The sequence below is a fragment of the Pseudomonas sp. GW822-FHT05A08 genome (assembly GCF_058800485.1).
The window spans coordinates 5,164,996-5,279,345 of the sequence record NZ_CM179511.1 but is presented as its reverse complement, the minus strand read 5'-3'; the positions used below and the strand labels follow the sequence as shown (position 1 = coordinate 5,279,345).

Annotated in this window: 105 protein-coding genes and 1 pseudogene (1 of these 106 running past the window's edge); 57 read left to right on the top strand and 49 right to left on the bottom strand. The window is 60.5% G+C overall.

Going from position 1 to position 114,350, the window contains the following annotated elements; genetic code table 11:
* Positions 1-222 precede the first annotated feature (222 nt).
* From AC3RCP_RS23560 to AC3RCP_RS23545, 4 genes are all read left to right on the top strand, one after another.
* Entirely contained in the window at positions 223-678 is a 456-nt protein-coding gene (locus tag AC3RCP_RS23560; RefSeq protein WP_007927824.1) for a YkvA family protein, read from the top strand.
* Between the two features lie 107 nt (positions 679-785).
* Positions 786-1,127, top strand: a complete 342-nt coding sequence (locus tag AC3RCP_RS23555; RefSeq protein ID WP_081502448.1) for a helix-turn-helix domain-containing protein — start codon at positions 786-788, stop codon at positions 1,125-1,127.
* On the top strand, positions 1,124-1,495 hold the full coding sequence (locus tag AC3RCP_RS23550; RefSeq protein ID WP_007927825.1) for a hypothetical protein: 372 nt from the start codon (positions 1,124-1,126) through the stop codon (positions 1,493-1,495). The genes AC3RCP_RS23555 and AC3RCP_RS23550 overlap by 4 nt, the downstream gene beginning before the upstream one ends.
* On the top strand, positions 1,496-1,927 hold the full coding sequence (locus AC3RCP_RS23545; protein WP_007927830.1) for a hypothetical protein: 432 nt from the start codon (positions 1,496-1,498) through the stop codon (positions 1,925-1,927).
* On the opposite strand, the pseudogene AC3RCP_RS23540 reads toward AC3RCP_RS23545, so the two are convergent.
* Together AC3RCP_RS23540 and AC3RCP_RS23535 are read right to left on the bottom strand one after the other, a co-directional pair.
* A pseudogene (locus AC3RCP_RS23540) lies at positions 1,863-3,689 on the bottom strand (bifunctional diguanylate cyclase/phosphodiesterase). The gene AC3RCP_RS23545 and the pseudogene AC3RCP_RS23540 overlap by 65 nt on opposite strands.
* 132 nt (positions 3,690-3,821) lie before the next feature.
* Positions 3,822-5,906: a carboxy terminal-processing peptidase gene (locus tag AC3RCP_RS23535; protein ID WP_007927834.1), complete on the bottom strand. Its 2,085-nt coding sequence runs from the start codon at positions 5,904-5,906 to the stop codon at positions 3,822-3,824.
* Positions 5,907-6,044: 138 nt separating this feature from the next.
* On the opposite strand from AC3RCP_RS23535, the gene AC3RCP_RS23530 reads away from it, so the two are divergent.
* Positions 6,045-7,007 carry a zinc-binding dehydrogenase gene (locus tag AC3RCP_RS23530; RefSeq protein ID WP_492571842.1) on the top strand — a complete coding sequence of 321 codons (963 nt, stop codon included), beginning with the start codon at positions 6,045-6,047 and terminating at the stop codon, positions 7,005-7,007.
* Positions 7,008-7,120: 113 nt separating this feature from the next.
* Here AC3RCP_RS23530 and AC3RCP_RS23525 read toward each other — a convergent pair whose 3' ends face one another.
* From AC3RCP_RS23525 to AC3RCP_RS23500, 6 genes are all read right to left on the bottom strand, one after another.
* Positions 7,121-7,774 (bottom strand): HAD family hydrolase, encoded by a 654-nt coding sequence (locus tag AC3RCP_RS23525; RefSeq protein ID WP_009045076.1) that lies wholly within the window; start codon positions 7,772-7,774, stop codon positions 7,121-7,123.
* A 113-nt stretch (positions 7,775-7,887) separates the two neighbouring features.
* Complete coding sequence (locus AC3RCP_RS23520) at positions 7,888-8,877, bottom strand: ABC transporter ATP-binding protein (RefSeq protein WP_492571841.1); 990 nt, start codon at positions 8,875-8,877, stop codon at positions 7,888-7,890.
* Positions 8,874-9,674: an ABC transporter permease gene (locus tag AC3RCP_RS23515; RefSeq protein ID WP_007927838.1), complete on the bottom strand. Its 801-nt coding sequence runs from the start codon at positions 9,672-9,674 to the stop codon at positions 8,874-8,876. The genes AC3RCP_RS23520 and AC3RCP_RS23515 overlap by 4 nt, the downstream gene beginning before the upstream one ends.
* Entirely contained in the window at positions 9,661-10,524 is an 864-nt protein-coding gene (locus AC3RCP_RS23510; protein WP_492571840.1) for an ABC transporter permease, read from the bottom strand. Before AC3RCP_RS23510 ends, AC3RCP_RS23515 begins: the two co-directional genes overlap by 14 nt.
* Positions 10,503-11,309, bottom strand: a complete 807-nt coding sequence (locus AC3RCP_RS23505) for an alkaline phosphatase family protein (RefSeq protein WP_492571839.1) — start codon at positions 11,307-11,309, stop codon at positions 10,503-10,505. The genes AC3RCP_RS23510 and AC3RCP_RS23505 overlap by 22 nt, the downstream gene beginning before the upstream one ends.
* Before the next feature lie 126 nt (positions 11,310-11,435).
* On the bottom strand, positions 11,436-12,503 hold the full coding sequence (locus AC3RCP_RS23500) for an ABC transporter substrate-binding protein (RefSeq protein ID WP_009045072.1): 1,068 nt from the start codon (positions 12,501-12,503) through the stop codon (positions 11,436-11,438).
* A 352-nt stretch (positions 12,504-12,855) separates the two neighbouring features.
* On the opposite strand from AC3RCP_RS23500, the gene phnR reads away from it, so the two are divergent.
* Complete coding sequence (phnR, locus tag AC3RCP_RS23495) at positions 12,856-13,569, top strand: phosphonate utilization transcriptional regulator PhnR (protein WP_009050226.1); 714 nt, start codon at positions 12,856-12,858, stop codon at positions 13,567-13,569.
* Positions 13,570-13,623: 54 nt separating this feature from the next.
* On the opposite strand, the gene AC3RCP_RS23490 is transcribed toward phnR, so the two are convergent.
* From AC3RCP_RS23490 to minC, 9 genes are all read right to left on the bottom strand, one after another.
* On the bottom strand, positions 13,624-14,970 hold the full coding sequence (locus tag AC3RCP_RS23490; RefSeq protein ID WP_492571838.1) for an amidohydrolase: 1,347 nt from the start codon (positions 14,968-14,970) through the stop codon (positions 13,624-13,626).
* A 108-nt stretch (positions 14,971-15,078) separates the two neighbouring features.
* Positions 15,079-17,235 (bottom strand): mechanosensitive ion channel family protein, encoded by a 2,157-nt coding sequence (locus AC3RCP_RS23485; RefSeq protein WP_101338770.1) that lies wholly within the window; start codon positions 17,233-17,235, stop codon positions 15,079-15,081.
* A gap of 78 nt (positions 17,236-17,313) precedes the next feature.
* A complete protein-coding gene (locus tag AC3RCP_RS23480; RefSeq protein WP_007927853.1) occupies positions 17,314-17,490 on the bottom strand; it encodes a hypothetical protein in 177 nt (58 codons plus the stop codon).
* A 198-nt stretch (positions 17,491-17,688) separates the two neighbouring features.
* Positions 17,689-18,978, bottom strand: coding sequence for a M18 family aminopeptidase (locus AC3RCP_RS23475; protein ID WP_007928670.1), 1,290 nt, complete (start codon positions 18,976-18,978; stop codon positions 17,689-17,691).
* A 105-nt stretch (positions 18,979-19,083) separates the two neighbouring features.
* Positions 19,084-19,920 (bottom strand): hypothetical protein, encoded by an 837-nt coding sequence (locus tag AC3RCP_RS23470; RefSeq protein ID WP_101338769.1) that lies wholly within the window; start codon positions 19,918-19,920, stop codon positions 19,084-19,086.
* Positions 19,921-20,077: 157 nt separating this feature from the next.
* Positions 20,078-20,713, bottom strand: a complete 636-nt coding sequence (locus AC3RCP_RS23465) for an RluA family pseudouridine synthase (RefSeq protein WP_007928667.1) — start codon at positions 20,711-20,713, stop codon at positions 20,078-20,080.
* A 117-nt stretch (positions 20,714-20,830) separates the two neighbouring features.
* A complete protein-coding gene (gene minE / locus AC3RCP_RS23460) occupies positions 20,831-21,085 on the bottom strand; it encodes a cell division topological specificity factor MinE (protein ID WP_007928666.1) in 255 nt (84 codons plus the stop codon).
* Positions 21,085-21,897, bottom strand: a complete 813-nt coding sequence (minD, locus tag AC3RCP_RS23455; protein WP_007928664.1) for a septum site-determining protein MinD — start codon at positions 21,895-21,897, stop codon at positions 21,085-21,087. The genes minE and minD overlap by 1 nt, the downstream gene beginning before the upstream one ends.
* 166 nt (positions 21,898-22,063) lie before the next feature.
* Entirely contained in the window at positions 22,064-22,801 is a 738-nt protein-coding gene (gene minC, locus AC3RCP_RS23450; protein WP_009045065.1) for a septum site-determining protein MinC, read from the bottom strand.
* A 121-nt stretch (positions 22,802-22,922) separates the two neighbouring features.
* Here minC and AC3RCP_RS23445 point away from each other — a divergent pair, with 121 nt between their 5' ends.
* Together AC3RCP_RS23445 and AC3RCP_RS23440 are read left to right on the top strand one after the other, a co-directional pair.
* Entirely contained in the window at positions 22,923-23,855 is a 933-nt protein-coding gene (locus tag AC3RCP_RS23445; protein ID WP_038576968.1) for a lipid A biosynthesis lauroyl acyltransferase, read from the top strand.
* A gap of 223 nt (positions 23,856-24,078) precedes the next feature.
* Positions 24,079-25,251 (top strand): patatin-like phospholipase family protein, encoded by a 1,173-nt coding sequence (locus AC3RCP_RS23440; RefSeq protein ID WP_492571837.1) that lies wholly within the window; start codon positions 24,079-24,081, stop codon positions 25,249-25,251.
* A gap of 88 nt (positions 25,252-25,339) precedes the next feature.
* Here the strand turns inward: AC3RCP_RS23440 and AC3RCP_RS23435 are convergent, their stop codons facing one another.
* From AC3RCP_RS23435 to puuE, 9 genes are all read right to left on the bottom strand, one after another.
* Complete coding sequence (locus AC3RCP_RS23435; protein WP_492571836.1) at positions 25,340-26,194, bottom strand: pirin family protein; 855 nt, start codon at positions 26,192-26,194, stop codon at positions 25,340-25,342.
* 142 nt (positions 26,195-26,336) lie between these two features.
* Positions 26,337-27,122 carry an outer membrane protein OmpK gene (locus AC3RCP_RS23430; RefSeq protein ID WP_101338767.1) on the bottom strand — a complete coding sequence of 262 codons (786 nt, stop codon included), beginning with the start codon at positions 27,120-27,122 and terminating at the stop codon, positions 26,337-26,339.
* Positions 27,123-27,506: 384 nt separating this feature from the next.
* Positions 27,507-28,292, bottom strand: coding sequence for an outer membrane protein OmpK (locus AC3RCP_RS23425; RefSeq protein WP_150052544.1), 786 nt, complete (start codon positions 28,290-28,292; stop codon positions 27,507-27,509).
* A 145-nt stretch (positions 28,293-28,437) separates the two neighbouring features.
* Positions 28,438-29,796, bottom strand: coding sequence for a nucleobase:cation symporter-2 family protein (locus AC3RCP_RS23420; protein ID WP_101338765.1), 1,359 nt, complete (start codon positions 29,794-29,796; stop codon positions 28,438-28,440).
* Positions 29,797-29,974: 178 nt separating this feature from the next.
* Complete coding sequence (locus AC3RCP_RS23415; protein ID WP_492571835.1) at positions 29,975-31,294, bottom strand: urate hydroxylase PuuD; 1,320 nt, start codon at positions 31,292-31,294, stop codon at positions 29,975-29,977.
* A gap of 51 nt (positions 31,295-31,345) precedes the next feature.
* The gene (locus AC3RCP_RS23410; RefSeq protein WP_007921785.1) at positions 31,346-31,849 is read right to left on the bottom strand and encodes an ureidoglycolate lyase; all 504 of its coding nucleotides are present in this window, start codon (positions 31,847-31,849) and stop codon (positions 31,346-31,348) included.
* A gap of 150 nt (positions 31,850-31,999) precedes the next feature.
* Positions 32,000-32,995, bottom strand: coding sequence for an allantoicase (gene alc / locus AC3RCP_RS23405; protein ID WP_492571834.1), 996 nt, complete (start codon positions 32,993-32,995; stop codon positions 32,000-32,002).
* A 77-nt stretch (positions 32,996-33,072) separates the two neighbouring features.
* On the bottom strand, positions 33,073-33,588 hold the full coding sequence (gene uraD / locus AC3RCP_RS23400; RefSeq protein ID WP_007921783.1) for a 2-oxo-4-hydroxy-4-carboxy-5-ureidoimidazoline decarboxylase: 516 nt from the start codon (positions 33,586-33,588) through the stop codon (positions 33,073-33,075).
* Positions 33,585-34,511, bottom strand: coding sequence for an allantoinase PuuE (puuE, locus tag AC3RCP_RS23395; RefSeq protein ID WP_063432619.1), 927 nt, complete (start codon positions 34,509-34,511; stop codon positions 33,585-33,587). Before puuE ends, uraD begins: the two co-directional genes overlap by 4 nt.
* Positions 34,512-34,931: 420 nt before the next feature.
* On the opposite strand from puuE, the gene uraH reads away from it, so the two are divergent.
* The gene (uraH, locus tag AC3RCP_RS23390) at positions 34,932-35,285 is read left to right on the top strand and encodes a hydroxyisourate hydrolase (protein WP_023966464.1); all 354 of its coding nucleotides are present in this window, start codon (positions 34,932-34,934) and stop codon (positions 35,283-35,285) included.
* 161 nt (positions 35,286-35,446) lie between these two features.
* Here uraH and AC3RCP_RS23385 read toward each other — a convergent pair whose 3' ends face one another.
* The 3 genes from AC3RCP_RS23385 to AC3RCP_RS23375 all read right to left on the bottom strand — a co-directional run bounded on the left by AC3RCP_RS23385 (position 35,447) and on the right by AC3RCP_RS23375 (position 38,250).
* Complete coding sequence (locus tag AC3RCP_RS23385; RefSeq protein WP_007921780.1) at positions 35,447-36,073, bottom strand: LysE family translocator; 627 nt, start codon at positions 36,071-36,073, stop codon at positions 35,447-35,449.
* A gap of 63 nt (positions 36,074-36,136) precedes the next feature.
* Positions 36,137-37,486 carry an NCS2 family permease gene (locus AC3RCP_RS23380; RefSeq protein ID WP_492571833.1) on the bottom strand — a complete coding sequence of 450 codons (1,350 nt, stop codon included), beginning with the start codon at positions 37,484-37,486 and terminating at the stop codon, positions 36,137-36,139.
* A 329-nt stretch (positions 37,487-37,815) separates the two neighbouring features.
* Positions 37,816-38,250 carry a MarR family transcriptional regulator gene (locus tag AC3RCP_RS23375; RefSeq protein WP_009045052.1) on the bottom strand — a complete coding sequence of 145 codons (435 nt, stop codon included), beginning with the start codon at positions 38,248-38,250 and terminating at the stop codon, positions 37,816-37,818.
* 81 nt (positions 38,251-38,331) lie between these two features.
* Here AC3RCP_RS23375 and AC3RCP_RS23370 point away from each other — a divergent pair, with 81 nt between their 5' ends.
* Positions 38,332-39,498 carry an aminotransferase-like domain-containing protein gene (locus AC3RCP_RS23370; RefSeq protein WP_007932279.1) on the top strand — a complete coding sequence of 389 codons (1,167 nt, stop codon included), beginning with the start codon at positions 38,332-38,334 and terminating at the stop codon, positions 39,496-39,498.
* A gap of 12 nt (positions 39,499-39,510) precedes the next feature.
* On the top strand, positions 39,511-40,113 hold the full coding sequence (locus tag AC3RCP_RS23365; protein ID WP_007932276.1) for a glutathione S-transferase family protein: 603 nt from the start codon (positions 39,511-39,513) through the stop codon (positions 40,111-40,113).
* Positions 40,114-40,220: 107 nt separating this feature from the next.
* Here the strand turns inward: AC3RCP_RS23365 and AC3RCP_RS23360 are convergent, their stop codons facing one another.
* From AC3RCP_RS23360 to AC3RCP_RS23340, 5 genes are all read right to left on the bottom strand, one after another.
* Complete coding sequence (locus tag AC3RCP_RS23360) at positions 40,221-40,592, bottom strand: glutathione S-transferase N-terminal domain-containing protein (protein WP_492571832.1); 372 nt, start codon at positions 40,590-40,592, stop codon at positions 40,221-40,223.
* A gap of 100 nt (positions 40,593-40,692) precedes the next feature.
* A complete protein-coding gene (gene folE / locus AC3RCP_RS23355; protein ID WP_003204506.1) occupies positions 40,693-41,238 on the bottom strand; it encodes a GTP cyclohydrolase I FolE in 546 nt (181 codons plus the stop codon).
* A gap of 77 nt (positions 41,239-41,315) precedes the next feature.
* A complete protein-coding gene (locus tag AC3RCP_RS23350; RefSeq protein ID WP_007932272.1) occupies positions 41,316-41,873 on the bottom strand; it encodes a Smr/MutS family protein in 558 nt (185 codons plus the stop codon).
* Positions 41,874-41,948: 75 nt separating this feature from the next.
* Positions 41,949-42,269, bottom strand: a complete 321-nt coding sequence (locus AC3RCP_RS23345) for a hypothetical protein (protein ID WP_007932271.1) — start codon at positions 42,267-42,269, stop codon at positions 41,949-41,951.
* 141 nt (positions 42,270-42,410) lie between these two features.
* On the bottom strand, positions 42,411-43,001 hold the full coding sequence (locus AC3RCP_RS23340; protein ID WP_053262217.1) for a cysteine hydrolase family protein: 591 nt from the start codon (positions 42,999-43,001) through the stop codon (positions 42,411-42,413).
* 237 nt (positions 43,002-43,238) lie between these two features.
* Here AC3RCP_RS23340 and prmB point away from each other — a divergent pair, with 237 nt between their 5' ends.
* Positions 43,239-44,147, top strand: coding sequence for a 50S ribosomal protein L3 N(5)-glutamine methyltransferase (prmB, locus tag AC3RCP_RS23335; protein WP_492571831.1), 909 nt, complete (start codon positions 43,239-43,241; stop codon positions 44,145-44,147).
* A gap of 129 nt (positions 44,148-44,276) precedes the next feature.
* Here prmB and AC3RCP_RS23330 read toward each other — a convergent pair whose 3' ends face one another.
* Entirely contained in the window at positions 44,277-45,065 is a 789-nt protein-coding gene (locus AC3RCP_RS23330) for a hypothetical protein (protein WP_087092395.1), read from the bottom strand.
* Between the two features lie 98 nt (positions 45,066-45,163).
* Positions 45,164-46,117 carry an alpha/beta hydrolase gene (locus tag AC3RCP_RS23325; RefSeq protein WP_101338761.1) on the bottom strand — a complete coding sequence of 318 codons (954 nt, stop codon included), beginning with the start codon at positions 46,115-46,117 and terminating at the stop codon, positions 45,164-45,166.
* 141 nt (positions 46,118-46,258) lie between these two features.
* On the opposite strand from AC3RCP_RS23325, the gene aroC reads away from it, so the two are divergent.
* The 5 genes from aroC (at position 46,259) to mtnC (ending at position 50,483) form a co-directional block, all read left to right on the top strand.
* Positions 46,259-47,350: a chorismate synthase gene (aroC, locus tag AC3RCP_RS23320; protein ID WP_007932265.1), complete on the top strand. Its 1,092-nt coding sequence runs from the start codon at positions 46,259-46,261 to the stop codon at positions 47,348-47,350.
* A gap of 34 nt (positions 47,351-47,384) precedes the next feature.
* Positions 47,385-48,533 (top strand): MFS transporter, encoded by a 1,149-nt coding sequence (locus tag AC3RCP_RS23315; protein ID WP_053262212.1) that lies wholly within the window; start codon positions 47,385-47,387, stop codon positions 48,531-48,533.
* Positions 48,530-49,150, top strand: a complete 621-nt coding sequence (locus tag AC3RCP_RS23310) for a methylthioribulose 1-phosphate dehydratase (RefSeq protein WP_492571830.1) — start codon at positions 48,530-48,532, stop codon at positions 49,148-49,150. Before AC3RCP_RS23315 ends, AC3RCP_RS23310 begins: the two co-directional genes overlap by 4 nt.
* Before the next feature lie 99 nt (positions 49,151-49,249).
* Positions 49,250-49,795 (top strand): 1,2-dihydroxy-3-keto-5-methylthiopentene dioxygenase, encoded by a 546-nt coding sequence (locus AC3RCP_RS23305; protein WP_492571829.1) that lies wholly within the window; start codon positions 49,250-49,252, stop codon positions 49,793-49,795.
* Between the two features lie 4 nt (positions 49,796-49,799).
* Positions 49,800-50,483 (top strand): acireductone synthase, encoded by a 684-nt coding sequence (gene mtnC / locus AC3RCP_RS23300; protein WP_492571828.1) that lies wholly within the window; start codon positions 49,800-49,802, stop codon positions 50,481-50,483.
* A 99-nt stretch (positions 50,484-50,582) separates the two neighbouring features.
* Here mtnC and AC3RCP_RS23295 read toward each other — a convergent pair whose 3' ends face one another.
* Entirely contained in the window at positions 50,583-50,861 is a 279-nt protein-coding gene (locus AC3RCP_RS23295; RefSeq protein ID WP_009045039.1) for a DUF3509 domain-containing protein, read from the bottom strand.
* A gap of 660 nt (positions 50,862-51,521) precedes the next feature.
* On the opposite strand from AC3RCP_RS23295, the gene AC3RCP_RS23290 reads away from it, so the two are divergent.
* The 5 genes from AC3RCP_RS23290 to AC3RCP_RS23270 all read left to right on the top strand — a co-directional run bounded on the left by AC3RCP_RS23290 (position 51,522) and on the right by AC3RCP_RS23270 (position 57,320).
* Positions 51,522-53,354 carry a long-chain-acyl-CoA synthetase gene (locus AC3RCP_RS23290; RefSeq protein ID WP_492571827.1) on the top strand — a complete coding sequence of 611 codons (1,833 nt, stop codon included), beginning with the start codon at positions 51,522-51,524 and terminating at the stop codon, positions 53,352-53,354.
* A 97-nt stretch (positions 53,355-53,451) separates the two neighbouring features.
* Complete coding sequence (locus tag AC3RCP_RS23285; protein ID WP_009045037.1) at positions 53,452-53,970, top strand: ankyrin repeat domain-containing protein; 519 nt, start codon at positions 53,452-53,454, stop codon at positions 53,968-53,970.
* Between the two features lie 115 nt (positions 53,971-54,085).
* Complete coding sequence (locus tag AC3RCP_RS23280) at positions 54,086-54,616, top strand: hypothetical protein (RefSeq protein ID WP_492571826.1); 531 nt, start codon at positions 54,086-54,088, stop codon at positions 54,614-54,616.
* Positions 54,617-54,712: 96 nt separating this feature from the next.
* The gene (locus tag AC3RCP_RS23275; RefSeq protein ID WP_007932252.1) at positions 54,713-54,904 is read left to right on the top strand and encodes a PLDc N-terminal domain-containing protein; all 192 of its coding nucleotides are present in this window, start codon (positions 54,713-54,715) and stop codon (positions 54,902-54,904) included.
* A 322-nt stretch (positions 54,905-55,226) separates the two neighbouring features.
* The gene (locus tag AC3RCP_RS23270) at positions 55,227-57,320 is read left to right on the top strand and encodes an LTA synthase family protein (RefSeq protein ID WP_101338755.1); all 2,094 of its coding nucleotides are present in this window, start codon (positions 55,227-55,229) and stop codon (positions 57,318-57,320) included.
* A gap of 81 nt (positions 57,321-57,401) precedes the next feature.
* On the opposite strand, the gene AC3RCP_RS23265 is transcribed toward AC3RCP_RS23270, so the two are convergent.
* Entirely contained in the window at positions 57,402-57,554 is a 153-nt protein-coding gene (locus tag AC3RCP_RS23265) for a DUF3309 family protein (protein WP_003226960.1), read from the bottom strand.
* Between the two features lie 304 nt (positions 57,555-57,858).
* Here AC3RCP_RS23265 and AC3RCP_RS23260 point away from each other — a divergent pair, with 304 nt between their 5' ends.
* On the top strand, positions 57,859-58,674 hold the full coding sequence (locus AC3RCP_RS23260) for an SDR family oxidoreductase (protein WP_492571825.1): 816 nt from the start codon (positions 57,859-57,861) through the stop codon (positions 58,672-58,674).
* A 64-nt stretch (positions 58,675-58,738) separates the two neighbouring features.
* Positions 58,739-59,071 carry a YnfA family protein gene (locus AC3RCP_RS23255; protein ID WP_007932246.1) on the top strand — a complete coding sequence of 111 codons (333 nt, stop codon included), beginning with the start codon at positions 58,739-58,741 and terminating at the stop codon, positions 59,069-59,071.
* A gap of 50 nt (positions 59,072-59,121) precedes the next feature.
* On the opposite strand, the gene AC3RCP_RS23250 is transcribed toward AC3RCP_RS23255, so the two are convergent.
* From AC3RCP_RS23250 to mnmC, 5 genes are all read right to left on the bottom strand, one after another.
* Positions 59,122-59,349 carry a YheU family protein gene (locus AC3RCP_RS23250; RefSeq protein ID WP_007932245.1) on the bottom strand — a complete coding sequence of 76 codons (228 nt, stop codon included), beginning with the start codon at positions 59,347-59,349 and terminating at the stop codon, positions 59,122-59,124.
* 101 nt (positions 59,350-59,450) lie between these two features.
* Positions 59,451-60,635, bottom strand: coding sequence for an osmoprotectant NAGGN system M42 family peptidase (locus tag AC3RCP_RS23245; protein WP_007932243.1), 1,185 nt, complete (start codon positions 60,633-60,635; stop codon positions 59,451-59,453).
* A 99-nt stretch (positions 60,636-60,734) separates the two neighbouring features.
* Positions 60,735-62,480, bottom strand: coding sequence for an N-acetylglutaminylglutamine synthetase (gene ngg, locus AC3RCP_RS23240; protein ID WP_492571824.1), 1,746 nt, complete (start codon positions 62,478-62,480; stop codon positions 60,735-60,737).
* A 2-nt stretch (positions 62,481-62,482) separates the two neighbouring features.
* Entirely contained in the window at positions 62,483-64,255 is a 1,773-nt protein-coding gene (locus AC3RCP_RS23235; protein ID WP_492571823.1) for an N-acetylglutaminylglutamine amidotransferase, read from the bottom strand.
* Between the two features lie 250 nt (positions 64,256-64,505).
* Positions 64,506-66,488, bottom strand: a complete 1,983-nt coding sequence (mnmC, locus tag AC3RCP_RS23230; RefSeq protein ID WP_492571848.1) for a bifunctional tRNA (5-methylaminomethyl-2-thiouridine)(34)-methyltransferase MnmC2/FAD-dependent 5-carboxymethylaminomethyl-2-thiouridine(34) oxidoreductase MnmC1 — start codon at positions 66,486-66,488, stop codon at positions 64,506-64,508.
* 153 nt (positions 66,489-66,641) lie between these two features.
* Between mnmC and pap the strand changes: the two genes are divergently transcribed.
* From pap to AC3RCP_RS23215, 3 genes are all read left to right on the top strand, one after another.
* Complete coding sequence (gene pap, locus AC3RCP_RS23225) at positions 66,642-68,162, top strand: polyphosphate:AMP phosphotransferase (RefSeq protein WP_007932235.1); 1,521 nt, start codon at positions 66,642-66,644, stop codon at positions 68,160-68,162.
* 143 nt (positions 68,163-68,305) lie between these two features.
* Positions 68,306-69,490 (top strand): thiolase family protein, encoded by a 1,185-nt coding sequence (locus AC3RCP_RS23220; RefSeq protein WP_492571822.1) that lies wholly within the window; start codon positions 68,306-68,308, stop codon positions 69,488-69,490.
* A gap of 199 nt (positions 69,491-69,689) precedes the next feature.
* Positions 69,690-70,649 (top strand): DMT family transporter, encoded by a 960-nt coding sequence (locus AC3RCP_RS23215; protein WP_101338749.1) that lies wholly within the window; start codon positions 69,690-69,692, stop codon positions 70,647-70,649.
* A 79-nt stretch (positions 70,650-70,728) separates the two neighbouring features.
* Here AC3RCP_RS23215 and AC3RCP_RS23210 read toward each other — a convergent pair whose 3' ends face one another.
* Positions 70,729-72,123, bottom strand: coding sequence for a class II fumarate hydratase (locus AC3RCP_RS23210; protein WP_007932231.1), 1,395 nt, complete (start codon positions 72,121-72,123; stop codon positions 70,729-70,731).
* 192 nt (positions 72,124-72,315) lie between these two features.
* Between AC3RCP_RS23210 and AC3RCP_RS23205 the strand changes: the two genes are divergently transcribed.
* From AC3RCP_RS23205 to AC3RCP_RS23175, 7 genes are all read left to right on the top strand, one after another.
* Entirely contained in the window at positions 72,316-72,831 is a 516-nt protein-coding gene (locus tag AC3RCP_RS23205; RefSeq protein WP_007932229.1) for a DUF2059 domain-containing protein, read from the top strand.
* Positions 72,832-72,843: 12 nt separating this feature from the next.
* Positions 72,844-73,143 carry a BolA family protein gene (locus AC3RCP_RS23200; protein WP_007932228.1) on the top strand — a complete coding sequence of 100 codons (300 nt, stop codon included), beginning with the start codon at positions 72,844-72,846 and terminating at the stop codon, positions 73,141-73,143.
* 101 nt (positions 73,144-73,244) lie between these two features.
* The gene (gene trhO / locus AC3RCP_RS23195) at positions 73,245-74,186 is read left to right on the top strand and encodes an oxygen-dependent tRNA uridine(34) hydroxylase TrhO (protein ID WP_007932227.1); all 942 of its coding nucleotides are present in this window, start codon (positions 73,245-73,247) and stop codon (positions 74,184-74,186) included.
* A gap of 36 nt (positions 74,187-74,222) precedes the next feature.
* Positions 74,223-74,825, top strand: a complete 603-nt coding sequence (locus AC3RCP_RS23190; protein WP_172963034.1) for a DsbA family protein — start codon at positions 74,223-74,225, stop codon at positions 74,823-74,825.
* Entirely contained in the window at positions 74,818-76,632 is a 1,815-nt protein-coding gene (locus AC3RCP_RS23185; RefSeq protein ID WP_101338747.1) for an ABC transporter ATP-binding protein, read from the top strand. The genes AC3RCP_RS23190 and AC3RCP_RS23185 overlap by 8 nt, the downstream gene beginning before the upstream one ends.
* 204 nt (positions 76,633-76,836) lie before the next feature.
* Complete coding sequence (locus tag AC3RCP_RS23180) at positions 76,837-79,296, top strand: EAL domain-containing protein (RefSeq protein ID WP_007932218.1); 2,460 nt, start codon at positions 76,837-76,839, stop codon at positions 79,294-79,296.
* A 78-nt stretch (positions 79,297-79,374) separates the two neighbouring features.
* The gene (locus tag AC3RCP_RS23175) at positions 79,375-80,127 is read left to right on the top strand and encodes an iron-containing redox enzyme family protein (RefSeq protein WP_219734992.1); all 753 of its coding nucleotides are present in this window, start codon (positions 79,375-79,377) and stop codon (positions 80,125-80,127) included.
* A gap of 37 nt (positions 80,128-80,164) precedes the next feature.
* Here AC3RCP_RS23175 and AC3RCP_RS23170 read toward each other — a convergent pair whose 3' ends face one another.
* The 5 genes from AC3RCP_RS23170 to AC3RCP_RS23150 all read right to left on the bottom strand — a co-directional run bounded on the left by AC3RCP_RS23170 (position 80,165) and on the right by AC3RCP_RS23150 (position 85,006).
* Complete coding sequence (locus AC3RCP_RS23170; RefSeq protein ID WP_053262197.1) at positions 80,165-81,091, bottom strand: GGDEF domain-containing protein; 927 nt, start codon at positions 81,089-81,091, stop codon at positions 80,165-80,167.
* Between the two features lie 366 nt (positions 81,092-81,457).
* On the bottom strand, positions 81,458-82,198 hold the full coding sequence (locus AC3RCP_RS23165; RefSeq protein ID WP_101338746.1) for a YciK family oxidoreductase: 741 nt from the start codon (positions 82,196-82,198) through the stop codon (positions 81,458-81,460).
* Between the two features lie 38 nt (positions 82,199-82,236).
* Positions 82,237-82,908 (bottom strand): N-acetylmuramic acid 6-phosphate phosphatase MupP, encoded by a 672-nt coding sequence (mupP, locus tag AC3RCP_RS23160; RefSeq protein WP_101338745.1) that lies wholly within the window; start codon positions 82,906-82,908, stop codon positions 82,237-82,239.
* A gap of 4 nt (positions 82,909-82,912) precedes the next feature.
* The gene (ubiG, locus tag AC3RCP_RS23155; RefSeq protein ID WP_007932212.1) at positions 82,913-83,611 is read right to left on the bottom strand and encodes a bifunctional 2-polyprenyl-6-hydroxyphenol methylase/3-demethylubiquinol 3-O-methyltransferase UbiG; all 699 of its coding nucleotides are present in this window, start codon (positions 83,609-83,611) and stop codon (positions 82,913-82,915) included.
* A gap of 63 nt (positions 83,612-83,674) precedes the next feature.
* Positions 83,675-85,006, bottom strand: a complete 1,332-nt coding sequence (locus AC3RCP_RS23150; RefSeq protein WP_087092376.1) for a TRZ/ATZ family hydrolase — start codon at positions 85,004-85,006, stop codon at positions 83,675-83,677.
* A 108-nt stretch (positions 85,007-85,114) separates the two neighbouring features.
* Here AC3RCP_RS23150 and mtnA point away from each other — a divergent pair, with 108 nt between their 5' ends.
* From mtnA to AC3RCP_RS23035, 23 genes are all read left to right on the top strand, one after another.
* The gene (gene mtnA / locus AC3RCP_RS23145; protein ID WP_492571821.1) at positions 85,115-86,191 is read left to right on the top strand and encodes an S-methyl-5-thioribose-1-phosphate isomerase; all 1,077 of its coding nucleotides are present in this window, start codon (positions 85,115-85,117) and stop codon (positions 86,189-86,191) included.
* A 355-nt stretch (positions 86,192-86,546) separates the two neighbouring features.
* Positions 86,547-89,216: a DNA gyrase subunit A gene (gyrA, locus tag AC3RCP_RS23140; protein ID WP_007932208.1), complete on the top strand. Its 2,670-nt coding sequence runs from the start codon at positions 86,547-86,549 to the stop codon at positions 89,214-89,216.
* 64 nt (positions 89,217-89,280) lie between these two features.
* On the top strand, positions 89,281-90,366 hold the full coding sequence (serC, locus tag AC3RCP_RS23135) for a 3-phosphoserine/phosphohydroxythreonine transaminase (protein ID WP_025805551.1): 1,086 nt from the start codon (positions 89,281-89,283) through the stop codon (positions 90,364-90,366).
* Positions 90,366-91,460, top strand: coding sequence for a prephenate dehydratase (gene pheA / locus AC3RCP_RS23130; protein ID WP_009045010.1), 1,095 nt, complete (start codon positions 90,366-90,368; stop codon positions 91,458-91,460). The genes serC and pheA overlap by 1 nt, the downstream gene beginning before the upstream one ends.
* Positions 91,461-91,470: 10 nt before the next feature.
* Positions 91,471-92,583, top strand: a complete 1,113-nt coding sequence (hisC, locus tag AC3RCP_RS23125) for a histidinol-phosphate transaminase (RefSeq protein ID WP_492571820.1) — start codon at positions 91,471-91,473, stop codon at positions 92,581-92,583.
* Positions 92,584-92,611: 28 nt separating this feature from the next.
* Positions 92,612-94,819 carry a bifunctional prephenate dehydrogenase/3-phosphoshikimate 1-carboxyvinyltransferase gene (locus AC3RCP_RS23120; RefSeq protein WP_101338741.1) on the top strand — a complete coding sequence of 736 codons (2,208 nt, stop codon included), beginning with the start codon at positions 92,612-92,614 and terminating at the stop codon, positions 94,817-94,819.
* On the top strand, positions 94,816-95,505 hold the full coding sequence (gene cmk, locus AC3RCP_RS23115) for a (d)CMP kinase (RefSeq protein WP_101338740.1): 690 nt from the start codon (positions 94,816-94,818) through the stop codon (positions 95,503-95,505). The genes AC3RCP_RS23120 and cmk overlap by 4 nt, the downstream gene beginning before the upstream one ends.
* Before the next feature lie 121 nt (positions 95,506-95,626).
* Complete coding sequence (gene rpsA, locus AC3RCP_RS23110) at positions 95,627-97,321, top strand: 30S ribosomal protein S1 (RefSeq protein WP_007931318.1); 1,695 nt, start codon at positions 95,627-95,629, stop codon at positions 97,319-97,321.
* 202 nt (positions 97,322-97,523) lie between these two features.
* A complete protein-coding gene (locus AC3RCP_RS23105) occupies positions 97,524-97,805 on the top strand; it encodes a hypothetical protein (protein ID WP_101338739.1) in 282 nt (93 codons plus the stop codon).
* Positions 97,806-97,988: 183 nt separating this feature from the next.
* Positions 97,989-98,282: an integration host factor subunit beta gene (ihfB, locus tag AC3RCP_RS23100; RefSeq protein WP_008042113.1), complete on the top strand. Its 294-nt coding sequence runs from the start codon at positions 97,989-97,991 to the stop codon at positions 98,280-98,282.
* A gap of 22 nt (positions 98,283-98,304) precedes the next feature.
* A complete protein-coding gene (locus AC3RCP_RS23095; protein WP_150052521.1) occupies positions 98,305-98,526 on the top strand; it encodes a hypothetical protein in 222 nt (73 codons plus the stop codon).
* 124 nt (positions 98,527-98,650) lie between these two features.
* Positions 98,651-99,706: an LPS O-antigen chain length determinant protein WzzB gene (locus AC3RCP_RS23090; protein ID WP_492571819.1), complete on the top strand. Its 1,056-nt coding sequence runs from the start codon at positions 98,651-98,653 to the stop codon at positions 99,704-99,706.
* 649 nt (positions 99,707-100,355) lie between these two features.
* Positions 100,356-101,486: a non-hydrolyzing UDP-N-acetylglucosamine 2-epimerase gene (gene wecB, locus AC3RCP_RS23085; RefSeq protein ID WP_097137571.1), complete on the top strand. Its 1,131-nt coding sequence runs from the start codon at positions 100,356-100,358 to the stop codon at positions 101,484-101,486.
* Positions 101,487-101,495: 9 nt separating this feature from the next.
* On the top strand, positions 101,496-102,767 hold the full coding sequence (wecC, locus tag AC3RCP_RS23080; RefSeq protein ID WP_101338736.1) for a UDP-N-acetyl-D-mannosamine dehydrogenase: 1,272 nt from the start codon (positions 101,496-101,498) through the stop codon (positions 102,765-102,767).
* Complete coding sequence (locus AC3RCP_RS23075; protein ID WP_101338735.1) at positions 102,764-104,203, top strand: mannose-1-phosphate guanylyltransferase/mannose-6-phosphate isomerase; 1,440 nt, start codon at positions 102,764-102,766, stop codon at positions 104,201-104,203. Before wecC ends, AC3RCP_RS23075 begins: the two co-directional genes overlap by 4 nt.
* Before the next feature lie 22 nt (positions 104,204-104,225).
* Positions 104,226-105,263, top strand: a complete 1,038-nt coding sequence (gene gmd, locus AC3RCP_RS23070) for a GDP-mannose 4,6-dehydratase (protein WP_101338734.1) — start codon at positions 104,226-104,228, stop codon at positions 105,261-105,263.
* 13 nt (positions 105,264-105,276) lie between these two features.
* Entirely contained in the window at positions 105,277-106,167 is an 891-nt protein-coding gene (locus AC3RCP_RS23065) for a GDP-mannose 4,6-dehydratase (protein ID WP_256593416.1), read from the top strand.
* A 47-nt stretch (positions 106,168-106,214) separates the two neighbouring features.
* Positions 106,215-107,228 (top strand): glycosyltransferase family 4 protein, encoded by a 1,014-nt coding sequence (locus AC3RCP_RS23060; protein ID WP_492571818.1) that lies wholly within the window; start codon positions 106,215-106,217, stop codon positions 107,226-107,228.
* Between the two features lie 40 nt (positions 107,229-107,268).
* Positions 107,269-108,516 carry a lipopolysaccharide biosynthesis protein gene (locus AC3RCP_RS23055; RefSeq protein ID WP_101338732.1) on the top strand — a complete coding sequence of 416 codons (1,248 nt, stop codon included), beginning with the start codon at positions 107,269-107,271 and terminating at the stop codon, positions 108,514-108,516.
* Between the two features lie 20 nt (positions 108,517-108,536).
* On the top strand, positions 108,537-109,835 hold the full coding sequence (locus AC3RCP_RS23050; protein ID WP_492571817.1) for an oligosaccharide repeat unit polymerase: 1,299 nt from the start codon (positions 108,537-108,539) through the stop codon (positions 109,833-109,835).
* 8 nt (positions 109,836-109,843) lie between these two features.
* The gene (asnB, locus tag AC3RCP_RS23045) at positions 109,844-111,772 is read left to right on the top strand and encodes an asparagine synthase (glutamine-hydrolyzing) (protein ID WP_101338730.1); all 1,929 of its coding nucleotides are present in this window, start codon (positions 109,844-109,846) and stop codon (positions 111,770-111,772) included.
* Between the two features lie 146 nt (positions 111,773-111,918).
* Entirely contained in the window at positions 111,919-114,063 is a 2,145-nt protein-coding gene (locus AC3RCP_RS23040) for a bi-domain-containing oxidoreductase (protein ID WP_101338729.1), read from the top strand.
* Positions 114,060-114,350, top strand: partial view of a heparinase II/III family protein gene (locus AC3RCP_RS23035; protein WP_101338728.1) — the 5' portion only. Its footprint extends 1,539 nt past the window's final position; only the first 291 of its 1,830 coding nucleotides appear in the window; it begins with the start codon at positions 114,060-114,062; its stop codon lies off the right edge, out of view. The genes AC3RCP_RS23040 and AC3RCP_RS23035 overlap by 4 nt, the downstream gene beginning before the upstream one ends.

Here is a 114,350-nt window from a genome sequence, read left to right as displayed (position 1 = left end):
GAAAAAATGCGAACCCACGGCATAAGGCATAGTCTTAACAGCATGTGTTGCGGCTAGCCGCATGAGGCTGCCAAGTCAATGAAATTATGGGTTTTTTTATGTGAGTAAAAAACGCCCGATCTGAGCCGAGCCCTTGTAAAACGGGGCTTTCAGCTGTGAAAAGCGGCTCTGTTCACAAGGTTATCCACAATTTGTGTGGATAACATTTCAGTGGGAGTGACGATGAAAGCACCCTGGAATTTTGCCCGCTTCCTGCCCCTGGCCGGCCGCTTGCTCAGCCGTGGCCGACTGCCGACCCTGTTGTTCGCCGTGGCCAGCAAAGGCGCCTTGCAAGGCGGCCGTCTTGGCAAGCTCAAGGACGATCTGCGTCTGCTGCAGGCCCTGTGCCTGGCTTACTGGCGTGGCGAGTACCGCGCCATCAGCCCCAAGGCGCTGCTGTCGGTGGTCGCGGGCCTGATGTACTTCCTCAGCCCGCTGGATGCCATCCCGGACTTCCTGCCGATGTTCGGCATGCTCGACGATATCGCCGTTCTGGCCTGGATCATGAAAACCCTGGACGGCGAACTCAGCGCCTTTCGCGCCTGGCGCAATCGCCAGCAACCGGAGAAGCTGGCGGTAGTGGAACGTTTGCCCGACACCCCGGAACAACTGCAATTGGAAGGTCCGAAGAAAAACTGAGGTGAATTCGGATCCATACAACGATGCCCCCGCGACCTTAGTGACTGTTAGGATTACACTTCATAAGGAAAAGTCCGACTCGTTATGTGTCGTCCTACGGGGTAGTAATGGATATTCAGATAATTGCACGCGATGGCGAGCCCGAATATGCGGTTCTGCCATGGGCTCAGTATCAGGCTTTGCTAAAAGCCGCAGGTATCACCGAACAATCTCCGCGAGAAGCCAGGGGGGGTATCGCGACCACAGCCGACCAGCCGCTTCCAGGTCTGGATCAACTTCGCAGTTTGCGTGAAGCCAAGGGCATCGCCATTGAGGCGCTTGCCCGTACGGTAGGTATCAGTCCGTCATATCTGGCCATGATTGAAAGCGGTGAGCGTCAACCCGACGCCGCTATACGCCGTAGCCTGGCCTGGGAATTGACGGTTCCGGGTTGGAGGGATGAATCGTGAGCGTAAGGATCAGTCGTCAACATTGGGATGGCCTGTTGGGGGAACTCGACCAGGCCCGTCGGCAACGCCATCTTTTGACCTATCGCGCTCTGCTTGAGCGCTTGCAGCTACCCAGCCCCGCCATGCAGACCCTGACGGCGGCCCTTGAACATCTGGCCGCGCTGGATGCGCGTGCGGAGCAGCCGTTGCGCAGTTCGCTGGTGATCAGCCAGGGGGCGAGTCGATTGCCGCGCACCGGTTTTTTCGAGTGTGCGGAGCGCCTCGGGCGTTTTTCCGGGCCTTCCGATGGGGTCGCGGCCGCGTCGTGGCACGCCTCGGAAGTGGTTCGTGTGTTCGAGTACGAATACCCCGAGTCGGTGGAGGCCTGAGTGTTCTGGCGCCTCAAGGCGCGAGCCGGCTACTGGCTGGCTCGCCGGTTGTTTCATTGGCCCTGGTTTGTGCGTCAACCTCGGGGCTGGCACTGGTTGGAGGGGCAATTGGCGCGCATGGCGAACCTGGGGGACGTCGACGCACAGAGCTTTTATGGCCATATCCTGACCTTTCGTGGCCAGGGGCTGGGGGCTCGCGAAGAAGGCATACGCCTGTTACGTCTTGCCGGCTTGGCCGGGGACGCCAAGGCGGCCTATCAGATGGGCGTCATCAGCCTGGCCGGTTCGCCCAGCAAGGCCGCGGATGCGGCGCAAGCTGCCCGTTGGTGGGCCCTGGCGGCGAAAGCCGGGCATCCCCTGGCCGAGGTCAAGCTGGCGCAGCTGAATCAGTCGAGTACGCCAGACCCGCAAGCCGGTCCGCGTCAGCCGTAAAGCCATCTGCCATCTGGCGGCTGTCGATCACATGGATGCTGTAGCCCGGCACGTTCTTGGCGTGGTGCTTGGCTTGCGAGGCCAGCTCGGCCAACTGGCTGGCATCGAGTTGTCCACAGGCCTGTGGATACAGGTGCACCACGCCAATGGACAGTGACAGCAAGGCGAACTCCTGGCGAATGCCCTGGCGGTTGGGGGCGATGAAGCAGCCGGCTTCCAGGTGTTCGCTGCGATAAAAACGCCGGCACTGGCTATGGAAGTCGTCCAGCAGCTGGTTCAGGCGTTTTTGCCAGTCCTCGGGGCCCAATACCAGGAGAAAGTCGTCGCCGCCGATATGGCCGACGAAATCGCGGCTGGGGTCCACCCGGTCATTCAGGCACTGCGCCAGGCACAACAGCACTTCATCGCCACGGCCGTAGCCATAGATATCGTTGAAGGGTTTGAAGCTGTCGATGTCCACGTAACAGATCAGCGATTCCCGTCCTTGTTGCAGCAGGTGGGTCAGGCACTACTGGATCGGCACGTTACCAGGCAGCAGGGTCAATGGGTTGGCATAACGCGCCTGCTGGATCTTCAGCTCGGTAATCAGCTTGAGCACATCGATCACCCGCCCCAGGCCCAGGTAGCTACCGTTGAGGGTGATGATGAAATCCTCTTCGATCCGTTGCCGGGCACGACTGGTGATCAGGCGGCTGACTTGTTGCAGCGACTGGCTGATCTCTACCGCGAGGAAGTCATCGTTCATCAGGCGGCTGATGGGCTTGCGGGCAAACAGGTCGGTGGCGAAGGGCTTGAGCAGGGCATCGGACAATGAATGGCGGTGCACGATGCCGCAGGGCTGGCCCTGTTCGTCGAGCACCGCCAGCGAGTTGAGGTTGGCTTGGCGACGGAAGGCTTCCAGCACTGTGGCCGTCGGTATGTCGCGTGCTACCGCCGGTTGTTCGTTGAGCAGGGCACTGAGGTCGCTGCCTTCGTCGTTGAGCGTCGCGGGAGTGCTTTCGCGCTTGGGCAGCAGGTTGCGGCCATCGCGGGGCGGATGTTCCTGGGGGCGGCAGAGCAGGTAACCCTGTAGCAGGTCCACGCCCATTTCCGTGAGCACCTCCAGCTCTTCCGCCACTTCGATGCCCTCGGCGATCACCTGGGCCCGGGAGGCCTTGGCGATTTGCAGGATCGAACCGACGAACTCGCGCTTGAGGGCATCCTGATGAATGCCATCGATAAAGTGCCGGTCGATCTTCACGTAGTCCGGGCGCAGCTCGGACCACAGGCGCAGGCTCGAGTAACCGGCGCCGAGGTCGTCCAGGGCGATCGAGAAACCCATGTCCCGATAATGATGCAGCGCATTGTGCAGCAGCTGGAAGTCATCGATTGGCGTCTGCTCGGTGAGTTCGATCACCACCTGGCTCGGCGGAATACCGAAGTCTTGCAGCAATTGCAGGGTGCGCCCGGGCTGGTGGGCAGCCTCCAGCAGCGATTCCGGAGAGACGTTGAGGAACAGCTTGCCGGGCAACTGCTGCTCGCTGAACCCCTTGCAGGCGCTCTGGCGGCAAGCGATTTCCAGCTCGTTGAGGCGTCCGGCCTGGCGGGCCACGGCAAACAGGGCGACAGGGGAGTGCAGCGGGCTGTTGGACGGACCACGGGTCAAGGCTTCATAGCCGAGAATGCGTCGTTCGGAGAGGCAGATGATCGGCTGGAACAGACTGTGCAAACCGCTTTGAGCCAGGATTGAACTCAAGGCACTCAGCTGTTCGGTCGTGGTCATGGCGATCTCTGTCGATAAAAAAGGACCGGGCGCGCCCTTGATTCAAGAGCAGCGCCCGGTCCTTTATTTCACGACAGAATGATGACTGTTTGATGACGCTCCGAGGAGCGTCAGCATTAAATTGCCATCATCTCAGTGCTTGGCGACCGCGGTGTTGAGCTTCAGGTAATCGAGGAGGATTCGCCCGGTTTCGCTGAGGTAAGCGTCGTCTTCCGGCTTGGTCTTGTCCGGATCGGCGGCCGCAATGGCGTCCTCGTCTTCTTTCTTCAGCTCCTTGAGCGGCTCTTCACCCTTGGCCTTGCGGCGGATGTTTTCCAGCGCCAGCTGCTTGGCCTCGATGTCGGCGTGCTGCGCCCGACGTTCGGCTTCGTTGAGGCTGACGGTTTTTTCCGCCATCAGCTTCTTGGCCAGGGCCAGCTTGTCGCGGATGAAGACGAACTCGGCGTCCTTGGCCGAGCGCACGTCATGCTCGGATTTCAGCTGCGCGAGGAACGGCTTGAACGGATCCACCGCCGGCTTGATGGCCGGGCGAATGGTGTCCCATGGCATGGCTTCGGGCAGGGCGCTTTCGCCGATTTCCTTGGTGTCGATGATCGACGGGTAATCGATGTCCGGCAGCACGCCCTGATGCTGGGTGCTCTGCCCGGAAACCCGGTAGAACTTGGCCAGGGTCAGTTTCAGCTCGCCGTGGTTGAGCGGCTGGATGGTCTGCACGGTGCCTTTGCCGAAGGTCTGGCCACCGATGATCAGGGCACGGTGATAGTCCTGCATCGCACCGGCGAAAATCTCCGAGGCCGAGGCCGAGAGACGGTTGACCAGCAGCGCCATCGGCCCTTTGTAGAAGGCGCCAGGGTTTTCATCTTCGAGCACGTCGACCCGGCCGTCGGCGTTACGCACCAGCACGGTAGGGCCCTTGTCGATGAACAGGCTGGTCAGCTCGGTGGCTTCCTGCAGGGAACCGCCGCCGTTGTTGCGCAGGTCGATAACCACGCCGTCGACCTTGTCTTTCTGCAACTCGGTCAGCAGTTTCTTCACGTCACGGGTGGTGCTCTTGTAGTCTGGATCGCCGGCACGGAAGGCCTTGAAGTCCAGGTAGAAGGCCGGGATCTCGATCACCCCGAGCTTGTAGTCCTTGCCGTCCTGCTTGAGGTTGAGGATCGACTTCTTCGCCGCCTGCTCTTCCAGCTTCACCGCTTCGCGGGTGATGGAGACGATCTTGCTGGTCTGGTCGTTCGGCGCGTTGCTCGCCGGGATGATTTCCAGGCGCACCACCGAGCCTTTCGGACCACGGATCAGCTTGACCACTTCGTCCAGGCGCCAGCCGACCACGTCGACCATTTCCTTGTCGCCCTGGGCCACGCCGATGATCTTGTCCGCCGGGGCCACCTGCTTGGTCTTGTCGGCCGGGCCGGCCGGCACCAGGCGCACGACCTTGACCTGGTCGTTGTCGCTCTGCAACACGGCGCCGATGCCTTCCAGCGACAGGCTCATGTTGATGTCGAAGTTCTCCGCGTTATCCGGCGACAGATAGTTGGTGTGCGGGTCGTAGGACATGGCGAAGGTGTTGATGTACGCCTGGAAGATATCTTCGGCGCGGGTCTGGTCCAGGCGGGCGAGCTGATTCTTGTAGCGCTTGGTCAGCGTTTCCTGAATCTGCTTGGGTTCCTTGCCGGCGATCTTCATGCGCAGGACTTCGTCCTTGACGCGCTTGCGCCACAGGTCGTCGAGTTCCGCGGTGGTCTTGAGCCACGGCGCGTCCTTGCGATCGATCAGCAAGGACTCCTTGGTGGTGAAGTCGAATTTGTCGACGCCTTTGCCCAGCTCGGCCAGGGCAAAGTCCAGGCGCGCCTTGACGCGGTCCAGGTAGCGTTTGTAAATGATGAAGCCGGCGTTCAGGTCACCGCTTTTCAGGAAGTCGTCGAACTGGGTTTTCCACTTGTCGAATTCCGCGATGTCGCTGGCCATGAAGTAGCTGCGCGACGGGTCCAGCAGCTTCAGGTAGCTGTCATAGATGATCGCCGAGCGCGCGTCGTCCAGCGGTGGCTTGCTGTAGTGATGACGCTTGAGCAGCTCGACGACATTGAGGCTGGCAATTACCTCGTCGCGATCCGGCTGAAGTTTGTCCCAGCTATTGGCTGCGAACGTATTGGTCGACATCGGCAGCAGACCGAGACCAATGAAAAGAGCGAGGGCGGTGCTGGGGAACAAATGCTTCATGCTGATTCGACGCGGGGGCAATTGATAACGCATATTAGGCCGTCTTTGAAGTCGCCGGTTCCACAAGGACCGGTCGCATAATGCAAAAAGCCCGGTGCTACAGCTCCGGGCTCAGTCCAGACTCACTATGGAGGCACTGTGAAAGCATTGCAAGGCGTTGAAGGTCATGTGGAGTGGGTTGAAGAGCCCAGTCCGACGTGCGACGTAGGACAAGTGCGAATCCGTGTGGCGGCCGCGGGACTGAACCGGGCCGACCTGTTGCAACGGGCCGGGCTCTATCCGCCGCCACCGGGCGCCAGCAAGGTGCTGGGCCTTGAGTGCTCGGGGGTGATCAGCGAGGTCGGCCCGGGTTCTGCGTGGCAGGTCGGCGATCGGGTCTGCGCACTGCTGGCCGGGGGCGGCATGGCCGAGGAAGTGGTGGTCGATGCCCGTCATGTCCTGCCGGTGCCGGAAGGGCTGTCCCTGGCGCAAGCGGCGGCGCTGCCCGAGGTGTACAGCACTGCCTGGCTGAACCTGTTCCAGCTGGCGGCCCTCAAGCCGGGGGAAAAGGTCCTGCTGCACGCCGGCGCCAGTGGTGTCGGTTCGGCCGCGATCCAGTTGTGCAAGGCATTCGGCAACCCGTGCTGGGTCAGCGTCGGTTCCGCCGACCGCCTGGCCTACTGTGAAGCGCTGGGGGCCCAGGGCGGCGTGGTGCGCACCGACGGCCTGGAAGGCCTGCGGGATTTCGGGCCGTTCGATGTGATCCTGGATCCGGTCGGCGCCAACTATGCCGCGCATAACGTCAAGCTGCTGGCCCTGGACGGGCGCTGGGTGCTGATCGGCTTGATGGGCGGGCGCGAGGCCCAGTTGGACCTGGCACAGATCCTCGGCAAGCGCATCCAGTTGCTGGGTTCGACCTTGCGCAGCCGCGACGAGCAGTTCAAGGCCGATCTGTTCAGCGACCTCAGCCAGCATATCTGGCCACTGTTCGCCGAAGGGCGCCTGAGCCCGCAGCTGGCCATGACCTTCCCGATCAAGGACGCCGAAGCAGCCTTTGCCGAGCTGGCGACCAACCAGGTGTCGGGCAAGCTGGTGCTGCTGATCGACGAGACCTTGGCCTGATCCTGTAGCCGCTGCCGAAGGCTGCGATAAGCCCGAAGGGCTTTTTAGCGATCTTCAGATCTTGCGCCCACGTTGTGGGCGATCGCAGCCTGCGGCAGCGGCTACAGAGGCACCTACTTCCACTGATGAATCGGCCAGCCGGCCTTTTCCGCGTGTTCGCGCAGTACCGGGTCCGGGTTGACCACATGCGGGTAGTCGACCTTCAGCAGCAATGGCAGGTCGTTGCGCGAGTCGGAATAGAAGCTCGCGCCTTCGAGGTTTTCTTCTTCGGCATCCAGCCATTCCAGCAGGCGGGTGACCTTGCCTTCGCGGTAGGTCAGGGTGCCCAGGGTATTGCCGCTGTAGACCCCGTGCAGCACCTCCAGCTCGATCCCCAGGACTTCATCGATGCCCAGGCGTTCGGCGATGGGCTGGACCAGGTGAGTGCCCGAGGCCGAGATCACCAGGATCCGGTCGCCGGCCTTGCGGTGTGCGGCGATGGCCTTGCAGGCATCGCTGAAAATGATCGGTTCGATCACGTCCTCGACCCAGGGGCCGACCAGGTGCCCGACCTCTTCCGGGGTGCGTCCGGCCATCGGCTCCAGGCTGAAGGCCATGAACTCCTCCATGGCCAGCTTGCCGTGGCTGTAGGCGTCCATCAGCTCGTTGTTGCGGCGCATGAAAGACTCGCTGTCGACCCAGCCCAGGCGCCCCATCTGTTCGCTCCAGAGGGTGGCGCAGTCGCCGTGGATCAGGGTCTCGTCCAGATCAAAAATTGCCAGGGCCATTAGTGCAGTTCTCTCCGAGAACAGCTTCAAGCTATAAGCTTCAAGCTGCAAGAATTGGATTTAGGTGCTTAGCAGTCTATCTATAACTTGAAGCTTGCAGCTTGTCGCTGCCGTCACGCTACTTCACAGAGGGCCGTGGGATCGATGGAAAGTGCCAGGCGTTGGCCGTCGGGGTGCAGATCGTCCGGCGAGCGGTTCAACACATCCACCACCAGTTCCACGCCACGGGCTTCGACCCGGTAGCGGATCACGTTGCCCAGCAGGCTGTGGCTGCGGATCAGCGCGTCGGGTTCGCCATCCTTGCGCAGCTCGATGGCTTCGGGACGAATCGCGATACGCCTGTTGATCGGCCGCTGCAGCAGCCTGCTGGCACTCTCGGCATCCAGCAGGTTGTAGTTGCCGATGAAGCCGGCGGCGAACACATCCACAGGTGCGGTGTAGAGCGTCTCGGCGTCGCCGCTCTGGACGATCTTGCCCTGGTTCATCAGGAAAATGCGGTCGGACATGGTCAGGGCTTCTTCCTGATCGTGAGTCACGAAAATCGTGGTCAGTCCCAGTTCGCGCTGGATCTGCCGGATCTGTTCGCGCAGGTGCTTGCGGATCCGCGCGTCCAGCGCCGACAGCGGCTCGTCCAGCAGCAACAGGCGCGGACGGGTCACCAGCGAGCGGGCCAGGGCCACGCGCTGGCACTGGCCCCCGGACAGTTGATGGGGATAACGGCTGGCGAAGTCGTGCAGTTCCACCAGGCGCAGGACTTCGAGCACGCGCTTGTGGCTCTCGTCGGCGTTGACCTTCTGCATGCGCAGGCCGAACGCCACGTTCTGCTCCACGGTCATGTTGGGGAACAGCGCATAGCTCTGGAACACCATGCCGATCCCGCGTTTTTGCGGGCTCAGGGGCACGATGTCGTGGCCGTCGAGGAGGATCTTGCCGGCGTCCACCGGGGTCAGGCCGGCGATGCAGCGCAGCAGGGTGGACTTGCCGCAGCCGGACGGGCCGAGCAGGGTGACGAATTCGCCCTTGTGGATTTCGCAGTTGATGTCGCTGAACACCGGGGTGCCACTGTAATTTTTCTGCAGGTGTTGGACGCTGACGAAGCTCATTGGCTTTTGTCCTTGTTCAAGATGTTGGCGGCCCAGGTCAGAACCAGCACAAAGAAGAAGTAGGAAATCACCAGCGCGCTGGTGAAGTGGCCGCTGCTGTTGCGCATATTGTTCAGGTAGACCTGCAGGGTTTCGTAGCGGGTGCCCACCAGGATGTTGGCGAACACGAATTCGCCGAACAGGAACGAGAACGACAGCAGCAGGGCCACCATCAGGCCCTTGCGCAGGTTCGGCAGCACCACCAGGAAAGCCGCCTGCCAGGTACTGGCGCCCAGCAGCTGGGCGGCGTCCATCAGGTCGCGCAGGTTGATCGCCTGCAGGTTATTGGTGATCGCCCGGTACATGAACGGCAGGGCCACGGTGAAGTAGCAGCCGACGAGGATCCACGGTGTGCCGACCATGGCGAACGGTCCCGAACCGTAGAGTTGCAGCAGGCCCACCGAGGACACCACCGGCGGCACCGCGAACGGCAGCAGGATCAGGATGTTCATCAGCGCATCGAGCTTTGGGAAGTGGTAGTGCACCACGAACAGCAGGGGCAGGATCAGCACCACCGACAGGATCAGGGCGCCGACGCAGACCAGCAGCGACTGGCCGAAGGCGTGCAGGAAGCGCGGGTCGCTCCACAGCTGGATGTACCACTTGAAGGTAAAGCCGCTGGGCAGGATGGTCGCCGACCAGTTGCTGGCGATGGAGTAGATCAGGGTCCCGGCCAGCGGCAGCAGGAGGATGGCGAACAGCAGGTACACCACGACCCGGTGATAGAGGGCGGCGGAGCCGGGTTCAGCGCGAGACATGGTAGCTCCTCTTCAACAGCAGCTGATGGACGATGGTCACCAGGGTCATCAGCGCCACCAGGACCACGGCCAGGGCGCTGGCCATGTTCGGGTCGAGGGAGATGTCGCCGGAAACCATGGCGGCGATGCGGATCGGCAGCACGTTGAAGTTGCCGGTGGTCAGTGCATAGACCGTGGCATAGGCGCCCAGGGCGTTGGCCAGCAGGATGACGAAGGTCCCCAGCAGCGCCGGGGTCAGCACCGGCAGGCCGATGTGGCGCCAGAACTGCCAGCCACTGGCGCCAAGCAGTGCCGCGGACTCGCGCCAGTCTTCACGCAAGGCATCGAAGGCCGGGTAGAGCAGCAGCACGCCCAGGGGGATCTGGAAGTAGGTGTAGAGGATGATCAGGCCGGTCTTGGAGTACAGGTTGAAGTCCTGAATGATCCCCGCCTGCTTGAGCATGATGGTGATGCTGCCGTTGAAGCCCAGCAGGATGATGAAGGCGAACGCCAGGGGCACGCCGGCGAAGTTGCTGGTCATGTTGGCGAAGGCGTTGACGAAGTTGCGCAGCTTCGAGTCGACCCGGCGCAGCGAGTAGCTGCCGAGAATCGCGATGACGATGCCGAACACGCTCGACCAGAAGCTGATCTCCAGGCTGTACTGGATGGCTTGCAGGTAGAACCTGGAACTGAAGATCTTGTTGAAATTGGCCAGGCCCCAGCCGAACTCTTCCGATTGCAGGCTGTTGACCAGCACCCAGAGCAGCGGGGCGATCTGGAACACGATGAAGAACAGGGCAAAGGGCAGCAGGCACAGGATCGCCAGCCATTTGCCGCGGGTGAATGCATTCACTTCAGCAACTCCCGGCATACAGGTTTGTCGTGGGGCGCGCCGAGCAATTCGCAGATGGTGCCGCACAGCTCGGTCTGATCCGGCGTGGCGACGGGGCTGAAACTGAACGCATCGCCGAGGACGAACAGCGGCACTTCCCGCTCCTCGGGCAGCAGGCCGTTGTGGGAACGGTCGTTGTTCATGCCGTGGTCGGCCGTCACCAGCACCTGGTAGCCGGCGTCGAGCCAGCCTTGCAGGTAGTCGGCGAGGATGATGTCGGCCGCGCGTGCGCTGTTGCGGTACTGCGGGCTGTCGAGGCCGTGCTTGTGGCCGGCGTCGTCGATGTTCATCGGGTGCACCAGCAGAAAGTTCGGCGCATGGCGCAGCCGCAGGTGTTCGGCGTCGGCGAACAGGTGGGAATCGGGGTAGTGGTCGTTCCAGTAGAAGTGCCCGTGCTGGATCGGCAGCTTCTTGTTGTCGGTATGCCGGTCCCGGGCCGGGTTGAACGGCGAGCGGTTGTACAACTCACTGATCCAGTGATAGGCCGCGGCGGCGGTGCCGAGCCCGGCGGCGCTGGCATAGTGGAAAATGCTGCGCTGGTTGGACAGGCGCGAGACGTTGTTGTGCACGATGCCGCTGTCCAGCGGTGGCACCCCGGTCAGGATGCATTCGTAGAGCGGTCGGGACAGGGCCGGCAGTTCGCATTCCAGCTTGTACAGCGCCGCGCGCCCCGCGCCGACGTAGGCCTGAAGGTGTCCCATGGCATGGCGGGCGACCTCATGGTTGAGGCCGTCGAGCACGACAAGGATGACGTTGTGTGACATGGGGGAGGACTCCGCAAGACAGAACAGCCCTGTAGGAGCGGAGCTTGCCCGCGATGGCTTCACTGCGGTTTAAGACAGACCGCAGTGCCTGTATCGCGGGCAAGCCTCGCTCCTACGGATGCAGCATTACTGCATGTTGATGATCACTTCTTCCTGCCATTTCTGTGGCAGGCCCTTGGAGGTTTTCTCCCAGGCGTCGGCGTCCTTGATCGGCGTGACTTTCTTGTACTGCTCGTTGGGCAGCAGGTTGGCCTGGACTTCGGCGGGCAGGGTCAGGTGCTCGGCGCGGATCGGACGGGCATTGCCGCGCGCCAGGTTGATCTGGCCGGCATCGCTGAAGATGTATTCACGGGTCAGCTTGGCCGCGTTCGGGTGCTTGGCGTATTTGTTGATGATGGTGGTGTAGCCGGAGATCACCGAACCGTCCGACGGGATCAGCACGATGTAGTCGTCCTTGTTGACCATCTTGTTGCGGTAGCTCAGGCCGTTGAAGTCCCAGACCACGCCGACTTCCACTTCACCCTTTTCCATGGTGGCGATGGTTGGGTTGGCCAGGGACAGGCGCCCCTGCTTGGCGATCTCGGCGAACATCAGCAGCGCCGGCTGGATGTTCTTTTCATCGCCGCCCTTGGCGATGGCCGCGGCCAGCACGCCGTTGGCGGCCTGGGCGGCGGTGCTCACGTCGCCGATGGAGACCTTGTATTTGCCTTTCTCCAGGTCGGCCCAGCTTTTGGGGGCTTCGGAGCCGTGCAGCAGCTTCTTGTTGATGATGAAAGCAATGGTGCCGGTGTAGGCCAGCGCCCAGTTACCGTCCTTGTCCTTGGCCCAGTCCGGGACCTGGTCCCAGGTGCTTGGCTTGTAAGGCTGGACCACGCCCTGCTTGACCGCGATCGGGCCGAAGGCCGCGCCGACGTCGCCGATGTCGGCGCTGGCGTTGTCTTTCTCGGCGGCGAACTTGGCGATCTCCTGGGCCGAGCTCATGTCGGTGTCGATGTGCTTGAGGCCGTAGTGCTTGGCCAGGTCTTCCCAGGTCCCTTTCCAGTTGGCCCAGTCGTCGGGCATGCCGACGCTGTTGACGGCGCCTTCGGCTTTCGCCGCGGCTTCCAGGGTCTTCAAGTCGGTATCGGCGGCCATGGCGGCGGTGCACAGGGCGATGGTCGAGCCTAACAGTGATGCCAGGAAAAGCTGTTTCATCCGAAGCTCCTTTGGGCGTGTTCAACGCTGTGTTTGTCTAACGTTGTTGGTCTAGGTCAGCAATACCTGAGCCAATTTAAGCCGGCTGGATGACACTTTGATGTCGGCATCAGTCCTGCAAGGCGTTTGCGAGTGTCAGGCACGGGTCTGCGAGATAAGCGTAGCCCAGGGCTAAGCAGCTGATATGAAAGGACTTGGCCAGCCAATTGCAGGTGTCTGGCACAGCGATTTGGCGGCGTTGTCATCTGTCAGTCATATGCAGTGCCTAGGCTCTCGGTGAAGGCTGAGTGCCTTTTTTCCCGGCACGTTTTGCCCTGAAACAGTGCTGGTCTAGTCCAGATAGGTAACGTTGATGCGCGAAGAGGCAGTCAAGGCGGTGACAGCCATTGGGCAGGTCCTGCAGGAACAGATCGATCACGGGTTGTTGGCACCCGGTAGCAAGCTGCCGGCCGAGCGCAAGCTCAGCGAGTTGTTCGGCACTACGCGGATTACCGTGCGCGAAGCTTTGTTGCAGTTGGAGGCCCAGGGCCAGATCTACCGCGAGGAGCGGCGCGGCTGGTTCGTCTCGCCGCCACGGCTGGCCTACAACCTGATGCAGCGCAGCCATTTTCACGCGATGGTCAGCGCCCAGGGGCGCGTGCCGTCGACCGAGATGATTTCGGCGCGCCTGCAACCGGCTTCAGCGGCGGTCTGTGCCTGGCTGCAACTGCCGGCGCTGTCCAGCGTGATCCAGATCCGTCGAGTACGGCGCATCGACGAGCGTCTGGTGCTGTATGTCGAGCACTACCTCAATCCGCAGTACTTTCCGGGCATTCTCGAGTTCGACCTGAACCAGTCGATCACCGAGCTGTATGCCCGGCACTACGACCTGCATTACGGGCGGGTGCGCTTCGAGATCGTGCCGACCTCCTTGCCGGTGGAGGCGGCCGCGGCGTTGAAGGTTTCGGCCGGCAGCCCCGGGTTGCGGATTGCCCGGGTCAATTACGACCAGCACCAGCGCCTGATCGACTGCGACCTGGAGTTCTGGCGCCACGACGCGATCCATGTCGGCGTCGATGTGGTCTGAGCCCGCTCCCGGTGCGGGAGCGAGCTTGTTCGCGATGACGCCAGGGGCCAGTCCTTAAGGTTTGGCCCCGGCAAACAGATAATCCGTGGTCAATGACGCCAGGGTACGCACGCCCACCACCAGCGCCGATTCATCGACAAAGAACCCCGGGTTGTGGTTCGGCGCGGCCTTGGCCATGTCCTGGTCCCGCGGTGTCACGCCGAGAAACACGAACAGCCCCGGTACCTCCTTGGCATAGAAGGAAAAGTCTTCCGCGCCCCCCACCAGCGGGCCCTGCACCACATCGTCCTTGGCCGCCCAGCGCAGGCTCGGCAGCATCTTTTCGGTCAGGGCCGGGTCGTTGATGGTCGGGTCGTACTTCTCGATGATGGTCACCTCGGCCTTGGCGCCGCCGCTTTCGGCGATCTTTTCCACGGTCTGGCGCACATCGCTGTGCAGCTTCTGGCGAATGCCGTAGTCGTACGAGCGGATGGTGCCGCTCATGTCCAGCGACTCGGGAATGATGTTGTAGCGCGTGCCACCGTTGATGGTGCCGATGCTGACCACCGAGGGAAACGACGAGATGTCGGTGCGGCGGCTGACCACGGTCTGCAGCCCGACTATGGCCTGGGCACCGACCGTGATCGGATCGATGCCGTCCCAGGGGCGGCCGGCGTGGGTCTGCTTGCCGAGAATCCTGATGCGCAGGTCGTCGGAGCTGGCCAGGGTCGGGCCTGGGCGGTAGGCGATGCGTCCGGCCGGAATCCCGGCCCAGACATGTAGGCCGAACACTGCGTCCGGCTTGGGCGATTTCATCACGCCTTCCTGCACCATCATCTTCGCGCCCCAGGTGTTCTTGCCGTCGGGGATGAAATCGCTCGGGCCTTCTTCGGCGGGCTGGAAATAGAACACCACGGTGCCGGGCAGGCGCTCGCGCATGTCGCTGAGGATTTTCGCCGTGCTCAGCAGGATGGCGGTGTGGGCGTCGTGGCCGCAGGCGTGCATGACGTCCACTTCCTTGTCCAGGTAGCGCCCCTTGGCCTTGGAGGCGAATGGCAGGTCCGCGACTTCCTTGACCGGCAGTGCGTCCATATCGGCGCGCAAGGCCACGGTGGGGCCGGGCAGGGCACCCTTGAGCACCGCCACCACGCCGGTGCGGGCGACGCCGGTCTTGACCTCCAGGCCCAGGGCGCGCAATTGCGTGGTTACCAGTTGTGCGGTGCGCTGTTCGGTGTTGCCGAGTTCCGGGTGGGCGTGGATATCGCGACGGGTTTCCAGCAGCACTGGCTCCAGGGCCTTGGCCTGTTCGGCGATGTGCTGGCGGGCCTGTTCCATGGCGCTGTCGTCGACAGCGTTGGCGGCCTGGCCGGACAAGGCCAGGACGCCGATCAGGCAGGCTTGGGCGATAGCGGATAGCTGCATAGGGGACTCTCTCCATGATTAGTGTTGTGCTGCTCAGGTGCCAGAACCTGTGACCGCCCCAACCCTGGAGAGTGCGGCCGCGCCCTTGCCGAGACGCGGCCGGACGCCTTACTCCTCTTGCTGGGGCCCGCCGCCGGCGGTGATCACCTGCACGCTCATGCGTGGCGTGGCCAGGTCCATTCCGGCTTCGTCGAGGTGGCGCTTGAGGGACAGGTTGAAGGCCCGTGACACCTCCCATTGCTTGATCGGCGCGGTCTTGAAGCGGGCGCGCAGAATCGCGTTGCCGGACTCGAAGCTTTCCACCCCCTGGAACTCCAGCGGCGACCAGATGTTGCGCCGTTGCAGCGGGTCGGTGCGCATCTTCTGGCCGACATCGCGCATCAGTTTGATGGCTTCGTCTATGTCCATGTTGTACGGAATGGCCACCCGGAAGATCGCGTAGCCGAACTCCCGGGAGTAGTTCTTGATGCTCTTGATTTCGCTGAACGGGATGGTGTGCACGATGCCGTCGATGTCCCGCAGGCGCACGGTGCGGATGGTCAAGCCTTCGACGGTACCCAGATGGCCGCCGACATCCACGTAGTCGTCGATGGCCAGGGAGTCCTCGATGATGATGAACAGGCCGGTGATCAGGTCGGCCACCAGCGACTGGGCGCCAAAACCGATGGCCAGGCCGATCACACCGGCACCGGCCAGCAGCGGCGTGACGTTCATGCCCATGTTCGCCAGGGCGACGATCAGGGCAATGATGAAGATCGCCACGAACAGCACGTTGCGGATCAGCGGCATCATGGTCTGCGCCCGGGCATTGGCCAGGCCTTTGCGCGAGCGGGTCAGGGCGTGGTGCACCGCGGTGTCGCTGAGGATCCAGATCAGCCAGGCGAACAGCAGGGTGCCGCCGAGGCTGAACAGCTTGACGCTGATTTCGTGGCCGTCGCCTTCGGTGAAGCGGATCAGCGACATGCCCCAGACCCGCAGGCCGAGTTCGATGAACACCAGCCACACCAGCAGGTGGGCGAGGGTGTAGAAGAAGCCTTTGAGGCGCTCGGAATACAGGGCGTGGCGTTTGTGCCCGCGCTGGGGCTTGAGGGAATGGCGGCGCACCAGGCCGTTGATCACCATGCACAGCACCAGCAGCACGGTGCAGATCAGCGACTGGCGCAGGGCCGTGCTGGTATCGCCGGCGGAAATGAAGGTGGCGAACAGGGAAATGGCCACCAGCACCAGCGCTGGCAGGTACCAGAAGGTGCCGATGATCTCGATGGTGTCGCTCAGGGCGCGGCGGGTCAGGCGGCGGGACAGCGGCTGGTTGCGGATCAGGTGAGCGATCGGCCGGCGGAAACGCAGGATGAACACCCCGGTGGACAAGGCCGCCATCACATTGGCGAAGGTGGCCGCGGTGTGCGCCAGGTGGCTGCCCAGGCTGGCGATCAACCGTGGGTCGTTCAAGGCCTCGCCGAAGGCGGCGAAACTGCCGATCAGCCACAACGGCCGGAACGCCTGGCGACGCAGGATGTACAGCGCGCGGTGACGGTTCGGACCGTCCAGCACGGAAAAGGCGATCACGCAGATCGCCGAGAAGCAGGTGCCGACCACCAGCGCATAAGCCAGGACCATGGCCAGGTCCTTGCCCAGGGACGAGGGCAGTTTGTAGGTCATGTACACGGTCATGATCAACGCGATCAGCCAGGGCCCCAGTTTGCGCAGGGCGAAGCGCAGCAGGTCCCAGGTCTTGGGGTGTTGCGGTAGTTCTTCGGTGAGGCCGAAACGCTCGCGCAGGCGGTGGCTGAGCCAGATCAGCGCCGCGGCGAGAAGGCTCCAGACCATCAGGATCAGGGCGAAGGCGAAGATGATCGGCAGCCATTCGCTGGCCGGCAGCATCAGGGCCGCCAGTTCATCCTGGGCCTGATCGAATTCGTTCGACCAGCGAGTGATCGGGCTGTCGGCGCCGGAGAACTGTTTTTCGAAGCTGGACAGGGTGCCGCCGATAAGGCCGAGCACGCCTTCTTCGGCGGGCGTCTGGGCCTTCTTCGTGGCGTCGCGGAGTTTTTTCAGGTCGGTCAGCAACTGGGTGCGTTGCTGGTCGTTTTCCAGGGACTTGATCACTTCATCCAGCGACTGCCCCAGGGGCTGCTCGGCTTGTGGCTGGGTTTTGCCGCTGTTGAGCAGGCCCGGCAAGCCCACTGCCTGGGCCGATGACAGCGGCAACAGTGTCAGGAGACAGAGAAACAGGCAGTAGGGCAGAACGGAAAGACGAGCAAACACTGGGCGGTCAACCTCAGAAAAAGCGGATCGACCGAGTGTACGAGGCAGCCAATACCAATGCGAGCCTGGACGGCGGATTTATTCGGCGAGTTTGGCGAGGATCTTGTAGATCACGGTGCCGAGGATCAGCAGCATACCGGCCCACATACTGAAGATGCCGGCGTTCTTGTCGCGGAAGTTGTAGCCGATGGCCAACAGGATCATTCCCGAGAGAATGGGAATGAGCATGGCGTGGAACGAAGACATCGAGATCATGGCGACAGCCTTGTCGGAAGGGGATAGTCCTAAGTCTAGGTGGCTTTGGCTAGGTTCGGGTTGATGTGCATCAGAAATGCTGCGGCACCCTGTAGCCGCTGCCGCTGGCTGCGATCACCTGTAAAAACAGGCGCAGGATCTTGGGATCGCTGAAGCCCTTCGGGCTTGTCGCAGCCTGCGGCGGCGGCTACATGGGGCTTACGGCAGATCGCGGCTGGCGTAGAACGCGCTCAAGACCTTCACCAGGTGGGCCAGGTCGTGGCTGCCGCACAGTTCGCGGATCGAGTGCATGGCGAAAGTCGGCAGGCCGATATCCACGGTGCGCACGCCCAGGTGGCTGGCGGTGATCGGGCCGATGGTCGAGCCACAACCCATGTCGCTGCGCACCACGAAGCTTTGCACCGGCACTTCCTCGGCCATGCACAGGTGGCGGAAGAAACCGGCGGTTTCGCTGTTGGTGGCGTAGCGCTGGTTGCTGTTGACCTTGATCACCGGGCCGGCGTTGAGTTTCGGGCCGTGGTTGGCATCGTGCTTGTCGGCGTAGTTGGGGTGCACGCCGTGGGCGTTGTCGGCCGAGACCAGCAGCGACTTCTGGATGGTACGCACGAATTCGTCGCCTTCGGGCAGCAGGCGGCGCAGGGTCTGTTCGAGCATCGGGCCGTCGGCGCCGCAGGCCGAGCAGGAGCCGACTTCTTCGTGGTCGTTGCAGACCAGCACGCAGGTTTCCTCGGTGTCGGCGTTGAGCAAGGCTTGCAGGCCGGCGTAGCAGGACAGCAGGTTGTCCAGGCGCGCGCCGGCGATGAAGTCGCCGTGCAGGCCGATCACCGCCGCGCTTTGGGTGTCGTAGAAGCTCAGCTCGTAATCGAGCACCACATCGGCGTTGAGGCCGTGTTCGCGGGCCAGCTGGTCGGTCAGCACCGCGCGGAAGTCGACCCGCTCGTCGCCGGCGAATTGCGCGAGGATCGGCGGCAACTCGGTCTGGGCATTGATGGCCCAGCCCTGGTTGGCTTCGCGATTGAGGTGAATCGCCAGGTTGGGGATGATCGCGATGGGCGCCTTGAAGTCGATCAGCTGGCTTTCAACCTTGCCGTCGCGACGGAAGGTGACGCGGCCGGCCAACGACAGGTCGCGGTCGAACCAGGGCGCCAGCAGGGCGCCGCCATAGACTTCCACGCCCAGTTGCCAGAAGCCCTGGCGTTGCAGCTCAGGTTGCGGCTTGACCCGCAGGCACGGGCTGTCGGTGTGCGCGCCGACCATGCGGATCCCGCCTTGCAGAGGCGAATGCCGCCCCAGCTTGACGGCCACGATGGAGGAGTCATTGCGGGTGACGTAGTAGCGACCGTTGGCTTCGGTGGTCCACGGCTCGCGCTCGTCGAGACGCTGGTAGCCCGCGGCCTCCAGGCGTTGTACGAGGCTGGCGGTTGCATGGAAAGGGGTAGGGGAGGCCTTGAGGAAGTCGATCAGGCCCTGGTTCAACTCTTCGCGCATAAGTAACTCCAGACAGCAGTGGCGCGAGTTTACCGTATCGGCTCGCGGCATTGCAGGCGCAATGCCGTTGAGGGAGACAACATTCATCGCGGCAGGGAAAACGGCTCAACCAGTGATCAGGTTGCCTTTGAGGAACACTTCGCGGCGTTGCTTGCGACCCACATATTCATGCTTGCTGGCCTGGTAAACCTCATTGAATTTCTCTGCGCAAATGCCCGGCAGTTGATCGAGGTACTCCTCCACCAGCACGTCGTACTGCGCTTCGGTGATCAGTTTGTAGACTTCGCGGCGATAGAAGAAACCCAACTGAAAACCCAGGGTTTCGCTGGCATGGGGCGTGATGGTCGCGAAGCAGTTCTCGAAGTCGATGGCCTTGAGCGGAGCCTGGGGGCTGATCATGATGTTGCCGGCCCAGAAATCCATGTGGGTGATGTTCTTTTGCGCGAGGGAGTGCAGCAGGCCGAATGCATCGCGGATAAAAGGCTCGATCTTGTCCGGGTTGTTACGCAACCACTGTACGCCGTCGACGTAATCATCCAGCAGGCGGGTAATGATGAAGTACTCCTGTACCAGCCCCAGGCGATCCCGGGTATAGCCGAATCCTTCAAGGTCGGACATCTGTACGCCGCGTCGCTGGGCTTCGACGGTGTTGATCAGCTCTTCCAGCGGCCAGTCGAAGCGGCCGTTGCGCTGGGGCTTGCCCAGGGTGACGCGAACTTTCGCCTTGAGCGTATCCAGAGGCTGCACCTTGGCGAACAGCGGTGTCTCGCCGGTCGCCAAGGGGGTGCTGGCGCGGGTCTGTTTGTGGGCGTGACGTTGGCGGATGAGTTGTTCGAGGGCTGTGCAGGCGTCTGCCGAAGGTTTTTCGCGAAGGTGCAGGGTGGTATTCAGAAAGCAGAAGGTGAAAGGGTAATCGCGTTGAAATGGCTGACTGCTGAGCACGAGGGCTTCCTGCCTTAATGTCGAATAGCCACTATTTTAATATTATTTTCACAAATTCATAACAAATTGTTCAGATTAATCTTCATTTCTGATCAGATTTTTCCGTGTCCGTATGCCCCTCAATCGAGGGGCGTCCCGCTACGGTGGTCGCTCTCGATCAGAACGGTGCCGGGCACTCGAAGCGCAGGCGTTCGCCACTCTGCGGATGGGTGAAGCTGAGCATGCTGGCGTGCAGGCACAGGCGTGGCCAGGCGGCCAGCGCTTGCGGATGCGCGTACAGGCCGTCGCCCAGCAGCGGGTGGCCAATGGACAGCATATGCACCCGCAACTGGTGCGAGCGCCCGGTGATCGGGGTCAGCTCGACGCGGCACCAGTCACCGCAGCGTTCCAGCACTCGCCAGAAGGTCAGGGCGTTCTTGCCGAATTCGTGGTCCACCACGTGCCGCGGTTTGGTCGGCGGGTCGTAGCGCAGTGGCAGGTCGATGCTGCCGCTGTCCAGTTCCGGCTGGCCCCAGCACAGGGCGGTGTAGGCTTTTTCGGTCTCGCGGTCGTGAAATTGCCGGGACAGTTCGCGATGGGTATCGGGGTCGCGGGCCAGCAGGATGATGCCGGAGGTTTCCCAGTCCAGGCGATGGACGATGCGGGCTTCCGGGTAGCCGTTTTCCTGCAGGCGGGTGATCAGGCAATCCTTGTTGTCATCGGCCCGGCCGGGCACGGAGAGCAGCAGGGTGGGCTTGTCCACCACCAGGACGGCGGCGTCCTGGTGAATGATGCGGATATTCGACAGCGGCATTAAAACAGCCTCGTAACAAACGCCAACGGCGGCTCGATCGACCCGGCGTCTACAGGAGCACCTGTGCTCCTGTAGAAAAACCGAGGGACCGAGCCGCCGTGGCTCCAGCCGAATCGATCAGCGATCAGGCAGGGTGATATTGAGTTCCAGGATCGAGCAGCTGCCCTGGTTTTCCAGGGCGACATGCACGTCATCGGACCCGATATTGACGTACTTGCGGATGACTTCCACCAGTTCCTTCTGCAAGGCAGGCAAGTAATCAGGGGTAGTGCGCTGGCCGCGTTCATGCGCCACGATGATCTGTAGACGCTCTTTCGCTACCGACGCGGTGCTTACTTTTTTGCTGGCACGAAAGAAGTCAAAAAGATTCATTACCTACCTCCAAACAGGCGCTCGAAGAATCCCTTCTTCTCAACATCAAGGAACCGGTGTTCCACGGTTTTACCCAGCAGACGGTCGACAGCATCGCTGTACGCCTGGCCGGCGTCGCTCTGGTCATCGAGAATCACCGGAACGCCTTGGTTGGAAGCCTTGAGTACTGCCTGGGATTCTGGAATCACGCCCAGCAGCGTTACTGCGAGAATCTCTTTGACGTCTTCGACGCCAAGCATTTCGCCGTTGCTGACGCGCGAAGGGTTGTAGCGGGTCAGCAGCAGGTGTTCCTTGATCGGGTCTTCGCCGTTCTCCGCGCGCTTGGACTTGCTGGCCAGCAGGCCCAGCATGCGGTCGGAGTCACGTACCGAGGAAACTTCCGGGTTGGTCACGACAATCGCTTCGTCGGCGAAGTACATGGCCAGGTGAGCACCTTTCTCGATACCGGCCGGGGAGTCGCAGACCACGAATTCGAAGGTTTCCTTGAGCTCCATCAGCACTTTTTCCACGCCTTCCTGGGTCAGCGCGTCTTTGTCGCGGGTCTGACTGGCGGCCAGTACGTAGAGGTTTTCCAGGCGCTTGTCTTTGATCAGGGCTTGCTGCAGGTTGGCTTCGCCGTTGACCACGTTGACGAAGTCATACACCACGCGACGTTCGCAACCCATGATCAGGTCGAGGTTACGCAAGCCGACGTCGAAGTCGACGATGACAGTTTTGTGGCCGCGCAGAGCGAGGCCGGTACCGATAGCGGCGCTGGTGGTGGTCTTACCCACACCACCCTTGCCGGATGTAACCACGAGAATCTTGGCCAAGGTGTTTCACCCCTAAGGAAAAAGGACTTTTAGCCCCTGAAAAACATCTCTTGAAAACTACTGCAGTCGGACAGCCTTGGCTGGAGGTCGGTTAACACCTGCTCCTACTTCGTTTGAGCCGTATTCGCTACGTTTTAGAGATGCTTGGAAAATGCGGCAGTATCCGTTAAAGGCGTGTGATGTTCAACACGTCACCCGACAGGCTGACCTGGACCCCGGCACCCCACAACGGATCGCGCCGCAGGTCCTCGGAAACCTTGTACTGGCCGGCGATGGACACCAGTTCAGCGCTCAATTGCTGACAGAAAATCCGTGCCTTGGTATCTCCCTTGACCCCGGCCAGCGCTCGACCGCGCATCGGGCCGTATACATGGATGTTGCCATCGGCCAGAAGTTCCGCACCCGGGCTGACCGAGGAGGTCACGACCAGATCGCCACCCTGGGCATAGATCTGCTGCCCGCCGCGTACTGGCGAAGTGATGATTCGGGTGGGCTTGATGGTCGGCTCAGGCGGCTTTTCAGGCTTTTTCCGGGCTTCGTTTTCCTGCGGTTCCAGCGGTCGTTCCCGGGCGCCGGAAGGCGGCAGCACGGGCAGGTCGACGGCGATCGCCGCGGCGATGTCTTCGATGCGGCTGGCGCGGATCGCCAGGGTGCGCAGACCATGGTGACGGCAGACGCGCATCAGGCCGGGCAGATCGACCGCGCCTTCGCTGGCCGGCAGTTTGTCCAGCGCCAGCACCAGCGGGGCGTTGCTGAAGAAATTCGGGGCTTGCGCGACCTTCGCCGCCAGTTGGCGATCGAGGCCCTCGAGGTCGTTGCGGGCCAGTTCCAGCACGGTGATGGCCAGCATGCTGCCCTTCAACTGGAACACAGGATCCAGGTCTTGCGATTCGGTTTGGCTCATGGTCGGCATAAAGCGGCTTGTCACTAAAAGTGCCGAGACTTATAACGAGAACGCCCGCGGGCCGCAAGCCGGGTCGAACCGATGTAGAATGCGCGACCTTGTTGTCTGTCCGGAATCTGTAATGGATCGCCCGCGTTTTCGAGCTGCATTTCTTTATCCCCGTTTTTGGCCGCTGTGGCTGGGCCTGGGTCTGCTATGGCTGGTGGTTCAACTGCCTTATCCGTTGCTGCTGTGGATCGGTCGTGCCCTGGGCGCGCTGATGTACCGGGTGGCCGGTGAGCGTCGGCGGATCGCCAAGCGCAACCTGGAACTGTGTTTCCCCGAAAAGTCCGCCGCCGAGCGCAAGCGCCTGCTCAAGGAAAACTTCGCCTCCACCGGCATCGCCTTTTTCGAAATGGCCATGAGCTGGTGGTGGTCCAAGCCGCGCCTGGCGCGCCTCGCCCATGTCGAAGGCCTGGAGCATCTCAAGCAGGCGCAGCTGGAAGGCAAGGGCGTGATCCTCATGGCCCTGCACTTCACCACCCTGGAGATCGGCGCCGCCTTGCTGGGCCAGCAGCACACCATCGACGGCATGTACCGCGAGCACAAGAACCCGCTGTTCGATTTCATCCAGCGTCGTGGCCGCGAGCGGCACAATCTGGATTCCCTGGCGGTGGAGCGTGAAGACGTGCGCGGCATGCTCAAGCTGCTGCGCGCCGGGCGGGCCATCTGGTACGCACCGGACCAGGATTACGGCGCCAAGCAGAGCGTGTTCGTGCCGCTGTTCGGCATCCAGGCGGCGACGGTCACCGCCACCAGTAAGTTCGCCCGGCTGGGCAAGGCCCTGGTGGTGCCTTTCACTCAGCAGCGGCTGGCCGATGGCAGTGGTTATCGGCTGGTGATTCACCCGCCGTTGCAGGATTTCCCGGGTGAGACCGAAGAGGCCGATTGCCTGCGCATCAACCAGTGGATCGAAGGTGTGCTGCGCGAGTGTCCGGAGCAGTATCTGTGGGCTCATCGGCGCTTCAAGAGCCGTCCGCCAGGCGAGCCGAAGCTGTATAAGAAGCGCGGTTGAATTTATCGCGTTAGGCTCTAGGACGAAAAGTCGGCGAGCGAAGGTCAGGCAAGGCAAAAACAGGCGAGGAACGGCCGGGGTCGCGTTCGACTTTAGGGGCCTAAATGAGCATTCCGATCGGACTCGCGCACGAGCCTGTTTTTAACGCAGCATGGCCGAGTGTAGCCACTTTTCGTACAGAGCCTAGATTGAAAGCCCTTTATCAGCGCCATGGAGTGTAGCGATGAGCCCAGCGGAACCGGTCACAGGATTGATTCTTTCCGGCGGCGGGGCTCGTGCGGCATATCAGGTGGGGGTGCTGGCGGCGATTGCCGAATTGCTGCCGGCGGGGGCGAGCAATCCCTTCCCGGTGATAGTCGGGACCTCGGCCGGGGCGATCAATGCGGTCAGCCTGGCCAGCGGCGCGCTGGATTTCACCGCGGCCATCGAGCGTCTCACGGCGTTCTGGCAGGGCTTTCGCAGCCATCAGGTGATTCGCAGCGACTGGCCCGGGGTGATCCGCCAGGCCACCCGGTTCGTTGGCCACAGCCTGCTCGGCCTGGGCGCGCAAGTGCCGGTGGCGTTGCTCAACAGCTCGCCGCTGCGGCAGTTGTTGAACGATAAATTGCAGCTGTCCGGTATTCGCCAGGCCATTGCGCAAAAGCATCTGCAGGCGGTGGCGGTCACGGCCTTCGGTTATGAATCGGGCCAGGCGGTGACCTTCTACCAGGGCGGCGGCACCATCGATGCCTGGCTGCGCCATCGGCGTATCGGCCTGCCCACCGAGCTCACGGTCGAACACTTGCTGGCCAGCTCGGCGATTCCACTGCTGTTCGCGCCGGTGAAAATCGACCAGGAGTTTTTCGGCGACGGCGCGGTGCGGCAATCGGCGCCCATCAGTCCGGCCTTGCACCTGGGGGCCAGCCGGGTGCTGGTGGTCGGGGTCAGCGGCAACCCCCGTGGCATCGATCCGCAGGCGCCCCAGCAACGCAGCTACACCGGGCAGCAGCCGACGCTGGCGCAGATCGGTGGCCACATGCTCAACAGTACGTTCATTGATAGCCTGGAGAGCGACATCGAGCTCTTGCAGCGACTCAACCAGTTCAGTCATCTGCTGCCGTCGGGCACGCCCGTCCGTACCCTGGGCGTGGCGCCGGTGGAGGTGCTGGTGATCGCCCCCAGCCAGCCGATCGACGAGATCGCCGCGCGTCACCGGCATGAGCTGCCGGCGGCATTGCGCCTGTTCCTGCGCGGGCCGGGGGCGACCAAGACCAGCGGTGCCGGGGTCTTGAGTTACCTGCTGTTCGAGGCGGGGTATTGCAGCGAATTGATCGAGCTGGGGCGCAGCGATGCCTTGGCCAAGCGCGACGAGCTGCGGCGGTTTCTGGGGTTGGCGGCAGAGGTCGCGACGGCCTGAAAGAACATCGCGAGCAGGCTCGCCTACAGGGAATTCATTATCTCTGTAGGAGCGAGCTTGCTCGCGATAGCGTTTCTGAGGGCAATGCTCAGGCCGTCAGCTTGTCATCGCGAAAATCCCGCAATGCCTGCTCGATCTCTTCCCGGGTGTTCATCACGAATGGTCCGTACTGCACGATCGGCTCGCCCAGCGGCTTGCCAGCAATCAACAGCACACGGGCGCCGACGGCACTGCTCAACTGAATCTCGCCCTGGTCGGACAGGCGCACCAGCTTGCTGCTGGCGACCGGTTGCGGATGCCCGGGCAGGTCGATCTGACCTTCATAAACGTACAGCAGGGCCCGATGCCCTGCAGGCAGCCGCGGGCTGATACTGGCGCCCGCAGGCAGGCGCAGGTCGAAGTAGTGGGGCTCGGTGTCCGGCCGTTCGACGGCGCCGGTCTGCTGCGCCTGGCCGTCATCGAAGCGGCCGGCGATCACCACCACTTCCACGCCATTGGCGGTGGTCAGGCGGGGGATGTCCTGGGGTTGAATGTCCCGGTAGCCGGCCTTGTCCAGCTTGTGCTTGCCCGGCAGGTTCAGCCAGAGCTGGAAGCCGCGCATCACACCTTCTTCCTGTTCCGGCATCTCGCTGTGGATGATGCCCTTGGCGGCGGTCATCCATTGCACGCCACCGCCTTCCAGCAGGCCGACGTTGCCCAGGTGATCCTCGTGACGCATGCGGCCTTCGAGCATGTAGGTGACGGTTTCGAAGCCGCGATGGGGATGGGGCGGGAAACCTGCGATGTAGTCGTCGGGGTTTTCCGAGCCGAATTCATCGAGCATCAGGAACGGGTCGAAGCGCTCGACACCCTGGCCACCGAAGACCCGGGTCAGTCTGACGCCGGCGCCGTCCGAAGCGGGCTGGCCGGTATGGACGCTGAGTACTGTGCGAAATTGAGTCATCGATGCAACTCCTGATCAGGTTGGGATGAGCGACATGCTATGCCAGCTCAACTGATCGATGGTTGCGAATATCGGCGCGTTGCTATCGATTTATTCGATGTAGTCCGTTCCCGCGACCCGCACGGGAACGGCGCTCACTGCATCAGAAGTGGTACTTGAGCAGCAGGCTGGCGGTGTTCTGGTCGGTGTCGAAGTAGGGGGTGTCCTTGACCCCGTACTTGTTCTTCCAGTAGTCGTACTCGATACCCACATACAGCTGTTTGTCGCCCAGTTTCAGCGCCTTGCCCAGGTCGTACTTGATCTGCGGGTTGATGTGCAGGTTGGCGTGATACTCGCCTTTGGAGTTTTTGTCGTTGTCCACCACCCAGTCGATGAAACCGTCGATCAGGATGTCCGAACGGCCCACGGGAATGGTGTAGGACCAGACCGGGGTGATCTGCCAGACATTGTCACCGGCACGGCTGCCTTCGGTCTGGCGGTTGTAGAAGTTCAACTGGAAGTAATCGAACCCGGGGATTGCCAGGTCGAAGCCCGGACCGATCAGGTAGGACTCGTTATCGCCTTCGCCGAACTCGTAAGTCATGGCCAGCAATACATCCTTGATCGGGCCGAACTCCAACTTCCGGTCGAAGATCTTGCCGAACGAAAGACGCGGGCTGAACTCGCCGTAATAAGTGTTCGGGCCGACGTTGCCGTCCTTTTTACCGTTGTAGAAGATCTTGTCGATAAACAGGAAGTTGTCGCCGTACTTCCAGGCATCGGCATGTTCGAAAGTCACGGTTTGCTGGATCTGCGGGTTGATCGTGAAGTCTTTGCCGTAGAGGTAGGTCAGGCTGTTGTTCTGCCATTGCAGCAGGTCGCCGGCGGTGGCCTGGGCCCCTGCCAGCAAGGATCCGGCAAGCATCAGGCCTTTACAGATGCGGTTCATTCGGTTGCTCCCAAAAAGTAAGTGGTTCCACGTTTTTCTTTAAAAGCCGGTGCTCTGGTGTGGCACCTTTTAGTGGCTGAAAAATCATCCGATCGGTCAGCTTTGTTGCTGATAGCAAGAGCTGAGCCAAGGCGAAAAAAAAGCGCAAAAACTCCCGCGCGCCTGTACGAATACAGTCGATCGAGAGTGAATTCGGTTTTAACTCGGTACGCCTTGGTACTTTCCGGAGGCCGGGATAAGTTGGCTTTCCGGTCAGGTTTTAAATCCGGGCTTTTTTTTTCACCGGATTCAGGCGGCCGCGGAGAATACTGACTCCCACGGCCTTGCTCAAGTGCTCTGCAATAGCGCACTTGAAACAACTTTGGGGCACGTTTGCCGGTCATTCTAGAAATGCACCTTCACCAGCAGGCTGGCGGTGTTCTGATTGGTGTCCAGGTTGGCGCTGTTCTGAATGCCGTATTTGTCTTTCCAGTAGCTGTATTCGAGACCGACATACAGCTGCTTTTCGCCCAGGCGCAGGGCCTTGCCCAGGTCGTATTTGATCTGCGGATTGATGTGCAGGTTGGCGTGGTAGGTACCGCGGTCGTTCCGGTCGTTGTCCACCACCCAGTCCAGGTAGCCGTCGATCAACAGGTTCGAACGGCCCAGCGGGATGCTGTAGGACCAGGAAGGGGTGATCTGCCAGACACCGTCGCCGGGGCGCGGGCCTTCGGTCTGGCGGCGGTAGAAGTTCAGGGTGAAATAGTTGAAGCCCGCAACGGCCAGGTCGAAACCGGGGCCGATCAGATAGGCCTCGCTGTCGCCTTCGCCATATTCGTAGGTCATGGCCAGCAACACATCCTTGACCGGGCCGAAGGCGAATGAGCGGTCGAGGATCTTGCCGAACGACAGCCTGGGGCTGAACTCGCCGTAAAAGGCGTGGGGGCCTTTGTTACGGTCTTCCTCGCCGTTGTAGAAAATCTTGTCGACGAACAGGAAGGTGTCGCCGTACTTCCAACGATCGGCGTGTTCGAAGGTCACCGTCTGCTGGATCGACGGGTTGATCGCGAAGTTCTTGCCGTACAGGTACGTCAGGCTGTTGGTCTGCCACAGCAGCAGGTCGCCGGCCATGACCTGGGTCGTGGCCAGCAGTGCGCCGCCGAGCAGCAGGCGTGCGTGTGCAAGTCTCATCGTGTTGCTCCCTGTTTGTTTTTATTGTCAAGGCGCAGGCAGCCGCCGACTGCGACCGGGCGCGGTGCCGGGTCTGCCTGTCGTGCGTGTATTTCGGGTATCGACGGTCAAGCAGGGGCGGCTGTCGGGCCGCCCCGTCCAGGCTTCAATGCTGGTGGGCGTGTCGGGCGTTGCTGGCGGCCCGTTCGGTGCCGCCCAGGATGTTGAACAGCAGGTTCAGGGCCAGCGCACTGAGGGTGGCCATGGCGATTCCGCTGTGGGTGATCGGGCTCATCCACAGGGGCAGGTGGGCGAAGAATTCCGGACGGATCACCGGAATCAGGCCCATGCCGATGCTCACCGCCACCAGCAGTTGATTGCGCCGGTCGGCGATATCGGTTTCCTGGAGGATCTTGATCCCGGTCGCCGCCACCATGCCGAACATGGCGATAGCCGCGCCACCCAGTACCGCCGGGGGAATCGAGGCCACCAGGAAAGCCGCCTTGGGCAGCAGGCTCAGCACGATCAGCAGGCCGCCGGCGACTATGGTCACCGAGCGGCAACGCACGCCGGTCATCTGCACCAGGCCGATGTTCTGGGCGAACGAAGAGTGGGTGAAGGTGTTGAGGAAACCGGCGAAAAACGAGGCGCCGGCATCACACAGCAGGCCGCGGCGGAGCATGCGCGGGGTGACTTCCTGGCCGGTGATTTTCCCCAGGGCGAGGAACATCCCGGTGGACTCGACGAAGATGATCACCACCACCAGGCACATCGAAAGAATCGGCGCCAGATGGAACTGTGGCATGCCGAAATGCAGCGGAGTGACTACCTGCACCCAGGGTGCCTGGGCCATGCCGCTGAGGTCGACCATGCCGATCAGGCCGCAGAGCACGTAGCCCAGGCCCATGCCGATCAGTACGGAAATGTTCACCCAGAAACCGCGCATGAAACGGTGCACCAGCAGGATTGTGCCCAGCACCAGCGCGGCGATGGCCAGGTAGATGGGGGAGCCGAACTCGGCATTGTGGCTGCCGCCGCCCGCCCAGTTCACCGCGACCGGGAACAGCGACAGGCCGATGGAGGTGATGACGGTGCCGGTGACCAGGGGCGGAAAGAAGCGCACCACCTTGGACATGAAGGGCGCGATCAGCATGCCGAAGAAACCGGCGGCGATGGTTGCGCCAAAGATCCCCTGCAGGCCGATGCCCGGCATGCCGGCCATGGCCACCATGCTGCCCACCGCGGCGAAGCTGGCGCCCATCATCACCGGCATGCGGATGCCCATGGGGCCGATGCCGAGGGATTGCACGAGGGTGGCGATGCCGGCGACCAGCAGGTCGGCATTGATCAGGAAGGCGATTTCTTCACGACTCAGACCCGCGGCCTGTCCGATGATCAGCGGCACCGCGATGGCGCCTCCGTACATCAGCAGGACATGCTGCAACCCGACCAGGATCAGTTGCAAAAGGGGCAGTCGCGCAATGGCGGGTGCGTCGGGGATGCGCGGTTCGTTTAACGCGGACATGCAACACCTCGGATCTTCTTATTCTTGTGATTAGAAAGCTGTGTGGTTGCGAACAGCTTTTTTGCAGCAGGCCAACCGCGTGGCGGTCGATCGCGAGCAAGCTTCGCTCCTACAAAAGCAATACACATGCTGTAGGCGCGAGGCTTGCCCGCGATAGCGGTCGTCGGGCATCGCGGTACTAGTTGGTGCGTGCCCCCTGGTTGATCCAGGCACCGATCAGGTCACGTTCCTGCTGGGTCATCTGGGTGATATTGCCCAGCGGCATGATCTGGCTGGCGACTGCCTGGGCCTGGATGCGTGGGGCCTGGAGCTTGATCTGCTCGGGGGTGTCGAACATCACGCCGGCCGGCGCGGCACTGAACAGCGGGCTGGTGGGCTTGGCCGAGTGGCAGACGGTGCAACGTTCCTGGATCACGTTATGCACCTTGTCGAAGGTCGGGCCCTGGGCCGCCGTGGACGCTTGTGCCGGAGCCACTTCGGGAGTCGCCGAAGCTGCTGGAGTTGCTGCGGTTTCAGGCTTGGCGCCGCCGCCGATGGCGGTTTCCGGCAGTGGCTGGTACTCGATCTTCGCTGGAGCCTTGGCCACTTCCGGGCTGTTGGCCATTTGCGCGGGGCCGGTGACGTAGGCCAGGCAGATCATGCCCAGGGCGGCGACCGGCAGGGTCCAGGCGAACTTGTGGCTGTCGTGGCGGGTGTTGAAGTAGTGACGCACCAGCACCGCCAGCACTGCGATCCCGGCCAGGATCAACCAGTTGTACTGGCTGCCGTAGGTGCTCGGAAAGTGGTTGCTGATCATGATGAACAGCACGGGCAGGGTGAAGTAGTTGTTGTGGCGCGAACGCAGCAGGCCCTTGGCCGGCAGGGTCGGGTCCGGCGTGCGGTTTTCCGCGATGGCGGCCACCAGCGCGCGCTGGGCCGGCATGATGATGCGGAACACGTTGCCGACCATGATGGTGCCGATGATGGCGCCGACGTGCAGGTAGGCGCCGCGACCGCTGAACACCTTGCTGAAGCCATAGGCCGCGGCGATCAACAGTACGAACAGGATGAAGCCGAGCAGGGCAGGTTTCTTGCCCAGGGGCGAATCGCAGAGGAAGTCGTAGACAAACCAGCCGGCGATCAGCGAACCGATGCCGATGGCCACGCCTTCAGGGCCGGTCAGGCCGCTGCCGGGCGCTACCAGGTAGAGCATCGGGTTGTAGTAGAACACCAGGCACAGCAGGGCGATCCCCGACATCCAGGTGAAGTAGGCTTCCCACTTGAACCAGTGCAGGTTTTCCGGCATGGACGGTGGGGCCAGTTTGTATTTTTCCAGGTGATAGATGCCGCCACCGTGGATTGCCCAGAGGTCGCCCGACAGGCCGTCCTTGGGGTTGACGCGATTGAGGTTGTTTTCCAGCCAGACGAAGTAGAACGACGCGCCGATCCAGGCCACGCCAGTGATCATGTGAACCCAACGCACGCTCAGGTTGAGCCATTCCAACAGATGTGCTTCCACAGTCTTTACCTCTCGCCTGTCACCCTTGTTTTCGGGTGATCAGACCTTCTCTTATTGGTGGGGGGCGAGGATCAAACACTCATCCTCTTCAAAGAAATGCTCATCGCAGTTGTTGCCTGTGCCACTGCGATCAACCACCAGGAAGTCATCCCGCTTTTCGATCGTCAGCACCGGGTGGTGCCAGACGCCGCGATGGTAATTAATGCCCTGCCTGCCGTTGCTGACAAAGGCGCGGACCAAGCCCGATACAGGTGCATCGCCAAGTGGCGCGACCACGATCAGAAAGGGATTGCCGAGCAGCGGAATGAAAGCCTGGCTGCCCAGCGGATGGCGCTCCAGCATGCGGACGGTCAAGGGCATGTCCAGCGCGTCGGCGCGGAAGATGCTGATGATCGCCTTGTCGTCCGGCGTGGCGGTTTCCACGGTAGCCAGACGATGGAAGCGCATGGTCGAACCGTTGTTGATCATGAAGTGATCGCTGCCGTCGGTTTCGATCACGTCACCGAAGGGGGCGAAGGCTTCTTTGCTCAGCGGTTCGATCATCAATGTGCGCATGCTGTTCTTCTTAATCTGTGAGTTCGTTGTTGTCGTCTTGTGCTGTCCTGTAGGAGCGAGCTTGTTCGCGATGCGGTTGTCCGGTGTTCATCTATCGCCCGGTCTGACGCCATCGCGAGCAAGCTCGCTCCTACACCTACAGGTTCGGCATTACTTCGCGACCTTGCCGAGGATCCGCAAGCGGCTGACACCACCGTCCGGGAACACGTTCAGGCGGATATGGGTGATCGGGCCCAGGGCCTTGATCTGCTCGGCGAAGGTGTGTTCGGCGTGCATTTCCAGCTTCTGGCTCGGCAGCAGTTCACGCCAGAACAGCGACTGGGTTTCGATCTGGCTGTCGGTACCGCCCTTGACGAAGGCGCCCTGGATCGAGCAGCTGTCCGGGTAGTTGCCCTTGAAGTGCAGGGTGTCGACGATGATTTTCTCGATCTCGCCCGGATGGCCCAGGGCGACGATCACCCAGTCATTGCCTGGCGTGCGGCGGCGTGCGGTTTCCCAGCCATCGCCCATGTTGATGCCGCGGCCCGGGTTGAGGATGTTGCTCATGCGGCCGAAGTGTTCGTCGGAGCAGGCCAGGGCGCGGCCGCCGTTGAGGGCGGCTGCCAGGTCGATCTGCTCGTTGTCGCCGACCGCCGACCAGTCGCGGAACGGAATGCCATACACGCGCAGGCGGGCCACGCCGCCATCCGGGTAGATGTTGAAGCGCAGGTGGCTGAACGCCTGGTCGTTGCTGATCTCGTGGTAGTGGTGGCTGTTGCCTTGCAGCTCGACGGCCGACAGCACTTCCACCCACTGGGTGTTTTCATTCGGTTCGCCTTCGGCCAGGAAGCAGGCTTCCAGGGAGGCCGATGGCGGGAAGTTGCCGGTGAAGAATGAGGTGTCGATGTCCACGCCTTTGATCTGGCCAGGCACGCCCAGGCGGATCACCGCGCTGTCGTAGCCTTCGAAGCGCTTGCGGCGCGACTCCCAGCCGTCCATCCACTTGCCGTTGTCATCGAAAACGCCCTCCTTCCATACGGCCGGGGTCGGCTGGAACAGACGGTTGGCGTCAGCGAACCAGTCATCGGTCACCGAAATGATCTTGGTGCCCAGGCGGGCGTCGGCCAGGTTGACGAACTTCTCGAAAGGTACGGCGTAAGCTTTCATTCTTCTTGTCTGCCTTTATAGAGTGGCTTGGGATGCTTGCAGGGCCCTGGGTACGTTTCGTACTCGGGCCAGGCTTGCTAGAGAGTCAGTAATCGGAACAGGGCGATCTTGTTGATCTCCGCCAGCGCGCACCTGAATTCGGTGTCCACCGAGTTGTGGATGCGGGCTTCGAACGCCGCGAGGATCTGATGCCGGTTGCTGCCTTTTACCGCCATGATGAAGGGAAACTTGAACTTGGCCTTGTAGGCGTCGTTCAGCTCGGTGAAGCGCTGGAACTCTTCGGCCGTGCATTGGTGAATACCCGCGCCAGACTGTTCTTCAGTGCTGGCCGCGGTCAGTTGCCCCTGGACGGCGGCTTTGCCGGCCAGGTCCGGGTGAGCGTTGATCAGGGCCAACTGGCTCTGGTGGTCGGCGCTCAACAGGATGTCGCTCATGCGCTGGTGCAGGGTGTCGATCCGGTCGATCGAGGCATCCTGGCCCAGGTCGAAGGCCTTTTCGGCGACCCATGGCGAATGTTCATAGATATCGGCGAAGGCATTGACGAAGGCGTCGCGGCTCAGGGTCGAGGGTTTCAGGGTTTGGAAGGTGCTCATTTCGCCGCCCCCGGGAACGGATGGGTTTGCTGCCAGTGGCGGGCGATGTCCACTCGGCGGGTGAACCAGACCTGATCGTGACCTTTGACGTACTCGATAAAACGCTTCAGGGCGGCCAGGCGTGCCGGGCGGCCGATCAGGCGGCAGTGCAGGCCGATGGACAGCATCTTCGGTGCCTCGGCGCCTTCGGCGTACAGCACGTCGAAGGCATCCTTGAGGTACTGGTAGAAGTCGTCGCCCTTGTTGAAGCCCTGGACCTGGGTGAAGCGCATGTCGTTGGTGTCCAGGGTGTAGGGGATCACCAGGTGCGCCTTGCCGGTCGGGTTGTTGGTTTCCCAGTAGGGCAGGTCATCGTCGTAGGTGTCGCAGTCGTAGAGGAAACCGCCTTCCTCCATCACCAGGCGCCGGGTGTTCGGGCCGGTGCGGCCGGTATACCAGCCCAGCGGGCGCTCACCGGTGATTTCGGTGAGGATGCGGATCGCCTCGAGCATATGCTCGCGTTCCTGGGCTTCGTCCATGTACTGGTAGTCGATCCAGCGGTAGCCGTGGCTGCAGATCTCGTGGCCGGCCTCGACCATGGCGCGGATCACGTCCGGATGGCGCTGGGCGGCCATGGCGACGGCGAAGATGGTCAGCGGAATGTCGAATTCCTTGAACAGCTTGAGGATCCGCCAGACGCCGGCACGGCTGCCATACTCGTACAGCGATTCCATGCTCATGTTGCGTTCGCCCTGCAGGGGCTGGGCGGCGACCATTTCCGAAAGGAAGGCTTCCGACTCCTTGTCGCCGTGCAGGATATTGCGCTCGCCGCCTTCTTCGTAATTGAGCACGAACGACAGGGCGATGCGGGCATTGCCCGGCCAGTGAGGGTGAGGAGGGTTGGAGCCGTAACCGATCAGGTCGCGTGGGTAGTCAGCGCTCACTGCAGTCTTCCTTCTTATCGTGATAACGGTGGCGTGGCGGGGCCTGGGGAGAAGGACAGGCTGGCGTCACAGCGATGGACTGATTGTATACAACTTTTCATTCGGTTTGTAAGCCCGATTTTTTGCATTTTTCATCGATTGTGTTCGTGCCTGGGTATTGCAAGAAACCTGCCTGGTTGGTCAGCTAATGGATGAAAAGTCTTCTGTCCTCATGGTGTAGCCGCTGATCAAGGGAATACGGGGGCTTGTTCGAAGTACCCGGAAATGGGTGATTTTTATTGTGTACAATTTTTTTGAAAAGTGTCTTAATAAATTCCTCGCCGCATCCTTTCGTGCTCCGAAACGGTGCGGTCTCCTTATCAACTGACTTCAGGAGGCGCGAGGTCTGGACGTGTGAGCGCGCACAGACACGCAGAATCAATGGGACGTTTGACTACACACGTGTTGGATGCCGCGCATGGTTGCCCAGGCAGCGCCATCAAGGTCGAGTTGTACCGGGTCGAAGGTACGCAACTGGAACTGGTCGCCAGTGCCCTGACCAACAGCGACGGCCGTTGCGATGCGCCGCTGCTGCAAGGCGATGACTACCGCACCGGGGTTTACCAGCTGCAATTCCATGCCGGTGATTACTACCGTGCCCGCGGCGTACAACTGCCCGAACCTGCGTTTCTCGATGTGGTGGTGCTGCGCTTTGGCATCTCGGCCGAGCAGGAGCATTACCACGTACCGCTGCTGATCTCGCCTTACAGCTATTCGACCTACAGAGGAAGCTAGGACTTTCCCCCCACGAAGCCTGCGCAAATAGCTTCTTTGGTCTTTCGCCCGCTCACACTGCGGGCTTTTTTTCGCCCGTCGAAAATGGGGGCATCGCGAGCAAGCTCGCTCCTACAGGTTGCAGCAGCTCTCTGTAGGAGCGAGGCTTGCCCGCGATGCTTTCAGCGGCTCAACAGCGACGCGGCACCGGCGCCGCTGAACAGCCCGGCGCTGACCCGGTTGAACCAGCTCTGGCCCTTGCCGCTGCGCAGGTAGCGCGCCGCACCGTGGGCGCCCAGGCCGTAAGCCAGCTTGCACAGCAGGTCGAGCACGGTCCAGGTGGCGATCATGATCAGCAACTGGGGCAGGAAGGGTTGTTCGGCACTGAGGAACTGCGGCAGAAACGCGGCGAAGAACAGAATGTCTTTCGGGTTGCTGGCACCCAGCACAAAAGCGCGCCCGAACAGGGCGCGAAAGCGTGGTTTCGGTGCGGCCTCGGGCACTTCGGCGCCATGGGATGGCTGCCGCGATTGCTGCCAGCTTTGCCAGGCGAGATAGAACAGGTACAGCGCGCCGACGATTTTCAGGGCGCTGAACAGCTGTTCCGAGGCCAGCAGCAGGGCGCCCAGGCCCAGGGCCGAGGCGCTCAGCAGGCAGATCGAGGCAAACACACCGCCGAGAAACGCCGGGTAGGACCGGCGCAAACCGTAATTCAGACTGTTGCTGATCATCAGCAGGGACAGCGGGCCCGGAATCAGGATCACCACCAGTGCCGCGCCGCTGAACAGCAGCCAGGTTTCCACGCTCATTGCCTTTCTCCTTATGCGCAAAAGCCTCACCCGACGGGGTGAGGCCGTTTGAAACCGATGTACCTACAAGAAAATGAACTTGGCGATAAAGATCGCGCACAGCACCCACAGGCTGATGGAGATTTCCTTGTACTTGCCCGTCCCGGCCTTCAAGGCCACGTAGGTGATGAAGCCCAGGGCGATACCGTCGGCGACCGAGAAGGTCAGCGGCATCATGATCGCGGTCACGATCGCCGGGATGCTGTCGGTGGCCTCTTCCCAATCGATGTGGGCCATGCCGCCCATCATCAGCATCGCCACATAAATCAGCGCGCCGGCGGTGGCATAAGCGGGGATCATGCCAGCTAGCGGTGCGAAAAACATGGCTGCGATAAATAGCACACCTACGGTCACTGCGGTAAGACCAGTCCGACCACCTGCGGCGACGCCCGCGGCACTTTCCACGTAGCTGGTCACGGGCGGAACGCCGACCACCGCACCGAATACGCTGGAGGCGCTGTCCGCCTTCAGGGCACGGGAGAGGTTCTCGATCTTGCCGTCGGGGTTGACCAGGCCGGCGCGCTGGGCCACGCCCATCAGGGTGCCGGCGGTATCGAACATGTGCACGAAAAGGAACGCCAGCACCACGCTGATCATGCTGACGTTGAACACCCCGGCCACATCCATGGCCATCCAGGTCGGTGCCAGGCTCGGCGGGACCGACATGATGCCCTCGTAGTGCACCAGGCCCAGGCCCCAGCCAGCCAGGGTCACGGTGATGATGCTGATGAGGATCGCGCCGAATACCCGGTGATAACTGAGCACGGCAATCATCAGGAAGCAGATCGCCGCCAGCAGCGGGCCGGGTTCGCGCAGGGAGCCGAGCTTGATCAGGGTGGCCGGGCTATCGACCACGATGCCCGCGGTCTTCAAGCCGATCAGCCCCAGGAACAAACCCACGCCGGCGCCCATGGCGAAGCGCAGGCTGGCCGGAATGCTGTTGAGCAGCCACTCGCGGATCCGCGAGAAGGTCAGGAACATGAACAGCACGCCGGAGACGAACACCGCACCGAGGGCGGTTTCCCAGTTGTAACCCATGGTTCCGACCACGGTGTAGGTGAAAAAGGCGTTCAGCCCCATGCCGGGCGCCAGGCCTACCGGCCAGTTGGCGTACAGCCCCATCAACAGGCAACCCAGGGCCGCGGCGATGCAGGTGGCGACGAAGGCCGCGCCGTGGTCGATGCCGGCGTCGGCCATGATGTTGGGGTTGACGAAGATGATGTAGGCCATGGTGATGAAGGTCGTCAGACCGGCGATCAACTCGGTCTTCACCGTGGTGCCATGCAACCTGAGTTTGAAGATGCGCTCCAGCCAGCCACTGTTCAGCGGCGGCGAGAGTTCCAGCGTAGGGGCTTCGGATTTGCGGCTTTCCACAGCGAGTACTCCTCAAGAGTTTTATTATTTTTTCCAGAGCCGGGCACGTGAGGGTGGGCAGCGGCTCTTTGAGGTATGTAAGGCTTGCGGGCTTTTATTGACCTTTAGGTCAGGAACTCGCACGTGGCGAATTATGCTTTTGTATACAAAGAAAGCAAATAATGTTTTTTAGGTTGTGTGCGAAAAGTTCGCCAGAAAGGCTATATGCCCTGTAGCCGCTGGCGCAGCCTGCGATCGAGCGCGCAGCGGTCGTAATGGGGCTGACGCGGGTCTTGCAGAAGCATCGGATATGCAGGTTGACGACCGCTGTGCGCTCGCAGGCTGTGGTGTCAGCGGTTGTCGCCCAGAGCCTTGTTCACCGCCAGCCAGCCATCCACTGCCGCCTCGCCGGCCTCGGCGAATACCCGTTGCAGCAGCTTGACCTGCTCGCGCCGCAGCGATTGCTCAAAGCGCGCGCCGTCTTCCGTCAGCTCCAGCAGGCGTTTGCGCTTGTCACTCTGCGAGGCAACGCTGTTGACCAGGTGCATCTCCATCAATTGGCGCAGCGGGATATTCAGCGCCTGCTTGCTCACGCCCAGTGCCGTGAGCAGTTCTTTCACGCTCAGCCCTGGATAGCGGGCGATGAAAAACACGATGCGCTGATGCACGCGACTCAGGCCGCGACGCTCGAGCATTTCGTCGGCCTTGGCGGTGAACGCCTGGTAACCAAAGAAGAAGGCTTCCATGGCGGCTTGTTGGGTGGTCTGGTTTTTAAGGTCAAGCATATTGACGTATCTGCGAAAGTCGGCGTAATTTCGGTCAAGCAGTTTGACGTATTTTCCTCCGCCTTTGCTACCGGTGACCTCATGGCCTTCTCCGAACGTGTTTCGCGTCTTAAAAGCTCACTGATCCGTGAAATCCTTGCCGCCGCGCAGCGTCCGGAAGTGATGTCGTTCGCCGGAGGCCTGCCCGCCGAGGCGATGCTGCCGAAGGTCGATTGGCAGGCGATGCCGGTGTCCATGGGCCAATACGGCATGAGTGAAGGCGAGCCACAGCTGCGCGAGGCCCTGGCGGCGCAGGCCCGGGGGCTGGGCGTGCCGTGCGAGGCCAGCCAGGTACTGGTGGTCAGCGGCTCCCAGCAGACCCTCGATCTGGCGGCCAAGCTGTACATCGACAAGGGCACCGAGATCATGCTGGAAGCGCCGACTTATCTGGCGGCACTGCAGATCTTCCAGCTGTTCGGCGCCGATTGCCTGACCGTGCCGCTTCAGGCCGATGGGCCGGATCTGGCGCAATTGCGCGCCTGCCTGGAGCAGCATCGTCCCGCGTTCATCTACCTGATCCCGACCTTCCAGAATCCTTCGGCGGTGCGCTACAGCGAGGCCAAGCGCGATGCCGTGGCGGCGCTGCTCGACGAGTTCGGAGTGACCCTGATCGAAGACGAGCCTTACCGCGAACTGACGTTCGATGGCGGCAACGCCACGCCTATTGTCGGGCGCCTGCGCAAGGCCAGTTGGATCTACACCGGCACGGTGTCGAAGACCCTGCTGCCAGGGTTGCGGGTCGGTTACCTGATCGCCAGCCCGGACCTGTTTCCCCATCTGCTGCGGTTGAAGCAATCGGCAGACCTGCACACCAACCGCGTCGGCCAATGGCAGGCGCTGCAATGGATAGGTACCGAGCAGTACCAGCAGCACCTGGGCGAATTGCGCGATTTCTACCGGGTGCGCCGCGATGGTTTTCAGGCCGCCCTGCAACGTCATTTCGGCGATCTGGCCGATTGGCAGGTGCCCCAGGGCGGGCTGTTTTTCTGGTTGACCTTGAAACAGCCGCTGGACACCCGCACTTTGCTGAAAGCGGCGCTGGAGCAGGACGTGGCATTCATGCCGGGCGAACCCTTCTTCTCCGAGCCGGACCGCAATCCAGGTCACCTGCGGTTGAATTTCAGTCATATCGATCCGGCGCGTCTGGACGAAGGTCTCAAGCGGCTGGCCACCGTGGTACGTCAAGCACAGGCTGCACAGGCAGCCTAAGGGGAGAGGGCCATGTACAAGGTTTATGGGGATTACCGGTCCGGCAACTGCTACAAGGTCAAGCTGATGCTCAATCTGCTCGGTCAGCCTTACGAGTGGCACGCCGTGGACATCTTGAACGGGGATACGCAGACCGAGGCGTTTCTGGCGAAGAACCCCAACGGCAAGATCCCGGTGCTGGAGCTGGAAGACGGCACCTGCCTGTGGGAGTCGAACGCGATTCTCAACTTTCTCGCCGATGGCAGCGAGTTCCTGCCGAGCGAGCCGCGTTTACGCACGCAAGTGCTGCAATGGCAGTTTTTCGAGCAATACAGCCATGAGCCGTACATTGCCGTGGCACGTTTCATCCAGCTCTATCTGGGGTTGCCGCAAGAACGCCAGCACGAATACGAGAAGCTGCAAAAACGCGGTTACAAGGCCCTGGATGTGATGGAACACCAGTTGGCGCGCACGCCGTATCTGGTGGGCGAGCAGTACTCGATTGCCGATATCGCGCTCTATGCCTACACCCATGTCGCCCATGAAGGTGGCTTCGACCTGGCGCGCTACCCGGGCATCCAGGCGTGGATGCAGCGGGTGGAAAGCCACCCGCGGCATATCGGGATGCTCGACTGAGTCTCTGCGGGAAACAAAAAACCGACCCTTGGGTCGGTTTTTTTATGGTCTGGATCTTGTGGGGGCTGTTCTGGCGCGATGACGTCCTTCAGAACGCCACCAACCATTCAAGCTGTTGCAAAGCGCTTGTCCAGATAATCGATGATCACCTTGGACTCGTATATCCAGGTGGTCTGGCCGTTTTCTTCGATACGCAGGCACGGCACCTTGATCTTGCCGCCTTGCTCCAGCAGGGCGTGGCGATCCTGTTCGTTGTTTTTCGCGTCACGCAGGGCCACCGGAACGTTAAGGCGGTGCAGGGTGCGGCGGGTTTTCACGCAGAACGGGCAGGCGTGGAACTGGTACAGGGTCAGGCCCTTGGCGGCCTGTTCGACCTGGGCTTGAGCGGCGGCGGGGCGCTGCTGCTTGCGTGGGCGGGTGATGAAGTCGATGAAGATGATGAGCTGGCCCAGGCCGACTCGAAGCGCTTTGACGATCACGATATTGCCTCTTGCCCATGAAAGAAGGGGCGGCAGCTTACCTGATTTTTGCCAGGCGAAAAAAAACCGGCGATGAACGCCGGTTCTTTCGGGCAGCCGTTTACTTGATCAGGCTGAGAAACTCGCTGCGGGTTGCCGCGTTTTCGCGGAACTCGCCCAGCATCACCGAGGTGATCATCGACGAGTTCTGCTTCTCCACACCGCGCATCATCATGCACATGTGCTTGGCCTCGATCACCACCGCGACGCCCAGGGCGCCGGTCACTTGCTGGACCGCGTCGGCGATCTGGCGGCTGAGGTTTTCCTGGATCTGCAGGCGGCGCGCGTACATGTCGACGATGCGCGCGACTTTCGACAGGCCCAGCACCTTGCCACTCGGAATGTAGGCGACGTGAGCCTTGCCGATGAAAGGCAGCAGATGGTGCTCGCACAGCGAGTAGAGCTCGATGTCCTTGACCAGCACCATCTCGCTGTTATCGGAGCTGAACAAGGCACCGTTGGTGACTTCTTCCAGCGTTTGCTCATAACCGCGGCAGAGGTACTGCATGGCTTTGGCGGCACGTTTTGGCGTGTCGAGCAGGCCCTCGCGGGAGACGTCTTCGCCCAATTGGCCGAGGATCGCCGTGTAATTCTGTTCCAGGGACATGAAACTACCTGTGGGATTTTACGCAAAGGGCAAGGGTACGGTGGCGGACCGGGCGCTGCAAGCGCGACGAAGCGGCTTTACTCGTCGCGGCCTTCCATCATGGTGCGTTTGAGCATCACGTAGACCGCCCCGGCACCGCCATGTTTGGCCTGGCACGAGGTGAAGCCGAGCACCTGGGGATGCTGGCGCAGCCAGGTGTTGACGTGGCTCTTGATCATCGGCCGCTTGCCGTCCAGGCGCACGGCCTTGCCGTGGGTGACGCGCACGCAGCGGATTTCGAACTTGGTGGCTTCGGCGAGGAATGCCCAGAGGGTTTCCCGGGCCTTTTCCACGTTCATGCCGTGCAGGTCGAGGCTGCCCTCGAAAGGGATCTGGCCGACCTTGAGCTTGCGCATCTGGCTTTCCTGAACCCCGTCGCGGGCCCACATCAGCTCGTCTTCCGGGCCGACATCGATCACGAACTGATCGGACAGCCCGTCGACGGTCGTGGTTTCGGTGCGCACGCTGGCTGCCTGGCGCAGCTTGGCGATCTGCGCCCGGTCAGCCTTGGGTTTGCCGGTTTCGGCGCGATCGTGCTTGATCGGCTTGACGCCTTGGATCGCGCTTTTGAACAGGGAAAAATCGTCGTCTTGCATGTCAGCCTCCGCGAAGACCGAGCAGTTTACCCAACTCGACGGGAGAGGGGCGGGACAAAACGTGTTGCCGTCGATTCAGTCATGCTTCTTCATCAGGTGGGGAGCCATGTTCAGGGTCTGCGGCTGGCGCATGCGCCGCCGGCAGCGACGCCACAGCCAGACGCCGACATACAGCAGTAACAGACCGACCGCTAGAATCACCGCGGAACCCGCCGGACTTGCATTCAATTCGCCCAGCGCCGGAGGGCGCCCCAACAGGCTGGCGGCCCCGGCCATCGCCAGCAGCACACCGAAGGTCGCCAGCAACGCGGAGAATCCCGCGCCCAGGCGCAAACGCCAGTTCCGCGGGCCTTTGGGCCGCAGACGACGTGCGTCAAAACCATCGGATATCTTCATTCCGACCTTCCTCAATGGGTATCGGCCCTTCGACCGAAAGATGACCGGGTGGTTCCTGAGGCTAAGGCAATTACGGCAAATGAGAGGCTTTTACGGATGAGCGGCCTTGCCCCTGAAGGCGCGCCGCTCATTGCAGGTCGATCAGATCAGATCTTTGGTGGCGGCGAGGGTGGCGAAGTTGTCCGCCATGATGGCCATTTCGGTCTGCTGCACGTGCTCGGCGCTGAGGATGCCGCCCTTGTAGGGCAGGTCGCGGGTGGCGCAGGCGTCTTCCACCAGGGTGCAGCGAAAACCCAGGTTCTTCGCCGCGCGCACGGTGGTGCTGACACTGGAATGGCTCATGAAACCGCAGACGATCAGGTCCAGGGAGCCCAGGTCCTGCAGGCGCTTTTCCAGTTCGGTGCCATGGAAGGCGCTCGGCAGCAGCTTGCCGATGATGGTCTCGTCGCCCTGGGGTTCGAGGCCGGGGATGAATTCACCGCGTTCGCCCTGGGGGTCGAACAGGCCGCCGACGGTGCCGAGGTGGCGCACATGCACAACCGGGCGGCCGGCGGAGCGGGCGGCAGCGACCAGTTGCTTGATGTTGGCGACCGCAGCGTCCATGCCGGACAGGGCCAGGGGGCCGCTGAGGTACTCTTTCTGGGCGTCGATGATCACAAGGGTCGCGTGGCTCAAATTAGCCGCTGCATAACCACGACCGCTGAGTTGAAACATCGTCTTTGGAACGGACATTCTGGGGCTCCTGTGAGTGGGGCTTTTGCGACATTGTCCTCTGGCGGAGCGCTTCTGTGAATCGCTACTAACGTAAGGTGCGTGGTTGCTGGCCTACAGCCGTGTCAAGGGCTATGCAGAATCGGGCCGAATGTGGAGAAAACCGCCTGAACGCCCCGCAGACTCAGATTTTTCATGCGTCGTCCTCAGACGTTTTGGCTGTTAGAATCGCCAGTCGTTTTTTCAGGAGTCTGTCCCGTGATCACTTCCCGCCTGCGCACCCTGCGCGACCACATCCGTTGGGCTGTCAGCCGCTTTCATGGGGAGGATCTGTTTTTCGGCCATGGGACCGACAACGCCTGGGACGAAGCCCGCCAATTGGTACTGGGTGCCTTGCACCTGCCGTGGGAAATCGCTGACAGCTATCTGGACTGCGCCCTGGAAGACGACGAACTGGTCAACCTGCAGCGTCTGCTCAAGCGGCGCATCGAAGAGCGCGTACCGACCGCCTACCTGCTGGGCGAGGCCTGGTTCTGCGGCCTGTCGTTCATTGTCGACGAGCGGGTGCTGATCCCGCGTTCGCCGATCGGCGAGCTGATCGAAAAACGTTTCGAGCCCTGGTTGGGCGCCGAGCCTACGCGCATTCTCGATCTGTGCACCGGTTCCGGCTGCATCGGCATTGCCTGCGCCTACGAATTCCGTCATGCGGAAGTGGTGCTGGCCGACTTGTCGTTCGAAGCCCTCGAGGTGGCGAACCAGAACATCGAGCGCCATGGCGTCGATGAGCGGGTGTTCACGGTGCAGGGTGACGGCTTCGAGGGTTTGCCGGGCCAGCGTTTCGACCTGATCGTGTCGAACCCGCCGTATGTGGATGCCGAGGACTTCGCCGACATGCCCGAGGAATACCAGCATGAACCGGAGCTGGGCCTGGCCTGTGGCGACGATGGCTTGAACCTGGTGCGGCGCATGCTGGCCGAGGCGGCGGATCATCTGACCGAGAAGGGCCTGTTGATCGTCGAGGTCGGCAACAGCCAGGTTCATGTCGAAGCGCTGTACCCGGAAGTCGATTTCGCCTGGCTGGACTTCGCGCGCGGCGGTCATGGCGTGTTCATGCTCACCGCCGAGCAGTGCCGACAGCACCAGGCACTGTTCAACTCCCGGGTCTGATCGGCGTTTCTGTAGGAGCGAGCGGGCGGCGATCCGACTTGCCCGCGATCCAGGCACCGGGGTGTGCCTGGACGGACGCTATCGCGAGCAAGCTTCGCTCCTACAATAGTCCGTAGAGGCAGCCAGGGGTCAGCGGTGGGTCGCGATCCAGATCAGCAACCCGGCCTGGAACACCGCAAACGCTACCAGGCAGGTGATGGTAAAGCGCAGCCCGGTGTCTTCGCGCTTGTACTTGGCGACCTTTTCTTCGTGCTTGCGCAGCTTCACTTCCTGTTCTTCGAGGTTCTGCTCGGCCTGCTGCAGCATTTGCGCGGCTTCGAGGATCTCGACGAATTGCAGCTTTTCGGTGTTCCAGTTGGGCAGCAGTTCACCGACCTGCACGTGCTTGACGCTGCCCTTGAGATGCTGGGCATCGGCGTAAACCACATCGAAACCCTGGACCCGCAGGAAATGATCGCGCCGCAGGCGCGTGGCCTCGTTCAGCGCATCCTTGTTCGCCAGTTCGAAACCGTCCACGCGGTAGTGCGGCCATTTCTTCTGGGCCCAGCTTGCCCCCTGCGCCAGCAGAAAGCGGCCGATGCCGCGGTTCGCCGGCTCGATCTGCAGGTTTTCCGGCTCGAAGCGCACCCGACGAGTCGCGTGGTCGACCCAGACATCCAGGTGATTCTGTTCCTTGCGCACCCGTTGGCCCGGCAGTTGGAGGGTCATGCGCAACAGGCTGTGTTCTTTGTTGCTGCGCTCGGCATAACCGAACTCGATAAAGCGCAGGGGCCGTCCGCCCGTGGCGCGATCGGTTTGCAGGGGGGCCAGGCGAAGCATCCGGTGATGCTCGGCATGGACGTCCGCCCACGGCAACGCCACGGCTTCGGGAGCGGGGTTTTCAACCTCGGTTTCGGGAGGGTTCTGGGTATCGGTCATAACGGCGAGATCCTGTCCAAGCGCTACTTGCCGACGGCAAGTGAACGGCCGGCAAAGGCTTATCGGCCGTTTTTTTCAGGACTGGAGGGGAAAACGCGTCAACGGGCGTGAAGTCCGTCAATAAAGCTGATGATGCGGGTGCCGAGTTCCGAGGCCAGGGGCAGCTGCGGATCCTTGTAGGAGGCCAGTTGCCGCTTGACGTCGTTGGGCACGATACGCAGGACATGGTTCATGCCTTCGATCAGCGCCAGTTGGGCGTCCGGCTTGGCGGCCTTGAGCATCTGCGCATCGCCGACACCGACCTGGATGTCATTACTGCCCTGGACGATCAGCGCCGGCATCTTCAGGCGGGCGAACGCGGCGGCCGGGTCTTGCCTGAACAGGGTGATCAGGTACGGCTGCACGCTGGGGCGAAAGATCACTTCCAACTGCGGCGGCACGTCGGTGTCGACCCGGCCGGCCTTGAGGCTGTCGAGCAGTTCGTTGCTGCGCAGCATCAGCGGCGCCGGCAGGCGATAGCTCAGTTGCTGGCGCAGCACCTGGTCCACCGGGCGGGCGGTGCCGGAGATGGAGATCACCGCCGCCGCATCGACCTGGGGCGCCGCCAGGGTGGCGATCAGCGCGCCTTCGCTGTGGCCGAGCATGATCAACGGGCCCAGGCGCGGGTCGCTCTTGAGCTTCTTGCCCCAGGCCACGGCGTCGGCGACATAGGCGTCGAGGGTCAGGTTGCGCTCGTCCGGGGTGGCGGCGAGGCTGGCGGCCACCCCGCGCTTGTCGTAGCGCACGCTGGCGATGTTGTGCTTGGCCAGCACCCAGGCCAGGCGCTTGAGGCTGTCGTTGCGCCCACCGTCGGGATTGTTGCCGTTGCGGTCGGTGGGGCCGGAGCCGGAGACGACCAGGACCACCGGCACCGGGGCGTCGGACTTGGGCAGCAGCAGCGAGCCGTATAACTCGCCAGTGCCGGTGTCGAGGCTGATGGGACGTTGCAGTACGGCCGCCTGGACCAGGCCGGTGAACAGGGTAAGGCTCAAGAGAAGAACTCGCAGCATCATCACGCCATCATGGAGAAGGTGCCGGTTGGACTTCCGGACACGGATAAGGTTCGAGGATGAACTAGTTGGGGAGCCTGCGTATACTTCCCGGCTCAGTAATCCAGATTGAGTTATTTCGGCTGATTTCATGGAGCGTCCTGCATGTCCGGCAATACCTACGGCAAGCTGTTCACTGTCACCACCGCGGGCGAAAGCCATGGTCCGGCGTTGGTCGCCATTGTCGACGGCTGCCCACCGGGTCTTGAGCTGTCGCTGGACGATCTGCAGCGCGATCTGGACCGGCGCAAGCCCGGCACCAGCCGCCACACTACCCAGCGCCAGGAAGCCGATGAAGTCGAAATCCTCTCCGGCGTGTTCGAGGGCAAGACCACCGGCTGCTCCATCGGCCTGCTGATCCGCAACACCGACCAGAAGTCCAAGGACTACTCGGCGATCAAGGATCTGTTCCGCCCGGCCCACGCCGATTACACCTACCACCACAAATACGGCATCCGCGACTACCGCGGCGGCGGTCGCAGCTCGGCGCGGGAAACCGCCATGCGCGTGGCGGCCGGGGCGATCGCCAAGAAGTACCTGGCCAGCCAGGGCATCGTGGTGCGTGGCTACATGAGCCAGCTGGGCCCGATCGAAATCCCGTTCAAGACCTGGGACTCGGTGGAAGACAACGCCTTCTTCAGTCCCGACCCGGACAAGGTGCCGGAGCTGGAAGCCTACATGGACCAACTGCGTCGCGATCAGGACTCGGTGGGCGCCAAGATCACCGTGGTCGCCGAGGGCGTGATGCCGGGTCTGGGCGAGCCGATCTTCGACCGCCTGGACGCCGAGCTGGCCCATGCGCTGATGAGCATCAACGCGGTCAAGGGCGTGGAAATCGGCGCCGGTTTCGCCAGCGTCGCCCAGCGTGGCACCGAGCATCGCGACGAGCTGACCCCGCAAGGCTTCCTCAGCAACAACGCCGGCGGCATCCTGGGCGGGATTTCCTCCGGCCAGCCGATCGTCGCGCACCTGGCGCTCAAGCCGACCTCCAGCATCACCACCCCGGGCCGCTCGATCGACATCGATGGCAACCCGGTGGACGTCATCACCAAGGGCCGTCACGACCCGTGCGTGGGCATCCGCGCCACGCCGATCGCCGAAGCCATGATGGCCATCGTGCTGATGGATCACCTGCTGCGTCATCGTGGCCAGAATGCCGACGTGCGCGTCAGCACGCCGGTGCTGGGCCAGTTGTAATGGCGTCTCTGCCAGTCGCCACGGTCTGACGGCCGTGGCGGCGCTCCCGTACTGGCGGCTCTCCAGTTTCTACCTGTTCTATTTCGCCTTGCTGGGTTCGACCGCGCCGTTTCTGGCGCTGTATTTCGATCACCTGGGGTTTTCCAGCGCGCGTATTGGCGAGCTGGTGGCGATTCCCATGCTGATGCGCTGCGTGGCGCCGAACCTCTGGGGCTGGCTGGGCGACTACACCGGCCGGCGCCTGGCCATCGTGCGTTTTGGCGCGATCTGCACGCTGCTGAGTTTTTCGCTGATTTTCGTCAGCAAGAGCTACGCCTGGCTGGCGATGGTCATGGCCCTGCATGCGTTCTTCTGGCACGCGGTATTGCCGCAATTCGAAGCGATCACCCTGGCGCACCTGCAAGGCCAGACCGCTCGCTACAGCCAGATCCGCCTGTGGGGCTCGATCGGTTTCATCCTCACGGTGGTGGCGCTGGGGCGGCTGTTCGAGTGGTTGAGCCTGGACATCTACCCGGCGGCGCTGGTGCTGATCATGGCCGGCATCGTGCTCAGCAGCGCCTGGGTGCCCAACGCCCAGCCAGCGGCCCAGGGCAGCCGCTTGGCCGCCGGGGGCTTTCTTGGCCAGCTGCGCAGCCCCGGCGTCCTGGCCTTCTATGCCTGCGTGGCGCTGATGCAAATGAGCCACGGTCCTTACTACACCTTCCTGACCCTGCACCTGGAACACCTGGGCTATAGCCGCGGCTTGATCGGCCTGTTGTGGGCGCTGGGGGTGGTCGCCGAAGTCTTGATGTTCCTGGCGATGAGCTGGATTCTCTCGCGGTTTTCGGTACGCCGGGTGCTGCTGGCGAGTTTCCTGCTGGCGGCCCTGCGCTGGTTGCTGCTGGGCGCCTTTGCCGAGCATCTGTGGGTGCTGTTGTTTGCCCAGGTGCTGCATGCCGCGACCTTCGGCAGCTTTCATGCCGCGGCCATTCATTTCGTGCAACGCAGCTTCGGCGACCGCCAGCAAGGCCAGGGCCAGGCCCTGTACGCGGCCCTGGCCGGCACCGGCGGCGCATTGGGTGCGTTGTATTCCGGCTACAGCTGGAACGCCCTGGGCGCGACATTGACCTTTAGTATTGCAAGCCTCGCAGCGCTGGCGGCAGCCGTTATCATTGCCACACGTATGCAAGAGGAGAGGCCATGAGCCTTACCCGCGAACAGCTGGCACAGGACATCATCGAGGTCGGACGCTTTCTGTATGCCCGCGGCTGGTCCCCGGCCACCAGCAGCAACTATTCCACTCGCCTGTCGCCGAGCGCGCTATTGCTCACGGTTTCGGGCAAGCACAAAGGCCAGTTGGGCCTGGATGATGTGCTGGCCACCGACTTGTCGGGCAACAGCCTGGAGCCGGGCAAAAAGCCCTCGGCCGAAACCCTGTTGCACACCCAGCTGTACCGCTGGAACCCGCAGATCGGCGCCGTGTTGCATACCCACTCGGTGAATGCCACGGTGCTGTCACGCCTGACCGCCGAGGGCTTCATCGAGTTCGAGGGTTACGAGCTGCAAAAGGCTTTTACCGGCATTGCCAGCCACGAGTCGCGGGTGCGCGTGCCGATTTTCGACAACGACCAGAACATCGCCCGGCTGGCGACCAAGATCCAGCCCTGGCTCGACGCCCATGCCGATTGCGTCGGCTACCTGATTCGCGGTCATGGCCTCTACACCTGGGGCGCGCGCATGAGTGACGCGCAGCGCCAGATCGAGGCCTTCGAGTTTCTGTTCGAGTGCGAGTTGCAGACTCGCGCCCTGTTAAACCGTTAAGGCTTGCTTCGACTGAAGTAGCCAGCGCCTGATGATATGCACTGCCTGACCGGCCTGGAAAAAGCCGGAAGGCACTGCCGATAACGAGGAATTGCCAAGATGAGCAGCCTGTCCGTTTACCACGAATCCAGCCCGGACCTGCCGAACAAGGTGCTGACCCATTTCGACGATATCGCCGCGACCCTGGCCGAGCAGGGCGTGCGTTTCGATCGCTGGCAAGCCGCCACCAGGATCCAGCCGGGCGCCAGCCAGGAGGAAGTGATAGGCGCCTACCAGGAACAGATCGACCGCCTGATGACCGAGCGCGGCTACATCACCGTCGATGTGATCAGCCTCAATGGCGATCACCCGCAGAAGGCCGAGCTGCGCGCCAAGTTCCTCGACGAACACCGGCATGCCGAGGACGAGGTGCGCTTTTTCGTCGCCGGCCGCGGCCTGTTCAGCCTGCATATCGGCGACTACGTGTACGCCGTGCTCTGCGAGAAGAACGACCTGATTTCGGTGCCGGCCGGTACCGCGCACTGGTTCGACATGGGCGAGAACCCATACCTGGTGGCGATCCGCATGTTCAACAACCCGCAAGGCTGGGTCGCCAACTTCACCGGTTCCGATATCGCCAGCCAGTTCCCGCTTCTGGAGGATTGAGCGGATGCCGATCAAGGCCATTCTCACCGACATCGAAGGCACCACCAGCGCGGTGAGCTTTGTCTTCGAGGTGCTGTTCCCCTACGCGGTGCGGCACCTGCCGGACTTCGTGCGCAAGCACGCCTGCCAGGCCGACGTTGCCGAGCAGTTGCAGGCGGTGCGCGAGGCCAGCGGCGAGCCGGCGGCGGACGTCGAGCGGGTGATCGGGATTCTGCTGGGCTGGATCGCGGAAGATCGCAAGTCCACGCCACTCAAGGCGCTGCAAGGCATGGTCTGGGAGCAGGGGTACCGGGCCGGACAGCTCAAGGGCCATGTCTACCCGGATGCGGCGGCGGCGTTGCAGCGCTGGCACCAGGCCGGCTATCGGCTGTACGTCTATTCGTCGGGCTCGATCCAGGCGCAGAAGCTGATTTTCGGTTGCTCAGCTGCCGGGGACCTGTCGCCGCTGTTCAGCGGTTTCTTCGACACCACCTCGGGAGCGAAACGGGAAGTGCAGTCTTACCAGCGCATTACCCAGGCCATCGGCTGTGCACCCGGGCAGATTCTCTTTCTGTCCGATATCGTCCAGGAGCTGGATGCGGCCCGGTCCGCCGGCCTGGCCACCTGCGGCCTGGTGCGCGAAGGCGGGGTATTGGCGGGGCATGCGAATGTAGCGAGCTTCGCCGATATCGATCCGCAGGGTTTCTGAAAGCAATCAGGCCGTGTCAGCGCAAGGCTGGCACGGCCTGATTGGGGTTATCTGTTATCCAGTTGCCGGTGATCATCGCGAATCCGCAGCGGTGCGGATTTAAAGCGAGTGATACGACGGCAGGGCAAAACGGTTCTGGCTTTGCAGCAGGGAAATCTGTGGCAATTCGCTGGCCTGTTCGGCCAGGTCGCGACGCAACGCGCTGATCACCCACGACAACTGATCGCCCGCATGCAACTGCGCATAAGAGATCGAGCGCTTGAGCTGTTTACCTTCGCTGTTACGCAGCGTCAGCAGGATGCCGCCATCGGGCCGTGGCTGAGTGGTCACTTCGTAGTTGGAGAACAGGGAAGCGAATTTTTCTTGGATCAGGCTCATGTCTATCAGCTCCATTGGTTCTTGAATGGCAAACCTGGAGTGATAGGTGCAGCGATTGTGCCAGCCTCAATTTTTTATAAAAATCGTTATAAATCAGATTGTTATAAAAAATCGCCGTTTTCGGGCTCGTGCAATTTGCATGAATGGCCATCGTGCATCCTGCATTTTGCGAGATCGCGGGCCTGGGCAAGGGCAGGGGAGTAACGCTGTGACTGCCGGTTCACGCAAAAGATTCAGCCGGCAAGCCCGGCCCTCAAGCGCGAGGCACCTGGCGGCGCGGAGGAGATACAAAACTTTGCAAAAACTCCATGTACAGGCCAGGAAGCGCTGACGTATTTTTTTGCCAGCGACAAGCTTGGCGCAGACTCTTTGCACAAGCCCAAGCCCTGATGTTCCGGGCTGTACAGGTCAATCAGACGTTTCACCGACATGGACAGTCATGCGCCATGGTCCCCTTGGATCATGGGCGCCTGATAATAAGAAAATAGGACGTCATCCATGAACGCCATGCTCTGCGTTACTGCCAATAGCACGCCCCCTGTTTCTCCTGTTTGCCGTCGCGGCCCGCCCTCGGGCCCCAGCTGAATAGCCCCATCGACCCTTGTCCGCCTGCCCGGCCTGGCCCCGTGCAGGATCCTTTTGCGTCGAACAGGAGCCGTCATGAGCACTCATCAGCACGACATGATCACCTGGGGCATGATGCTACGGAAGTTGCCCTCCATCGCCCGGGCGTTGCCGCGGGTCATCAAGGGCATGCAGATAGCCAACGTCAAGCGCGCCGATCAGCCCTGCGGGCTGGGCTGGACCTTCGAGCAGGCCACCCAACGCAACCCCGACGGCCCGGCGCTGCTGTATGGCGACCGGGTGTTGAGTTATGCACAGGCCAACCAGTGGGCCAACCGGATCGCCCATTACCTGGCGAGCCAGGGCATCGGCAAGGGCGACGTGGTGGCGATCTTCGTCGAGAACCGTCCCGAGTTGCTGGTGAGCGTGCTGGCGGTGGCCAAGCTCGGCGGCATCTGCGCCATGCTCAATACCGCGCAGACCGGCAGTGTGCTGGTGCACAGCGTGAACCTGGTGAAGCCGGTGGCGATGATCGTCGGCGGCGAACTGCTGGATGCCTACTCGGCGATTCGCGATCAGGTCGCCATCGACGAGGCGCGCACCTGGTTCGTCGCCGATCCGGATGTGGCGCCCGGGCCAACGCCTGCCGGTTGCATCGACCTGATGACCGCCAGCGCCGCCAGCGAATCGTCCAACCCACCAAGTACCGCGCGGATCTACCTCGACGATCCGTGCTTCTATATCTACACCTCCGGCACCACCGGGCTGCCCAAGGCCGGTATTTTCAAGCACGGTCGCTGGATGCGCAGCTCGGCCAGCTTCGGCATGATCGCCCTCGACATGCAGCCGGCCGATATCCTGTACTGCACCTTGCCGCTGTATCACGCCACCGGGTTGTGCGTGTGCTGGGGCTCGGCCATCAGCGGCGCCTCGGGCTTCGCCATTCGCCGCAAGTTCAGCGCCAGCCGTTTCTGGGAAGACGTCCGCCGGTTCAAGGCCACCACCATTGGTTATGTGGGCGAGCTGTGCCGTTACCTGGTTGACCAGCCTGCCTGCGAGCACGACCGTGACAACAGCGTGGTGAAGATGGTCGGCAACGGCCTGCGCCCCGGCGTGTGGGGGCCGTTCAAGCAGCGTTTCGGCGTCGAGCATATCTGTGAGCTGTATGCCGCCAGCGACGGCAATATCGGCTTTACCAACGTGCTCAACTTCGACAATACCGTGGGTTTTTCCCTGGCGCCCTGGGCGCTGGTGGAGTATGCCCACGACACCTGTGCGCCGATCCGCAACGGTTCCGGCTTCATGCAGAAGGTCGCCAGGGGCGGGCAAGGCCTGCTGCTGGCGAAGATCGACGACAAGGCACCGCTGGACGGCTATACCGAGCCGGAAAAGAACCTGAAGGTGATCCTCACCGACGTGTTCGAGAAGGGCGACCGTTACTTCAATACCGGCGACCTGCTGCGCGATATCGGTTTTGGCCATGCGCAGTTCATCGATCGCCTGGGCGATACCTATCGCTGGAAGGGCGAAAACGTCTCCACCACCGAGGTGGAGAACATCCTCCTGCAACATCCGCAGGTCGCCGAGGCGGTGGCCTATGGCGTGGAGGTGCACAACACCAACGGCCGTGCCGGGATGGCGGCGATCACCCCGGCCGAATCCCTGGCGACCCTGGATTTCACCGAGCTGTTGCAGTTCGCCCGCGAGCATCTGCCGGGCTACGCGGTGCCGCTGTTCCTGCGGGTCAAGGTGAAGATGGAGACCACCGGCACCTTCAAGTACCAGAAGACCCGGCTCAAGGAAGAAGCCTTCGACCCGTCGAAAACCGGCGGCGATCCGGTGTACGCCTGGTTGCCGGGTTCGGCGACCTATGTCCGGGTAACGGAGGCGGTCCTGGCGGATATTTGTGCCGGTCGACACCGTTATTGATTCTGGCTATGGCCGCTCTTGAGAAAAAAGGGATGACAGGGCGGGAGCCGCTTGGGGACACTAGCGGCTTTCCGATTGGCCGAAAGTGGAGTTCCCGATGTCAGACAAAAGCCGCCAGATGACCGCAGAAGAAGCCGCCGAGTTCACCGAGCAGGTCTTCAACGTCGCACGTCAAGGCGACGCCCAGATGCTCGACAAGCTGGCGAGCAGCGGTCTGCCGGTCAACCTGCGCAATCACAAGGGCGACACCCTGCTGATGCTGGCCAGCTACTACGGGCATGTGGACGCGGTACAGGTGCTGCTCAAGCACAAGGCCGACCCCGAGATCCGTAACGACAACGGCCAGAGCCCGATCGCCGGCGCAGCCTTCAAGGGCGACCTGGCGGTGGTCAAGGCGCTGGTGGAAGGCGGTGCCGAGGTGGAAGGCTCGTCCTTCGACGGGCGTACCGCGCTGATGATGGCGGCGATGTTCAACCGCACGGAAATCGTCGACTACCTCATCGGCAAGGGCGCCAACCCGCGGGCCACCGACGCCAACGGCGTGAGCGCACTGGACGCGGCGAAGACCATGGGCGCCGTCGACACCACCGCGCAATTGCAGAAGTTGCTGGGCTGAGCTGAACGGCGCATACCGTCGGGCCAAGGCCATGCCTGGGTTGCGGCGGTAGGTTCGCGGGCCGGGTTTAGGCTATCCTGCGCGCCCGCCATTGACCCGTAACAGGATTCGCCCCATGAAAACCGTCCTCGCCGAACTCATCACTAAAATCAGCTCCGGCTGCATGGGCGAAGAAGAAATCCTGCGGATCGCCGACGAGGCCGCCCAGGCCTACGCCGATCCCCAGGCCTTCCTGGCCGCCAATCCGGACATCAACTACGACGACAGCTTCCCGATCCCGCTGGGCGAATGGGTGGTGGTCGGCAGCCTGCCGGACACCGTGCTGTTCCAGGCCGACACCTACATGGACCTGTTCGCGCAGATCGTCGCGTCTTTCGGCCCGGGCGTGGCGTTCAATATCAAGCCCAAGCAACTGGCCAAGACCGAGGCCCTGACCGCGCTCAACCGCATCCAGATCCAGATGGGCAGCATGAACCCTGAAAACGGCGGTTACGTGCTGATGAACTTCAGCCAGTTGCTGGACGACGAGCTGCAAGTGGTGCTGGTCTACGGCAATGACGTGCCGCGGGTGCTGCAGCTGTGCGCCGAAGCCGGCATTGCCGCCGCGTCGTCCCTGGAAGCGCTCAAGGTCGCGGTTCACATCTGAGCTGCGGGCCACAGGCCGACCGCGCAGGCAATAAAAAGGAACCCCGCTGCCGGCCGACTATCCTAAGTGGGCAAGCCCTCATTTAGGAGCGACACCATGGGTTCCACTTTCAATACGCTGGTTGGACTGATCATCCTCGCGCTGGACATCTGGGCGATCATCAATGTGCTTAAAAGCAGTGCCGAAACCGGGATGAAAATCCTCTGGGTGTTGCTGATCATCCTGTTGCCGGTGCTGGGCCTGATCATCTGGGCGATTGCCGGGCCGCGCGGCAACGTACGGCTCTGAAGGCTGGCGTGGGGTTCAAAAGGGGCCGCCAGGCCCTTTTTTATGTGACCAAATATGCGCTGCACGAAATTTTCACAAAGTCTCCATGACAATTCGCCAGCACTGTTTTTCCGCTGCTCCCGTGCGATCTCCGATTGCGATCCCTGGCTCTGGGCCATTGCCGGCCAGGGGAGGGCGCCTGCCAGTAATCAATGGCAATGCCGCTGCTGATCGTGCAACATTTGCGCACCGCGCCATCCCCCCAGCCCTGAATGGCTACAAGAGGGCAAAGCGCAGCTGCATTCTTTTCGCAACTTCAACTTCCATTGGGTCCTAAAACGATATGGCAAACCCGGACGTCCTGAGTCAGCAGCGAGCCTCGAGTCGCCTGCTGCAACCGACCGTCAAATCGCATCTGGCTTATACGCTGCTCTGCGCGCTGGCCATGATGGTCATGCTGTCTTTGCTGCGCGTGGCGCTGCTGGTCTACAACCGCGAGATGATCCTCGACACACCGGCCTCGACCTTCCTTGAAGCCTTCGCCAACGGCCTGCGCTTCGATGTGCGCCTGGTGGTCTACCTCAGCATCCCGCTGCTGCTGGCGCTGTTCAGTGCCCGGGCCATGGCGGCTCGCGGTTTCTTCCGCTTCTGGCTGACCATCGTTTCGAGCATCGCGCTGTTCCTCGGCCTGATGGAGATGGACTTCTACCGCGAGTTCCACCAGCGTCTCAACGGCCTGGTCTTCCAGTATGTGAAGGAAGACCCGAAAACCGTGATGAGCATGCTCTGGTACGGCTTCCCGGTGGTGCGCTACCTGCTGGCCTGGGCGGTCGGCACCTGGCTGCTGAGCCTGGCGTTCAAGGGCGCCGACCGCGCGACCCGGCCGCGCGGCCCGTTCAGCGGCGGCAGCATCGGCACCCGGCAGGTCGCCCCGTGGTACGCCCGTATCGGCGTATTCGTGGTCTGCCTGCTGGTCTGCGTGGTCGCCGCCCGCGGCACCCTGCGCCAGGGCCCGCCACTGCGCTGGGGTGACGTCTACACCACCGAATCGAACTTCGCCAACCAGCTGGGCCTCAACGGCACGCTGTCTCTGGTCGAGGCGGCCAAGAGCCGGATGGGCGAGGACCGCAGCAATATCTGGAAAGCCACCCTGCCGCAGCCCGAGGCGCAGCAAGTGGTGCGCGACCTGCTGGTGATGCCGGACGACAAGCTGGTGGACGCCGATATCGCCGCCGTGCGCCGCGACTACACGCCACCGGCCGCCAAGACCCTGCCGATCAAGAACGTGGTCGTGATCCTGATGGAAAGCATGGCCGGTCACTCGGTGGGTGCCCTGGGCGCTCCAGGCAATATCACCCCGTACCTGGACCAACTGTCCAAGGAAGGCCTGCTGTTCGACCGCTTCTTCTCCAACGGCACCCATACCCACCAGGGCATGTTCGCCACCATGGCCTGCTTCCCCAACCTGCCGGGTTTCGAATACCTGATGCAGACCCCGGAAGGCAGCCACAAGCTGTCCGGCCTGCCGCAGGTGTTGAGCGCCCGCAAGTATGACGACGTGTATGTCTACAACGGCGATTTCGCCTGGGACAACCAGTCGGGCTTCTTCAGCAACCAGGGCATGACCAACTTCGTCGGTCGCAACGACTTCGTCGATCCGGTGTTCTCCGATCCGACCTGGGGCGTGTCCGACCAGGACATGTTCAACCGTGGCCTGGAAGAATTGAAGGCGCGGGAAAACGGCAAGCCGTTCTATGCCCTGCTGCAGACCCTGTCCAACCACACCCCGTACGCCTTGCCGACGCCATTGCCGGTGGCGAAGGTGACCGACCGTGGCAGCCTGAACGAACACCTGACCGCCATGCGCTATTCCGACTGGGCCCTGGGCCAGTTCTTCGAGAAGGCGCGCAAGGAGCCGTACTTCAAGGAGACGCTGTTCGTGATCGTGGGTGACCATGGTTTCGGTAACGAGCGCCAGATCACCGAAATGGACCTGGGCCGCTTCAACGTGCCGATGCTGATGATCGCTCCGGGCATCCAGGAAAAATTCGGCCAGCGCAACCACACCGTGGGCACCCAGGTCGATATCGTGCCGACCATCATGGGCCGCCTCGGTGGCGAAGTGCGTCACCAGTGCTGGGGCCGCGACCTGCTCAACCTGCCGGAAGGCGACACCGGCTTTGGCGTGATCAAGCCGTCGGGCAGCGAGCAGACCACGGCTATCGTCACCGCCGACCAGATCCTGGTACTGCCGCGCGAGAAGGAAATGGCGCCGAAGATCTACCAGTACGAACTGGGCGCCAATCCGCATGCCGAAGTGGTGCCGGACGCACCGCGTACCGCCGAGTTGAAGCACAAGCTGGAAGCTTTCCTGCAAACCGCTACCAAGAGCCTGTTGGATAACACCGCAGGCGTGGTGCACGGCACGCCGGACTGATTCATTGCGCTAATGAAAAAGAGGCCCTCGGGCCTCTTTTTTTTGACGGTTATTCAAGTGCCGGACATGAACTGGCGAAAGCTATATCCGGCCCAGTAACAGGAGAACCAGCAACACCACCAGCACCACACCGATGATGCCGGACGGGCCATAACCCCAGCTTCTGGAGTGCGGGAACACTGGAAGACCACCGATCAGCAGAAGAATCAGAATAATGATCAGGATTGTGCCCATGTCGTTTTCCTTATTGGAGGATCGAAGGCGCGGCTGGACTCGAAGGCAATTAATCCGTACCGCTTAATCATTCGGACTCTGTGCCTTGAAGGATGATTCCAAGTTTTTTTAATGCTTTTTGCACGCAGGCCTATTTCTTTTCGTACCTGCTGCCGGTGGCCATCGAGTTGAACGTGCAACACCGCGGGAAGTCGCACCGAGGCCCCGGTTTGCCTGGGGCATTCAGCAATCTGATGGTGCGTGGGCGGCACAAAATCCTTCGCTACACTCGCCTCATCTTCCCCGGAACAACAAGGCAACTCCTATGCAAAATCGCATGATGATCACTGGCGCCGGATCCGGCCTGGGTCGCGAAATCGCTCTGCGCTGGGCGCGCGAAGGCTGGCAGTTGGCGTTGTCGGATGTCAGCGAACCCGGCCTGCAGGAAACCCTCAGGCTGGTACGCCAAGCCGGCGGCGATGGCTTCGTGCAACGTTGCGACGTGCGTGACTACAGCCAGTTGACCGCCTTCGCCCAGGCCTGTGAAGTCAAGCTCGGCGGCATCGATGTGATCGTCAATAACGCCGGCGTGGCCTCCGGCGGCTTCTTCAGCGAATTGTCCCTGGAGGACTGGGACTGGCAGATCGCGATCAACCTGATGGGCGTGGTCAAGGGCTGCAAGGCGTTCCTGCCGCTGCTGGAAAAGAGCAAGGGCCGGATCATCAACATCGCCTCGATGGCGGCCTTGATGCAGGGCCCGGCGATGAGCAACTACAACGTGGCCAAGGCCGGCGTGGTGGCCCTGTCCGAAAGCCTGCTGATCGAGCTGGCCCAGCAGGAAATCGGCGTGCACGTGGTATGCCCGTCGTTCTTCCAGACCAACCTGCTGGATTCGTTCCGTGGCCCGACCCCGGCGATGAAGGCCCAGGTCGGCAAGCTGCTGGAAAGCTCGCCGATCAGCGCGGCGGACATCGCCGACTACATCTACACCCGGGTCGCCGCCGGCGAATTCATGATCCTGCCCCACGAACAGGGGCGCATGGCCTGGGCCCTGAAACAGAAGAACCCGCAGCTGCTGTACGACGAAATGACCCTCATGGCCGACAAGATGCGCGCCAAGACCAAGCAAAACGCCAGCTGAGCTTGCTCCTGCCCCGGCGCGTCGTTAGGGTTGCCAGCATCTGGCATCCCTGACGAGACCTTGCATGCTCAATTACCTGTGGTTCTTCCTCGCCGCGCTGTTCGAGATCGCCGGCTGCTACGCCTTCTGGATGTGGCTGCGCCAGGGCAAAAGCGCCTGGTGGATGGTCCCGGCGCTGGCGAGCCTGATGCTCTTCGCCCTGTTGCTGACCAAGATCGAAGCGAGCTACGCCGGCCGCGCCTATGCGGCGTACGGCGGGATCTACATCATCGCCTCGATCGGCTGGCTGGGTATGGTGGAGCGGGTGCGGCCGCTGAGTTCGGACTGGCTGGGGGTGGCGCTGTGCGTGATCGGCGCGAGCATCATTCTGTTCGGGCCGCGCTTTACCAACGGTTAGGAACTGGCCGGGTTGCGGGCGCCGCGATGGCGCCCGGTCCCGGCCGGGAATCAGTCGAACAATTCCTTGGGCACGTCGTGCTTGAGCATCAACTGGCACTGCTCGCTGTCCGGGTCGAAGACGATCACCGCCTGGCCCTTGGTCAGCGCCTGGCGCACGCGCAGGACGCGGGTTTCCAGCGGGGTGTCGTCGCCATTGTCGGTGCCGTCGCGGGTGACGAAGTCTTCGATCAGGCGGGTCAGGGTGTCGACTTCTAGTTGGTCATGGGGAATCAGCATACGGGCCTCCGGCAAACAATCCCGGATCCTACTGCGCCGGGCCCCGCGCGGCTAGGCAAACCTCGCGCGGGGCCGGGCTTTTCCCTTCAGGGCTTTTCACCTCAGGACTTTTGCCCCACCAGGCTGTCCACCGACGGCACCCGGGTGTCGCTTTCCATCTGTGTGTCGTGTTCCAGCTGATGGCTGAAACGGTCCAGGGAGCCCTGGGCCGGCTGTGCGTCGCTGGCGAACACCGGCGGGCTGAGGATGTAGGCGCCCAGCAGGCGGCTGAGGGCCGCCAAGCTGTCGATATGGGTGCGTTCGTAGCCGTGGGTGGCGTCGCAACCGAAGGCCAGCAGGGCGGTACGGATATCGTGGCCGGCGGTGACCGCCGAATGGGCATCGCTGAAGTAGTAGCGGAACAGGTCGCGGCGCACCGGCAGTTCGTGTTCCGTGGCCAGGCGCAGCAGGTGGCGCGACAGGTGATAGTCGTAAGGCCCGCCGGAGTCCTGCATGGCCACGCTCACCGCGTGCTCGCTGGAGTGCTGGCCGGGGGCGACCGGGGCGATGTCGATGCCGACGAATTCGCTGACGTCCCAGGGCAGGGCCGCCGCCGCGCCGCTGCCGGTTTCTTCGGTGATGGTGAACAGCGGATGGCAGTCGATCATCAGTGGCTCGCCGCTGTCGACGATGGCCTTGAGCGCGGCCAGCAGCGCCGCGACCCCAGCCTTGTCGTCGAGGTGGCGGGCGCTGATATGGCCGCTTTCGGTGAACTCCGGCAAGGGATCGAACGCGACGAAATCGCCGACGCCGATGCCCAGCGACTCGCAGTCGGCGCGGGTGGTGCAGTAGGCGTCCAGGCGCAATTCGATGTGGTCCCAACTGATGGGCATTTCGTCCACCGCGGTGTTAAAGGCGTGCCCGGAGGCCATCAGCGGCAACACGCTGCCACGCACTACGCCGTTGTCGGTGAACAGGCTGACCCGGCTGCCCTCGGCGAAACGGCTGGACCAGCAACCGACCGGGGCCAGGGTCAGGCGGCCGTTGTCTTTCACCGCGCGCACGCTGGCGCCGATGGTGTCCAGATGCGCCGAGACCGCACGGTCCGGGCTGTTCTTCTGGCCCTTGAGGGTGGCGCGAATGGTCCCGCGGCGGGTCAGCTCGAAGGGGATGCCCAGTTCTTCCAGGCGCTCGGCCACGTAACGCACGATGGTGTCGGTGAAGCCGGTGGGGCTGGGAATGGCGAGCATTTCCAGGAGGACTTTCTGCAGGTAGTTGAGGTCCGGTTCGGGAATCGATCGGGTCATGGAAACTCCTGATGATGAAAAGGTATCGCGAGCAAGGCGGCGATCCCTGTAGGAGCGAGGCTTGCCCGCGATGAGGCCGCGACGGTCAGCACAAGGCTTTCAAACCGCCGGCTGGCTGTGGGGAAACAACAGGTCGACAAAGCGCTCGGCCGTCGGCTGCGGTTCATGGTTGGCCAGGCCGGCGCGCTCGTTGGCCTCGATGAACACGTACTGCGGCTGGTCCGCCGCCGACACCATCAGGTCGAGGCCGACCATCGGGATATCCAGCGCCCGCGCCGCGCGGATCGCTGCGTCTACCAGTTCCGGATGCAGAATCGCGGTGACATCCTCCAGGGTGCCGCCGGTATGCAGGTTGGCGGTGCGCCGCACGAACAGCCGTTCGCCGGCCGCCAGGATGCTGTCGTAGCCGTGCCCGGCGGCGTGCAGGGTGCGCTGGGTTTCGTGGTCCAGGGGGATCTTGCTTTCGCCGCCGGTGGCGGCCTGGCGGCGTCGGCTTTGCGCTTCGATCAGTTGCCTGATGGAGTGCTGGCCGTCGCCGATCACCTCGGCCGGCCGGCGAATGGCGGCGGCGACCACCTCGAAGCCGATCACCAGGACGCGCAGGTCCAGGCCCTCGTGGAAGCTCTCGAGCAACACCCGGCTGTCGAACCGCCGGGCGTTGTCGATCGCCTGTTGCACTTCTTCGATGGTGCGCAGATCCACGGCCACACCTTGGCCTTGTTCCCCGTCGAGTGGCTTGACCACCACCCGTTCATGCTCGTCGAGAAACGCCAGGTTGTCGTCGGCGTTGCCCGCGAGTTGTTGCGCCGGCAGGTTCAGCCCGGCCTGTTTCAGTACCTTGTGAGTCAGGCTCTTGTCCTGGCACAGGCTCATGCTGATGGCGCTGGTCAGGTCGCTGAGGGATTCGCGGCAACGCACCCGGCGACCGCCATGGCAGAGGGTGAACATCCCGGCTTCGGCGTCGTCGACCTGCACGTCGATGCCGCGGCGATGGGCTTCCTCGACGATGATCCGCGCGTAAGGGTTGAACTGCGCCTCGGGCCCGGGGCCGAGGAACAGCGGCTGGTTGATGCCGTTCTTGCGCTTGATGGCGAAGGTCGACAGCGTGCGGAAACCCAGCTTGGCGTACAGGCACTTGGCCTGGCGATTGTCGTGCAGCACCGACAGGTCGAGGTAGCTCAGGCCACGGCTCATGAAGTGTTCGATCAGGTGCCGGACCAGCACTTCGCCGACCCCCGGACGGGTGCAATGCGGGTCCACCGCCAGGCACCACAGGCTGCTGCCGTGCTCCGGATCGTGGAAGGCCTTCTGGTGGTCCAGGCCCATGACGCTGCCGATCACCGCGCCGCTGTCTTCGTCTTCGGCCAGCCAGTACACCGGCCCGCCGGCATGGCGCGGGGTCAGCAGGCTCGGGTCGACCGGCAGCATGTTGCGGGCCAGGTACAGCTGGTTGATGGCCTGCCAGTCCGCCGCGCTCTGCGCCCGGCGGATGCGGAAGCCGCGAAACACCCGGGTGGCCTGGCGGTAGTCGCTGAACCACAGGCGCAGGGTGTCCGACGGGTCGAGGAACAACTGGGTCGGTTCCAGGCCGAGGATCTGCTGGGGTGCGGCGACATACAGGGCGATGTCGCGTTCGCCGGGGTGTTCGTTGAGCAGCTCCTCGGCCAGGCTCGTCGGGTCGGGAAAGGTATGGCCGATCAGCAGCCGGCCCCAGCCGCAATGCACGGCAATCGGGTCGGTGCCGAGGGCGCTGCGGTCTTCGGCGAAACGCGCCTGCAGACGCTCGTAGGAGGGCGCCTGACCGCGCAGCAAGCGTTGGCTGTAAGCCGTGGCATGGGGTTTCATGGTCAGATTCCTTGTTCGCTGAGCCACAGGTTCAGCGCCGCCAGTTGCCACAGCTTGGAGCCGCGCAACGGTGTCAGCTGGCCTTGTGGATCGGTCAGCAGGCGGTCGAGCATCGCCGGGTTGAACAGGCCGCGGTCCTGGCTCGGGTCGAGCAGCAGTTCACGTACCCAGTCCAGGGTGGCGCCCTGCAGGTGCTTGAGGCCGGGCACCGGGAAATAGCCTTTCTTGCGGTCGATCACCGCGCTGGGGATCACCAGTCGCGCGGCCTCCTTGAGTACCTGCTTGCCGCCATCGGGCAGTTTGAATTTGCCCGGTACTCGTGCCGACAGCTCCACCAGCCGGTAGTCGAGGAACGGCGTGCGCGCCTCCAGGCCCCAGGCCATGGTCATGTTATCCACACGCTTGACCGGGTCGTCGACCAGCATCACCGTGCTGTCCAGGCGCAGGGCTTTATCCACAGGTTCGGTGGCGCCGGGCTGGGCGAAATGCTCGCGCACGAAATCGCCGGCGGCGTCGTTGGCGGTCAGCCACTGCGGTTGCACGGTGGCCGCATAGTCGTCGTAGCTGCGGTCGAAGAACGCCTCGCGGTAGGCCGCGTAGGGATCGCTGGCGCCGTCCACCTGCGGGTACCAGTGGTAACCGGCGAACAGTTCGTCGGCGCCCTGGCCGCTCTGCACCACCTTGCAGTGCCTGGCGACTTCCCGCGACAGCAGGTAGAAGGCGATGCAGTCGTGGCTGACCATGGGTTCGCTCATGGCGCGGAAGGCCGCCGGCAGCTGTTCGATGATCTCGCGCTCGTCGATGCGCAACTGATGGTGATCGGTGCCGTAGTGTTGGGCGATCAGGTCCGAATACTGGAACTCGTCGCCGCGTTCGCCGCCGGCATCCTGGAAGCCGATGGAGAAGGTCGACAGGTTATCCACCCCGACTTCCCGCAGCAGGCCGACCAGCAGGCTCGAATCGACGCCGCCGGACAGCAGCACGCCGACATCCACTGCCGCCCGTTGGCGGATCGCCACGGCTTCGCGGGTGCTGTCGAGTACCCGGTCGCGCCAGTCCTCCAGGGTCAGCCCGGTTTCATCGGCGCGCGGGCCGTAGGGCAGGGTCCACCAGGTTCGCTGCTCGGTGCGGCCGTCGGCTTCGATGCGCATCCAGGTGGCCGGCGGCAGTTTCTCGATGCCCGCCAGCAGGGTGCGCGGCGCCGGCACCACGGCATGGAAGTTCAGGTAATGATTGAGCGCCACCGGGTCGAGCAGCGGGTTGATGTCGCCGCCCTTGAGCAGCGCCGGCAAGGCCGAGGCGAAACGCAGGCGCTGGCCGGTGCGCGACAGGTACAGCGGCTTGACGCCTAGGCGGTCGCGGGCGATGAACAGGCGCTTGGCGTCCCGCTCCCAGATGGCGAAGGCGAACATGCCGTTGAGCCGCGGCAGCAGCTCGGCGCCCCAGGCGTGATAGCCCTTGAGCAGCACTTCGGTGTCGCCGCCGGAATAAAAGGCGTAGCCCAGGCTCTCCAGTTCGGCGCGCAGTTCGGGGAAGTTGTAGATCGCGCCGTTGAAGGCCAGGGACAGGCCCAGTTGGTTGTCGATCATCGGCTGGGCCGAGCCGTCCGACAGGTCCATGATTTTCAGGCGTCGATGGCCCAGGGCTATCGGGCCCTGGCTATGGAAACCCCAGGCGTCGGGGCCGCGAGGGGCGAGGTGGTGGGTAATTCGTTCAACCGCTGCCAGGTCGGCGGGTTGATGATCAAAACGTAGTTCTCCAGCTAATCCGCACATAAGTCCTTACCGGTTTTTCCGTTGGGGAGGGGTGAATCGCGACCGGCCAGAAATGGCAGGTACCCGGAAACTGACCCAGGTGATCCCCTGGAGTTTTAGACCGATGGGTTATAAGCGGCGGGGCGCAAGTGCGTTGCGGGCTGGGGCAAAGGCCTTGATCTGCCTGGAGTTTTGCCGTGCGGGCAGGGCCCGTGGGCGTTTGCGGAAGATGGCCAAGCGATGCCAGGGCGGCTGGCATCGCTGCTTTATTTCATGGCTTGCCGCGAATCAACCGACGCAAGGCAAAGCGATTGGGGTGACAGGCTTCGGCCACGCTGCGCGGCAGGGGCAGCGGTTCGTTGTCCAGCCAGGCGGCCAGCAACTCGCCCGACAGCGGCGCGGTGATCAAGCCGCGCGAGCCGTGGCCGCTGTTGATATACAGGCCGTCCAGCCAGGGGCAGGGCAGGTCCGGAACCTGGCGCGCGTCCTTGCCCAGCACCGCGTAGACCTCGGCGAATGCCGCCTGGTCCGCCAGGGGACCGACGATCGGCAGATAGTCCGGGCTGGTGCAACGGAAGGCGGCCCGTCCTTCGAGGGTTTGCGCTTGCAGCCGGTCGGCTTCCAGGCGTTCCACCAGGTCCTGGGAGATCTCTTCGAGCATCAGCAGGTTGCCCGCATGCTCGGCGGCGGTGGGTGTCAGGTCTTGGCTCTTGAAATCGAAACTGGCACCCAGGGTGTGTTCGCCCAGTCGCGCGGGGGCGACATAACCCTCGGCGCACACCACGGTGGCCAGGCTCTGGCTGCGCGCGGTCTGCAGCAGGCGGGTGATCTGCCCGCGGATGCGTTTGAGCGGCAGCTCGGCGCTGGCGGGAAAGCGCTTGATCTCGGCGGCGCCGGCGAGGATCACCACCTCGGCACTGGCCAGCAGCCGCTCGCCGTCCCAGGCCTGCCACTGGCCATCGCCCCGGCGCAGTTCCACTACATCGTGGTGGGGCAGCAGGCGAATCCGCGGGTGCGCGGCTTGCCACTGGCACAGGGCCGGCGGATGCACCCAGCCACCTTCTGGGTAGAACAGCCCACCGTGGGCCAGGCCGACGCCGGCCAGGGCCTGGGCCTGGGGTTGGTCCAACTGATGCAGCAGGTCCGCCGGGAAGGCCGCCGCCAACTGCGCCTGGCGCTCGGCTTCCTTGGCGTTGAAGGCCAGTTGCAGCACGCCGCAGCTGTCCCAGTCGACGCCCCGTTGCAGCTGTTCGAGCAGGCGCCGGGTGTAGCCGAAACCGCTGAGGATCATCTGCGACAGGGCGGTGCCGTGGGCCGAGAGTTTCAGGTACAGCACGCCCTGGGGATTGCCCGAGGCCTCCTGGGCCAGTTGCCCGTGGCGCTCCAGCAGGCTGACCCGCCAGCCCCGCGCGGCGAGGCTGGCGGCGCTGGCGCAACCGGCCAGGCCGGCGCCGATCACCAGGGCGTGTTTGTCCTGGATTTGTTGCGTGGGGCGAGCGAACCAGGGCTTGCTGGCGGCAGGCAGCGGCGTGTCTTCGGGCCAGCCGAGAAACTCGCCGCGCAGCACTTCCCACTTGTGGCCGATGCCCGGGGTGCGCTTCATCTTGAAGCCCGCGGCATTCAGCAGGCGGCGCACCCAGCCGGTGCTGGTGAAGGTGCTGATGCTCGAACCCGGCGCGGCCAGGCGCGCCAGTTCGGCGAACAGCTCGGCGGTCCACATCTCGGGGTTTTTCGCCGGGGCGAAGCCGTCGAGGAACCAGGCGTCGACCTGCCCGTCGAGTTGCGGCAATTGCTCCAGGGCATCGCCGACCAGCAGGGTCAGGGTGACCCGGCCCTCGTCCAGCACCAGGCGCTGAAAGCCCTGGTGCACCGCGACATAGGCGCGCAACAGGCGCTCGGCCAGCGGCCCCAGTTCCGGCCACAGGGCCAGGGCGCGCTGCAGGTCGGCTGGCGTCAGCGGGTACTTTTCCACGCTGACGAAATGCAGGCGTGCGCTGGGGTCAGCCTGTTGTTCGAACAACTGCCAGGCGCAGAGAAAGTTCAGGCCGGTGCCGAAGCCGGTTTCGCCGATGACGAAGCAGCCACTGGGCGGCAACGCGGCAAAACGCTCGCGCAGGCGGTTCTGTTCGAGAAACACATGGCGGGTTTCGTCCAGGCCCGACTCGGTGGAGAAATACACATCGTCGAAGACCCGCGAACGCGGGCGACCCTGGTCGTCCCAGTCGAGCTGGGCGTGGGGCTGGGGAGGGGGCAATTCGGCGCTCATGTTCGGCTCGGTAGCGGCAAGGCGGCCATTCTAGCCGATCGACACACCGGGTAATGATCCACGGCAATAAGCGGTATGTTCGGGGCCGACAAAACCTAGGTCGATCCGCTAGTCTTGCTCCATCTTGCCAGGGAGTCGCTCATGTTCGAATCTGCCGAAATCGGTCACGCCATTGACAAAAAAACTTTTGACGCCGAAGTCCCGGCCCTGCGCGAAGCCCTGCTGGAGGCCCAGTTCGAGCTGAAGCAGAAAGCCCGTTTTCCGGTGATCGTGCTGATCAACGGCATCGAAGGCGCCGGCAAGGGCGAGACGGTGAAACTGCTCAACGAGTGGATGGACCCACGCCTGATCGAGGTCCGTACCTTCGACCAGCAGACCGACGAAGAACTGGCGAGGCCACCGGCCTGGCGCTACTGGCGGATGCTCCCGGCCAAGGGCCGCATGGGGGTGTTTTTCGGCAACTGGTACAGCCAGATGCTCCAGGGGCGGGTGCACGAACTGTTCAAGGACGGCCGTTTCGACCAGGCCATCGCCGGCGCCGAGCGCCTGGAAAAGATGCTCTGCGACGAAGGCGCGCTGATCTTCAAGTTCTGGTTCCACCTGTCCAAGAAACAGATGAAGGCCCGCCTCAAGTCCTTGCAGGACGACCCGCTGCACAGCTGGCGCATCAGCCCGCTGGACTGGCAGCAGTCGGAGACCTACGACAAGTTCGTCAAATACGGCGAGCGGGTGTTACGCCGCACCAGCCGCGACTACGCGCCCTGGCATGTGATCGAAGGCGTGGATCCGCATTACCGCAGCCTGGCGGTGGGCAAGATTCTCCTCGAGGGCCTGCAGAGCGCGCTCAACCGGCCGACGCTCGAAGTCGAGTCCCATGTGGCGCCGCTGGGCGAGGCCGTCGACAAGTTGACCCTGCTCGACAGCCTGGACATGAGCCAGCAACTGGACAAGGACGACTACGAGGAGCAACTGATTACCGAGCAGGCGCGCCTGGCCGGCCTGCTGCGCGACAAGCGCATGCGCAAGCACGCGTTGGTGGCGGTTTTCGAGGGCAATGACGCGGCCGGCAAGGGCGGGGCGATTCGCCGGGTAGCGGCGGCGCTGGACCCGCGCCAGTACAGCATCGTGCCGATTGCCGCGCCGACCGAGGACGAGCGGGCCCAGCCGTATCTGTGGCGCTTCTGGCGGCATATTCCGGCGCGGGGCAAGTTCACCGTGTTCGACCGTTCCTGGTACGGCCGGGTGCTGGTGGAACGGGTCGAGGGCTTTTGCAGCCCGGCGGACTGGTTGCGCGCCTATGGCGAGATCAACGACTTCGAGGAGCAGCTCGAGGACGCCGGGGTGATCGTGGTCAAGTTCTGGCTGGCGATCGACAAGCAGACCCAGCTGGAGCGTTTCCAGGCCCGTGAAGAGATTCCGTTCAAGCGTTTCAAGATCACCGAGGACGACTGGCGCAACCGCGACAAATGGGATGCCTACCGCGCCGCCGTCGGCGACATGGTCGACCGCACCAGCACCGAGGTCGCGGCCTGGACCCTGGTGGAGGCCAACGACAAGCGCTGGGCCCGGGTCAAGGTATTGCGCACCCTCAACCGCGCACTGGAAGAGGCATTCGACAAGTCCGAGAAAAAGGACAGGAAAGGCAAGAAGGACAAGAAATAACCGCCGCGGGTTGTGAGCGGGTCACTGGATAAACCCAGCACCGCGATGGTTTTGCATACGCCGGATGAATGATCGTCGCGGCCGGGCAAGGGCTGGATCTATGCTCGAGCCACTCACAACCGACAACAACAATGAGGTATGCCATGCGTGAAGTGGTGATCGTCGATAGCGTGCGGACCGGCCTGGCCAAGTCCTTTCGCGGCAAGTTCAACCAGACCCGTCCGGACGACATGGCCGCCCATTGCGTCAATGCGCTGCTGAGCCGCAACGGTATCGACCCGGCCAGCGTCGAGGACTGCATCGTCGGCGCCGGTTCCAACGAAGGCGCCCAGGGCTACAACATCGGGCGCAACGTCGCGGTGCTGTCGCACCTGGGCACCGGTACCGCGGGCATGACCCTCAACCGTTTCTGTTCGTCCGGCCTGCAGGCGATCGCCATCGCGGCCAACCAGATCGCGTCCGGTTGCAGTGACATCATTGTCGCCGGCGGGGTCGAGTCAATCAGCCTGACGATGAAAAGCGTCAACACCGACAACCTGATCAACCCGCTGCTCAAGGAGCAGGTGCCGGGCATCTATTTCCCCATGGGCCAGACCGCCGAGGTGGTCGCCCGGCGTTATAACGTGAGCCGCGAGGAGCAGGACCTGTATGCCCTGCAAAGCCAGCAGCGCACCGCGGCGGCCCAGGCGGCCGGGCTGTTCGACGACGAGATCGTGGCGATGGCGGTGAAGTACAAGGTCGAGGACAAGAACAGCGGCCAGGTGCAGATTCTCGATGGCGTGGTCGATCGCGACGACTGCAACCGCCCGGACACTACCCTGGAAAGCCTGGCCGGTTTGAAACCGGTGTTCGCCGAAGACGGTTCGGTGACCGCCGGCAACTCCTCGCAATTGTCCGATGGCGCGTCCATGACCCTGGTCATGAGCCTGGAGCGGGCCCAGGCGCTGGGGCTCAAGCCCAAGGCGTTCTTCCGCGGCTTCACCGTGGCCGGTTGCGAGCCGGACGAAATGGGCATCGGCCCGGTGTTCTCGGTGCCCAAGCTGCTCAAGGCCAAGGGCCTGCAAGTTGACGACATCGACCTCTGGGAGTTGAACGAGGCCTTCGCCTCGCAATGCCTGTACAGCCGCAACCGGCTGCAGATCGACAACGCCAGGTACAACGTCAACGGCGGCTCGATCTCCATCGGCCACCCGTTCGGCATGACCGGTTCGCGCCAGGTCGGGCACCTGGTGCGGGAACTGCAACGGCGCAACCTGCGCTACGGTATCGTCACCATGTGCGTCGGCGGCGGCATGGGCGCGACCGGGTTGTTCGAAGCGGTGCGCTAAGCCGTCAGACGGGGTGGAACCTATCGCGGGCAAGCCTCGCTCCTACAGAACGGTGGTGCTTCTGTAGGAGCGAGGCTTGCCCGCGATGCTTTTTGCGACCTGCACCATCCTGTTTACGTTCCCCCTCCAACTGTCTCTGTGTAAGTCACGGTCCCGAGCCTAGAATGCGGGCTCTCTCCATCAGGCTTTTGGGGGTCGCATGCATATCTCGTCCGGTCGCTGGGTCTACGGCTTGTTCCTCGCACTGCTGACGGCGCTGCTGTGGGGCATCCTGCCGATCAAGCTCAAGCAAGTGTTGCTGGTGATGGACCCGGTGACCGTGACCTGGTTTCGCCTGTTGGTGTCCGGTGGTTTCCTGCTGATCTACCTGGCGGCGGTCAAGCGTTTGCCGAGCTGGCGCGTGCTCGGGCCGCGCGGCGGCTGGCTGGTACTGATGGCGGTTTGCGGGCTGGTGGGCAACTACGTGCTGTACCTGATGGGGCTGAACCTGCTGAGCCCCGGCACCGCGCAACTGGTGGTGCAGATGGGGCCGATCCTGCTGCTGATCGCCAGCCTGTTTGTGTTCAAGGAGCGTTTCAGCCTGGGGCAGGGGATTGGCCTGGCGGTGCTGCTGATCGGTTTCGGGCTGTTTTTCAATCAGCGCCTGACCGAGCTGCTGACGTCCTTGAGCACCTACACCGCCGGTGTGCTGACGGTGCTCGCCGCCTCGGCGGTCTGGACCTTCTACGCCCTGGGCCAGAAGCAGTTGCTGACGGTGTGGAATTCCTTGCAGGTGATGATGGTGATCTACCTGTTCTGCGCGCTGTTGCTCACCCCGTGGGCCCATCCTCTCGAAGCGCTTGAATTGAGCCCGCTGCAAGGCTGGCTGTTGCTGGCCTGCTGCCTGAATACCCTGATCGCCTACGGTGCGTTTGCCGAAGCGCTGGCCCATTGGGAAGCGTCGCGGGTCAGCGCCACGCTGGCGATCACGCCCTTGGTGACCTTCGCCGCAGTGGCGGTGGCGGCCTGGTTGTGGCCCGAATATGTGCATGCCGAACAGATCAACGGCCTGGGCTATGGCGGGGCGGTGCTGGTGGTGCTGGGGTCGGCCTTGACGGCCCTGGGGCCTTCGCTGATGGCCGGGCTCAAGGCGCGGCGGGTGCGCATGGAAATGCCGTAGAGTTAGGGCGCGTTATCGTCGATCGCGGGCAAGCCTCGCTCCTACGGAAGCAGGAGCGAGGCTGATTTGCAGTTGGCGATCAGCCCTGCTTGCCAGCCTCCAACATGTTTTCCGGACGCACCCAGGCATCGAACTCTTCGTCCGTCAGGTAACCCAGTTCCAGGGCCGCTTCACGCAAGGTGCGGTTCTCGGCATAGGCCTTCTTGGCGATCTCGGCGGACTTGTCGTAGCCGATATGGGTGTTGAGCGCGGTGACCAGCATCAGCCCGCGTTCCAGGTGGTCGGCCATCTGCACCGGGTCGGGCTCCAGGCCGGCGATGCAGTGCTGCTGGAAGTTGCTGCAGCCGTCGGCGAGCAGGCGCACCGATTGCAGCAGGTTGTGGATGATCACCGGCTTGAACACGTTCAGTTGCAGGTGGCCCTGGCTGGCGGCGAAGCCGATGGCCACGTCGTTGCCCATCACCTGGCACGCCAGCATCGACAGGGCTTCGCACTGGGTCGGGTTGACCTTGCCCGGCATGATCGAGCTGCCCGGTTCGTTGGCCGGCAGCCTGACCTCGGCCAGCCCGGCCCGTGGTCCGGAGCCCAGCAGGCGCAGGTCGTTGGCGATTTTCATCAGGCATACCGCCAGGGTCTTCAGGGCGCCGGAGAGGGTGGTCAGGGGTTCGTGGCCGGCGAGGGCGGCGAACTTGTTCGGCGCGGTGACAAACGGCAGGCCGGACAAGGCCGCCAGCTCGGCGGCGATCGCCTCGCCGAAACCATGGGGCGAGTTCAGCCCGGTGCCGACGGCGGTACCGCCCTGGGCCAGCTCGCAGACCGCTGGCAGGGCCGCGCGAATGGCGCGCTCGGCGTAGTCCAGTTGCGCGATGAAGGCCGACAGCTCCTGGCCGAAAGTGATTGGGGTGGCATCCATCATGTGGGTGCGCCCGGTTTTCACCAGCTTCATGTGCCGTGCCGCGAGTTCGGCCAGGCCGCCGGACAGTTCGGCGATCGAGGGCAACAGATGCTGCTGCACCGCCTGGGCCGCGGCAATGTGCATTGCCGTGGGGAAGCAGTCGTTGGAGCTTTGCGAGCGATTCACATGGTCGTTGGGGTGCACCGGGGTCTTGCCGCCGCGCGGGTTGCCGGCCAGTTCGTTGGCGCGACCGGCGATCACCTCGTTGACGTTCATGTTGCTCTGGGTGCCGCTGCCGGTCTGCCAGACCACCAGTGGGAACTGGTCGTCATGCTGGCCGTCCAGCACCTCGTCGGCGGCTTGTTCGATCAGGCGGGCAATGTCGGCCGGCAGATCGCCGTTGCGGTCGTTGACCCGGGCCGCGGCCTTCTTGATCAACGCCAGGGCATGCAGGACCGACAGCGGCATACGCTCGTTGCCGATGGCGAAGTTGATCAGCGAGCGCTGGGTCTGGGCGCCCCAATAGGCGTCGTCCGGGACTTCAACCTGGCCAAGGCTGTCGGTTTCGATTCGACTCATCGTGCTCACTCCTGTAGGTCTGATTGCGCAGTTTAGGCCGTGATCCACAGCCTGGGTTCCATAAAGCGCCTTTTGTGTCATTTGGTCGAGCAAATGCAGGCACCACAAGGCTTGGGGTTGAGCGACAGAGTTTTTTAGGCGCAGAATGGTCGCCCTTGGGGTTATACCTCGCCTGCTAGAAAAGGAAACTCGATGACTCGTCTTCGTGCCATCTGTACCGCGGTTGTTCTGGTTTGTGCCAGCGGCCAGGTGCTTGCCGATACCGCCAGCCACAACGCCAGTGCCGAAGCTTTCCTGACCCTGGCGCACGCTGACAAGCTGGGCACTCCGGTGTACATGCAAGTGCAGCAAATGTTCGCCCAGCGTTTTGAACAGACCAAAGCCCCAGAGTCGAAAAAAGCCGTGCTGGAAACCTACCAGGCCAAGGCCAACGCCGCCCTGGACCAGGCCATCGGCTGGAACAAGCTGAAGCCGGACATGGTCAAGCTCTACACCAGCAACTTCAGCGAATCCGAGCTCAAGGACCTGGTGGCGTTCTACCAGTCACCGCTGGGCAAGAAAGTCCTGGAAAAAATGCCGCAGCTGACCCAGCAATCGGCCCAGATGACCCAGGCCAAGCTGGAAAGCGCGGTACCGGTAGTCAACAAGCTGCTGGCCGACATGACCGCCGAACTCGAGCCTAAGGCCGCACCGGCGAAGAAGAAGTAAGCGGAGCCAGGAATGACCATGCAACAACGTATCGAATCGGCACTGGGCGCATTGCAGCCAGAGCATTTGCAGGTGCTGGATGAAAGCCACATGCACAGCCGCGGCCTGGAGACCCATTTCAAGGCCGTGCTGGTCAGCGAGCAGTTTGCCGGGCTCAACAGCGTCAAGCGTCACCAGAAGGTCTACGCGACCCTGGGCGAGCTGATGGGCCAGTTTCATGCGTTGGCGCTGCATACCTACACGCCAGAGGAATGGGCGAAGATCGGCGTGGCCCCGGCCTCGCCGACCTGCGCTGGCGGCAGCAAGCATTAACCACAGGTTTTTTGCTAGAATCCGCAACGCGCCGCTCAGTCGGCGCGTTTTTTTTGCATCCGGTTCACCCTTTGCGAGGGTAGCCACCTGGAGAATTACCCATGACACAACAGATTGTCGTGGCGGCACTGTATAAGTTCGTCACCCTCGAAGATTACGTTGCCCTGCGCGAACCGCTGCTCAAGGCGATGCTCGACAACGGCATCAAGGGCACCCTGCTGATCGCCGAAGAAGGCATCAACGGCACCGTTTCCGGTAGCCGCGAAGGCATCGACGGGCTGCTGGCCTGGCTCAAGAACGACCCGCGCATGGTCGACATCGATCACAAGGAATCGTACTGCGACGAGCAGCCGTTCTACCGCACCAAGGTCAAGCTCAAGAAAGAGATCGTGACCCTGGGCGTACCCGGCGTCGACCCGAACAAGAAGGTCGGCACCTATGTCGAACCGCAGGACTGGAACGCGCTGATCAGCGACCCGCAAGTGCTGCTGATCGACACCCGCAACGACTATGAAGTCTCGATCGGCACCTTCGAAGGCGCCATCGACCCGAAGACCACCAGTTTTCGCGAATTCCCCGACTACATCAAAGCCAACTTCGACCCGAGCAAGCACAAGAAAGTCGCGATGTTCTGCACCGGCGGCATTCGTTGCGAGAAAGCTTCGAGCTACATGCTCAGCGAAGGCTTCGGCGAGGTCTTCCACCTCAAGGGCGGTATCCTCAAGTACCTCGAAGAGGTGCCGCAGCAAGAGAGTAAATGGCAGGGCGACTGTTTCGTCTTCGATAATCGGGTGACCGTGCGTCACGACCTCAGCGAAGGCGACTACGATCAATGTCATGCCTGCCGCACGCCGGTAAGCGTCGAGGATCGCGCCAGCGAGCACTATGTGCCGGGTATCAGTTGCCCGCACTGCTGGGACACGCTGAGCGAGAAAACCCGCCGCAGCGCCATCGACCGGCAGAAGCAGATTGAACTGGCCAAGGCTCGCAACATGCCGCACCCGATCGGTTACAACTACAAGCAATCTTCTTCCGAGGCCTGAGCCATGTCTGCCCGCCTGCTCTATGTGATGGACCCGATGTGTTCGTGGTGCTGGGGCTTCGCTCCAGTGGCCGAGGCCCTGGTCGAGCAGGCGCGGGCCGCGGGCGTCGAGTTGCATCTGGTGGTGGGCGGCCTGCGGACCGGCAGTGGCTCGGCCCTGGAGCCGACCACCCGCCGCTATATCCTCGAACACTGGCAGGCGGTCACCGAGGCCACCGGCCAGCCGTTCAAGTTCGAGGGCGCCTTGCCCGACGGTTTTGTCTATGACACCGAGCCTGCGTGCCGCGCCATCGTCACGGCGCGCAGCCTGGCGCCGGATTGCGCCTGGAAACTCTTGCGCCTGATCCAGCGGGCTTTTTACGTCGAAGGCCGGGATGTCACTCGCGCCAGCGTTCTGGTGGAACTGGCCGAGGAAGCGGGCGTGCCGCGCATCGAGTTCGCCGAGGCGTTCGATCGCGCCGAGCAGCATGCCGCGACCGCCGCCGATTTCACCTGGGTCCAGGACCTGGGGATTGCCGGCTTCCCGACGATGCTGGCCGAGCGCAATGGCCAGCTGGCCTTGTTGACCAATGGCTACCAGCCCCTGAGTGAGCTGTCTCCACTGCTCGGCCGCTGGCTGGAGCGTGCCGCCTGTGCGTGATCCACAAGCGCCGGAACCCGTCGATCGCCTGAGCTGGGCGCAAGTCCGCCGGCTGGCACTGCAGCATAAAAAAGCCCTGTGGATCGCCAATGGCGTGGCCGTCCTGGCGACGCTGTGCAGCGTGCCTATCCCGTTGCTGCTGCCGCTGTTGGTGGACGAAGTACTGCTGGGGCATGGCGATGCTGCGCTGAAGGTGATGAACCACGCCTTGCCCGCGGGCTGGCAGAGCGCCGCCGGCTACATCGGCCTGATGTTGTTGATCACCCTGATGCTGCGTTGCTCGGCGCTGCTGTTCAACGTGCTGCAGGCGCGGTTGTTTGCCGGGTTGGCCAAGGACATTGTCTATCGCATCCGCCTGCGGTTGATCGAGCGCCTCAAGCGCATTTCCCTGGGCGAGTATGAAAGCCTGGGCAGCGGTACGGTGACGACTCACCTGGTCACCGACCTCGACACCCTCGACAAGTTTGTCGGCGAAACCCTCAGCCGTTTTCTGGTGGCCATGCTCACGCTGGTGGGCACCGCGGGCATCCTGATGTGGATGCATTGGCAGCTGGCGCTGCTGATCCTGTTGTTCAATCCCTTGGTGATCTACGCCACGGTGCAGTTGGGCAAGCGGGTCAAACACCTGAAAAAGCTCGAGAACGACAGCACCTCGCGTTTCACCCAGGCCCTGACCGAAACCCTGGATGCGATCCAGGAAGTCCGCGCCGGCAATCGCCAGGGCTTTTTCCTCGGCCGTCTCGGCCGGCGTGCCCAGGATGTGCGGGACTACGCGGTGGCCTCGCAATGGAAGAGCGACGCCTCCAATCGTGCCAGTGGGCTGCTGTTCCAGTTCGGTATCGATATCTTTCGTGCGGCAGCCATGCTCACCGTGCTGTTTTCCGATCTGTCCATCGGCCAGATGCTGGCCGTATTCAGCTACCTGTGGTTCATGATCGGCCCGGTGGAACAACTGCTGAACCTGCAGTACGCCTACTATGCCGCCGGTGGCGCGTTGTCGCGCATCAATGAGCTGCTGTCGCGGGCCGACGAGCCGCAGTATGCCGGTGGTGTCGACCCGTTCCAGGGGCGCGAGACCGTGGGTATCGAAGTCAGCGGCCTGAGTTTCGGCTACGGCGACGAGCTGGTGCTGGACCAAATGAACCTGTCGATCGAGCCGGGGGAGAAGGTGGCGATCGTCGGCGCTAGCGGCGGCGGCAAAAGTACCCTGGTGCAGCTGTTGCTGGGGCTCTACACACCGCAGGCGGGCATCATTCGTTTTGGCGGCAAGACCCAGCAGGAAATCGGCCTGGAAACCCTGCGGGAAAACGTGGCGGTGGTGTTGCAGCATCCGGCGCTGTTCAACGACAGCATCCGCGCCAACCTGACCATGGGCCGCGAGCGCAGTGACGAAGCCTGTTGGCGGGCATTGGAAATTGCCCAGTTGGACTCGACGGTCCGCGCCCTGGCCAACGGCCTGGACAGTGTGGTCGGCCGTTCCGGCGTGCGTCTGTCTGGCGGCCAGCGCCAGCGCCTGGCCATCGCGCGGATGGTCCTGGCCGAACCCAAGGTGGTGATCCTCGACGAAGCCACCTCCGCGCTGGACGCCGCCACCGAGTACAACCTGCACCAGGCGCTGACGCGTTTCCTCCACGGCCGGACCACGCTGATCATTGCCCACCGCCTGTCCGCGGTAAAACAGGCGGATCGGGTTCTGGTGTTCGATGGCGGACAGATTGCCGAAGATGGCGACCATCAGCAGCTAATTGCCGATGGCGGCCTTTACGCCAAGCTTTACGGGCATTTGCAGCAAGTCCAGCGACCTTGAGTTTTATCCGGTTTTCTGTGCTTAGTGCTTGAATTCTCTGGTGGAAATGACCCTCCTGGGGCGCGGCCCTGTCGTGTCTCGACTGGCAGCGTGCTCGAACGTCACGGCCTGTGCGCTCGAAGCGGCGGAAATTAGCCTAGTCTGTGCTGTCAGGAGCGGTATTTCCTCGGGTGTTCATCTGGCAGTGCTTATGCAAGGGACCTCATGAAGCAAAAGCGGACTCTCGGAACGCCACGGTTATTGGGCATCGTCTGGCCATTTATTGCGGTGGTGTTGTTTCAAGCGCTGTTGGGTGGCCTCAGCTTATATGTCCTTTCGGCGGTACGTGGTTACGTTGCCGGGGAGAGCCTTTGGTCCAAGGGCCAGAAGGACGCCATCTACTACCTCAATCTCTACGCCGACAGCCGCGACGAATCGATCTTTCTGAAGTACCAGAATGCTATTGCCGTGCCTCAGGGCGGGCATGAGCTGCGGGTCGCGCTGGATCAGCAACCGCCCGACCTGAATGCCGCGCGGGCGGGGATTCTCAAGGGTGGCAACCACCCTGACGACAGCGACAGCGTGATCTGGCTGTACCTGAACTTCCGCCATTTCAGCTACCTGGAAAAAGCCATCGACCTGTGGACCGTGGGCGACAGTTATCTGGTGCAGCTCGACAGCGTGGCCCATGAAATGCACCGCAGCATTACCAGCAACCAGGCCTCCGAAGCCGATATCCAGCGCTGGAAGAACCAGATTTTCGCCATCAACGATGGCGTGACGCCCGCTGCCAAGGCCTTTAGCGATGCTTTAGGCGAGGGCTCGCGGGTCATCCTGCGGCTGTTGCTGATCACCAACCTGGCCACCGCGCTGGGGCTGATTGTCCTGGCCTTGCTGCGCACCCATAAGCTGCTGGCCCAGCGTCATGAATTTGCCAGCGCCCTGCAGTTGGAAAAGGAACGGGCGCAGATCACCCTGCAATCCATTGGCGACGGCGTCATCACCACCGACGTGGACGGCGCCATCGCCTACATGAACCCGGCCGCCGAGGAAATGACCCACTGGAAGGCCGAGCAGGCCATGGGGCTGCCGCTGGCGGCCTTGTTCAATCTGCTCGATGAAAATGCCCAGACCGATGGCTTCACCCTGATCGAACACATCCTCAGCGGCCAGCTCAGTGGCGGCAGTGAGCACTCGAAGCTGATCCAGCGCCTGGATGGCAGCACGGTGTCGGTGACCCTGGTCGGCGCGCCTATCCAGAACGCCGGCAAGGTCAGCGGTACGGTGCTGGTGCTGCACGACATGACCCAGGAGCGCCAGTACATCGCCAATCTGTCCTGGCAGGCGACCCACGACGCCTTGACTGGCCTGGCGAACCGTCGCGAGTTCGAATACCGCCTGGAGCAGGCATTGCACAGCTTGAGCCGGCAACCGGGGCGGCACGCCCTGATGTTCCTCGACCTGGACCAGTTCAAGCTGGTCAACGATACCTGCGGCCATGCGGCAGGGGACGAGTTGCTCCGGCATATCTGCGCCTTGCTCCAGTCGGGCCTGCGCGAGGGCGATACCCTGGCGCGCCTGGGGGGCGATGAGTTCGGCATCCTGCTGGAGAACTGCTCGCCGGAAGCGGCGGAAAAGATCGCCGAAGGCCTGCGCCAGACGGTGCAGAACCTGCATTTTGTCTGGAAGGGCCGGCCCTTCGTCACCACGGTCAGCATTGGCCTGGTGCATGTGGCGCAAACCCCGACCACCCTCGAAGCATCACTGCGGGCAGCGGACATGGCGTGCTACATGGCCAAGGAGAAAGGGCGCAACCGGGTCCAGGTCTATCACGCGGACGACTCGGAGCTGTCCCTGCGGTTCGGTGAAATGGCCTGGGTACAGCGTCTGCATATGGCCCTGGAGGAAAACCGCTTCTGTCTTTATGCCCAGGAAATAGCCGCTCTGGGTCATGTGGACCGGCTCGGCGGGCATATCGAGATTCTGCTGCGCCTGCACGACGAGGCCGGGCGGATGATCCTGCCCGACAGCTTCATTCCGGCCGCCGAGCGTTACGGCCTGATGACCTCCCTTGACCGTTGGGTGGTGGAGAATGTGTTCAAGATCATCGCCGAATGCATCCGCGAGGAGCGCGAAGGGCCCTTGGCGATGTGTGCGATCAATCTGTCGGGCGCGACCATCGGTGACGAGGCTTTCCTGGACTTCCTGCGCGAGCAGTTCATCGTCCACGGTGTGCCACCGGACCTGATTTGTTTTGAAATCACCGAGACCAGCGCTATCTCCAATCTCGGCAGTGCGATTCGATTTATCAACGAGCTCAAGGGCTTGGGCTGTCACTTTTCGTTGGATGACTTTTGTGCGGGAATGTCGTCATTCGCTTATCTCAAACATTTGCCTGTAGACTTCCTCAAGATCGATGGAAGTTTCGTAAAAGATATGCTGGACGACCCGATCAATCGCGCGATGGTCGAGGTGATCAACCATATCGGTCATGTGATGGGCAAACGCACGATTGCCGAGTTTGTCGAAACACCGCAGATTGAGCAGGCATTGTTGGAGATTGGCGTGGATTACGCTCAGGGCTACCTGATCGAGCGCCCGCAACTCTTCACCTGCGACAGTCTGCAGTGCCGGCCTTCGCGACCACAGCCTCTGTTGTTCAAGGCTCCTGGCACGTTCCGTTGAATCTCTCGCTGATCCGTACCATCACCATCAAAAGGAGCCCCGACAGTGATCGACGCATTCAACAGAACCGGTCCGCTCATGGACGCTGCAAGCTATCCGGCCTGGGCCCAGCAGCTGATCCAGGATTGCAGCGAGAGCAAGCGCCGCGTGGTCGACCACGAACTGTACCAGCGCATGCGCGACAACAAGCTCAGCAACAAGACCATGCGCCAGTACCTGATCGGCGGCTGGCCGGTTGTCGAGCAGTTCGCCCTGTACATGGCGCAGAACCTGACCAAGACCCGCTTCGCCCGTCACCCCGGTGAGGACATGGCGCGGCGCTGGCTGATGCGCAATATCCGGGTCGAGCTCAATCATGCCGATTACTGGGTGAACTGGAGCCGCGCCCATGGCGTGAGCCTGGAAGATCTGCAGGCGCAACAGGTTCCACCGGAGCTGCACGCTTTGAGTCATTGGTGCTGGCATACCAGCTCCGCCGACTCATTGATCGTGGCGATCGCTGCGACCAACTACGCAATCGAGGGCGCCACGGGTGAGTGGTCGGCGCTGGTCTGCTCCTCCGGCGTGTATGCGGCGGCCTTTCCCGAAGAAGAGCGCAAGCGGGCGATGAAGTGGCTGAAAATGCATGCCCAGTACGACGATGCGCATCCTTGGGAGGCGCTGGAAATCATCTGTACCCTGGCCGGCATGAAGCCGAGCAAAGCCTTGCAGGGCGAGCTGCGCCAGGCGATCTGCAAGAGTTATGACTACATGTACCTGTTCCTGGAGCGTTGTATGCAACAGGAAAAGACCCCGGCGGCCCGTGAGCGGATGGCGCTGGTCGAAGGTTGAATGGCGGCCTCCGATGGAGGCGGCCCCAGCCATTCTCTCAGCCGGCCATCGCCAGGCGGTTGCGGCCTTCGCGCTTGGCCACATACAGCGCGCTGTCCGCACGGCGCAGCAGGCTCTCGGCTGATTCCCCTGGCAGCAGGGTCGAGCAACCCAGGCTGACCGTCAGCTCGATCAACTTGCCATCCGCCCAGTAATCCTTGGCCTGGGCCGCCTGGCGCAGCCGTTCTCCCACCATGGCGGCGGCATCGCGTCCGGTATTGGACAGCAGGATCAGGAACTCCTCGCCACCAAAACGAAACACCATGTCGACGTTGCGCAACTGCGCCTTGATGGCCGCGGCAACAGCCTTGAGCACTTCATCGCCGGCGCTGTGGCCGTGGCTGTCGTTGATTCTCTTGAAGTGATCGATATCCAGCATCAGCAGCGACAGTGGGTGCAGGTGGCGGCGGGCCATTTCGATTTCCCGTTGCAGCGTCTGGTCCATGGCGATCCGGTTGCCGGTATCGGTCAAGGGGTCGCGCAGGGCGCTACGGGTCGCGGCCCGATAGAGCAGAGCGTTGCGCATCGGATAAAGCAGGGTGGACAGCAGGGATTCCAGATGGCCCTGTTCCTGGTCGCTGAAACGCTGATTGCGCCGAAATACCAGCTCGCCCATGGTCTCGCCTTCATGGCTCAGGCTGTAGCTGATGGAGTGGTGGCCGCGCTGGCCGAACTCCAGGCGCAGGTCGCTGGGTTTGTGCTGGTAAACCAGGGCATCCAGGGGCACAAGGCGTTGGGTTTCGCGGAAGAACAGGCCGAGAATGCGTTGCGGCTCCAGGCTGGTCTGTAATTGCAGGCTCAGCTGCTGGCGCAACTGGGCAAGGCTGACCGGGCGTTGCAGGAGTGGTGACTGCTGGCCAAAGCCCAGGCGTTGCAATTTGGCGCTATCGAAGTCAATTGCGTTGGTCTGGGTCGGTATTTTCATATGGCGTGAGCCCCTGGGCACGTAATGCAGTCTTACTGGCTGGGTGAGAGCGGCTCATGGCTGCACGTCATACTGTTCCATCAGTCCCGTAGGACAAGCGATCACAGTCTAATCCGCTTTACGGGCCGTTATAAGCCCCGACTCGATCGTCGCTGAGTTTCGCCAATACACTGCCTATTTGAGGGAGATGAGAGCGAAAGTCATGCCATTCGCTTCATCCGAGTAAAATGCTTTTGAATTCAGCGGGTTGGCTGACCGTGCCGAGGCTTGGCGTGGCCCGGGGTGGCATTTGTCTGGCGATGACGGGGTGGAAGGCTGCCAGGAAAGGAGTGCCGCGACGATATTCCGCCGCGGCCAAAGAACGGATTACTGGGCGTCGAATGCCTGGCCGTTGATCCCGGTACTGTCCGGACCCATGAGGTACAGGTAGACCGGCATGATCTCCTCGGGGGCCGGGTTGTTGCTCGGGTTTTCCCCTGGATAGGCCTGGGCGCGCATGCTGGTGCGGGTAGCGCCCGGATTGACACTGTTGGCGCGCACCGGTGCGACACCGTCGACTTCGTCGGCCAGGGTTTGCATCAGGCCTTCGGTGGCGAACTTCGAAACGCCATAGGCGCCCCAGTAGGCACGGCCCTTGCGGCCAACGCTGCTGGAGGTGAACACCACCGAGGCGTCCTGGGACAGCTTGAGCAGCGGCAGCAGGGTACTGGTCAGCATGAACATGGCATTGACGTTGACTTGCATCACCCGCATGAAGTTCTCGCCCGACAGCTGTTCCAACGGCGTGCGCGGACCAATGATCGAGGCATTGTGCAGCAGGCCATCGAGGTGACCGAACTCGGCTTCGACCATGGCGGCCAGCTCGTCGTACTGGTGCGGCAGGGCGGTTTCCAGGTTGAACGGAATCACCACCGGCTGAGGGTGGCCGGCGGCTTCGATCTCGTCATAAATCTGGATCAGGTTGGCTTCGGTCTTGCCCAGCAGCAATACGGTAGCGCCGTGGGCGGCGAAGGTCTTGGCGGCAGCGGCGCCGATGCCGCGACCGGCACCGGTGACCAGGATGACCCGATCCTTGAGCAGTTCGGGGCGGGCGGAGTAATCAAACATAAAAACCTCGGGAAATCAGAAGCGAAAGCCTGGGCCGATCAGCAGCTGCACAGCGCCTGGTCCAGGACCTGGCGCAGTTCCAGCGGATGGTCGACCACCACGTCGGCGCCCCAATGCTTGGGATTGTCGTCCGGATGGATGTAACCGTAGGTCACGGCGGCGGTCCTGGTGCCTGCGTCGCGGCCCGATTCGATGTCACGCAGGTCGTCGCCGACGAACAGTACGCTGGCCGGGTCGAGGTCGAGCATCTTGCACGCCAGGATCAACGGCTCCGGATCGGGCTTGCTGTTCTTTACGTGATCCGGGCAGATCAGCAGGGCGGAACGTTCCGCCAGGCCCAGCTGCTGCATGATCGGCTCGGCAAAGCGCACCGGCTTGTTGGTGACCACGCCCCAGAGCAGATTGGCTTTCTCGATATCGGCCAGCAGCTCGGCCATGCCGTCGAACAGTTTGCTGTGCACCGCGCAATGCTTGAGGTAACGCTCCAGAAACTCCAGGCGCAGCTCCTCGAAACCCGGGGATTCCGGGTCCGTCGAGAAGGTCACGGCGACCATCGCCCGGGCGCCACCGGAGATTTCGTCACGGATATGTTTGTCCGCGATCGGCGCCAGGCCGCGGTCGGCGCGCATGGCCTGGCAGATGGCGATGAAGTCCGGCGCGGTGTCGAGCAGGGTGCCGTCCATGTCGAAAAGAACTGCTCTGATACGCATGGGCTTATTCCTCCCGCAGGGTCTGGATCATGTAGTTGACGTCGACGTCGGCGGCCAGCTTGTAGTGCTTGGTCAGCGGGTTGTAGGTCAGGCCGATGATGTCCTTGACGGTCAGGCCGGCGTCACGGCTCCAGGCGCCCAGCTCGGAAGGCCGGATGAATTTCTTGAAGTCATGGGTGCCGCGCGGCAGCAGCTTCATGATGTATTCGGCGCCGATGATGGCGAACAGGTAGGCCTTTGGATTGCGGTTGATGGTGGAGAAGAACACCTGGCCGCCGGGCTTGACCATGCGAAAGCACGCGCGGATCACCGAGGAGGGGTCCGGTACGTGCTCGAGCATCTCCAGGCAGGTGACGACGTCGAACTGTTCGGGCATTTCCTCGGCCAGGGCTTCGGCGGTGATCTGCCGATACTCGACGTTCACCCCGGACTCCAGTTGATGCAGTTGTGCCACCGCCAGCGGGGCCTCGCCCATGTCGATGCCGGTTACCGTGGCGCCGCGCTGGGCCATGGCTTCGCTGAGGATACCGCCGCCGCAACCGACGTCGAGGACTTTCTTGCCGGCCAGGTTGACGCGCTCGTCAATCCAGTTGACCCGCAGCGGGTTGATATCGTGCAGCGGTTTGAATTCGCTCTCGCGGTCCCACCAGCGATGGGCGAGGGCTTCGAATTTGGCGATTTCGGCGTGGTCGACGTTACTCATGGGTAATCCTCTGAATCTGGAAAATTCTGGCTGTCGGTCTCGAGCCGGGCTCGAGGGTTCCTGCTATTCGGTATGGCCGCTGATACGCCGGCCCCAGGCTGTCGCCGTGGCGTGCAGCTGTTGTTCGTCCAGGCGCGTCAGGCGCCGGTCGTCGAGCAATTGCTTGCCGGCGACCCAAAGGTGTTTCACGCAATCGCGGCCGGTGGCATATATAAGCTGCGAAACCGGGTCATAGATCGGTTGCTGTGCCAGGCCGGACAGGTCGAATGCCACCAGGTCCGCGGCCTTGCCGAGTTCCAGCGAGCCGATCTCGCTCTCCAGGCCCAGGGCCCGCGCGCCGTTGAGGGTGGCCATGCGCAGCGCCTGGTGGGCATTCAGGGCGGTGGCCGAGCCTGCCACGGCCTTGGCCAGCAGTGCGGCGGTGCGGATTTCGCCGAGCAGGTCCAGGTCGTTGTTGCTGGCGGCCCCGTCGGTGCCTACTGCAACATTGACGCCAGCCTGCCACAGCCGTTCCACCGGGCAGAAGCCGCTGGCCAGTTTCAGGTTCGACTCCGGGCAATGAATGACATTGCTATTGGTTTCTACCAGCAAAGCCAGGTCGTCATCGCTGATTTGGGTCATGTGTACGGCCTGGAAGCGCGGCCCGAGCAGTCCCAGTCGCGCCAGGCGGGCCAGGGGCCGCTCGCCGTGCCGGGCGACGGCCTGTTCCACCTCGAAGGCGGTTTCATGGACGTGCATATGAATGGAGGCATCGAGCTCTTCGGCAATGATCCGGATCTTCTCCAGGTTTTCGTCGCCGACCGTGTAGGGCGCGTGGGGACCGAAGGTGATCTTGATGCGCGGATGATGCTTGAGGTCGCTGAATAGCTCGACGCCCTGGCGGATGGCCTCGTCGGCGCTGTGGGCGCCCGGAATCGGAAAGTCGAGGACTGGAATGGCAATCTGCGCCCGAATGCCGCTGTTGTGCACGCGCTCGCTGGCAACCTTCGGAAAGAAGTACATGTCGGAAAAGCAGCTGATGCCGCCTTTGAGCTGTTCGGCGATGGCCAGGTCGGTACCGTCGCGGACGAAGGCTTCATCGACCCATTTGGCTTCGGCGGGCCAGATGTGGTTCTCCAGCCAGGTCATCAATGGCAGATCGTCGGCCAGGCCGCGGAACAGGGTCATCGCCGCATGGCCGTGGGCGTTGATCAGACCAGGGCTGAGCAGCATGCCCGGCAACTCGCGGACCTCGGCAGCCTGCAGCTTCAAGGCCGCGGCGCGCGGGCCGATGAACACGATGCGGCCGTCGCGGATACCCAGGCCGTGCTCCTTGAGCACCACGCCGGCCGGTTCAACAGGCACCAGCCAGGTCGGCAACAGGAGTAGGTCGAGCGCAACGACAGGGTTCGGCATCGAAGATCGGTTCCAGGGCGTTTGTGGAGGATGGCGAAGTATACCCGAGCGTCTTCGCCGGGGGATCGCTATAATCGGCGGCTTTTGTTCATGAGTGCGGGGTGAGGGATGCGCGATCGACTGTTGGCAGCGGAGAAGGTGAAGGCCATCGATTGGCGGGATGACGCCCTGTATCTGCTCGATCAGCGTATTTTGCCCTTCGAGGAAAGCTGGATTGCCTACACCAGCGCGGCTGCCGTCGCGCAGGCCATTCGCGAAATGGTGGTGCGTGGCGCGCCGGCGATCGGTATCAGCGCAGCCTATGGCGTGGTCCTGGCGGCGCGCGCGCGTTTTGCCGTCGGTGGTGACTGGCAGGCGGCGATGGAAGAAGACTTCGCACTGCTCGCCGACTCGCGTCCGACCGCGGTCAACCTGTTCTGGGCGCTGAACCGCATGCGTGAACGCCTGGAGCGCCTCAAGGGCCACGCCGACCCGCTGGCGGTGCTGGAGGCGGAAGCCCTGGCCATTCATGAAAGCGACCGCGAAGCCAACCTGACCATGGCCCAGTTGGGTGTCGACCTGATTCGCCGGCATCAGGGCAATGCCCAGGCCATCCTGACCCACTGCAACACCGGCGCCCTGGCGACCGGCGGCTTCGGAACGGCCCTGGGGGTGATTCGCGGGGCCTTTATCGAAGGTATGGTCGAGCGGGTGTATGCCAATGAAACCCGTCCTTGGCTGCAAGGCTCGCGGCTGACTGCCTGGGAGCTGGCCAACGAGGGCATCCCGGTGACCTTGAATGCCGACTCCGCTGCCGCGCACATCATGAAAACCAAGGGCGTGACCTGGGTGATCGTTGGCGCCGACCGCATTACCGCCAATGGCGATGTGGCGAACAAGATCGGCACCTATCAGCTGGCGGTCAATGCAATGCACCACGGCGTGCGTTTCATGGTGGTCGCGCCGAGTTCGACCATCGACATGGCCCTGGCCAGTGGCGAAGACATTCCGATCGAGGAGCGTGATGGCAAGGAGTTGCTCGAGGTCGGCGGCAAGCGGGTAGGGGCGGATGTGGAGGCCTATAACCCGGTATTCGACGTCACCCCGGCGGACCTGATCGACGCCATCGTCACCGAGAAAGGCATAGTCGAGCGTCCCGATACCGCGAAAATGGCCCAATTGATGTGCCGCAAGCGCTTGCACTGAGATCGTTTTGCAAAAGGTTTCGCTGACGGCTGCCGTGGGGTGGTCGTCAGTCCGGGAAAAAAACCGCATTTACGCGCGAAATCAGCCTCTGAGCTTCTCTCGTCTCTTATCAGCCTGTCACCGGTCAACTAACTATGCTCCATGCGCATCAGGGGGATAGGTGCGTGGCGGCGATTGTGATAACATCCGGCGGTTTCCAAGGTGGTCCGAAGTGACCGCCTTCACTGCGCAAATCCATGGCATAACTTGTTGATTTGTCGTAAGTCGGTGCATGGCACTAGGCCTGCAGCGGCGAGCTTCGTTCGTCCCATATGGATGTGACGAAGTTTCACCAGAAAAAGGAATCAGGCTTCTCATGGGCGAACTGGCCAAAGAAATCCTCCCGGTCAATATCGAAGACGAGCTGAAACAGTCCTATCTCGACTACGCGATGAGCGTAATCGTCGGGCGGGCACTGCCTGATGCGCGCGATGGCTTGAAGCCCGTGCACCGGCGTGTGCTGTACGCGATGAGCGAGCTCGGTAACGACTGGAACAAGCCGTACAAGAAATCTGCCCGTGTTGTCGGTGACGTGATCGGTAAGTATCACCCGCACGGTGATACCGCGGTGTACGACACCATCGTTCGTATGGCCCAGCCATTCTCCCTGCGCTACCTGCTGGTAGACGGCCAGGGTAACTTCGGTTCGGTCGACGGCGACAACGCGGCGGCCATGCGATACACCGAAGTGCGCATGACCAAGCTGGCGCACGAGCTGCTGGCCGACCTGCACAAGGAAACCGTGGACTGGGTGCCGAACTACGACGGCACCGAGCTGATCCCCGCGGTCATGCCGACCAAGATCCCCAACCTGCTGGTCAACGGTTCCAGCGGTATTGCCGTGGGCATGGCGACCAACATTCCGCCGCACAACCTCGGCGAAGTCATCGACGGTTGCCTGGCCCTGATCGACAACCCGGAGCTGACCGTCGATGAGCTGATGCAGCACATCCCGGGCCCGGACTTCCCGACGGCGGCGATCATCAATGGTCGCGAAGGCATCATCGAAGCCTACCGTACCGGTCGCGGGCGTATTTACATGCGTGCCCGCTCGATCATCGAGGACATCGACAAGGTCGGTGGCCGCCAGCAGATCGTCATCACCGAGCTGCCTTACCAACTGAACAAGGCGCGTCTGATCGAGAAGATCGCCGAGCTGGTCAAGGAGAAGAAGCTCGAAGGCATCACCGAGCTGCGCGACGAGTCCGACAAGGACGGTATGCGCGTAGTGATCGAGCTGCGTCGTGGCGAAGTGCCGGAGGTGATCCTCAACAATCTCTACGCCCAGACCCAGCTGCAGAGCGTGTTCGGTATCAACATCGTTGCGCTGATCGACGGTCGTCCGCGGATCCTCAATCTGAAGGACCTGCTGGAAGCCTTCGTGCGTCACCGTCGTGAAGTGGTGACCCGCCGCACCGTGTTCGAACTGCGCAAGGCTCGTGAGCGTGGTCACATTCTCGAAGGCCAGGCCGTTGCCCTGTCGAACATCGACCCGGTCATCGCCCTGATCAAGGCCTCGCCGACCCCGTCGGAAGCCAAGGAAGCGCTGATCAGCACGCCTTGGGAATCCAGCGCGGTGATGACCATGGTCGAGCGTGCCGGCGCGGATTCCTGCCGTCCGGAGAACCTCGATCCGCAATACGGTCTGCGCGACGGCAAGTACTTCCTGTCGCCAGAGCAGGCGCAAGCCATTCTGGAATTGCGTCTGCACCGCCTGACCGGCCTCGAGCATGAAAAACTGCTGGCCGAGTACCAGGAGATCCTCAACCAGATCGGCGAGCTGATCCGCATCCTCAACAGCGCCACGCGCCTGATGGAAGTGATCCGCGAAGAGCTGGAAGTGATTCGCGCCGAATACGGCGATGTGCGTCGCACCGAGATCCTCGATGCCCGTCTCGACCTGACCCTGGGCGACATGATCCCGGAAGAAGAGCGCGTCGTGACCATTTCCCACGGCGGCTATGCCAAGACCCAGCCGCTGGCCGCGTACCAGGCCCAGCGTCGTGGCGGCAAAGGCAAGTCGGCAACCGGCGTCAAGGATGAGGACTACATCGCTCACCTGCTGGTGGCCAACAGTCACACCACGCTGTTGCTGTTCTCCAGCAAGGGCAAGGTCTACTGGCTGAAAACCTACGAAATCCCCGAGGCTTCCCGTGCCGCCCGTGGTCGTCCGCTGGTTAACCTGCTGCCGCTGGATGACGGTGAATACATCACCACCATGCTGCCGGTCGAGGAATACACCGAGGGTCACTACATCTTCATGGCGACCGCCAACGGCACCGTGAAGAAGACCCCGCTGGAATCCTTCAGCCGTCAGCGCAGCGTTGGTCTGATCGCGCTGGAACTGGACGAGGGCGATGTGCTGATTTCCGCCGCGATCACCGATGGCGAGCGCGAAGTCATGTTGTTCTCCGATGGTGGCAAGGTGACTCGCTTCAAGGAGTCCGACGTTCGTGCCATGGGCCGTACCGCCCGTGGTGTGCGTGGCATGCGTCTGCCGGAAGGGCAGAAGCTGATCTCCATGCTGATTCCGGAAGAAGGCAGCCAGATCCTCACCGCTTCGGCGCGTGGTTATGGCAAGCGCACGGCGATCACCGAGTTCCCTGAGTACAAGCGTGGCGGTCAAGGCGTTATTGCCATGGTCAGCAACGAACGTAACGGCCGCCTGGTCGGAGCGGTCCAGGTGCTCGACGGCGAGGAAATCATGCTGATTTCCGACCAGGGCACCCTGGTGCGCACCCGGGTCGATGAAGTGTCCAGCCTGGGCCGTAACACCCAGGGTGTGACCTTGATCAAGCTGGCCAGCGACGAAACGCTGGTAGGCCTGGAGCGGGTTCAGGAGCCGTCGGAAGTCGAAGGCGACGAATTGGAAGACGAGGATGGCGAGGTGCTCGAGGGCGCCGTGCTGGATGCGGCGACCGACGCGGATGATGCCGTCGAAGGCCAGCAGGCTGACGCCGCGGGCGAAGAAGAGTCGCAAGACTAAATAAATCGTAGCAGGGCAGAGTGTTTGCTCTGTCCGCTACCGTGAATGCATAGCGAGAGTGGATGTGAGCAAACGAGCCTATAACTTCTGCGCAGGTCCCGCTGCGCTACCTGAAGCTGTCCTGTTGCGTGCCCAGGCCGAATTGCTGGATTGGCATGGCAAGGGCCTGTCGGTCATGGAGATGAGCCATCGCAGCGATGAGTTCGTCTCCATCGCCACCAAGGCCGAGCAGGATCTGCGTGATCTGCTGAATATCCCCTCGAACTATAAAGTGCTGTTTCTGCAAGGCGGCGCCAGCCAGCAATTTGCTCAGATCCCTCTGAACCTGTTGCCGGAAAATGGCACGGCCGACTATATCGACACCGGTATCTGGTCGCAGAAAGCCATTGAAGAAGCCTCGCGCTACGGCCATGTCAATGTGGCTGCCACCGCCAAGCCTTACGATTACTTCGCCATCCCTGGCCAGAACGAATGGCAGCTGTCGAAAGACGCGGCCTACGTGCACTACGCGCCGAACGAAACCATCGGCGGCCTGGAATTCCAGTGGATCCCGGAAACCGGCGACGTTCCGCTGGTGGCCGACATGTCTTCCGACATCCTCTCGCGCCCTGTGGATATCTCCCGTTTCGGCATGATCTATGCCGGCGCGCAGAAAAACATCGGCCCGAGCGGCATCCTGGTCAATATCGTTCGCGAGGACCTGCTGGGTCGCGCGCGCGCGCTGTGCCCGACCATGCTCGACTACAAGGTCGCGGCGGACAACGGCTCGATGTACAACACTCCGCCGACTCTGGCCTGGTACCTGTCCGGTCTGGTGTTCGAGTGGCTCAAGGAGCAGGGTGGGGTGGAAGCCATCGCCAAGCTCAATGACGTCAAACAGCGCACCCTGTACGACTTCATCGACGCCAGCGGCCTGTACAGCAACCCGATCAACAAGTCGGACCGCTCGTGGATGAACGTGCCGTTCCGCCTGGCCGATGACCGTCTGGACAAGCCGTTCCTGGCCGGCGCCGACGCGCGCGGCCTGCTGAACCTCAAGGGGCACCGTTCGGTAGGCGGCATGCGCGCCTCCATTTACAACGCTGTCGACATCAATGCGGTCAACGCGCTGGTGGCCTACATGGCAGAGTTCGAGAAGGAACACGGCTAATGTCTGAGCAAGAACTCAAGGCACTTCGCCTGCGCATCGACGCTCTGGACGAGAAAGTCCTGGAGCTGATCAGTGAGCGCGCGCGCTGCGCCCAGGAAGTCGCGCGAGTAAAGATGGCCTCGCTGGCCGAAGGCGAAGTGCCGGTGTTCTATCGTCCTGAGCGTGAAGCTCAGGTGCTCAAGCGGGTGATGGAGCGCAACCAGGGGCCGTTGGGCAACGAAGAGATGGCGCGGCTGTTCCGTGAAATCATGTCGTCCTGCCTGGCGCTCGAGCAGCCGCTGAAAGTGGCTTACCTCGGTCCGGAAGGTACCTTCACCCAGGCCGCGGCCATGAAGCACTTCGGTCACGCGGTGATCAGCAAGCCAATGGCGGCGATCGACGAAGTGTTCCGTGAGGTGGCGGCGGGAGCGGTGAACTTTGGCGTGGTGCCTGTGGAAAACTCCACCGAGGGTGCGGTCAACCACACCCTCGACAGTTTCCTGGAGCACGACATGGTGATCTGCGGCGAGGTCGAGCTGCGTATCCACCATCATCTGCTGGTTGGTGAAAACACCAAGACCGACAGCATCAGCCGCATCTACTCCCATGCCCAGTCCCTGGCGCAGTGCCGCAAGTGGCTGGATGCCCATTATCCGAATGTCGAGCGGGTGGCGGTTTCCAGCAACGCCGAGGCGGCCAAGCGGGTCAAGGGTGAGTGGAACTCGGCGGCCATCGCCGGCGATATGGCGGCGAGCCTGTATGGCTTGACCCGTCTAGCCGAGAAAATCGAGGATCGCCCGGACAACTCCACGCGCTTCCTGATGATCGGCAACCAGGAAGTGCCGCCGACCGGCGACGACAAGACCTCGATCATCGTTTCCATGAGCAACAAGCCCGGCGCTCTGCATGAGCTGCTGGTGCCTTTCCATGACAACGGTATCGATCTGACGCGTATCGAAACCCGGCCTTCGCGCAGCGGCAAGTGGACCTATGTGTTCTTCATCGACTTCGTCGGCCACCACCGCGATCCATTGATCAAGGGTGTGCTGGAAAAGATCAGTCAGGAAGCAGTGGCACTCAAGGTGCTGGGTTCCTACCCGAAAGCGGTTCTCTGAGGCTTTAACAATGAGTGGCGACTTCCTCGCTCTGGCACAGCCGGGCGTGCAACAACTTTCGCCTTACGTTCCGGGCAAGCCCGTGGACGAACTGGCACGCGAGCTGGATATCGATCCGGCGAAAATCGTCAAGCTGGCGAGCAATGAAAACCCGCTGGGCGCCAGCCCCAAGGCGCTGGCGGCGATACGCGAAGAGCTGGCCGAGCTGACCCGTTACCCGGATGGCAATGGCTTTGCGCTCAAGACCCTGCTGGCCGAGCGCTGTGGCGTCGAGCTGGCGCAGGTCACCCTGGGCAATGGTTCCAACGACATCCTGGAGCTGGTCGCCCGCGCTTATCTGGCGCCTGGCCTGAATGCGGTGTTCAGCGAACACGCCTTTGCGGTCTATCCGATCGTTACCCAGGCCGTGGGGGCCGAAGCCCGTGTGGTTCCGGCTAAAGACTGGGGACATGACCTGCCGGCCATGCTGCAGGCCGTCGATGCCGATACCCGGGTGGTCTTTATCGCCAACCCGAACAATCCGACCGGCACCTGGTTCAGCGCCGAGGCGCTGGACGATTTCCTCCAGGACGTACCGGCTCATGTACTGGTGGTGCTGGACGAGGCTTACATCGAATACGCCGAAGGCAGCGACCTGCCGGATGGCCTGGATTTTCTGGCGGCCTATCCGAACCTGCTGGTTTCGCGAACCTTCTCCAAGGCCTACGGCCTGGCTGCGTTGCGCGTGGGTTATGGCTTGTCGGCTCCGACCGTTGCCGATGTGCTCAATCGCGTCCGCCAGCCCTTCAACGTCAACAGCCTGGCCCTGGCGGCGGCGTGTGCGGCGCTGGAGGATACCGATTACCTGGCCGAGAGCCGTCGCTTGAACGAGGCGGGCATGCAGCAGCTGGAATCCGGCTTCCGGGAACTGGGCCTGAGCTGGATCGCTTCCAGGGGCAACTTCATTGCGGTGGATGTCGGGCGGATTGCCGCACCGGTGTTCCAGGGCTTGTTGCGTGAAGGGGTGATCGTGCGTCCGGTGGCCAACTACGGCATGCCGAATCACCTGCGCGTGACCATTGGCCTGCCGGCTGAAAACACCCGTTTCCTCGAGGCTTTGGCCAAGGTTCTGGCTCGTGGTTGATGTCATTCCAGTGCAACCTGCGGTGCCTATGATCGGTCGCCTGGTGGTGGTCGGTCTGGGACTGATCGGCGGTTCCTTTGCCAAGGGCCTGCGTGAAAGTGGCGTATGTCGTGAAGTGGTCGGTGTCGATCTCGATCCGCAATCGCGCAAGCTGGCCGTTGAGTTGGGTGTGGTGGATCGCTGTGAAGAAGACCTGGCGCTGGCGTGCCGGGGCGCTGATGTGATCCAGCTGGCGGTGCCGATTCTGGCCATGGAAAAGTTGCTGGCGATTCTGGCAGGCATGGATCTGGGGCAGGCGATCCTGACCGATGTCGGCAGCGCCAAGGGCAATGTGGTGCGAGCAGCGACCGAGGCTTTTGGCGGCATGCCGCCGCGCTTCGTCCCGGGGCATCCGATCGCCGGTTCCGAACAGAGTGGGGTGGAAGCCGCCAATGGCCAGTTGTTCCGTCGCCACAAAGTGATCCTGACGCCGCTGGAGCAGACCGATCCGGCAGCGCTGGCGGTGGTCGACAAACTCTGGCGGGAGCTGGGGGCGGATGTCGAGCATATGCAGGTCGAGCGCCACGATGAAGTGCTGGCGGCGACCAGTCATCTGCCGCACTTGCTGGCGTTCGGTCTGGTCGATTCGTTGGCCAAGCGCAGTGAAAATCTGGACATCTTCCGCTACGCTGCGGGCGGTTTCCGTGATTTCACGAGAATCGCCGGTAGTGACCCGGTCATGTGGCACGACATCTTCCTCGCCAATCGCGAAGCTGTCCTGCGCACACTCGATACATTTCGCAACGACCTCGACGCCTTGCGCGACGCGGTCGATGCAGGGGATGGGCACCAGTTGTTGGGCGTATTCACTCGCGCCCGGGTTGCTCGCGAGCATTTCAGTAAAATCCTGGCCCGTCGGGCCTATGTGGACGCTATGAACTCCAATAACCTGATTTTCCTGGCAAATCCTGGTGGCCGCCTGACTGGGCGGATTCGTGTACCAGGCGACAAGTCGATTTCTCACCGTTCGATCATGCTCGGCTCCCTGGCTGACGGTACTACTGAAGTCGAAGGCTTCCTCGAGGGCGAAGACGCCCTGGCGACGCTGCAGGCTTTCCGTGACATGGGAGTGGTGATCGAAGGTCCGCACCATGGTCGCGTGACCATTCATGGCGTCGGCCTGCATGGCTTGAAGCCGGCTCCGGGGCCGATCTACCTGGGCAACTCCGGCACCTCGATGCGCCTGCTGTCCGGCCTGCTGGCCGCGCAGAGTTTCGATAGCGTGCTGACGGGCGATGCATCGCTGTCCAAGCGTCCGATGAATCGCGTAGCCAATCCGCTGCGCGAGATGGGGGCAGTCATTGAAACCGCAGCGGAAGGGCGTCCGCCGATGACCATCCGTGGTGGTCACAAACTCAAGGGCCTGACTTACACCATGCCAATGGCCAGTGCCCAGGTTAAGTCATGCCTGCTGTTGGCTGGCCTGTACGCCGAAGGCAAGACCACTGTGACCGAGCCTGCGCCAACCCGCGATCATACCGAGCGCATGCTGCGCGGCTTCGGTTACCCGGTAGCGGTCGACGGCGCCACGGCTTCGGTCGAGTCCGGCGGCAAGCTGCAGGCGACCCATATCGAAGTGCCTGCGGATATCTCCTCGGCGGCCTTCTTCCTGGTGGCTGCGTCCATCGCCGAAGGTTCCGAACTGGTGCTCGAGCATGTTGGCATCAACCCGACTCGTACCGGGGTAATCGATATCCTGCGCCTGATGGGGGCTGATATCAGCCTGGAAAACCAGCGTGAGGTCGGCGGCGAGCCTGTGGCGGACCTGCGGGTTCGTGCGGCGAAGCTCAAGGGGATCGAGATTCCGGAAGAGCTGGTCCCGCTGGCGATCGACGAATTCCCGGTGCTGTTCGTTGCCGCAGCCTGCGCCGAAGGGCGTACCGTGCTGCGTGGCGCCGAAGAGTTGCGGGTCAAGGAGTCCGACCGCATCCAGGTGATGGCCGATGGTTTGCTGGCCCTGGGTGTCAAGTGCGAGCCGACGCCGGACGGTATCATCATCGATGGCAGCCAGATTGGCGGCGGCGAAGTGCACGGGCATGGTGATCACCGTATCGCCATGGCTTTCAGCGTGGCTTCATTGCGTGCCAATGCGCCAATCCGCATCCATGACTGCGCCAACGTTGCCACGTCCTTCCCGAACTTCCTTGCGTTGTGCGCTCAGGTCGGCATTCGTGTTGCGCAAGAGGCCCAGTCGTGAACATCAAGGCGCCAGTCATCACCATCGATGGGCCAAGCGGCTCGGGCAAGGGCACCGTTGCCGGGATTCTGGCGAAGCGCCTAGGCTGGTGCCTGCTGGATTCCGGTGCCTTGTACCGGTTGCTGGCTTTTGCCGCGCGCAATCATGGTGTCGACCTGACCAATGAGGAGTCGCTGAAACTGCTGGCGGCTCATCTGGATGTGCAATTCGTCGGAGCGACCGAAGGTCATCCGCAACGCATCATTCTGGAAGGTGATGACGTCACCGACGACTTGCGCAACGAGCAGGTCGGCGCCTGGGCCTCCCAGGTTGCGGCGCTGCCGGCCGTGCGCGACGCGCTGTTGCAGCGTCAGCGAGCTTTTCAGGAACCGCCGGGGCTGGTGGCCGATGGGCGCGACATGGGGACAGTGGTATTTCCCGATGCGCCCCTGAAGATATTCCTCACCGCAAGTGCCGAGGAGCGCGCGCGCCGTCGCTACTTGCAGTTGAAGGGAAAAGTCGATGGTGTTAGTCTGTCGAGTCTGCTAGATGAGATTCGTGCGCGCGATGAGCGCGACACCCAGCGAGCAGTCGCCCCGCTCAAACCGGCGGTTGACGCTATACAGCTGGACTCCACGGAGTTGTCCATCGAGCAGGTGCTGGAACGCATCTTGAGCGAAATCGCCATTCGCGATATCGCCGGGTGACCAAGGAGGAGCGCAGGGGACCAGTCATAGTCCTGCGGTCCTTCTTTTATATGAACGTAACCCACATTGTCTGGGATGTGGCAGATGGGCGTATTCTTCGCCCTTATCAACAGGAATTAAAATGAGCGAAAGCTTTGCGGAACTCTTTGAAGAAAGCCTAAAAACCCTGAACCTTCAGGCAGGCTCCATCATCACCGGTGTTATCGTCGACATCGACTACCAAGCGCGTTGGGTAACCGTTCACGCTGGTCTGAAGTCTGAAGCGCTGATCCCGCTTGAGCAGTTCTACAACGATGCTGGCGAACTGTCCATCAATGTTGGTGATGAAGTTCACGTTGCTCTGGATTCGGTTGAAGACGGCTTTGGTGAAACCAAGCTGTCCCGTGAAAAAGCCAAGCGCGCTGAATGCTGGATCGTTCTGGAAGCAGCCTTCGCAGCCGAAGAAGTGGTCAAGGGCGTTATCAACGGTAAGGTTAAAGGCGGCTTCACTGTCGACGTTAACGGCATCCGTGCGTTCCTGCCAGGTTCTCTGGTTGACGTCCGTCCAGTGCGCGACACTACGCACCTGGAAGGCAAAGAGCTCGAGTTTAAAGTCATCAAACTCGACCAGAAGCGCAACAACGTTGTCGTTTCCCGCCGTAGCGTCCTCGAAGCCGAGAACTCCGCTGAGCGTGAAGCTCTGCTGGAATCCCTGCAGGAAGGTCAGCAAGTCAAAGGTATCGTCAAAAACCTCACCGATTACGGCGCATTCGTCGATCTGGGTGGCGTCGATGGCCTGCTGCACATTACCGACATGGCTTGGAAGCGCATCAAGCATCCTTCCGAAATCGTCAACGTTGGCGACGAGATCGATGTCAAGGTTCTGAAATACGATCGCGAGCGCAATCGTGTTTCCCTGGGCCTGAAGCAGCTGGGCGAAGATCCATGGGTTGCTATCAAAGCCCGTTACCCAGAAAGCACTCGCGTTACCGCTCGTGTAACCAACCTGACCGACTACGGCTGCTTCGCCGAGCTGGAAGAAGGTGTTGAAGGTCTGGTGCACGTTTCGGAAATGGACTGGACCAACAAGAACATCCATCCTTCGAAAGTCGTACAAGTCGGCGACGAAGTGGAAGTTATGGTTCTGGACATCGACGAAGAGCGTCGTCGTATCTCTCTGGGCATCAAGCAGTGCAAATCTAACCCATGGGAAGATTTCTCTGGCCAGTTCAACAAGGGCGACAAAATCTCCGGCACCATCAAGTCGATCACCGATTTTGGTATCTTCATTGGTCTGGACGGTGGCATCGACGGTCTGGTTCACCTGTCCGACATCTCTTGGAACGAAGTGGGCGAAGAAGCCGTACGCCGCTTCAAGAAGGGCGACGAGCTGGACACCGTTATCCTGTCGGTTGACCCAGAGCGTGAGCGCATCTCCCTGGGTATCAAGCAGCTGGAAAGCGATCCGTTCTCCGAGTACGTTCAAGAGAACGACAAGGGTGCAATCGTTAAGGGTGTTGTAAAAGAAGTTGACGCCAAAGGCGCCATCATTACCCTGGCCAACGATATCGAAGCGACTCTGAAAGCCTCCGAAATCAGCCGTGATCGCATCGAAGATGCTCGTAACGTCCTGAAAGAAGGCGAAGAAGTTGAAGCCAAGATCATCAGCGTTGACCGTAAGAGCCGTGTAATCCAGCTCTCGATCAAGTCGAAAGACGTTGAAGACGAGAAAGAAGCTATCCAGAGCCTGCGCGACAAGCCAGCTGCTTCGGATATCGCTGCTGGTCCTACCACTCTGGGCGACCTGCTGCGTGCACAGATGGAAAAGCAGAACTAAGTTCTGTCAGACCATAGAAAAAGGGCGACTTCGGTCGCCCTTTTTTGTGTCTGCGATTTGGGTTCTGGCTTGCGTCTGTCGAGGGGGGAAACCAATAGAGTCATTTGGGTGTCTATTTTCTTAAGAGGATCAATAACCTATTCAGGGCTATGCGTGTTTGAGCTGAATGATGGTGGGGCGATTGCCTGGTATAAGGAAGTAGATGAAAAATCTCATCGTGATTTTCGCGGTTCTAGTCTTGGTGGGCTGTACGACCAATGCCAAGGTCCATGCGGTCCGTGGTGTCAGTGGTATCGAGATCGATTGCTCCGGTCTTGGGGCTGGCTGGGGCAAGTGCTACAAACGCGCTGAGCGTGAATGCAAGGGGGATGGCTATAAGGTCATTACCAGGTCTAGTGATGCCAAGGACGAGGAGGGTGACTATCCCTTTGGCTGGAATCCTGCGGGTTACCTCACTCGGACCATGCTTGTCATATGCCGCTAGTAGGATGGCGTGGTGGGAGGTCAAATTGCTGCGGAGTTTTCATTTTAGGCGCTGTTGAATGCCCTCGTTTGTGGTGTTTTCGCAAGGTGGGAGATAAGTCAATGCTTGGGCTGTTCAAAATCTCCCGGTCGTGCTAAAACCTTTGAAGCGCTTATCTAGCTGCTTGAAAAAGAAGGGAAAAATATGACGAAGTCGGAGTTGATCGAACGAATTGTCACCCATCAAGGGCTACTCTCATCCAAGGATGTGGAGTTGGCCATCAAGACCATGCTTGAGCAAATGTCCCAATGCCTCGCAACCGGAGATCGCATCGAGATTCGGGGCTTTGGTAGCTTCTCCCTGCACTATCGTGCACCGCGCGTAGGTCGCAATCCGAAGACAGGTCAGTCTGTCAGTTTGGATGGCAAGTTCGTTCCACATTTCAAGCCGGGCAAAGAGCTTCGGGATCGTGTGAATGAGGAAGAGGAGGAGGTGTGATGTTTTTTGCGGGAGGGATTATATGCGTACTTTGAGGCGTGTGCTGCTCGCGATTGTTTTTTTTGCTTTTGCCTTGTCGATTCTCATTTTTGTGTTGGAGAACCGGGAGGCTGTTGTATTGAGCTTTCTGGGTCGCTCTATTTCTGCATTTCCTGTTTCTATCTACATTATATTTTCATTGTTGATTGGTATGATTTTTGGTCCATTGTTAAGGGCTGTGCTCAAGGGTGGGCAAAAAAAATAGTGGTTGCCTGTAGTGTGGCTATGGTGTCAAAGACTGGCTAGCATGAGGAGATTTTCTTGGATGTCTGGTATGGGGTTGTTGGCGCATTTTTGAGTCAGGGTGTTTAATTAAAAGGTTGATTTGCATGCAGGGCGACTTGATGGTGAGCAAGAAAGATGAAGAGGTGGATCTGCAGGAGCTTGTTCGGGTTCTTTGGGATAAAAAGGCTTGGATACTGATTTTTACGTTACTGTCGGTGCTATTTGCCGCCGTCTTTGCCTTTTTGAGTAAACCTGAGTATGAAGCCAAAGGATATGTGGTGCCTCCAACTCAGAAAGATATAGAAAACTTTAACTATGGTCGAACTAAGGATTCTCAGTTAACCCCTTATACTATTAAAGATGTATATGGTGTATTTATTTCCTATTTTCAGGCTGAGTCGCTCCGGCAAGATTTTTTTAACAACGTCTATCTGCCTTCTTTGAGTGAGGAGGAGCGCCAAGGGGCGCAAGATGGATTGTACTCAGGCTTTTCCAAAAGGTTGAGCATCACTCTGCCAGGCAAGGATTTTGCTGATCGTTATTCCATTACTGCGCGCAGTGACAGTCCTGCTCAATCTGTAGAGTGGGTTCACCAATATGTAGCTCGTGCCAGTGATCTGGCAAAGCAGGAGCTATTGGCCAACGTAAGGCGTGAGGCTGAGGTGGGGGCGCGAAACGTCGAGCAGCAGATTGCAGCATTGCGTGATGTTAGCCAGAAAGAGCGGGAGGACTCTATTGTTAGGCTTCAGGAGGCATTACAAGTTGCGGAAGCATTGGGGCTTGAAAAGCCGTTGATCATAACAGGAAACTCGGCCATCGAGGTTGCTGGCAATATAGCGGGCCAACCTGCTTATATGCGCGGGGCCAAGGCTTTGAAGGCTGAGATTGAAAATATGGAGTTGCGCAAATCCGATGACCCCTTTATTGGTCGTTTGCGTGAGTTGCAAGGTAAGTATGACTTTTATAAAGGGATTGAGGTCAAAGTTGGTGATGTGTCTGTCTATCGAATGGATGGCGGTATTGCTCGATATGACACGCCGGTAAAGCCGGTGAAATCCATGATTCTTGCATTGGGGTTGCTGATCGGCTTGGTCGGGAGTAGCGGGCTGGTGCTTATTGTTTATTTGATAGCTAGAGGTCGGTCTGCTGTGTCCTCCTGAGAAAGATTGTTTCAGCTTTGGCGTGTGTGGGCACTGAGTTGGCTATGTTTTCAGGTTGGACTGTGACGCTCGCGTTCAGAAGCTACTGAGGTTGCCTCAGGTTTTTTTGCTTGACGGGCTTGACATTTCTTTGGCGTGAGCTCAGCTCATGCATCGATGCTGCCTTGCGGAAAGGCTTCCAGTGGCTATCGGCTCAGGTGTTTTTCTTCTTTTACGGGCAGGTCAGTAGTGATTTTCCCGGTTCGAGGCCTCACTTTGGCGCTTCTAGCACCATAAAAAACTTGGCTTGGCGCCCAGAATTGCTCAGTCAGTTCAGGCATAATGGTCATTATGATGCTGGAGGATGGCGTGGCTGAAGGTTACTCGCTTCAAATTCCGTGTTGAATGCATTTGTGGCTCTATTAGGCAATCGGTAGTGGCTAAATAGTGGCTGCTGGGCGCTTTCTGTTGGTATCTGCGAAAAGCTCTGCTTGTGAGGCATCGTTCACTGGGCGTATCCGAATAATGTATTATGCCCAGTGATATGTCTGCGATTGGTGCGGAATCGTCCGATCTTATGTGGTTCGATAGGTCAGGCAATGGTGTGGCGGTAATAAAGCTTCAGGCTGAACTGCTGAATAAATAATGATATGGAATCATTGGTAATCTAATGACTTTAAAGATCTTGAGTGTTTTCGGGACGCGGCCGGAAGCCATAAAAATGGCACCACTGGCTTTGGCATTGCGTGCGGATGAGCGTTTTGACGCAAAAATCTGTGTCACGGGTCAGCATCGCGAAATGCTCGATCAAGTGCTGGAGTTATTCGAGCTTGAGCCGGACTTCGATCTAAATATCATGAAGCCAGGCCAAGACCTTACCGATGTAACCACATGTATTCTACAGGGAATGAAGGGTGTATTTGCCACTTATAAGCCGGATATCATTCTGGTGCATGGTGATACAGCAACTACTTTCGCAACAACCCTCGCAGCTTATTATCATCAGATCCCTGTAGCGCATATCGAGGCAGGGCTGCGTACAGGCAATCTTTATTCGCCGTGGCCGGAAGAGGCTAATCGGAAGTTGACAGGGGCTTTGGCGCGCCTTCACTTCGCGCCTACCCAAAAATCCGAACAGAATCTGTTGCAGGAAGGGGTGCCTCCGGAGTCGGTTTATGTAACTGGCAATACTGTTATTGATGCCTTGCTCAATGTTGTTGAAAAGCTCGGATCTAACACTAGGCTGAATCAGCAGTTTTCGGAGCAGTTCAAGTTTCTTTCAACAGAACGCCGCTTGATTCTTGTGACGGGACATCGCCGCGAAAGCTTTGGTGATGGATTTGAAAGAATCTGTATGTCACTGGCTTCTATTGCTCGTGAATTTGATGATGTTGAAATTGTTTATCCTGTGCACTTGAACCCTAATGTGCGCGAACCTGTTAATCGTTTGCTGTCTGGTATCGATAATATTCATCTCATCGAACCATTGGATTATCTTCCTTTCGTCTATTTGATGAACCGTTCCTACTTGATTCTGACGGACTCCGGCGGTGTGCAGGAGGAAGCTCCGTCCCTGGGTAAGCCAGTGCTAGTTATGCGTGATACTACTGAGCGCCCGGAGGCCATCGAAGCCGGTACCGTCAGGTTGGTCGGAACTGAGAAGGAAAAGATTACCAGCAATCTGCGCGAGCTTTTGCTTGATAGCGATGCTTATCAGGAAATGAGCTTTGCTCATAATCCTTATGGTGATGGTAATGCCTGTGCCCGGATTATTAATACTCTTGCCACTTTTAAAAAGTAAGGTTTCGTTATGAGCTTTTCCACTATTTCCGTGATTGGCCTAGGGTATATCGGCTTACCCACTGCTGCAGTGTTTGCTTCGCGAAAGATAAAAGTTGTTGGTGTTGATGTTAACCAGAAAGCCGTAGATACCATCAACTGTGGGCAGATCCATATCGTAGAGCCTGATCTTGATATCGTAGTTCATGCTGCCGTAACCGAAGGGTATTTGCGTGCCAGCACTCGTGCAGAACCTGCAGATGCTTTTTTGATTGCGGTACCTACTCCCTTCAAGGGTGATCATGCTCCAGATCTTTCTTATATCGAGTCTGCAAGCAAGTCGATTGCGCCTGTTCTGAAAAAGGGTGACCTGGTTATTCTCGAATCCACTTCGCCTGTAGGGGCAACCGAGCAGATGGCGCAGTGGCTGGCCGAGGTGCGTCCGGACCTGACCTTCCCTCAGACTCATGGCGAGGCATCGGATATTCGAGTTGCTCATTGCCCGGAACGCGTATTGCCTGGCCATGTGCTGCGTGAGTTGGTGCAAAATGACCGGGTTATTGGTGGCATGACACCTAAGTGTTCTGAGGCCGCTACCCGTCTTTACAAGCTGTTTGTAGAAGGTGAGTGCATTCTTACCAACGCGCGCACAGCGGAAATGTGCAAGTTGACCGAGAATAGCTTTCGTGATGTCAATATCGCGTTTGCCAATGAGCTTTCTATGATCTGCGATAAGTTCGGTGTAGATGTGTGGGAACTCATCAAGCTGGCTAACCGACATCCTCGAGTCAATATCCTGCAGCCTGGTCCCGGTGTGGGGGGGCATTGTATTGCCGTCGACCCCTGGTTCATCGTCAGTCAGGCCGAAGGGCAGGCGAAACTGATCAAAACTGCTCGTGAGGTCAATGATTCCAAACCATCTTGGGTTGTTGAAAAAGTTGATGCCGCGGTGGCTGAGCATCTTTCGCACAATCCTGAAAAGTCCGAGAAAGATGTTGTTATTGCCTGTTTTGGTCTGGCATTCAAGCCTGATATCGATGACTTGCGAGAGAGTCCATCGTTGGAAATTACCAAGCACATTGCGGGCTCTCACTCTGGCAAAGTCCTGGCAGTCGAACCCAATATCGAGTCTTTGCCGGCAGCCCTGGTATTGCCTGGTGTGGAACTGTGTGCGATAGAAGAGGCCTTCAGTCGGGCGGATGTTCTTTTGCTTCTGGTGGATCACAAGCAGTTCAAGGCTGTCCCGTCGTCGGCTTTAGAGGGGCGTCAGGTAGTTGATACTCGCGGGATCTGGTTTGTATGAAGATTCTTCCGGTAATCATGTCCGGAGGCGCCGGGACGCGCCTGTGGCCCCTTAGCAGAACGCTCTACCCTAAGCAGTTTCTAGCTATATCAGGTCGTGAAACCTTGTTTCAGCAAGCCATCGGTAGGTTGATAGGGATAGCTGCGCCAGGCTCGGATTTGCTGCCACCTTGTATCGTCGCCAATGATGAGCACCGTTTCCTGTGTCTGGACCAGATTCGGGAGATGAAACTGAGCAAGAGCTCCATCATTCTCGAGCCTATAGGGCGTAATACGGCGCCCGCACTCACACTGGCTGCTCTCTATGCGCGGGATGAGCTGTCACAGGTCGATCCAATTCTGGTTGTGGCGCCTGCTGATCAAATGATTCTCGATGTGCAGATGTTCACCCAGTCAATCAGCAAGGCTGTTGAAGTTGCAGCGGACGGCGATATTGTCATATTGGGTATAAAGCCTGATCGCCCTGAAACAGGCTATGGCTATATTCATTCAACAGATGCCGCTGAAGTTAAGCGAGTCGACGCCTTTGTTGAAAAACCCGGACTGCAAACTGCACAGAAGTATCTGGATGAAGGTAGTTATTTCTGGAACAGTGGTATTTTCGTTCTGCGAGCATCCGTATGGTTGAAGGCGCTAAAAATTTTCAGGGAAGATATTTACCTGGCCACTGAGAAAGCCTGGGCCGAGAGAGCTCAGGATAGTGGATTTATTCGGCCTCAGGCCGATGCCTTCTCTCTTATCCCGTCGGAATCAATAGACTACGCGGTGATTGAGCATTGCGCGAAGCATCCTGAGTTGCAACTCAAGATGCTGGCGATGGATGCAGGCTGGTCTGATCTTGGGGCATGGGATGCCGTTTGGCGCTCAAGCGAGAAGGATGACAGCCACAATGCAACTCATGGTGACGTGATTGTCGAATCCAGCGCCAATACGCTGGTTTATGCTTCTCACCGTCTGGTGACCGCTGTTGGGCTCGACAATATCGTGATCGTCGAGACGCCTGATGCTGTTTTGGTTGCCAACAAGGAGCGCAGTCAGGGCGTGAAGGCGATTGTCGAAGCATTGAATGTCTGCTCGCGGAGTGAGACCAAACTGCATCGTCGCGTTCACCGGCCTTGGGGTTGGTACGACAGCATTGATTCCGGCTCACGTTTTCAAGTGAAGCGGATATTGGTCAAGCCAAAGGCAACGCTGAGCTTGCAGAAACATTATCATCGTGCAGAGCACTGGATTGTGGTTTCTGGTACAGCAGAAGTTACCTGTGAGGATCGGGTTTTTCAGCTGAACGAAAACCAGAGTACTTATATTCCTGTTGGACATGTTCATCGTCTTTCCAATCCGGGCACGATACCTCTTGAAATCATCGAGGTTCAGTCCGGAAGTTACTTGGGTGAGGATGATATTGTTCGATTTGATGATACTTACGGTCGTGTATAAGATTTAAATAGGGGCTGTACAAATGCGGAAGAATGCGCTGGTCACCGGGGTTACTGGTCAGGATGGGGCTTACCTTGTTGAGTTGTTATTGTCAAAAGGTTATGAGGTATACGGAGCATATCGGCGTACAAGTTCTGTAAACTTCTGGCGGATGGAAGAGTTAGGTGTCCTGAATCATGATCGGCTGCATCTTGTCGAGTTTGACTTGACCGATCTGGCTGGGACTATTCGCTTGATTGAAAACTGCAAGCCAGATGAGGTGTATAACCTCGCAGCCCAAAGTTTTGTTGGTGTTTCTTTTGATCAGCCTATCACTACGGCTCAGATTACGGGTGTTGGTGCGCTTAATCTGCTTGAAGCAATTCGGATCGTGAACCCCAAGATACGTTATTATCAGGCATCGACTTCTGAGATGTTTGGATTGGTTCAAGCTGTTCCCCAATCCGAAAGTACCCCGTTTTATCCTCGGAGCCCTTATGGGGTGGCGAAGTTGTTCGCTCATTGGACCACGATAAACTATCGTGAGTCTTATGGTATCTTCGCTACCAGCGGTATTTTGTTTAATCATGAATCCCCGCTGAGAGGTAAAGAGTTCGTTACTCGAAAAATTACCGACGCGGTAGCTAATATTGAAATAGGTACTCAGCAAGTTCTGGAACTCGGCAATATGGATGCCAAGCGTGATTGGGGTTTTGCCAAAGAGTACGTAGATGGCATGCACCGCATGTTGCAGATCGATACTCCGGAAACTTTTGTACTGGCTACAAATCGCACTGAAACCGTTCGTGACTTTGTCTCCATGAGTTTCAAGGCTGTCGGTGTTGATATCGACTGGCGTGAAAGTGGGGAGAACGAGTTTGGTGTCGACCGTAGGACAGGTGTGACTCGAGTCAAAGTTAACCCGCGTTTCTACCGACCTGCAGAAGTGGAATTGTTGATCGGTGATCCCTCCTTCGCCAAGGAGCGCCTGGGCTGGAAGCCTGAAACGACGCTGGAGCAACTTTGCCAATTGATGGTAGAGGCGGACTTGAGAAGGGCTCGTAATGGCGTCTCACACTAATGACCGCAGGGTCTTGATCACGGGCCTCTCCGGTTTTACCGGGAGGCACCTGGCCGAGACTTTGACCCAGGCTGGCTGGCAGGTTGCCGGCCTGGGAGGGCAGCGACTACCTTGTGAGTTTGATCACTTGGAAGCTGACCTTAATGAGACTGATCGGTTGTGCGATTGGATCAAGCAGGTTCAACCGACTCATGTCATCCACTTGGCTGCCTTGGCACATGTGACGGGCAGTGATGCGCTGTCCTACTACCGAGTCAATGTACTGGGTACGGAAAGTCTGCTTACCGCTATCATCGAGTCGAAAATAGACATCGAAAAGGTGGTAATTGCCAGTAGCGCCAATATTTACGGCAACGCGCTTTCGTCACCTATCGTGGAGTCTGCCCAGCCACAGCCGATGAACCATTATGCTCTGAGCAAGTTCGCCATGGAGGCGTTGCTCCGTAAGTGGTTTGTTCGCTTGCCTATATTGGTGACGCGGCCTTTTAACTACACGGGGCCAGGCCAATCGGAGTCCTTTGTGTTTTCCAAGATCGTCGGTGCTTTTGCCAGAGGTGAAAAGGAAATCAGGTTGGGGAATCTGGACGTTTCTCGCGATCTTTCCGATGTGAGATACGTGGTTGAGGCCTATGCGCGCCTTTTGACATGCGAAAAGCATAGTGAGTTTGTCAATATCTGTTCGGGGCGGAGTATTTCCTTGCTCAGCGTGATTGACGAAATGGTACAGATTGCTGGGTATCGGCCTAATATAGTAGTGGACCCGGCTTTCGTCCGGAGCGATGAAGTAAAAGAACTTTATGGAAGTTCAGCCAAACTTTTCGATACTGTGGGAGTGTTAGAGGTGCCTGGTTTGCATGAGACACTTCTCTCCATGTATCAGCAAAAGATAAGCGTCCAAGGTTAATGGCTATAGCGGGTTGGTGAACTGTGCGTATATGTTTTTTTGCGAATATGTCAGCTCACGCCAATTGGCGTGAGTTGTTTGATAAAGTTGAGTTTTATAGGGTCGATATTCGGATTCTTAAAGAGCTCGGGCATGAGGTTGTGCTATCCGGGACGCCAGGGACTCTGGATTGGAAGGCTGATCTTTATTTTTGCTGGTGGTGGGGGCACTCACCTTTTCCTTTGCTCGCGGGAAAACTTCGCCGCCGACCGGTTGTGGTAACTGGAGCTTTTGACTACTCCACCTGCCGAAAAGAAATTCCAGGTCTCTGTTATCTGGATCGGCCATGGTGGCAGAAGCTTGTGCTACGTAGCTCTTTGTTATTGGCCGATAGAAACCTGTTTATCTCGAAGTCCGAGTGTGAAGAGGTTACTTCCAACCTTTCAGTAAAAAATCCTGTCTATGCCACATTGGCAATTGATACAGAGTTCTATTCACCGGGCGAATCTCCGTCTGCTGAGTCAGATTACTTTTTTACCGTTACTTGGACAAGCCGGACTAATGCTATTCGTAAAGGTCTCATTCCGACTATTGAGGCATTTGCAGAAGTTGCGAAAAAAGCGAGCAAGCTTCGGTTGGTAGTAGCTGGTAAGCATGGTGACTATCTGGATGAGCTGAAAAGCCTTGCGCATAGATTGGGTGTTGCAGACAAGGTCGAGTTTGTTGGGATGATTTCCGACGAAGAGAAGCTTGAACATTACCGTAAATGTCTTGCTTATGTTCAGCCTACCCTTTACGAGGGGTTTGGCCATGCAATAGGCGAGGCTTTGGCCTGTGGGGCGCGAGTAATCACCTCGCCAAGAGGTGCGGTACCTGAGGTCGCTGGGGAGTTTGCTTACTGGGTCCAGCCGGACAGCCAGAAAGAGATTACCGCAGCCATGGAAATGGTAGTGGCTACACCTATTGCGGAGGGAGAAGCGCAGGCTAGGCATCAATGGATTTCCTCTAACTATTCGATCGCATCTCGCCGGGCTGCATTGAAAAGTGTTCTGGATTCACTATCGCCAGAAAAGAAAGGGTAACTTCATTGATAATAATTAATAATACTAATGGTGGTACTGCGTGCTAGCCCGTCTGATCAGTATTTTCGAGAGTTCGAGGCTATTACAGCTATTTGTTATCACCGCTTGTATTCAAGGTGGCGTTATCATCAGCCAGTTTTTGATTACGCCTTGGGTCGACCCTTCAGTTGTAGGGGTTGTCCGTTCTCTGGAGACAGTCATAGCGCTCGTTGTATTGGCTGGTAGTTTGGGGATGCAAAGTATCGCTATCCGCGATACAGCGGCCTATAGCGATGCATCCTGTCAAAGCGCGGTGCTTCGGCAGGTTTTTTTACTTGTCTCGTTAGCGTCTGGCGTCGTTATTTTTGGCATATATATCGTTCATGAATTTGTGCTGACTTCTGCAATAAGCTCCTATGTCTTTACAACTTGTGGTTTAGTCGTGTTGACTAATTTTCTTCGTGTCAGTACAGGTTTTGCCCAGGGCGCGAAGGCGATAAGGGAGATTTATCTTGTACTAATGCTAGTCACCGCCGCGGGCGTTGTGCTGCACGTCATACTCACCAAACTTTACGGGGTGCGGGGATGGATGGCGGCTCGTTATCTGGGGGAGCTTTTCTGTCTGATAGCTGTGTGGTGGAGGCTCAGAGCTTATATTCTACCGGCCCTGAATTTTGCCGCAGTAGATAAGAAGCAATTGATGATTACTGCCAAGTCCGGTGTAACTATTAATGCCAGTTTGTTTGTTCGTCTATTGGTTGATAGCTTGCCGGTTCTGATGCTGACTGCCCTTCATGTCAGAACCGAAGAGATTGGTTTTTTTGGAATCGCGATACTAAGCTTAGTTCTCGGATTGTTACCTTTGGCTATCATTGCCCAGCGAGCGTTACCCGATCTGGTCGAGGCGCTCGGCCATCCTGATGAGCTCCGCAAAAAGTACTCTTCTGCTTTGAAAAGCATGTTGAAAGTATCTTCTGCTGTGGCGTTGCTGCTGATTCTCATATCATCAGCCTGGTGGCTTTTTATCGGTGGAGCCTATAAAACCACTGCTCTCTATGTGATGGTCTTGGCGTTAACGTTGCCGTTGAAAGCAATTGCTCTCGCGTGCGGCACAATGTTGGTGGCGCTTCGTGTATTTGGATTGAGCCTCAAGGTCAATATCTTGGAAGGTTTACTTGTACTGATTCTTCTCTATGTGGGAATTCCGATTCTGGAAGGATGGGCTGGGGTTATGGCTTATTCGGCTGGCGCAGTGCTATCAGCAGTGCTCCTACTCTCTGCGGTAAAAATCCGCTTAGCTGTTTTATAATTATCAGAGAGAGGCTGGTCATGTCGAGGAAAAGCTGGTTTATGCCTTCAGCAAGAAAGGAAAGTTTTGATTGTTTTAGCGTGGGTTTTTTCTTTTTTGTGATTTGGTTTGCAGGGGTTATCGTTCCGCTGTATCCGTTTATTATGAGTTTTGACGGTTTCAGTCAGATTTGGAATTTTAACTTTTCTAATAAAAGTTTAGCTATCCGGAGCGCTCTGATTTTATATACAGCGGCGCTCTTTTTTGTGCTTCTCGGCTGTTATTTGGGGCGTAGGCTTCAGCTGAATATGCCTGCGGCGGTTCGTTGTATTGTGAGTACGAAAATATTCTTTTTTCGGTCTTTTGTATTTACGGCAGTTGCTCTGTTGGCGCTTGTCATAATTCTGATTGCGCTAGGTGGGCTGTCAGGGCTGATTCAAGGTGCTAGTGATCGAATCAGGGCGTTTGCTGGTTTGAATGGTTTCTTTCTTTTGCAGAACTTGCTTCTTTCTGTTTCGTTGGCGTGGTTTATTCGCTTAACACGCGGGGAAAAGAAGGGGCTCTCCGAACGGGTTCTCTTTTGGTTGTATTTTTTGGTTGGGATTTTTGTTTGCGGGTTGCAGGGGCAGAAATCGACTATTTTTATTATCGTGCTTTCATTGATTATCGTCAGGCATTACCGGGTTCAGCGCGTTAGTCTGATAAAAGGGGCTGTGCTTGGTTTTGTGATGTTTGTTTCCTTGATGGCTTACCACCTATTCAAACAAGAGTTTTTGGTGTCGGGGAAGTTTTCGTTTATCAATGATGAGCAAGGTGTATTTTTATCCTTTGTTAACTTCTTGGCCATACAGTTTACAGGGAATCTCATGCAGTTGCAGACCATGAGTGTACTGGTTGATGCCATGCCGCGGCTTCTTGACTGGCAAAACGGTACGACACTGTTAATGATCGTTTTGATTTTAATTCCATCCGGAATCTTTCCTAACAAGCCTATGACTGCTGCTGGAGTGTTTACAGGCGCTTTCTGGCCGAACATGTGGTTGAGGGAAGGTACGACATTGCCACCTGGAATATTTGGTGAGCTTTACATGAACTTTGGAACTCTTGGTGTTCTACTAGGAGGCTTGCTGCTTGGGGTCCTATGGGGATGGCTCTACGGTGCTACCATCAACAACCCTAAAAGCGACCGGGCATTGGGTGTATATGCGCTGACCGTTGCTTCCATGCTTCATTTGTTCAGAGGGGAATTGGCTTCGGTGGCTCTTCTCGTTGCCTCTATTCTGATCCCCTTTTTATTATTAAGCTCAAAGCGCCAAGAACCTGTTAATAATTCGATCTAGAGACTCTTATGTGCGGAATTCTGGGCTACATACATAACGGGACGCGAGAGTCCATTGATTTCTCTTCGGCACTTTCTTTCATTCGACGTCGTGGTCCGGATGACAAGGGGATCTGGGCTGACACTGATGTGGGCGTATGGTTGGGACAGGTCCGCCTGTCTATCCTCGATACCACGTCTGCCGGACACCAACCCATGGTTTCGGCAGACGGCCGTGTGGTCATGGTCTTCAACGGTGAAATCTATAACTTCCGCGAGCTGAGAGCCCATCTGGAGGCGGCGGGAGATGTTTTCTCCAGCCAGTCCGACTCCGAGGTGTTGCTTGCATTGTTTTGTCGTTATGGCATTGAGTGCTTGAATCGGCTGAACGGTATTTTTGCCGTTGTGTTCTGGGAACGGGACACGAATACGCTCTGGGTGGCGCGCGATCAACTTGGTGTAAAACCTCTTTATATCCATTCCGGTGATGGCTGCTTTGCTTTTTCTAGTGAAATGAAAGGGCTCATTCGCAGTGGTTTTGGTACCACCGAAATCGATCCGCGGGCTGTGCTGGCTCATCTCGGCTTCTTATGGTCGCCGGGAGAGAAAACAATCGTCCGGGATATCAAGAAGGTTCTTCCAGGGCAGGCACTGTGCGTTCGTAATGGACGTATTGAAAAGAGCTGGTTTTACTACGAGTTGCCTATTGCGGAAAAGAAACTGGCGAAGAAAGTCGATGATGTTGCTATCGAGGTGGCTGACGCGGTTAGAACCGCAGTCAAGCGACAGCTGGTTTCGGACGTCCCGCTGGGTTCTTTTCTGTCCGGAGGGTTGGACTCCAGTGCGATAGTCGCCTTTGCTGCACAGGAGATGCAGAACAAGGGACGACTGCAGTGTTTCAGTATCCGTATCGATAATGGCGCCACGTCAAATGAAGGGTTTGCTGACGATCTTCCTTATGCGCAGAAAGTTGCCAAGCACCTGGATGTGGATCTGCATGTGGTCGGCGTTGGCGATGAAATGATGGACCGACTGCCTGAGATGGTTTATCTGCTGGATGAACCAACTCCGGACCCGGCTGCCCTGAATGCCTTGTTTATCTCTGAATTGGCGAGCCAGAACGGTATCAAGGTGCTGCTGTCCGGTGCGGGCGGAGACGATATCTTCACCGGTTATCGTCGGCATTTCGCCTTGGCCCAGGAGCGGTGGTGGGGCGGCTTGCCTAAACCGCTTCGGTCGGTGCTTGCCAATGCCTCCAATTTGCTCCCTGCGTCGTCGCCACTGTCCCGGCGTCTCGGGAAGGCTTTTCGTTATGCGGATCTTCCAACCGACGATCGCCTGATCAGTTATTTCCTTTGGTTGGAGCCCGAGCAGGCTTACGGCCTGTTGGCACCGGATCTGCGTCGCCAGTTGGCGGCGGACGATCTGTTTGCGCCGATGCGTGAGACACTTTCGCGTTTGCCTTCCGACGTGACTCCGCTGGACAAGATGCTCACCCTGGAATGCAAGCACTTCCTCACGGATCACAACCTCAATTACACCGACAAGATGGGGATGGCCGCGGGCGTTGAAGTGCGTGTGCCATTGCTCGACCTGGATCTGGTGCGCTTGGCGGGTTCGTTGCCTTCCGACATCAAGCAGAAAGGCCGTGAAGGAAAATGGATCTTCAAAAAAGCGATGGAACCTTATCTGCCGCACGACATCATTTACCGGCCTAAAACCGGCTTCGGTGTGCCGTTGCGCAACTGGTTGCAGGGGCGATTGAAGCCGCTGGTCGATGAAGTGCTGTCTCCAGCCTCGTTGCTTCAGCGAGGAATTTTTGATCCGCAAGCGGTGGCGCGCCTGATCGAGGCTGATCGTTCAGGGCGCATTGATGCGGCCTACACCTTGTTTGGCATCGTTTGTATGGAGTTGTGGTGCAAACAGTACCTTGATGGCAACTTCGCCCTTGATCGCTGAGAGCAGCGAGGCCCCGCGCAACCAAGGTTGCGCGGGAATCAGGGGTTCTGTGTAAATACGGATTGTATGAACCGATGTTAATCTAGGCGGCTAGACACAAGATTCTCAGTGATGAGTGAAATTTTTAACTTTATTGGTACGAATGCATGAAGCAGGTTGTTCAGAATATGGCTAGCGGTGAGACGTCATTGGTTAATGCGCCTGCCCCGACTGTTCGTAGTGGCGCTTTACAGATCAACACGACCAATACGCTGATTTCTGCTGGCACGGAGCGCATGCTTGTGGGCTTTGGCCGGGCTAACTGGCTGGAAAAGGCCCGTCAGCAACCCGATAAGGTCCGTATGGTTCTGCAGAAGGTCCAGACCGACGGTTTGGCAACCACTGTAGAAGCCGTTCGCTCGAAGCTGGCGCAACCTTTGCCGCTGGGATATTGCAACGTCGGTGTTGTCGCGGCAGTAGGCAATCATGTTTCCGGTTTCAAACAAGGTGACAGAGTCGTTTCCAATGGTCCTCATGCCGATGTGGTGATCGTTCCGAAAAACCTCTGTGCCGTCATTCCGGATTCGGTCAGTGACGAAGCAGCGTCGTTTACCGTCCTGGCCAGCATCGGCCTGCAAGGTATCCGGCTGGCTCAGCCGACGCTGGGAGAGGCCTTTGTCGTCACCGGCGTTGGTCTGATCGGTCTGATGACTGTCCAGCTTTTGCGTGCCCAGGGCTGCCGTGTGCTTGCCATAGATTTTGATGACCAGAAACTGGCCCTGGCGCGTAGCTACGGTGCCGAAACCTGCAATCCGGGCAAGGGCGAGGATGCTGTTGCCGCCGGTATGATGTTCAGCCGTTCCAGAGGTGTTGACGGCGTTATCATTACCGCCTCCACCAAGTCGACTGATCCGGTCACCCAAGCCGCGCATATGTGTCGCAAGCGCGGGCGCATTGTGCTTGTAGGTGTCACCGGCCTGGAGCTGAATCGGGCCGATTTCTATGAAAAAGAACTGACATTCCAGGTTTCATGCTCCTACGGCCCAGGGCGCTATGACCCTACATATGAAGATCAGGGCAATGACTTCCCGATCGGTTTCGTTCGCTGGACTGAGCAACGTAACTTCGAGGCTGTGCTGGACATGCTTGCCAGTGGCCAACTGGAAGTCGATTCGCTGATTTCCCATCGTTTTGCCTTTGAAGACGCGGCAGATGCTTATCAGACGCTCACGGCGGATAATTCCGCGCTGGGCATCATCCTGCAATATTCTTCAAGTGCGGCTGAGCGCAACATCAAGAAAGTGGTGTTGGCACCGGAAGCGGTCGCGAGCTTCAACCCGGTCAAACCCGTGGTGGGTTTCATCGGTGCTGGAAACTACGCCTCAAGAATGCTGATTCCTGCTTTCAAGGCGGCAGGCGCGCAATTCCATACGATCGTGACCGCAGGTGGGATCAACGGAGTCATCCACGGCAGCAAGGCCGGATTTGCGGAAGCATCGACAGATATTGGGGCGATGCTGGGCAACGACCTGATCAATACCGTGGCGATTGTCACCCGTCACGATAGCCATGCTCGTTTTGTCGCTCAGGCGCTCGAGGCCGGCAAACACGTATTTGTCGAAAAACCATTGGCCATAGAAACCCAAGAGTTGGCGATGGTTGAGCAGGCCTATCAGAGTGCTGTCGAGAAGGGCCTCAAACCTCATCTGATGGTGGGCTTCAATCGACGTTTTTCGCCGCAAGTGCAGAAGATGAAAGCTTTGCTTGCAGCGGTAAAAGAGCCGAAATCCTTTGTCATGACGATGAATGCCGGCGCTATTCCCGCGAATCACTGGACACAGGACCCTGCGGTTGGCGGCGGACGTATTATCGGCGAGGCCTGCCACTTCATCGATCTGATGCGTTTCCTGGCCGGTAGCAAAATCGTTTCGATCCAGGCCCGTAGAATGGGCGATACGGACGCCTTGGAAATCACCGAAGATAAAGCTGCGATCATTCTGGGTTTTGAAGATGGTTCTTTCGGTACCATTCATTACCTGGCCAATGGCGCATCGAGCTTTCCAAAAGAGCGCGTGGAAGTCTTTGCCGCGGGCCGTGTCCTGCAACTGGATAACTTCCGTAAATTGAAAGGTTTCGGCTGGCCGGGCTTTAACAAGCTCAACCTGTGGAAACAGAACAAGGGGCAAAGCGAGTGTGCGGCTGCATTCCTTGCTGCCGTGGGGTCTGGCAAGGCGACGCCGATCTCCTCCGATGAAATCTTCGAAGTGGCGCGAGTGAGTATCGAGATTTCGCGGATCCTGCGTGAGCAATGAGCCTTTTTATTACTAAAGCCAGAACTGCCGCCGCGCTAGGGGGCGGCAATCTGGTTCGCGCATTGACGTATCGGCTTGGGGTCAAGACCGGGTTGAACCCTGTCAGACGTCTTTGCGCTGATATGCCTCAGGGGCCTTTTTTTGTGCCCAGTGCCAGACGCGCCAACTCATTGCCCGTCAATACCCAATGGGATACCCAGGCCCGCTATTACGGGTGTTGGGCCATTCCTGTTTCAGACAATGCGCCTGACTGGCACCTGAACCCGCTCAGTGGGATTCGGGTTCCG

Bases quoted from the DNA above. Each gene is read 5' to 3' on its own strand.
- AC3RCP_RS23560 (WP_007927824.1), top strand. From the start codon at position 223: ATGAAAGCACCCTGGAATTTTGCCCGCTTCCTGCCCCTGGCCGGCCGC.
- AC3RCP_RS23555 (WP_081502448.1), top strand. From the start codon at position 786: ATGGATATTCAGATAATTGCACGCGATGGCGAGCCCGAATATGCGGTT.
- AC3RCP_RS23535 (WP_007927834.1), bottom strand. From the start codon at position 5,906: ATGAAGCATTTGTTCCCCAGCACCGCCCTCGCTCTTTTCATTGGTCTC.
- AC3RCP_RS23525 (WP_009045076.1), bottom strand. From the start codon at position 7,774: ATGGCCCTGGCAATTTTTGATCTGGACGAGACCCTGATCCACGGCGAC.
- AC3RCP_RS23520 (WP_492571841.1), bottom strand. From the start codon at position 8,877: ATGAGCTTCGTCAGCGTCCAACACCTGCAGAAAAATTACAGTGGCACC.
- AC3RCP_RS23515 (WP_007927838.1), bottom strand. From the start codon at position 9,674: ATGTCTCGCGCTGAACCCGGCTCCGCCGCCCTCTATCACCGGGTCGTG.
- AC3RCP_RS23510 (WP_492571840.1), bottom strand. From the start codon at position 10,524: ATGCCGGGAGTTGCTGAAGTGAATGCATTCACCCGCGGCAAATGGCTG.
- AC3RCP_RS23505 (WP_492571839.1), bottom strand. From the start codon at position 11,309: ATGTCACACAACGTCATCCTTGTCGTGCTCGACGGCCTCAACCATGAG.
- AC3RCP_RS23500 (WP_009045072.1), bottom strand. From the start codon at position 12,503: ATGAAACAGCTTTTCCTGGCATCACTGTTAGGCTCGACCATCGCCCTG.
- phnR (WP_009050226.1), top strand. From the start codon at position 12,856: ATGCGCGAAGAGGCAGTCAAGGCGGTGACAGCCATTGGGCAGGTCCTG.
- AC3RCP_RS23490 (WP_492571838.1), bottom strand. From the start codon at position 14,970: ATGCAGCTATCCGCTATCGCCCAAGCCTGCCTGATCGGCGTCCTGGCC.
- AC3RCP_RS23480 (WP_007927853.1), bottom strand. From the start codon at position 17,490: ATGATCTCGATGTCTTCGTTCCACGCCATGCTCATTCCCATTCTCTCG.
- AC3RCP_RS23475 (WP_007928670.1), bottom strand. From the start codon at position 18,978: ATGCGCGAAGAGTTGAACCAGGGCCTGATCGACTTCCTCAAGGCCTCC.
- AC3RCP_RS23465 (WP_007928667.1), bottom strand. From the start codon at position 20,713: ATGCCGCTGTCGAATATCCGCATCATTCACCAGGACGCCGCCGTCCTG.
- minE (WP_007928666.1), bottom strand. From the start codon at position 21,085: ATGAATCTTTTTGACTTCTTTCGTGCCAGCAAAAAAGTAAGCACCGCG.
- minC (WP_009045065.1), bottom strand. From the start codon at position 22,801: ATGAGCCAAACCGAATCGCAAGACCTGGATCCTGTGTTCCAGTTGAAG.
- AC3RCP_RS23445 (WP_038576968.1), top strand. From the start codon at position 22,923: ATGGATCGCCCGCGTTTTCGAGCTGCATTTCTTTATCCCCGTTTTTGG.
- AC3RCP_RS23440 (WP_492571837.1), top strand. From the start codon at position 24,079: ATGAGCCCAGCGGAACCGGTCACAGGATTGATTCTTTCCGGCGGCGGG.
- AC3RCP_RS23435 (WP_492571836.1), bottom strand. From the start codon at position 26,194: ATGACTCAATTTCGCACAGTACTCAGCGTCCATACCGGCCAGCCCGCT.
- AC3RCP_RS23430 (WP_101338767.1), bottom strand. From the start codon at position 27,122: ATGAACCGCATCTGTAAAGGCCTGATGCTTGCCGGATCCTTGCTGGCA.
- AC3RCP_RS23425 (WP_150052544.1), bottom strand. From the start codon at position 28,292: ATGAGACTTGCACACGCACGCCTGCTGCTCGGCGGCGCACTGCTGGCC.
- AC3RCP_RS23420 (WP_101338765.1), bottom strand. From the start codon at position 29,796: ATGTCCGCGTTAAACGAACCGCGCATCCCCGACGCACCCGCCATTGCG.
- AC3RCP_RS23410 (WP_007921785.1), bottom strand. From the start codon at position 31,849: ATGCGCACATTGATGATCGAACCGCTGAGCAAAGAAGCCTTCGCCCCC.
- alc (WP_492571834.1), bottom strand. From the start codon at position 32,995: ATGAAAGCTTACGCCGTACCTTTCGAGAAGTTCGTCAACCTGGCCGAC.
- uraD (WP_007921783.1), bottom strand. From the start codon at position 33,588: ATGAGCACCTTCCAAACCCTGAAACCCTCGACCCTGAGCCGCGACGCC.
- uraH (WP_023966464.1), top strand. From the start codon at position 34,932: ATGGGACGTTTGACTACACACGTGTTGGATGCCGCGCATGGTTGCCCA.
- AC3RCP_RS23385 (WP_007921780.1), bottom strand. From the start codon at position 36,073: ATGAGCGTGGAAACCTGGCTGCTGTTCAGCGGCGCGGCACTGGTGGTG.
- AC3RCP_RS23375 (WP_009045052.1), bottom strand. From the start codon at position 38,250: ATGCTTGACCTTAAAAACCAGACCACCCAACAAGCCGCCATGGAAGCC.
- AC3RCP_RS23370 (WP_007932279.1), top strand. From the start codon at position 38,332: ATGGCCTTCTCCGAACGTGTTTCGCGTCTTAAAAGCTCACTGATCCGT.
- AC3RCP_RS23365 (WP_007932276.1), top strand. From the start codon at position 39,511: ATGTACAAGGTTTATGGGGATTACCGGTCCGGCAACTGCTACAAGGTC.
- folE (WP_003204506.1), bottom strand. From the start codon at position 41,238: ATGTCCCTGGAACAGAATTACACGGCGATCCTCGGCCAATTGGGCGAA.
- AC3RCP_RS23350 (WP_007932272.1), bottom strand. From the start codon at position 41,873: ATGCAAGACGACGATTTTTCCCTGTTCAAAAGCGCGATCCAAGGCGTC.
- AC3RCP_RS23345 (WP_007932271.1), bottom strand. From the start codon at position 42,269: ATGAAGATATCCGATGGTTTTGACGCACGTCGTCTGCGGCCCAAAGGC.
- AC3RCP_RS23340 (WP_053262217.1), bottom strand. From the start codon at position 43,001: ATGTCCGTTCCAAAGACGATGTTTCAACTCAGCGGTCGTGGTTATGCA.
- AC3RCP_RS23330 (WP_087092395.1), bottom strand. From the start codon at position 45,065: ATGACCGATACCCAGAACCCTCCCGAAACCGAGGTTGAAAACCCCGCT.
- AC3RCP_RS23325 (WP_101338761.1), bottom strand. From the start codon at position 46,117: ATGATGCTGCGAGTTCTTCTCTTGAGCCTTACCCTGTTCACCGGCCTG.
- aroC (WP_007932265.1), top strand. From the start codon at position 46,259: ATGTCCGGCAATACCTACGGCAAGCTGTTCACTGTCACCACCGCGGGC.
- AC3RCP_RS23310 (WP_492571830.1), top strand. From the start codon at position 48,530: ATGAGCCTTACCCGCGAACAGCTGGCACAGGACATCATCGAGGTCGGA.
- AC3RCP_RS23305 (WP_492571829.1), top strand. From the start codon at position 49,250: ATGAGCAGCCTGTCCGTTTACCACGAATCCAGCCCGGACCTGCCGAAC.
- mtnC (WP_492571828.1), top strand. From the start codon at position 49,800: ATGCCGATCAAGGCCATTCTCACCGACATCGAAGGCACCACCAGCGCG.
- AC3RCP_RS23295 (WP_009045039.1), bottom strand. From the start codon at position 50,861: ATGAGCCTGATCCAAGAAAAATTCGCTTCCCTGTTCTCCAACTACGAA.
- AC3RCP_RS23290 (WP_492571827.1), top strand. From the start codon at position 51,522: ATGAGCACTCATCAGCACGACATGATCACCTGGGGCATGATGCTACGG.
- AC3RCP_RS23285 (WP_009045037.1), top strand. From the start codon at position 53,452: ATGTCAGACAAAAGCCGCCAGATGACCGCAGAAGAAGCCGCCGAGTTC.
- AC3RCP_RS23280 (WP_492571826.1), top strand. From the start codon at position 54,086: ATGAAAACCGTCCTCGCCGAACTCATCACTAAAATCAGCTCCGGCTGC.
- AC3RCP_RS23275 (WP_007932252.1), top strand. From the start codon at position 54,713: ATGGGTTCCACTTTCAATACGCTGGTTGGACTGATCATCCTCGCGCTG.
- AC3RCP_RS23270 (WP_101338755.1), top strand. From the start codon at position 55,227: ATGGCAAACCCGGACGTCCTGAGTCAGCAGCGAGCCTCGAGTCGCCTG.
- AC3RCP_RS23265 (WP_003226960.1), bottom strand. From the start codon at position 57,554: ATGGGCACAATCCTGATCATTATTCTGATTCTTCTGCTGATCGGTGGT.
- AC3RCP_RS23260 (WP_492571825.1), top strand. From the start codon at position 57,859: ATGCAAAATCGCATGATGATCACTGGCGCCGGATCCGGCCTGGGTCGC.
- AC3RCP_RS23255 (WP_007932246.1), top strand. From the start codon at position 58,739: ATGCTCAATTACCTGTGGTTCTTCCTCGCCGCGCTGTTCGAGATCGCC.
- AC3RCP_RS23250 (WP_007932245.1), bottom strand. From the start codon at position 59,349: ATGCTGATTCCCCATGACCAACTAGAAGTCGACACCCTGACCCGCCTG.
- AC3RCP_RS23245 (WP_007932243.1), bottom strand. From the start codon at position 60,635: ATGACCCGATCGATTCCCGAACCGGACCTCAACTACCTGCAGAAAGTC.
- ngg (WP_492571824.1), bottom strand. From the start codon at position 62,480: ATGAAACCCCATGCCACGGCTTACAGCCAACGCTTGCTGCGCGGTCAG.
- AC3RCP_RS23235 (WP_492571823.1), bottom strand. From the start codon at position 64,255: ATGTGCGGATTAGCTGGAGAACTACGTTTTGATCATCAACCCGCCGAC.
- pap (WP_007932235.1), top strand. From the start codon at position 66,642: ATGTTCGAATCTGCCGAAATCGGTCACGCCATTGACAAAAAAACTTTT.
- AC3RCP_RS23220 (WP_492571822.1), top strand. From the start codon at position 68,306: ATGCGTGAAGTGGTGATCGTCGATAGCGTGCGGACCGGCCTGGCCAAG.
- AC3RCP_RS23215 (WP_101338749.1), top strand. From the start codon at position 69,690: ATGCATATCTCGTCCGGTCGCTGGGTCTACGGCTTGTTCCTCGCACTG.
- AC3RCP_RS23210 (WP_007932231.1), bottom strand. From the start codon at position 72,123: ATGAGTCGAATCGAAACCGACAGCCTTGGCCAGGTTGAAGTCCCGGAC.
- AC3RCP_RS23205 (WP_007932229.1), top strand. From the start codon at position 72,316: ATGACTCGTCTTCGTGCCATCTGTACCGCGGTTGTTCTGGTTTGTGCC.
- AC3RCP_RS23200 (WP_007932228.1), top strand. From the start codon at position 72,844: ATGACCATGCAACAACGTATCGAATCGGCACTGGGCGCATTGCAGCCA.
- trhO (WP_007932227.1), top strand. From the start codon at position 73,245: ATGACACAACAGATTGTCGTGGCGGCACTGTATAAGTTCGTCACCCTC.
- AC3RCP_RS23190 (WP_172963034.1), top strand. From the start codon at position 74,223: ATGTGTTCGTGGTGCTGGGGCTTCGCTCCAGTGGCCGAGGCCCTGGTC.
- AC3RCP_RS23180 (WP_007932218.1), top strand. From the start codon at position 76,837: ATGAAGCAAAAGCGGACTCTCGGAACGCCACGGTTATTGGGCATCGTC.
- AC3RCP_RS23175 (WP_219734992.1), top strand. From the start codon at position 79,375: ATGGACGCTGCAAGCTATCCGGCCTGGGCCCAGCAGCTGATCCAGGAT.
- AC3RCP_RS23170 (WP_053262197.1), bottom strand. From the start codon at position 81,091: ATGAAAATACCGACCCAGACCAACGCAATTGACTTCGATAGCGCCAAA.
- AC3RCP_RS23165 (WP_101338746.1), bottom strand. From the start codon at position 82,198: ATGTTTGATTACTCCGCCCGCCCCGAACTGCTCAAGGATCGGGTCATC.
- mupP (WP_101338745.1), bottom strand. From the start codon at position 82,908: ATGCGTATCAGAGCAGTTCTTTTCGACATGGACGGCACCCTGCTCGAC.
- ubiG (WP_007932212.1), bottom strand. From the start codon at position 83,611: ATGAGTAACGTCGACCACGCCGAAATCGCCAAATTCGAAGCCCTCGCC.
- AC3RCP_RS23150 (WP_087092376.1), bottom strand. From the start codon at position 85,006: ATGCCGAACCCTGTCGTTGCGCTCGACCTACTCCTGTTGCCGACCTGG.
- mtnA (WP_492571821.1), top strand. From the start codon at position 85,115: ATGCGCGATCGACTGTTGGCAGCGGAGAAGGTGAAGGCCATCGATTGG.
- gyrA (WP_007932208.1), top strand. From the start codon at position 86,547: ATGGGCGAACTGGCCAAAGAAATCCTCCCGGTCAATATCGAAGACGAG.
- pheA (WP_009045010.1), top strand. From the start codon at position 90,366: ATGTCTGAGCAAGAACTCAAGGCACTTCGCCTGCGCATCGACGCTCTG.
- hisC (WP_492571820.1), top strand. From the start codon at position 91,471: ATGAGTGGCGACTTCCTCGCTCTGGCACAGCCGGGCGTGCAACAACTT.
- AC3RCP_RS23120 (WP_101338741.1), top strand. From the start codon at position 92,612: ATGATCGGTCGCCTGGTGGTGGTCGGTCTGGGACTGATCGGCGGTTCC.
- rpsA (WP_007931318.1), top strand. From the start codon at position 95,627: ATGAGCGAAAGCTTTGCGGAACTCTTTGAAGAAAGCCTAAAAACCCTG.
- AC3RCP_RS23105 (WP_101338739.1), top strand. From the start codon at position 97,524: ATGAAAAATCTCATCGTGATTTTCGCGGTTCTAGTCTTGGTGGGCTGT.
- ihfB (WP_008042113.1), top strand. From the start codon at position 97,989: ATGACGAAGTCGGAGTTGATCGAACGAATTGTCACCCATCAAGGGCTA.
- AC3RCP_RS23095 (WP_150052521.1), top strand. From the start codon at position 98,305: ATGCGTACTTTGAGGCGTGTGCTGCTCGCGATTGTTTTTTTTGCTTTT.
- AC3RCP_RS23090 (WP_492571819.1), top strand. From the start codon at position 98,651: ATGCAGGGCGACTTGATGGTGAGCAAGAAAGATGAAGAGGTGGATCTG.
- wecB (WP_097137571.1), top strand. From the start codon at position 100,356: ATGACTTTAAAGATCTTGAGTGTTTTCGGGACGCGGCCGGAAGCCATA.
- wecC (WP_101338736.1), top strand. From the start codon at position 101,496: ATGAGCTTTTCCACTATTTCCGTGATTGGCCTAGGGTATATCGGCTTA.
- AC3RCP_RS23075 (WP_101338735.1), top strand. From the start codon at position 102,764: ATGAAGATTCTTCCGGTAATCATGTCCGGAGGCGCCGGGACGCGCCTG.
- gmd (WP_101338734.1), top strand. From the start codon at position 104,226: ATGCGGAAGAATGCGCTGGTCACCGGGGTTACTGGTCAGGATGGGGCT.
- AC3RCP_RS23060 (WP_492571818.1), top strand. From the start codon at position 106,215: ATGTCAGCTCACGCCAATTGGCGTGAGTTGTTTGATAAAGTTGAGTTT.
- AC3RCP_RS23050 (WP_492571817.1), top strand. From the start codon at position 108,537: ATGTCGAGGAAAAGCTGGTTTATGCCTTCAGCAAGAAAGGAAAGTTTT.
- asnB (WP_101338730.1), top strand. From the start codon at position 109,844: ATGTGCGGAATTCTGGGCTACATACATAACGGGACGCGAGAGTCCATT.
- AC3RCP_RS23040 (WP_101338729.1), top strand. From the start codon at position 111,919: ATGAAGCAGGTTGTTCAGAATATGGCTAGCGGTGAGACGTCATTGGTT.